The sequence below is a fragment of the Alkalicaulis satelles genome, assembly GCF_008630495.1.
In the GTDB taxonomy this organism is placed as follows: Bacteria; Pseudomonadota; Alphaproteobacteria; order Caulobacterales; family Maricaulaceae; genus Oceanicaulis; species Oceanicaulis satelles.
In genome coordinates this window covers 238500-351659 of the sequence record NZ_VWOJ01000002.1, presented here as the reverse complement: position 1 = coordinate 351659, position 113160 = coordinate 238500, and the positions used below count along the sequence as shown (strand labels likewise).

The window sequence follows — 113160 nt, the reverse complement described above, 5'->3', positions numbered from 1 at the left end:
GTCAATCAGCTAAGGCCAGTGGCCAGATTGGCTTGCAAGAGCGGGCTGAAGCCGTAATGGGCGAGCCAGCGCGCGTCGGGCTCGAAGAAGGGGCGCAGGTCCGGCATGCCGTATTTGAGCATGGCGAGGCGATCCACCCCCATGCCGAAGGCGAAGCCCTGATACTCCTCCGGGTCCAGGCCGCAGGCGCGGATCACATTGGGATGGACCATGCCGCAGCCGAGGATCTCCATCCATTTATCGCCCGAGCCCACCTTCACCGCATCGCCCACACGCTCATAGCGCACGTCCATCTCGGCGCTGGGCTCGGTGAAGGGGAAGTGGTGCGGGCGAAGGCGCGCCTCCACCTCGTCGGTCTCGAAGAAGGCGGACAGGAAATCGATCAGGCAGCCTTTCAGGTGGCCCATATGGGTCTCGCGGTCGATCACCAGCCCTTCCACCTGATGGAACATGGGCGTATGGGTCTGGTCCCAGTCACACCGGTAGACCCGGCCCGGCGCGATGATGCGCACGGGCGGCTTGGACCCCATCAGCGTGCGGATCTGCACCGGCGAGGTATGGGTGCGCAGGAGTTTGGCGATGCCGCCCTCGTCGGGCGTCATGAAAAACGTGTCGTGCATGTCGCGCGCCGGGTGGCCGGCGGGGAAGTTGAGGGCGGTGAAATTATGGAAGTCGTCCTCCACGTCCGGGCCTTCGGCCACGGCGAAGCCCATATCGGCGAAAATGGCCGCCAGCTCCTCCATCACCTGGGAGACCGGATGCAGGCTGCCCGCCGGTTCGCGCCGGGCCGGCAGGCTCACATCGACACGCTCGGACGCCAGCGCGGCGTTGAGGGCGGCGTCTTCCAGCGCGGATTTGCGCGCATCCAGCGCCGCGCCCAGCCGGTCGCGCAGGCCGTTGAGGGCCGGGCCCATCACCTGGCGCTCCTCAGGGCTCATACCGCCCAGCGCACGCATTTTCAGCGACACCTCGCCCTTCTTGCCCAGAGCCGCGACGCGGATGTCGTCAAGGGCTTTCAGGTCGGCGGCGGCGGCGATGTCAGCCGTGAAGCGCGCTTCAAGCGCGTCGAGTTCGGCGGTCTGGCTCATGGGTGCATTCCGGTCGGGTGAGTTTGACGTGGGCGGTGTCTAGCGTGTTTTGCCGCGAAGGGGCGCCCGGTTTGTGCGTTGCGGCGCGTCCAGACGCAAACGCCCGCCTGGCGGGGCCAGGCGGGCGCTGAAATCCAGGTGTGAGAGCGGTGAGCTCTTACGCCAGCGCCTGCTTGGCCTGCTCGGCCAGCGAGGTAAACGCTTCGGGCTCGTGGATCGCGATGTCGGACAGCACCTTGCGGTCCAGCTCGATGCCGGCCTTGTTCAGGCCGTTCATGAAGCTGGCGTAGGTCAGGCCATTGAGGCGTGCAGCCGCGTTGATGCGCTGGATCCAGAGGGCGCGGAACACGCGCTTCTTGGCGCGGCGGTCGCGATAGGCGTACTGGTTGGCCTTTTCGACGGCCTGACGGGCGACGCGAATGGTGTTCTTGCGGCGGCCATAATAGCCTTTGGCCTGATCAAGAACTTTTTTTCTCCGGGCATGACGGGCCGGACCGGTGGAAACGCGGGCCATGGGATGATCTCCTTGACGGCTCTGATCTGGTGGGGTCCGGACCGCTTAGCGGTTGTACGGAAAATACGAGCGCTTGACGATCTTCGCGTCCGGCGCCGAAAGGGCGACGGTGCCGCGTTTCTGGCGGATCTGTTTCGGGGTCCGCTTGATCATGCCGTGGCGCTTGCCAGACTGAGCGGCCAGGACCTTGCCCGTGGCCGTGACCTTGAAGCGCTTCTTGGCGCCGCTTTTGGTCTTCATCTTCGACATTTCGCTCTCCTTCAAACATTCAGGCGCTTATCAGCGCTGGACGCGGTCTGCGGCCGCCCGGCATGTCGATGGGGCCGGGTGGGCCTGATTTATTGGAGCGCGGGTTATACGCGCGCCAGCCCGAAATGCAAGGGCCGGCGCGCATGGCCGCGGGCAGGCGCTACTGGCTGTACATTTCCGAAATTTGCAGCTGGGCCGAGGGCAGGCGTCCCGAGCGGTATGTGCCGACCCAGATATCGTACTGGCCGGACATGGGTTCGTCGAAGCGCAGCGAGGCGTTGAAGCCCTCGCCGCCATCATCATCGCAATACCGCGAGCCGTCCGGGCCGTTGATCACCAGCGTGGTGTCGGCCTGGGCGTTGGTGGAGATGATGAGCGGCCAGCTGCCGGCGGCGTATTCGAGACGCACGTCCGGCGCGTCGGCGATGTAGCCGTCGCACTGGCGGGAGATATTGCGCGCCGGGAGCGGACCGCCCGCTTGAAGATTGACAATATGGGGGTCGGGCGTGAAGCCGGAGGACAGGTTCACCTCCCCATAGGCCGGATCCAGCCTGTAATCCTGGGCTGCGACCAGGCCGGTCAGCGTTATGGCGGAGATGGCCGCCAAGGCAAACATGCCGATCATTGGACTATCTGATTATCCCTTTTGGATCGCCGGCCCCGTCAATGCAGAGCGGCCAGAAACGGAAAGCCCGGGCGCGCGTGTCCGGCATGAGCAACGGGCTGGCGCCAAGTTTCCAACGTAACGCCAATACGTTACGATTTTTATGCCGGTGACGCCAGGGAAATCCCGCCCCGGCTTCAGCCGCCGCCCTCCATCTCCTCGCGCAGCATTTCCAGCTCCAGCCAGCGGTCTTCCTTAGCGGCGCGCTCATCGCTGAGGCCCGCCAGCTCGGCGCTGGCGGCGTTGAAACGGGCCGGATCGCGGGTGAACAGGGCCGGGTCGGCCAGCTCGGCCTCCAGCGCTGCGATGCGTTCACCCAGCGCCTCGATCTCGCCGGGCAGGGTTTCCAGAGCATGCTTGTCCTTGAAGGACAGCTTGGCGCGGCCTTGGGGCCGTTCCGGCGCGCGGGCCGGGGGGCTGGCGGATTTGTCCTGGCGCGCGGGCGCCTCGCCTTTGCGCGCCGCCACGCCCGCTCCGCGCTGGGCGGTCATGTCGCTATAGCCGCCCGCATAGAGCCGCCACACGCCATCGCTTTCATAGGCGAGCGTGGCGGTGGCGGTGCGGTCGATGAAATCGCGGTCATGGCTGACCAGGATAACCGTTCCGGCATAGTCCGCGATCAGCCCTTCCAACAGGTCGAGGGTTTCCAGATCGAGATCATTGGTCGGCTCGTCCAGCACCAGAAGATTGGACGGCAGGGCCAGGGCGCGCGCCAGCATCAGCCTCGCCCGCTCACCGCCCGACAGCGCCCGGACCGGCGTGCGCGCCTGTTCGGGCTGGAACAGGAAGTCCTTCATATAGGCGGCCACATGCTTGACCGATCCGCCCACCTCCACGCGCTCGCCGCCGCCCGGCGCGATGGCTTCGGCCACGCTCCATTCGGGCTTCAGGGCCGCGCGATTCTGGTCCAGCGCCGCGATGTCGAGATTGGCGCCCAGGCGCACTGCGCCCTCAGCCGGCGTCAGCTGGCCGGTCAAGAGCCGGATCAGCGTGGTCTTGCCCGCCCCGTTGGGTCCGATCAGGGCCAGGCGGTCGCCGCGCGCAATGCGCAGGGACAAATCCTTCGCGATCACCCGCTCGCCAAAGCTATGGGTGAGGCCTTCAGCCTCAATCACCAGCTTGCCCGAGCGTTCGGCTTCGCTCAGCGCCATGGCGGCTGCGCCCTGGGGGCCGCGCCAGGCTTTCAGCTGGGCCTTCATGTCCTGCAGCTCGCCCACCCGGCGCATATTGCGCGTGCGCCTGGCCGTGACGCCATAGCGCATCCAGTGCTCTTCGCGCTCGATCTGTCGGGCGAGCTTGTGGCGCTCGGCTTCTTCCGCGGCGAACACCTCGTCGCGCCAGGCCTCGAACCGGGAAAAGCCCTTGTCCAGCCGGCGCGTAATTCCGCGGTCGATCCACACCACGGCGCGCGTGAGAGTCTCCAGAAAGCGCCGGTCGTGACTGATCAGCACCAGCGCCCCGCGCCAGCCCTTGAGCTCGTCCTCCAGCCATTCAATAGCGGGCAGGTCGAGATGGTTGGTGGGTTCGTCCAGCAACAATACGTCCGGTTGGGGCGCCAGCGTGCGCGCCAGCGCGGCCCGGCGCGCCTCGCCGCCTGACAGCTTCGAAGGCGCGGCTTCGGGATCAAGGCCGAGATGCTGGCACAGATAATCGGCCCGGTAGGCGTCATCGCCCGGCGTCAGGCCAGCGCGCACATACTCGATGACGCTGGCGTGCCCGGCCAGATCCGGTTCCTGAGGCAGATAGCGCACCGTGGCGCCGGGATGGGCGAAGCGCTCGCCGGCATCGGCTTCGATCAGCCCGGCGGCGATCTTCAGGAAAGAGGACTTGCCCGAGCCGTTACGCCCCACCAGCCCGATGCGTTCGCCCGGCCCGACAATCATGTCGGCCCCGGTCAGAAGCGGGGTCGCGCCGAATGTCAGCTGGATGCCGGCGAGGGTGAGGAGCGGAGGAGCGGCCATGGGGCGGGTCTATGCCGCTGCGCGCCGCCCCGGGCAAGGGGCGGCGCTCAGGCGGGCTGGATGGGCGGCGTTATTGCAGCCGGGCCTCGCGCCGGGCCATGCGGGCGCGCAATTCCTCGCGCGCGGCCTTGAGCTGGAAGTCGTCCGAGGTATTCCAGTCCTCGGGCGGCTGGCGGATATCCTCGAAATCGAAGGGCGGCTCGCGCTCGCCGTTCTCATTGGACAAGGCATTGCGCAGGTCCGCCTCGCCCGACAGGATGCGGGTCTCCGGCGTGATCTGGCGCGGCGCGACCAGCACGTCGGGGATCACGCCCCAGCCCTGGATGGAGCGCCCGGCGGGCGTGTAATAGCGCGCCGTGGTCAGGCGCAGCGCGCCGTCGCGTCCCCCGCGCAGCGGCACCACGGTCTGCATGGAGCCCTTGCCGAAGCTGGGCAGGCCCACAACAGTCGCGCGCTCGCGGTCCTGCAGGGCGCCGGCCACGATCTCCGAGGCGCTCGCCGAGCCGGCATTGACCAGCACCACGATGGGCGCGCCCGCCAGCATATCGCCCGCTTCGGCGTTATAGCGCCGTGTGTCGCGCGGATCGCGCCCGCGGGTGGAGACCACCTCGCCGCGGTCCAGGAACAGGCTCGACACGCTCACAGACTGCTCCAGCAGGCCGCCCGGATTGGAGCGCACGTCCAGGATCAGACCCGGCAGCGGCCCGCCCTGAGCGTTGACCAGATCGCGCAGCGCGGCGGTCACGCGCTCTGTCGTGTTCTCGTTGAAGGTGGTGATGCGCAGGTAAGGCAGGTCCTCTTCCATGCGATAGACCACCGAGCGCACCTCCACGGCGGCGCGCACCACGGTCACCTCGAACGGGTCTTCGCCCTCGCGCCCGATGGTCAGGGTCACCGGCTCGCCGGCCGGGCCGCGAATGCGCTCGACCACCGCGTCCATGCCCGCGCCAACCATATTGTCCCCGTCCACCGCCAGGATCACGTCATTGGCTTCCAGTCCGGCCTCTTCGCCCGGCGTGCCGGCGATGGGCGAGACGATGGTGACCATGTCATTGCGCCAGGTGACCTCGATGCCGATGCCGTAATATTCCCCGCGCGTAGTGGTCTGCATCTCCTGGAAAGCTTCCGGCGGCAAATAGCGCGAATGGGGATCAAGCGAAGTCAGCATGCCGTTGATCGCCGCCTCGATCAGCATGGCCTTGTCGGTTTCGACCACGTAATCGGATTCAACCCGGCTGAGCACATCGCCGAACAGTTCGAGCTGGCGGAAGGTCTCGGCGCGGTCCCGGTCGGGGCGCTCGGCGGACATGCCCAGCGTCGCGGCTCCAATCCCGAAAAGGACGGCGGAAGCGATGATCAGGAGGCGCATGCGGGTCATCCTCGTTCGGCAGCGTCAGGCAGGCGCATCAGCCCCTGCGATATTCAGGCCGCAGCCAAGGCTCGGGGTCTGTAGCGTCGTCCGAGCTGCGGCGTATCTCAAGATAGAGCATTGGAGCCGGATTGGCACGGTCGCTCATGAGTCCCACCGGCTCGCCGGTCAAAAGGGACTGTCCCTCCGATGCATAGATCAGCGCAAGCCCGCCTAACACAATCGTGTAGCCGTCGGGCGTGTTGATCATCACCACACCATCAAAGCCCTGGAACGGGCCGGCATAGACGGTCATGCCGTCAAAGGGCGCGGTGACGGCGGCGCGCGGCGCGGCCTCGAACCATACGCCGTCCCGGCGCACCCCGTCCGGACCGGGCTGTCCCGAACGCACCGCCAGGCGGCCATTGACCGGCGGGCGCAGCGCGCCGCGCGCATCGGCCAGGCGCAGCGTTTCAGGCGGGCCGGTCAGGGGGCGGGCGTCAACCAGCCCCCCTGATGCAGACGGGCGTACGGCCTGCTGGGCTTCGGCCAGCAAGGCGCCCAGCGCCTCTTCGGGCGGATCCTCGCGTCCGGGCGCCAGGCGCGGCACAGGCGGTCCGTCAGCCTCGGGCGGCGCGGGCGGATCAAAGCGCGGGGCCAGGCGCGGCTCGGCGGCGGCGAAGCGGCGGATCTCGGCGAGCAGTTCGCGCAGGGAGCCCGCCTCGCGCGCAATGCGCGCGGCGCGCGACGACAGATCATCGGCTTCTGCGCGCAGGCGCCGTTCGGCGTCCCGGCGCCGGGCGATCAATGCTTCCACTTCCGCGCGGGTCTCGGACAGCGCCTCGCGCGCATCGGCCACAGCATCAGCCTGGGCGGTCAGGCGCAGCTCCAGCGCCTCGATCTCGGCCAGGCGTTCGCGCACGGCGCGCGCGCGCGCTTCAAGCTGCGGAGCGAGGGCGGCGAGCAGGCTGGCGGCGCGCGCCGCTTCGGCTGCATCGTCCGGGGTGACCGCCAGGGCGGGGGGATCGGCCAGGGCGATGCGCTGCAGGGCGGCCAGCACCTGGGCCAGCCCGGCCCTGTCGGCGGCCAGGCGCTCGCGCAGCTCTGCGCGCTCAGCCTCCAGCGCTTCAAGCTCAGATACGGCGCGCGACGCCTCGGTTTCGCGCGCCCGCACCTCGTCGCCCGCCGCGGCGAGCCGGCGCTGCAACAGGGCGATCTCGGCGCTTGCGGCCTCGGCGTCGAGGCGGCGCGCCTCAGCTTCCTCGCGCAGGGCTTCGGCCTGGCTCTCCAGTTCCTCCGCCCGCTCCGGATCGGGGGCGGACTGGGCCATGGCCAGGCTCAGCGCCAGCATCAGGGCGGTGATGAGGGCAGCTGGCATCATCCCTCCCGGTGATAAGGCGATCCCGCGATCAGCGAAACGGCCCGGTAGAGCTGTTCGGCCAGCATGACGCGCACCAGCTTGTGCGGCCAAGTGGCTGCGCCATAGCTGATCAGCCGCGCGCCGGCGGGCAGAAGCGCGCGCTCATGCCCGTCCGCACCGCCGATGAGAAATACCGCCTGGCGCACGCCCTCGTCACGGTGTCTGGCCAGCAGCCCGGAAAAGTCCGCAGAGCCCAGCGTGCGGCCGGTCTCGTCCAGTACAAACACGGCTGCGCCCGGCTCCAGCGCGTCCAGGAGGGCGGCCGTCTCGGCGGCGCGGTCTTTCAGGCTGCGCGGATCGGTTTCGCGTTCTGTGAAGGGACCCAGACCCAGCGCGCGGCCCTGGGCCGTGGCGCGGGCGAGATAATCATCGACCAGCGTGCGCTCGGGCCCGGCCTTCAGCCGTCCGACGGCCCGGATTTCCGCACGCATGGCTCAAGCTCCGCGTCTGGACGCCGTCAGATCAGGCCGCGCCGCCCGGCGACGCCGACCACATCTTCTCCAGATCGTAGAAGGCGCGCACTTCGGGGCGGAAGACATGGACGATCACATCGCCCGCATCGATCAGCACCCAGTCGGCGGTCTTCAGCCCCTCGGCGCGCACGCCATTCACCCCGGCCTCCTTGAGTTTGGTCAGGAGGTGATCGGAGATCGCGCCCACATGCCGGTTGGACCGGCCCGAGGCGATGATCATGATGTCGGTGACCGAGGATTTGCCTTCAAGGTCGATGGCGACGATGTCTTCGGCCTTGTCGTCCTCAAGCGCGGCTATGACCAGGGCTTCGAGCGCCTGGGGCCCGTGAATGCGCGCGGCGGCCTCGCCGTCCGGGGCGCGGTGTTGCAGGTCGGTGGACAGTATCCTGGCTCCTCAATTCGTCCGGCTCATCCCGGACAAGTCTTCAATCTATCATGCTTCGCGGGCGCGTTCGAGCCAGTGTATGGAAAAGGCCTCGGCGGGCGCCAGAAACACGTGTTTTGGCGCCAGTCCGGCGGACCGGGCCAGGTCGCGGAAAATGTCCGGGGTGAATTTATGCGAGTTTTCGGTGTGGATGGTCTCTTCGGCGCGCAGCTGGAAGGATCGCCCGGCCACGGTGAAGGACTGGTCGCGCAGAGCCTGGAGATACATTTCCACACGCGACCGGTACGGGTTCCAGAACGCCTTGTATGCAAGGCCTTCAGGATCAATCGTGCCATCCAGTTCGGCATTGATCCGGGCCACCAGATTATAGTTGAACGCCGCCGTCGCCCCGCCCGCATCGTCATAGGCGGCTTCCAGAATGGCGGCGTCCTTGCGCAGATCCACCCCGATCAGAAGCGCGTCGCCGGGCCTGAGCCAGTCGCGGAAGGTCTGTAATAGCGCTTTGGCGTCAATCAGCTCGAAATTGCCGATGGTGGAGCCGGGGAAGAACACGATGCGCCGCCCCGGCGGCAGGGGCAGGGCGTCCAGATCGATGGGCCGGGTGAAGTCATGGCAAACTGCGCCTATGACCATGTCCTGGTGATCGCTGGCGATATCGGCGCAGGCCGCTTTCACGTGCTCGCCGGAAATATCCATGCCCACATAGGCCGCCGGGTTGTCGAGCGCATCGATCAGCTTGCGCACCTTGACGCTGGACCCCGCCCCCGGCTCCAGCACCACCGCGCCAGGCCCGGCCAGGGCGCGCAGCTCCGGCCCGGTCTGGTCCAGCAAGGCAAGCTCGGTGCGGGTGATGTAATATTCCGGCGCCCGGGTGATCGCATCGAATATGCGCGAGCCTTGCGCATCATAGAAGTATTTGGGCGCAATGGCCTTTTGAGGCTTGCTCAGGCCGTCGAGCACATCAGCGCGGAAATCGCCTGCGGGCGGGCGCAAATCCTTGAAAAAAGCCAGTTCCGGCGCGCTGGCGGCTGGGCGGGTCATGGTCATGATGATCTGGCGGGGGCAGCTGCGGCTCAGCCGCGCATCAGGCGCGACGCATGGGGATGTAACGGCTCGGTGAGATAAGTCCAGCCGGGCGCGCCACGGTCCGCCAGCGCGCGCGCCTGGCTCTCGGGCAGACGATGCTGGCGCAAGGCCTTGGCTGCACGGCTGAAACGCGGATCGGGTCCGGCGCTGGCGCGGGCGATCACGGCCAAAGGAATGCGTGCAATTATCTCCCGCCAGTCCTTCCAGCGGTGCAGCTCGCCCAGACCGTCCGCCCCCATGATCCAGACAAAGCGCACGCCGGGGTGGCGCGCCTGCAGATGGCGCAGGAGGTCTATCGTATAGCCCGCGCCCAGTTGCGCCTCGATGGAGCTGATTACATGGCGCGGTCCCGGCGCCAGCCGCCGCACGGCGTCCATTCGGGCGTCAAGCGGCGCTGGCGCGTCGTCCTTCAGCGGATTGCCCGGGCTGACCAGCCACCAGACCCGGTCCAGCTGCAGGCGCTTGAGCGCGGTTTGCGCCACATGCCTGTGACCCTCATGAGGCGGATTGAACGAGCCGCCATAAAGCCCGACACGAAGGCCCGGCGTGAGGGTGTCAGACTTCAGTCCGGCCATGATCCGCGCACCTGGCCGTGTCCGAGCACGATATATTTGTGGGTGGTCAGCTGGGCGGCCCCCACCGGCCCGCGTGCATGCAGGCGTCCGGTGGCGATGCCGATCTCGCCGCCAAACCCGAACTCGCCCCCGTCGGAAAACCCCGTGGCGGCGTTGTGCAGGACCACAGCCGAGTCCGCTTCATGGAGAAAGCGCCGGGCGGCCGCCTCGTCCTGCGTGATGATGGCGTCGGTATGGCCCGAGCCATAGGCCGCGATATGGGCGAGGGCGGCGTCCAGCCCTTCGACCACCCGCACCGCCAGGATGGCGTCGAGATATTCCGTGGCCCAGTCCGCTTCGTCCGCCGCCTTCATACCGGGAACCAGGGTCCGCGCCGCGTCATCCCCGCGCAGGGCGCAGCCTGCGCCTGCGAGCGCCCCGGCGATCACCGGCAGGAGGGCGGGCGCGCAGGCCGCATCGATGAGAAGGGTCTCGGCCGCATTGCACACGCCGGTGCGGCGCATCTTGGAATCCAGAACGATGCGCAGGGCCTTTTCGGGGTCGGCGCGCTCATGGACATAGACATGGCACACCCCGTCGAGATGGCTCAGCACGGGCGTGCGCGCATATGCACGCACATGGGCGACCAGGCTCTTGCCGCCGCGCGGGATGACCAGATCGCATCCGCCCTCGTCCAGCGACAGCATGGCCGTCACCCAGTCCCGGTCTGCATCCGGGGGCGTCTGGATGGCGTCAGCGGGCAAGCCCGCCGCCTCCAGACCTTCGCGCAGGGCGCTGACCAGCGCCGTGCTGGAGCCCGCCGTCTCCGATCCGCCGCGCAGGATCACCGCATTGCCTGCGCGCAGGCACAGGGCGGCGGCGTCGGCGGTGACATTGGGGCGGCTTTCGAAAATCACCCCGATCAGCCCGATGGGAACGCTCACCTCCACCATCTCCAGCCCGTTGGGCCGGGTCCAGCGGCGGCGCTCTGCGCCTACCGGATCAGGCAGGGCGGCGATGGCCTCCACACCTGCAGCGATGGCTTCCAGGCGGTCGGCATCGAGGGTCAGCCGGTCGATGAAGGCGGCGGATTCGCCCCGCGTGCGCGCTGCTTGGGTCTCTTTCGCATTGACGCTCAGGATCGCATCGGCGCGCGCGCGGATGGCGGCGGCGCCGGCCTTCAGCGCCGCGCTGCGCGCTTCAGGCCCGGCGCGCTCCACGGCGAGGCGGGCGGCGCGGCCCCTGGCGGCCATGGCGGCGAAGCGCTCTGAGATGGTCATGAGGCGTCCTCCCCGTCCAGCACGATATCGCCAGCATGCACCAGCGCCGCGCCCCGGCGATAGCCCAGCGCGGCTTCGGCGTTCCCGGTGCGCAGGCCGGCAATGCGCCGGGCCTCTTCTGAGTCGTAACCGGCGATGCCCGTGGCGAAGGCCTCGCCCTCAGGGCCGATGAGGCGCACGGCCTCGCCGCGTGCAAACCGCCCCTCCACCTTGGCCACGCCGGCAGGCAGAAGGCTGCGCCCGGCTGTCACCGCGCGCTGCGCTCCGGCGTCCAGATGCAGCCGGCCTGACGGCTCAAGAGAGCCGCGTATCCAGGCCCGGCGCGCGCTTTCGGGCGAGCCTTGGGCGGCGAACCAGCTGGCGCGCGCGCCCTGGCGCAAGGCCTCCACCGGACGCTCTGCTGCCCCGGATGTGATCACCACCGCGCAGCCCGCCGCCATGGCGATGCGCGCCGCGGCGATCTTGCTGGCCATGCCGCCCGTGCCTGCGCCGGACCGGGCGGGACCGGCCAGCGCCTCGATGGCCGGCGTGATGGCGGGAATGTCGGAGATATGCTGCGCGCCGGGCCGGGCCGGATCGCGGTCATACAGTCCGTCCACGTCAGATAATATGATCAGCAGACGCGCCGCGCACAGCTGGGCGGTGCGGGCCGCCAGCCGGTCATTATCGCCAAAGCGCAATTCCTCGGTGGCCACCGTGTCGTTCTCGTTGATCACCGGCACGGCGCCCAGACGGATCAGGGTTTCGAGCGTATTGCGCGCATTGAGCCAGCGCGGGCGTGCTTCGGTGTCAGCCGGTGATAATAGCGCCTGTGCGGCGGGGAAGCCGTGCCCGGCGAAGGCCTGGTCCCACAGATGGATCAGCAGGGCTTGCCCCGCGGCGGCGGCGGCCTGCTTGTGTTCCAGGCTCAGCTTCTGGCGCGGGCCCAGCCCCAGCCGCGGCCGGCCCAGCGCCACCGCGCCTGAAGACACCAGCACAACGTCCTGACCGCGCGCGCGCAAGGATGCGATGTCGGCGGCCAGCGCGGCGAAGCGTTGAGGGCGCGGCGCGCCCGTGGCGGCCTCGATCAGCTGGGCCGATCCGATCTTGATCACCACCCGGCGGGCGGCGTCCAGTCGCGCAGCCGCGCTCACGGGGTCCAGCCGGTCTCGTCCTGGCCGGGCGCGCGCGCCGCCTCTTTCGCTTCGCGCTCGGCGGCCAGGCGGGCCTTGACCGCCTCCCACACCTGGAACATCAGGGGGCGCACCCCGTCCTGTGTGGCGCCCGACAGGCGCACAACATCGCGCCCGCTGGCCTTGCGCAGGGCGGCCTCGGCGGCGTCCAGCGTCTCCTCAGCCACCGCGTCGGTCTTGTTCAGCACCACGATCTCGGGCTTGTCCTCCAGCCCTGCGCCATAGGCTTCCAGCTCGCCGCGCACGATGGCGTAGGCGCCTGCAGGATCCTCGCCCGATGCGTCCACCAGATGGATCAGCAGCGCGCAGCGCTCCACATGGCCGAGGAAGCGGTCGCCGATCCCTGCGCCCTCATGGGCGCCTTCAATTAGGCCGGGAATATCGGCCAGCACGAAGCGCGCGCCGGGGGCCAGATCCACCACGCCCAGATTGGGATGCAGGGTGGTGAAGGGATAGTCGGCGATTTTCGGCGTGGCCGCGCTCACCACCGAGAGCAGCGTCGACTTGCCCGCATTGGGCAGGCCGATCAGCCCTGCATCCGCGATCAGTTTCAGGCGCAGCCAGACCCAGCGCTCCTCGCCCGGCTCGCCCGGCTGGGAGATGCGCGGCGCCTGGTTGCGGCTGGTGGTGAAGTGGGCATTGCCCTTGCCCCCGCGCCCGCCCTTGGCCAGCAGCACGCGCTGGCCGGCCTCGGTCATGTCGGCGAGCACGGTCTCATTGTCCTCGTCGAGGATCTGTGTGCCCACCGGCACTTTGATCGTGACGCTGTCCCCGTCCGGGCCGGTGCGGTTGCGCCCCGAGCCGTGCACGCCGCGCGCGGCCTTGAAATGCTGCTGGTAGCGGTAGTCGATGAGGGTATTGAGCCCCTCCACCGCTTCGGCCCAGACATCGCCGCCCGCGCCGCCATCACCGCCATCGGGACCGCCGAACTCGATATATTTCTCCCGCCGGAAGGAGACGCACCCCTGTCCGCCCTGTCCGGACTTGATGAACACCTTGGCTTGGTCGAGGAATTTCATGAGGGATGCTCTATCCGGTCTTGAGGCCGATGGGTAGCGCCATGGCGCGGTGCGGGACGCTGGCCAGGCGCCCCAGGCAGTACATGGGCGTGGTCTGGCCGTTATCGATATAGGCGAAGCCCAGCTTCTCCAGCACCCGGCCCGAGGCCGGATTGTCGGCGAAATGGCCCGCCGTCAGGCGGGTGAAGCCGCGCGCGCGGGCCAAGTCCACCATGGCCGCCGCCGCCTCGCTGATATAGCCCCGCCCCCAGTGCTCGCGCGCCAGCCAATAGCCCAGATCGCGCGAGCCCGCCTTGCGCCCGTGCAGACCGATCACGCCCAGGGGCGTTCCATCTTGGCGCCGTGTGATCAGGCGCACCTGGCAATGTCCGGCGTCTTCGCGCGCGCGCATGATCAGGATGAACATCTCCGCACTTAACACCGGCATGGGCGCCGGGATGCGCGCCACCATGCGCGCCACGTCAGGCCGCCCGCCCTCCCGGGCCAGAAAGGGCGCATCAGCAAGGCGCATCGGGCGCAGGGCCAGCCGGGCGGTGATCCGGTCCGGCGGGGCGTCGGGTCTGGTTTCGGGCGCCGCGGTCATGGCGGCCTCCTTGGTGCAGGCAAGGCGCCGGGGATGGCGCACGAAAAAGGGGAGCCGGGCGACCCGTCTCCCCTTTTATCCAGCTTGCCGCCGGACCGGATCGCCCCGTCTCGGGAGGGGCGGTCCGTGTCCTGTCACGCCGCCCTATTCAGCCGCCTTCGCAAGCGGGGCGACATTGACGAAAGTGCGGTCATTGGCCTTGGTGCGGAACTCCACCCGGCCCTCGGTGAGGGCGAACAGGGTATGATCCTTGCCCATGCCGACATTCTCGCCGGGATAATATTTGGTGCCGCGCTGGCGCACGATGATATTGCCCGGGACCACGGCCTGGCCGCCGGATTTCTTGACGCCCAGGCGCCGGCCGATGGAATCGCGGCCGTTACGCGAGGAGCCGCCTGCTTTCTTGTGAGCCATATCCGCTCTCCTTCAAATGCCTGCCGGGCCTTACTGGCCGGCCAGCTCTTTCGCCTGGGCGATCCAGCCGCCCGATTCCGCCTTCGCCTTCAGACCGGCGATCTCGCCGTCCAGACGCTCGAGATCCGCCTCGCTCCAGGCTGCGACCTGGGCGAATGTGGTGACGCCCGCCTCGGCCAGCTTCTTGGCGTAGGCCGGACCCACGCCATTGAGCTTCGTCAGGTCGTCGCCGCCCGCCGCCTTGGCTTTGGGCTTGGCGTCCGTCTTGGCTTCGGCCTTGGCTTTCGCCGGAGCCTTGGCGGGCTTGGCCGGCGCCGCGTCAGCCGTTTCAGGCTTCGCGGCGGGCTTGGCCGCCTTGGACTTGGCGCCGAGCGCCGATTTGGTCCCGGGCTTGAGGATCTCGGCGATGGAGATCACCGTGATCCACTGGCGATGGCCGCGCTTGCGGCGGTAATTCTGACGGCGGCGCTTCTTGAAGATGATGACCTTCTTGTCCTTGCGCTCATCGAGCACATTGGCCGTCACCGCCGCGCCATCCACAGCCGGAGCGCCCACCAGGGCCTCGCCTTCGCCGCCGATCATGAGCACCTGGTCGAACGTGACCACGTCGCCCGCTTCCGCGTCGAGCTTCTCCACCCGCAGGACGTCGCCTTGCGCCACCCTGTACTGCTTGCCGCCGGTCTTGATCACCGCGTACATATCTCAATTCCTTCTGACCGGAACCGTGACCGCAAACGCCGCGCCATTGCGCTGCATGAAGCGGGCCGGGACCCTTTTTCTTCGCCGGTTCTGAGCCGAGCCGGCGTTGTGAACAGGACACGCGTTCCTTGATGGCCGGACCGGTTTGGCCCGCCCGCCGGAGCGCGAGCGCGCGATATAGGCTCAAGGCCCCTTCAGAGTCAATCAGCCCGGCGCCTGATCGTCTTGCCAGGTGCGGCGCCGGGCGCTTGATTTCCCGGCCCATGTGCGCCACAAACCCGCCCGCCGCTCGGAGAGGTGCCGGAGTGGTCGATCGGGGCGGTCTCGAAAACCGTTGTGCCTTCACGGGTACCGTGGGTTCGAATCCCACCCTCTCCGCCAGCTTTTCACAAATCATCGCCCTCCCTAGCGGAGCATGCCCCAGAAGACCTGCTGGTATTGGCGGATCGAGGCGTCCGGGCTGTTGACTCTGAGTGCTCCCCGGGACGGTCAATTCACGTTCTCCCAGGCCGTTTTTCTCCGAAGCTAATGACTCGATTCACAGCGAAAACGCCTGAATTCAGCTTCGTGCGATTAGGGCTATCAGGCTGGCGATTTGGGTGAGCGTTAGCTCTTCCGGCGGCTTTTCAGAGCGGCCTCGATGACGCCGCCGATCCACTCGAGCTCATCTGGCTCCAGCTCCAGAAGCTGGCGGGAGATGCGGCCGTAGCCGGACTGCTGCAACGCGGATCGCGGCAGATCCGCAGTGAAGAGCTCGGCGGGGTCGATCTCAAGGGCGCTGGACAGGCGCTCGATCATGGCAAAGCGGGTGCCGGATGCGCCGCTCTCGATCTTGGAGATCATATAGACGCTGGCATCGACCGCTTCGGCCAGCTGCTGTTGTGTCATGCCAACGCGGCGGCGATGTGCGGCCACCAGCCTGCCAAATCGTGTTTGCAGTTCGGACATGGGCGCCGCTCCTTCCCTAACGGTGTAGGGCGGAGCGATGGGACGGGGTAATCAACGCTAGTGGCGGAACAAGCCAATACGAGTAATTATATGGCAAGTTTCCGCCATTAGCTTCCCCTCCATGAGATCAGCAGCCGCTCAGAGGCGAGGCTGAAGGGAGAAAGCCATGCTCCAGATCCGAGCCATTCTTGTCCTTGCGACGGCCCTGCTTGTGGCGGCCGGTTGCGCCGACCGCCAGTCGATAGCGGCCCATCAGATGCCTGCGCCTTATCCCTCTCGGGTGGCCGAGGTTGGCCCCTCGAGCAGTTTCTACCGGCAGACGGCGCTGGGAGCCGTGACTGGCACGTCCGAGCTCTCCTGGTTCCTGCCAGAGCCGAACCGCACCGTGTTCCGGGCCCGGTTCGAGCGCATGCTGGCGCAGACGCGGCTGGCAGCGCCGGACCGCAACCATGCCCGGTTTGTGGTAAACTTTGATTTTGACTATGTGGACGGCCCGGTCTTCGGCTCGCACCTCGACGCCATGATGGTGGGGCGCATGACTGTGACCGACCGTATGACGGGTGCACTGGTGATGGACGAGCCGGTCTCGGCCCGGCGTGAGGCCTACTGGCCCGGCGTCATGGAGCGGCACTGGGCTGATGGCCGGGTCTGGGACGTTCTCAACATTCTGCCGTTCTTCTTCGACAGCCCGTGGCTGACTGTCGGCCCGCGATGGGACACGACCTATCCAGCCTTCTCAGGCCCGGAGTGGTTCCCGCTCATCCCGGTACGTATGAGAGACACCGGCACCCTTAATGTCGTCGGAGAGGATGGCCGCGTCTATGGCGCCGCCTCGGGCGCTGATCGGGCATGGCAGGTCAATGCGGCCGTCAGTGACGCTCTCGGCGCTGCGTTCCTGCTCCACCTCGAAAGCCTCGGTCATGTCGCCATATCGCGCGTCCTGCCTTGTGAAGGCGGTGCGGAGATCCGCCAGCTCCAGATCGAGCTTCACCAGCGCGCCGAGCGTTGGACCTCCATGCCTTGCACCACTCCGCCGTCGAACTTCCCGATCGGGGCAGAGGCGCTGGCGAGGTGGTAGAATTCGTTGAGTGCGCACAATATTCAAGCGCTGCCAAATTAAGTGCTATCGCGCAGGGGTGGTGATCGCAGATCGCATGCGCCTTACTTGAGCATCAGATCGTTTCGATCCACGCCCCCGTGTGGGGGGCGATGCTGCTGCGGAAGCTACGGCGCCGCACACAGAAGTTTCGATCCACGCCCCCGTGTGGGGGGCGACGATGCGCTCCACGATCTCGTCAAGCTCGGCGTTGTTTCGATCCACGCCCCCGTGTGGGGGGCGACCCTTACGCCAGCGAACGCCGTTCGCCGATTGGAAGTTTCGATCCACGCCCCCGTGTGGGGGGCGACCCGGGCGCCAGATCAACGGGCTGATCACGGACTGGTTTCAATCCACGCCCCCGTGTGGGGGGCGACATCGAGGCGACATATCTGGCCACGGCTGACCTTGTTTCAATCCACGCCCCCGTGTGGGGGGCGACGCTCTGCCAGCCAGTCCGGCCGGGCCAGCGCATCGTTTCAATCCACGCCCCCGTGTGGGGGGCGACCTGGCGGCCCGGGCTCAACGAGCAGCGCCGGTTTGTTTCAATCCACGCCCCCGTGTGGGGGGCGACGCCTGACCCGAGCATTTGAGCCGAGCGCCGAGCCGTTTCAATCCACGCCCCCGTGTGGGGGGCGACATAGCGCCGCGGCTGGCCCGCCGGGTAGGTGCGGTTTCAATCCACGCCCCCGTGTGGGGGGCGACAGCATGCAGGCGAGATCGCGCGCACCGCCCTTGAGTTTCAATCCACGCCCCCGTGTGGGGGGCGACACCCCGCCCTGGGAGATGAGCGAGGTCTGGCTGAAGTTTCAATCCACGCCCCCGTGTGGGGGGCGACAGGGCGTGGCGGTGACTGGCATCCGCAAGCCCAATGTTTCAATCCACGCCCCCGTGTGGGGGGCGACCCCCTTCGGGGGCACATAGGGCCGCTCGGGGACCGTTTCAATCCACGCCCCCGTGTGGGGGGCGACGCGCGTCCACGCCCAGCTCCGCGGCCATGTTGGCCGTTTCAATCCACGCCCCCGTGTGGGGGGCGACCCGTGCTGGAGGGCGTGCTGGAGGTCCACTGATAGTTTCAATCCACGCCCCCGTGTGGGGGGCGACCTGGTCATGCTGGGCGTCATGACGCCTTTCGAAATGTTTCAATCCACGCCCCCGTGTGGGGGGCGACCAGATAGATGTCTGTGAACATGGCTGGTTCCTAGTTTCAATCCACGCCCCCGTGTGGGGGGCGACGGGCGGCGGTTTGGGTAAGCTGAGGCGCGGCGATGTTTCAATCCACGCCCCCGTGTGGGGGGCGACCGCATGTGACGCGGTCCTCCGTCCATGTCCCAGCGTTTCAATCCACGCCCCCGTGTGGGGGGCGACCGCGCTCCTCGTCGGAAAACAACAGATCGGTCATGTTTCAATCCACGCCCCCGTGTGGGGGGCGACGAGGATGTGGAAGGGGCTGGCTGGGCAGGACCTGGTTTCAATCCACGCCCCCGTGTGGGGGGCGACCTGGCTGACATCATCAATCTGCATAAGGCGTTCAAGTTTCAATCCACGCCCCCGTGTGGGGGGCGACGGCCGAAGCCGTGATCGAGTGCGAGGGACGCCGTGTTTCAATCCACGCCCCCGTGTGGGGGGCGACCCGCCCGCCAGTCAACGCGCCCATCAATCACAAGTTTCAATCCACGCCCCCGTGTGGGGGGCGACCCGCCATGACAGACGCCGAGGCCGCAGCGCTCTTGTTTCAATCCACGCCCCCGTGTGGGGGGCGACGCCAGTCTGCGCGCACGTCTGACCGGCGCGCCGCAGTTTCAATCCACGCCCCCGTGTGGGGGGCGACCGCCGGGCACGCCCGGGATGACCCGCAGCTCGCCGTTTCAATCCACGCCCCCGTGTGGGGGGCGACGGCTGGCGCGGGACGCTTCCCAGCCGTCAAACGTGTTTCAATCCACGCCCCCGTGTGGGGGGCGACCCGGCGTCCCGCCCAGCCCGCGCGGGTTACGGATGTTTCAATCCACGCCCCCGTGTGGGGGGCGACCAGATGCGTCTCTTGCAGCTTGTAATTGGCGAGCTGTTTCAATCCACGCCCCCGTGTGGGGGGCGACCGCTGGAGATATGTCACGGACGAGCCCACGGCCTGTTTCAATCCACGCCCCCGTGTGGGGGGCGACGAGCGCAGGCAGTGACCCTTGACCCGCGCCAGTGGTTTCAATCCACGCCCCCGTGTGGGGGGCGACGCCACATCGGCCATGTTTTCCTCAAGGAAATAGGCGTTTCAATCCACGCCCCCGTGTGGGGGGCGACCTGAGCGACCAGGCCAGGGCGATGATCCAGCCCAGTTTCAATCCACGCCCCCGTGTGGGGGGCGACTGTGTGGGGTCTAACATACCGGTTCCACGCAGGAAAATGACGTGTTTGCGCGAACATTGCCAATAAAGCGGCCTTGGCGCTGGCGGCGTATAGCCTGGCCGGGCGTCCATGCCTGTTTTGCTTGGCTTGACGGCTTTGCGCGAACCTCCCGGTTTGAGGTCGGTTGATTCAGGTTCGCGCAAGGCGTAGCCGCTGGGCGCAATGACCCGCGTGAAGGGTTCAGAACAGGAGCGGGCCGTCCAGATCGGGTGCGCTTTTGGCCCCCACATGTTCAATACGCTGCTTGCCTTCGGCGCCCAGGCGGTAAAAGCGAAGGCTGTCCTCGGTTTCGTCAATTTCTGCGATCAATCGGGCGCGCAGCGCCACCCATTGGGCGGGCTCCAGTTCACACTCGAACACAGAGTTCTGGACGCGCTGCCCGAAATCCAGACATGCCCTCGCCACGCGGCGCAAGCGCCTGCGCCCCCCCGGGGAAGCCGTGCTCACGTCATAAGTGATTAGCATCAGCATGGATCACTTCCAGACAAAGGGCGGGTAACTATCCAGATCGCCTCGCAAATGCCGCGAAAGAAGCCGCGCCTGCAGATGCGCCATGAGGCCCATGGGCGCTGTTTCGCCCAGGAAGGGGTGGCGCAGTTCGCGTTTCTTACGCTCCTGCCACGCGACCAGAACCTCTTTGCGACCCGCTTCGGTAAGACTTACTGCGCCACCCGCGTCAATATCAAAATCGCCCGCCTTGAGTTGGCCGCGATTGATCAAGGTCAGAGCCAGCCGGTCGGCCAGGACAGGGCGCAATTCTTCCATCAGGTCCAACGCCAGACTGGCGCGCCCTGGCCGATCAGCATGAAGGAAACCAACTTGCGGGTCGAGACCAACGCTCTCCAGCGCGCTTCGGCAGTCATGGCCTAGCATGGCGTAAAGGAAAGAAAGAAGGGCGTTGACCCGGTCCAGGGGCGGCCGTCGCGAGCGGCCTGCGAACCGGAAAACAATCTGTCCGCCCGCCAGCAAAGCATCAAATACGCTGAAATAGGTGTTGGCAGCTTCGCCCTCGAAGCCGCGCAGGATGTCGATCTGATCAGCGGAGGCGGCCTTGCGGGCGATAAAGTGCAATCGCCGGGCGGCCTCCTCCAAAGCGCCGCTGGCGCTCCGGTCCATTTTGGTGCCGTGATCACGCAGGGACCGCATCAGGACTGTGCGCTGGTTGGCCGCTTTGGCTGTCACTATGCCCCGAATGACCGGCACGGCTTGGTCCGGATTGTCGGCCATGCGATATTGCTTGCGCCGCAGCAACACATTGCCGGAACGCGGTCCCTCGACGCGTGCGAGAAAACGACCCTGCGGCGTCAAGAAGGAGACTGCAATCGCCCTGTCCGCACAGGCTGCCAGCAAGGCGGGTGAAGCACCTGTACGATTGAAGCAAACCACGCCTTCGATACCATGCAGCGGCACGCGGCCGCGCTCAGCGCCGCCCGCCTCAACGACCAGGTTCTCTCCATCCTTGCGCAGCCAGGCGTCCTCGCTCGTGACGTAAATGGTATTGAGAAGCTTGCGCATCGGGGCCTTGTCTGCTTATCCCCTGCTCACTTGGCGCAGAAGCCAGCGCGAGACATCCGGCGGCGCCTCAAGCCGGTCCGGATAGCAGACGTTTGCAAGGGAGCAGCGCTGACAAGCCTTCATCCGACGCGGGGGCGGCGTATGGCCTCTGGCGATCATGTCTGCGCACGCTGCTGCGGTCTCGTGGACCAGGGCGCGCAGTTCGCTGTCAAATGTCACGACCTGCCGTTTGCGGGTCTGGCCGTAGAACAGCGCGCCGTCAGAAACTTTGGTTTTGAACATTTCTTCCAGGCATAGGCCCTGAGCGCACAACTGAACTTCGTCAGCGCGATGAGACTTGGGCCTTCCCCGTTTGTATTCCACCGGATAGGGGGTGGTGCCGTGAAACTCCACTACATCCGCCTTGCCGGAAAGACCCAGGGCCAGCGAACGAAGGCTCAGGCCCCGAACGATGCGTACGCCATCGCGCCGTTCCGACCGACCGGCGTCCACACGCTCATGCAGAAGCCTGCCCTGCATGGTGGCGGCGTCCTCGGCCCAGACCCGCTCTACATGGATCAAGGCGCACTGGCGCGGGCAGAACAGATAGTGCTGCAGCGCCGAGATCGGCGTTAGCATCGCTTCGCTGGCGCGATCTGGAGGGACCTGCATGATACGTTCTACCGCTCAATGATATACACGCCTACGGGCAGACCATCACGGCTGATGCGCACGTCGTAATCGCTCCAGTGGCGCGCTGGCGGCCAGTTGTGGGTGGCGCTATGGCCCACCGGATGGCTGGAACCCTCATGAATGCGGTGCGTGGTGACCCGGTCAAAAAGCGCCTGTGCCTGGGCATTGCCCAGAGCGCTCTCGTGGCGGAACACGATTAGCTTTCGCGTGGCCATCTCCCCGCGCGCCGCCGAGCGGTCATGGTCGAACATATCGCCCAGCGCTTGCCAGAGGAGTTCCAGATCATCCTGCGAGAAACCCGTCCCCTTGGTCTTGTGACTGGCCAGCGGGGCTGAGATGAAGCCATGTGCGCGGTACAGGCCATAGGGCACGATATGCTTGCGCCCCATGGTGCGCCCGCCCTTCTCGTCGGCGTCCTTCTCGGTGGTGGCGGCCATGCGGGTGATCGAAATCTCCAGTGGCAGGATCGGCTCCACCGAGCGCGCGAAGGTCATCTGCACCGGGCCGCGCACCTGGCCTGCATTCACGCCGGTGCTCATCACTGCGCCAAAGGCGCGGATGTCCCAGAAATTGGCGCACATCCAGGCGGTCAGCTCGCGGGCCTTCTGCTGGTCCTTGGGCAGTTTCTTGAACTCCTCGTCCTTGGTGATCTCCGGCATCACCGCAGCCCAGGCCTCCTTGTGCAGAAGGTTCAGTGCAGAGCCCTCTGACATATAGATGCGGTGCTCGCTCGCCATGGCGACATAGTTTCGAACTTTCCGCTTAAGCGCGACGTCAGAGACCAGGCCCTGATTGGTCTCGGGATCAAGGCGCGGCATGTTGCCCGCGTCCGGGTCGCCATTGGGATTGCCGTTGGCGACATCGAAATACAGCACGAATTCGTGGCGGTTTGTGACCGGCTGGCTCATGCGTCAGTTCCTTCCGTCTCGCTGTCGGCGATATCGGCACTGAGCGCATCGCCCTTCTCGTTGGTCAGCTTGGTGGCGCGCTGGTGATAGTATCCGATGGCGAACTCGCCCTGATCGGCGAGGCGCAGGGAGCGTGGCCAGATGCCGCCCGGTCCGGGTTTGAAATGGCTATTGATCTCTTCCAGCTCGCGTTCGATCAAGGCCGCCCAGCCGGGCTTTTCCTTGCGGACCTTGGACAAATGGTTTTGTCCGCCGCGCACGATGAGCGGGAACACGCCCGCCGGCGTCGCCGATGCCGCACCGAAATAGCGGTCACGGATGGTGGCGTTGACATTGCCCAGCGCGGCGCGCTGGGCCATCTCGTAGACGGCGAACAGCCGGCCCAGCTGATAGCCTGTGTTGTCATGCTGCCTGTCGAGGCCCACGGGAATCTCCCTTTCTTGCAGGACAGTTGAATGTCGACGCTGGCGGTTGAGAACGGCGCGGATGACCGCCGCGTGCCAGCCGGTGGCGGCGCTGTCGCCCGCCCGCAAGCGCATGATCGCCGCGGATAGAAGGCTCTGCGGATAGCTTGTGCCGGTCAGCACGGCCCGCATGACCTCGCCAGCCAGAAGCGGTGGTATATTCTTGAAGTCGCCCTGAGCGGCCGTGGTGCGCACAAGCAGGCGGCTGACCGACGGCGCTGCGCCCCAGCCCAGCGGTGCTGGTTCCAGGCTCAGGTCCGCATGGTGCTGCGCCAGAGCATTGGCGAAGTGCTCAAATTCATCGGACAGCCAGAACCTGACCGACAGGCGCGCGGCATTGGGTGACAGGCCGAGGACGTGAAAGCGCGTGCCCTCTGCAATGTCCGGGCGCACGGTCTTGAGCGGCTTGCCTTTGGCGATCTGCTTGAGTTGATCGCTGATAAGCGCGGCTTCGGCCTCATCGGTGACGTCAGCGTCCAGGACCTTGGCGAAAAAGCTGTCCGCAAGCTTGGCGGCGCTGGCTTCTCTGGCATCGGCCCAGAAGATGACAGTCGCATCACCTACCGGACGGCGCAGGCGGTTGGGTCCGTCACGAGTAAGGAGGTGGTTGAGGGCCGCGCCATACCGGAAGGCGGCGGCCTGCGAAGTGGGCGCATTTTCGCCTTGCTCCTTGTCCAGCGAGGTGAAGGCGTCGAGGTTGAATGACACCAGCGCAGCGCCGGAAGACTGAGCGCCTTCAACCCCTTTAATAGTAGGGTGCAGACGAGCGGGCGGACCTGTCTCGCCGGTTATCAGGCAAATCACTCTGCCTTCATCACCTGCCGCCCCTGCGCGTCTGGCGACAAGCGCTCTGGCTGCCGGGCGTTCATGAAGATAACGGCGCTCCCCTTTGAGGCGGAACATCACATTGGCGTCGAGCATGTCTTCCATGAACGGCGCCTGATCGAAACGCTCCGGCGTCCAGTTGGTCAGAAAGGCGCGCAGGGCCACCAAACCCTCGTCATCTTCTCCCTCCAGCGCATCTAGATGGAGGGTGCGGAATGCGTCGTGCTCGTCCGCCGTGCGCTTGCCGGACCCGGCTGTGCGCCCGAGGACATATGCCGTCTTGTCCCAAAGAAAATTGGGTGCAATCCCAACCGTCCGTTTGACCGCTGCGGGTACGGTGCAGAGCTTTACACGCGGCTTCTTGCCGGACAGATCGTGCAGGTTTTCCACATCCACAACCGTCCCGTCCGGAGCGAGCACGATGCACCAGCCGAATTTCTCGGGACTCCAACCAGGGGCAGTCACTTCGCCGCGCTGGTCCAGCCTGTGATAATACCCGTCCAGCGCCTGCAGGATGCTCACCGCACGACCTCCTGCGCATAAAAGGACGGCACATCGATCACGCCACCGCGCATTTCGGCGCGGAAGAAGCGGGACTCATTGCGCCCGCCCTCGAAATCGATGTCGTGCAGCATCCAGCCGAAATCGGCGTCGCGTTTATCAGGCCCCAGTTCGCAGGCGGGCCGGGGATCGCCGTCTCTGATCAGGGCGAATTCGGCGGGAAATTCGCGGGTGCCAAGACACGGGCGGTGGAAACACTGGCCCTGGCTGGCGCGCCGGTTGAACATGGAGATGTGCTTGGCCGGTGTGTCTTCATCGCCGGCCTTGCCGGTCATCGTGAAATGCGCCTCGATCACATAAGCCACATCCACCAGCACCATGGCGGCACGCTGCTGCCGGTTTTCATCGACCACGATGCCCAGGCCCTCTGTCGTGCCGCGTTTCATGGCGCTTGCGGCATTGGCCGCACTCGCCTTGGCGCCCACCTCATTGCGGCGGATGGACTGGAATCTGACCGGCTTGAGGACATGGATACGGTCCACATGCCAGCGGATCGCCGGTTTCCAGTGGATTGCTTCCAGGATGCCGCGTGCGGCGGACGGCGTCATCACGTCATAACTGACGCGCTCGACCTTCATTTCAGGGCGGGTGAAACAGGCATAATCGCCCCAGACATGCAGACGGATGGTCATGCCTTGTTTTCCGTTCCGAATGAGATGCCTGGAGCAATACTAGGTGAAACAACCACAGCGGCACAAGTTTTCTGCGGTTGGCGACAGCTTGGAAAATACCCACGCCCCCGAAGTCGGGGGCGTTATGATCTCACAATAAAGTGGTGCGCTATCCACTGTATTTCGATCCACGCCAACCGCAGAAAAAAGCCAAGCGGGATCCCGCTTGGCTTTGATTCTTATATGAAGCCGGCTATGAACCACATAGCGCTACTCCTTTCTCCCCGGCGCGGGGGCTGGGGTTTCGCCGCAACAATTGCCGCGGGAGCCTGACGGTGTGAGCGTCAGGCTCCCAAACATTTCCGATCTGAGATATAATGTTAATAATGATTTAACATAAAGATTGCTCTACATACTATGAAATATTTCCAGTGACATGCTGGAGGCCGCCTTCAAAAACCGATCCTTCAAAACCCGATATTGCTCTCACTGGAACGGGCATGCGGATCAGCATCCAGGCGCAGGCCCAGCTCATGGTCATACAGTTCAGGCAGGACGCCAGCCCGGGTCTGCGCCAGCACCGCGAAGCGGTCGCCATACTCATCAGGACGGATGAGCTGGACCACGCCGCTGGCTATCAGTGCGTTGCGTGTGTTCACGGGTACAGGGGCTACATATTGCTGGAGCGTGCGCTGCGCATGCGAGGGCGGAAAGGGAGCGTGGCGCAGTTTATGGATGGCTGCTTCGGCCCGCGCATCGAATGGAACGATGACAGGCGCCATGGCGTCATCAATCATCCGGAATGCTTGTGCGATTGAGGCGAAGGGAAAGTTGATTCTGGACGCGCCTGCCCGGATCGCCGGGATGATGGCCAGCTTTTCCCCATCCGGCATGCGTGCCAGATCCAGTGCATCGAAGCCCTGCTTCCAATAAAGCTCCCTGTAGAATTCACCGATGGCGTCAAGCGCAAGCACACCGGCCTGGAAATCTCTGAGCACGGGCCGGGCCGCTTGATAGAAGGCTTCGATCATTGGGGGCGTCTTGCGTCCAGCAGGCTCGAACACCACTGTGCGCCCCAGACCGTCCGCCTTGCCCTCACGGTTGCAGCGCCCCGCTGCCTGGGCGATGCTGGCAAGTCCGGTCGCAGCGCGCCAGACCTCGGGAAAGTCGATATCCACCCCCGCCTCAATCAGGCTGGTTGAAACCAGCCGCACCGGGTTGCCGTTGCTCAGATCCCGGCGAAGGCGCTCCAGCACTTCGCGGCGATGCTGCGCGCACATCAGCGTCGACAGATGAACCGCGCCTGCCTGATCCTGCTCGCGCAAGATTGCAAACAGCTCGCGCGCGTGAGCCCGACTGTTCACGATGCATAACATGTGCGGCTGCTGAGCGAAGCGCGCGGCGATATCCGCATCCTCAACCGGGTCACGCGACCAGTCCACTTTGACGCGCCTGAGCTGACGGTAGAGCGCCTTCGGCTCGGGCGCCAGTTCTCGCTCGTCGGGGATGTCCAGCCCTTCCGGCAGACCATTGTGTGTCTTGGACGGCAGCGCCTGGTCTTGCACACGCAGGGCTGGCTGGGTGGCCGTACATAGCACCACACTTGCCCCATAGTTTTTTGCCAGCTCATCGATGACGGCCAAGCACGGGCGCAGGAGGTGCACAGGCAGCGATTGCACCTCGTCCAGAATGATCACGCTGCGTGCAATATTGTGCAGCTTGCGCGCCCGGCTGGTGCGGGCGGCGAACAGGCTTTCAAAGAATTGCACTGAGGTGGTCACGATCAGGGGCGAATCCCAGTTCTCCGCGTCCCGGCGCAGCTTGCCGCCGCCGTCCGCGCCCTCGCGCTCATCATCGCTCCCCTTGCCCGGTTCAAAGCGGTCCCAGTCGAAACTGGAGTGATGCTCCAGCACGTCATCGCTTAGGCCTACCTGCTCACGGAAGACCTGGGCGGTCTGCTCGATAATTGAGGTGAAGGGGATCACATATATGATCCGGCGGAGTCCGTGGTGAAGCGCGTGCTCGGCCGCGAAGCTGAGAGAGGTGAGCGTTTTGCCGCCTCCGGTCGGCACAGTCAGTGTGAATAGCCCCGGCTCCAGCGCGGCTTTGCTGGTAGCGTGATCAAGAATCTCGCCACGCAGGCGATTGAGGTCCGTACTGTTGTTGCGCTTTGCGGTCAGGTGCGCGCGCACCCTGTCGAGATGGGGCCGCCCGAACAAGCCGCCGCGTGATGGTTCGCTCTCTCCCCGCGAGGCGGCATAAAAACGTTCCGTTTCAAGAAAATCTGCATCGACCAAGCAGGAAAATAGCATGCGGGCGAGAAAGGCGATGGAGAAGCTTTTGTCGATGGCGTTGGCGTTGTGTCCAACCGGCATGGATTGAAATTTCGCCTTTTCTGGAAGCATCCCAGCGTGGGCCTGCCACCCAGCATAGTCTTCCACGGACTTGGCTAGCCGCTCGTCCAGCTTGCCGCTATCCATCAGACCGCTATGATGACCGGCAATGCCGTAGGCAAGCAAACGGCCCCAGAGAGCGCCATAAGCTTTAACAGATTCTTTGGCGCCTGCAGTACTATGATCAGGACCGCGCCTTGTTCCATCTGATGAAGCACCAATGTATGCTTGATAGGCGGCTGAGCACTTGCCGATGTCGTGCAGCAAGCCCATACATTTTGCTGCGGTCTCAGCGCCGAAAGCACCCGCGGATTTTGCAGCAGTTGCACCAACGGAGCTCAAATGCTTTTCAAGCGGTTCCCAGTTATCTTTTGACTGCTCTGGCAGTGAGTGGGCAAACAATTTCATGAATTTGTTCCGACCAAGATCACCACGAAATGGTGCGCCAGTTTATCACTTGTGAGACGCCGCGATAGCGCGCGCCATGTCCAGCGTTGGCGCGGTCATGGGATCACCGCTGCGCGTGCAGCCATAGACCCAGAACGTCTCGCCCAATGGGTCGAGGCTGCGCCATATCTCGATAGCCCATTGGGCGAACACCCGGCTCATGGCGCGTACTCGCCTTCGCCGAACGCACTGTCCGCGATCTCGCGCAGACGGTCGCGATATCCGGTGATCGTGCCGACATGGCCCCAGCTGATCTCGTCCGGGCAGGTATTGAAGTGGTCGTCGCTCAGTGCGCGCAGGCGCTCGAGCATGGCGTCGATCTCGCTCCTGACGGCGATGAACGCGTCGAGAGCAGCGCCCGCCGGCTGGCCGGCCTGTGTGGTGGGCGATATCACGCTCCGGGGTGTCGTCGGGGTCATCGTCATGGCTCCGCCTGTCCTGTGGCTGTTCGGTATCGGGACGTTCGCTCCGGTGCGGCCAGTAGTCCACCCGGTGCGCACCTGTGCGTTAATGGACCCTGTTCAGCGCATCCCGAACCGCTGCCTCTGTGCGCTCCACTCCCATGGGAACGGCCTGAGGGCGGTCTTCAGATCGAGGGTGTGGGGCTGATGGCCATCGAGGATGGCCCGGGTGATGTCCGGGGCGAGCAGGGTCAGGCGCAGGACGCGCGAGACATAGGACTTGCCCACCTTCTCGGCGGTGGCGAGATCCGAGATCGTGGCGTGCGTGCCGTCGTTCAGGAGCGCGGCCCAGCGGTGAGCGCGCACGAGGGCGCGGATCAGGGTGGCGTCGGGCCGGGCGCGGCGCGCCTCGGCCTTCATCCTGCGCGCGCCCGCGGTGCTGACATAGACGGCGCCGCCGGCGTCATCAGGCAGGATGATGGTGGTCTGGCCTGGCAGGTGGCGGAACTTCAGCGGCACGTGAAGGGTCAGCGTGCCGGGGCTGCTGGCGTGTGCGGCGGGTTCTCTTCCGGAGGCGGCCATGTCCCGCCTCTGCCTGCGCGGCGCCGATCCGTCAGCCATCAGAGCGCTCCTGCCTGATCGGACTGCGGCGCCGTCCTTTGCGAGACGCCGAGCTCCAGCGCCAGATGCGCGAACCCGTCAGTGCGCACGGCGATGGCAAGGCCCTCGTCCGACACGTCGACCCGCTCGATCAGCAGGCGGGCGATGCGCGCCTGCTCGCGCGGGAACAGGCGCGTCCATACGCCGTCGAACGTGCGCAGCTGCTCGCCGACCTCGGCCTCGGGGACGTCATGGCCCTCGCGCTTCAGGGCGCGGGTGGTCTCCATGATGGTCTCGGGCTGGGCGATGATGGTGCGCAGCCGGTCGATGACGGCCTCCTCCACCGCGCCGGCGGGCACGCGCGCGCTGGCATGAACGCGTCTGGCGCCTTTGAGCAGGGAGGCGTCGACATAGTAGCGGTAGAGCTGGCCGTGCCTGCCTTTGGAGAACGTGGGCGACATGGCCCGGCCCGTGGGCCCGTAGATGATGCCCTTGAGAAGGGCGGGCGTCTGCGCGCGCGTGGCCGCGCCCCGCTCGCGCGGCGCCCGCGCGATGATGGCCTCTTTCTTCTGCCAAGTGGCGGTGTCGATGATGGGCGTGTGCAGGCCCTTGAACCACTCGCCCTTGTGGCCGACCTCGCCGATATAGACCCGGCTGGCGAGCATCTTGGTGATGGCGCCCTTGTCGAACGCGCGGCCCTGCCGGTTGATGACGCCTTCGCTCTCCAGCGCCCGGGCCAGCAGCGTGCCCGAGCCCATGGTGATGAACCGCGAGAAGATCATGCGCACGATCTGCGCCTCCTCCTCCACGATGATGAGCCGGCCGTCGCTTGCGCGGTAGCCGAATGGAGGGACGCCGCCGGTCCATCGCCCCTTGCGCTTGGCCGAGGCGATCTTGCTGCGCACGCGCTCGGAGGCCATCTCGCGCTCCAGCTCGGCGAACCCCATGATGATGCCCAGCGCGAACCGGCCCATGGCGGTGGTGGTGTTGAAGTCCTCGGTGATGGACACGAACGTCACGCCATGGCGTTCGAAGAACGCGATCAGCTGGCGAAAGTCGAGCACTGAACGTGACAGCCGGTCGATGCGGTAGGTGATCACCACGTCGACGAGGCCTGCGCGGATGTCGGCCATCAGGGCCTTGAGGCCCGGGCGCTCCATGGTGGCGCCTGACACCCCGCCATCGTCATAGAGCGTTGGGATGACCTGCCAGCCCTCATAGGCGCGCGCTTCGATGTGGCGCACGCAGATGTCCCTCTGGTGATCGAGCGAGTTGTACTCCTGTTCAAGCCCGTTCTCGGTGCTCTTGCGGGTGTATATGGCGCAGCGCATCGCCTTGGGTGTGACGGGGTCTTTCATGATCGCCGCCTCACCAGCCCGAAGAAGTACGGCCCGCTCCAGTGGGTTCCGGTGATGCGCCGGGCGATGGCGGTGAGGGAGGCATAGGGCCGGCCCTCATACTCGAACCCGTCACGCGTGATGGTCACGGTGTGGTCCTCGCCCTGCCATGAGCGCACAAGGCGCGTGCCGATGGGGGGAAGCTCGCGCGGCACGCTCTTGCGAGAGGCCTCGCTGTTGTAATCGTCAGCCATGGCCCGCAGGCGCCTGCGTGTGCCCTCGTCGAGCCCGCCAAGGCGCAGCTCCTGTATGCGGTAGCTCATCCGGCTGATCAGGAACCCGCGGTTGGCCGGCGGCGGCTGCCCGTCAAACAGGGTCTGCCAGCGCGCCTTGAGCTCGGGCACGCTCAGCGCGTCAAGCTCGGCCAGGGCGGCGGCTATGGGTATGTCAGGCGCGCTCATGGTCACTCCGTTCGCAGGGGCGTGCACGACTGCGTGGTGTGCGCTCGCAGTCCACAGGTGACGAGCACACGTCCTCACCGTCCCCGCACGCCTGTGTCCCTCGCGCCACGCCCAGCGCCAGCAGCCGCGCCACCTCGGTGAGGCGTTCATCAGTTGATAGCCGGTCAGGGTGTATGGCGTTGTCCATGCGCCAAGGGTGCCGTCTCGCGCACCTCATGTAACGGGAACGCGCTCGAACTTTACTCGTGACCGCGTTCCCTAACCGCGCCGCATGGAGGCAGGGTAAGGGGAGAAGGGTGTTGCGCAAAGTGCACCGGTCGGCTGACGATCCGCTTTACACGCTCGACTTCCCGACGCCTGAGGAGCTGCTGGACATTTTTGTCTTGGCTCCAGAAGCGCCGGAGGACCCGGCAATGAAGCGGGGCCATTACATCCTTCTGGACCCGCTGCTCGGACGCCTGCTTACCTGTGATATCGCTTCGCCGGAGCAATATGCAGCAGTTCTGCCGGTGGTCGAGTTGGTTCTCATCCGGTTTAAAGAGCGCAAGAGCAAGCATGAAGATGCGCTCAATTTGAAAGAAATTCGTCATAGATTGAAGGATACATCGGTAGCTCTCAAGGCGGCCACTGAAGCGCTCAAACCCATAGTCCGATATATTGACGCGTATCCAGACAGAACCAATCTATTCGACCCTGATCTGGTTTATGCGGCCATGAAAAAAGAGCCTGATGAGGGAAACAGATTTCTGCTGATCAGCTACTTTTTCCCGGAGCGGGTGGCCGAGCTGCAAAGCGAGGGGGTCTTTGATGATCATGACAAGCTTACCGAGGCTAATGATCCGAATCTGTTGCGGAACCCCGTTGCAGGACCGCTCTCGAACCTTGGCGTTCGCGAGATCGCAGAGTTTGCCAGGCGGATGGCTGAGGTATCCAAAGTCATCGACTTTGTAGTGCGATGCAAATCCACCGGTGGCGAGAAACAGACAAGCTTATCGCTTTACCGAGGCAGGGTGGTATGGCACGCGTGCCATGAGGCTTGGCACCTTATGCGCTTATTTCGCCGAAAGGCCACGGGCGGCGACAACTCTCCATTCCACAAGGCGGTAAACCGCCTCGCAGGAGGCTCGCCCGGGGGCAACCGGAAGACGATCGAGGCTTACCTGTCGGCCCTGGAGGAATATGACGCTGCCACAGAGGATATGTGGCAGGCTTTTCAGAGTGATCATCTGCCATACCATCAGGAATGGGCAGGCCTTGTCTGCACTGTGTGCGAAGCGACCTCCAACCCGATTTTCCCGAATGACTCCGGCGAGTTCGATATCAGCAGGCCTGAGCACCAGATGGAGCTCTTTGCTGGCTGGCTCTTCCTGATGGAAACGGTCGTCCGGACTGGAATTTTTACAGGTGATGAGGTTTGTCTCAGGCGCCCGCCGCCAGCTCTCATGGCTCGTTGGTCCGCTGCTTTCGACGAGCTGAAGAGAGGCCGGAAGGCAGGCTAGCAATTAGGTTTAGCCGGGCCAGGGAACGCGGCCCGGAAATTTTCTCTACCGCGTTCCCAATACAGAGCCCCTGCCCTGTGCCATCAATCCCGCCGATCACCACGCGCCTGATTGTGTGGTTCGATTCATAGCCGGCATTGAGGCCGGTCGCCCCTGGTCGTTCGGATTGCAATTAACGGAACCGATCAGGAGGTGAATGCCCGGTGGTTTGGGAATTCTGTCGAGACCGGGAGAGCACTGCGAAAGGTCCAAGCTCAGACAGAAGGGAAGCATACGGCTTGAAGCTTCCGATTTGGGACCGAGGTGTTGGCGTTGCCGTAGCGTACGACACCCCCGATGCGACGACTGGCTCCAGAGGGTGACCTGCCGTTTCGGGATAGCAGTGACCCCGGCGAAAGTCGGGGAACACTGCTATCCCGGAACAACAACCTCACCAAAGGATGATCTGGGGGAGAAAGCATGGGCAGAAAGAGACTCGGCAGGGACAAGGGGATCTAGCCATGACAGATGAAGTTCAGGTCATCCGCACGGATATGGGCCGGCGCGCGCGCGGGCTCGGTGATATTCCCGCCCTTGAGAAGTTCGTTCTGGTCATCGCGTCGGAGCACGTGGATAAGAACGCCATACTCCAGATCACGCCCAGCTATCTGGCCAGGCTCGTGAACCTCACGCCCCGCACGGTCGGCGGAATCCTCAAACGGCTTGAAACCAGAGGGCTGGTCGAACGTCACCAGCTTGATGGCGGCTTTGGCATGCTCTTCACCGCCTATGTCCGCCTGACCCTGCCGGAAGCTGACGGATCACTGGACGAGGCGCCCCGGACCCCGTTCGAGGAGGCTGTCCTCGGGCATAAGCTTCCCAATGGCGATCAGGCGTCCAGGGCCAGGGCTGCTGTCGCACAGGGGCACGGCGCTTCATCCCATGATGAGGCGGGCGGCGAGCCCATAGACTACAAGAATCCCGATGAAACCACCCAGCGCATGTGGATGAAAAGCTTTAACGAAATGCGATGGGAATCGGTATGGGGCCCGCTCCCGGGAGAAGAGGGCTGCCGGATCTCTCCCGAGATCCAGCGGGAGTTCGAGGAGGATATTGACGATGATCTCTTCGAAGAGCAGAGCGACTGCGAAATCCCGTCATGAGCCGTCTCTGGGCGGTCAGGCCTCTGGGCCGGAGCCGCTCTCAAGCAGGTATGGCTGGTAGGGGCCAGCGTGGCCCTCATCCGCAGGCAAATCCGCCATTCAGGAACAGGATCAGTCCGGCCACCCGCTTGGCGCTTTGCGACAGGCTGGTGGCGCCCCACTGCCCGAGTGGGCGTGAGGGCTAGCCTTGAAGCTCACTGGATAGCTGCAGGCGCTTGGGATCGCCCACCGATCCCAGCCACCCGTTCAACCGGGCAAGCGACAGGAGCGACCAGAAATGATCCGCAGCACCTCCATTCATCCCCGCGCCAAGCGGCAGAAACGGGATAGGACGTACCCCATTCCAGCCACTTCGCCCGGATCAAGTGGCGTAAACGTGGAAAATCTTTCATCCCCTCGACGCTCACAAGTGGCAGGATCGGCGAATATCTTTCATCCCCCCGCTCATTTTGTGCCCGGGGAAGGGGGGTCGAAAGTCGGAAACCGCGCTGACAGGAAACCGGCGGGATAGCCGCATTTTGTGGGACTCCTAAATTCAACAGGGGGTATGGCGTAAGACGCGCCCCATTGTCATTATGGCCCTCCAGGTGCGCGGGAAGAACTGCCGTTCGGTGAGCGCCATGTCGGTGCGTGCCATTCGCTTCTGGCGGTTGCGGGCGTAGGGTGTCAGCTGACATACCCGATGTCACTCAACGTCATGGACCGGTAAGCGGCGTATCAGTTGCGGGTCTGGCCAGCGCCGAAGGGTCCATGGCCAGCGCCATCGCCGTGTTGATCCTGGCGGTCAGATTTTCCGGAGACCGGGGAGGCCCGGTAAGATGTGTATCGGCGACATCAGCCGCTCCTTCGAGAGGAGTCACGATCTCGGCGACTAGAGCGTTTTCGCTCTATTCTGGCTCATACCCGCAGGCTGTGAAGTGGTTGGCGCATTCTGCGGGGGTGATGGCGTCGAGGGCATCGGCGACGGCGCTGTGCAGATCGGGAACAGTACGCGCCGCGGCTTTGCGAAGCAGGGCTTTCAGTTTTGAGAAGGCGTTCTCTATGGGATTGAAGTCGGGTCTGTAGGGCGGCAGGTAGGCGACACGGGCTCCGCGGCGTCGCGCACCCCGGCGAGCTTGTGGGCGGGCAGATTGTCCATGACCACGACGTCGCCGGGCTTGAGTTCCCTCACCAGCATCCCGCGCACTCAGGTCAGGAAGGTCTCCTCGTCTATTGCGCCGTCGACCAGGGCCGGGGCCGCGACGCCGTTCAGGCGCAGGCCGGCCATCAGCGTGATCGTCTTTCAGTGCCCGTGGGGAACCGGCGCCCGGCAGCGCTCACTGCGCAGGGACCGTCCGCGCAGGCGCGCCATCTTGGTGGAGACGCCGCTTTCATCGATGAACACCGGACGCGCCGGGGCCATATCAGGCCGGCGCTCGAACCATGTTAGCCGGCGCTTGAAGACGTCCTCGCGGCTCTGCTCGCTCGCGTGCGCGGTCTTTTTTATACGTCAGCCTGCGCTTGCGCAGGAAGCTCCACAGCGTGCTCAGCTGAACGCGCACGCCATGGTCGGCGTCCAGACGCTCCACCATCTCCGCCAGCGTGATATCGGCCCGGCCTTCTATCAGCCCGAGAAGATACCCTTCATGCAGATCCAGCCGAGACCGGCCCGGGTTGCATCTCGGCTGCACCGCCACGCTTCCCGTGCGCCGGTACTGGCGCGCCTAGCGCCCCACCGTCGCCTCGCCGATGCACAGATGCCGGCCGACCGCGCGCAGCGACAGCCCTTACTCCACAACCAGCTTCACCGCTCGAAGGCGAAGATCCTCGCTCAACGTTCTCATGGCCGCCCTCCCTGTACAGGCGACACCCCATGAATCACGCTTCGCGGCTAAACGGAATCCCCAACCGAGTAAGACCCAGGCGAAAATGCTCTAGGCGGCGGTAGAGCTCTTTGCAGTCTGCATCCATGATGTATGCAAGCGCGCGTGCATACGACGCGAGTTAAGTAAACCTCTGGCGGGCTGAGGATTTTATAGCTCTTTTATTCGGGACGGAAGCGTTAATTGCCCGTAAGGGCGAATCTAAAATGCATGTTATGCAGTTAAGAATTTCCGCCGCCCCGGGGCTTTTTGATAAAACGGCAGCCCCTAGGGTGAAATGAGAAATTGCCACTGACCCCTCGTAGGGAAGCGGATTCAGGCCGCAACGTATACAGCCTCAGTTCCGCCTGTTCCGCATGCCCTGGCGCTTCATGATCGCAGGATTTATCAGCATTTGCTTGTAAGCATCCGAGCAAACGGGCACAAGCGCAACTCGGGCCTCGGCATCATGATGGAGGCCGAAACCGTATCTTTTTACGAGTGGCGAGGCGCGCAGGCAGGCGCGGCTTTTCTTGGCCCACACAGCCTCGTTGATGCTCCCTGACCGCGCCTTGTCGACAGCCAGTAACAATTCGTCCGATGTCAGGCTGTAGGGAGCATGGCGTAGCAACTCGTAATGGAGGTGCGCCACACTGCCAACCTTCTCTGGCGGTGAGGCTTTGTCGACCGGGCAATCTTCGGCAACGATGATCAGAGTGGAACGATAATTCGTGCTGTGATTCATAGTGCCGACCTTCGAGGCTCTCAGCAAATACTGCTTTTGCCCCCTATGGATTTTCGACATCGACTATTGGGATCCAGATCTCGACCTTACCTTTGGGGTCGGTAGGATTATACTCCGCTGGGTAGAGCTCGAAATCAGGCGCGCCAGTGTTCTGGAATCTGGCCTGCGGCAAGTATCGGTTCCAGATTACTTCTACAGTGTCGCGCAAGGTGGCTGCCGAGCCAAAATGAGTGAAGACTGCATAGCGGCCCTCCTGGATCGTGACGCACGAAAAGCCCTTGGGGATCGTGTGGGTGTCCGCCTCAACCCCTGCGAGGTACGAGAACGTGCCGTCCTCGGTCATGCCGTGGCATACGCCGAAGCTCTGCCCCGCGAGCGTCAGCCCTTCAGCTTCGGCGCGGGTGATAAATTCGACCCACTGTGCCGGGATGGCGCCATTGGTTTCGAAGCTGTATCGCGCAGAGAGCCCGACGATCCGCCGGGCCTTGATGAGCTCGAAGCGCGGCGGCATCAGGGGTGTGTAGGTTTCTGTATTGGGCAGTGTGATGCTCTCTTGAATGAGGTGCTTCGGGATAGCTGCTCCTTTGCCAACCGCAGCAGGAGTGACAGCGAAGGCAGCTGAGAAGGCCCGGGTGAAAGCCTCCTGACTGCCATATCCGGCTCTTAGCGCGATTTCGACTATACTTTTATCGGTGCCTGTTAGCCGATACGCTGCTTGTGTGAGGCGGCGCATGCGCAGAAAGCGCGCAGGTGACGAGCCCGTTTTGATAGTGAAGACACGGGTTAGATGAAAAACTGAAATCCCATTTTCTTTTGCAATATCTGATACCCTTAGTTTCTTTTCCCCTGCGCTTTCGATTTGCCACAGGATCCGAGCCAGTAAGCTGCGCTTCATAGCGTATCTCCTCCAAACCCGTAGAAATATCTACTTTAATATCCTCATTCAGTCCTGATCGTTTTTGCGGTTTTCGGCGCATTAAGGGCCTTTAATACGGCTTGTCCACGATGGGTGAGCCGATACCCGCGCGGGCGACTTTCTGTTAGCCCTAAGCCTTGAGGCGGCGCACGCGTGACTTGAAAAGTCTCACCGGCTGGCCTGCTTTCGAAGCGAGAATGGCCGCAGTTAGGTCTGGTTGGTCTCCTATGAGATTGAGGACGCAGAGGGTCCAGTCTGCGCCCTGACTGCGCGCATCAATCGCTTCAAGATGACGGTTGATCTCAAATAATTCTGTGGCGCCTGGCGGCTTCATGGCGAGTGCCTCGCGCGGGTCCTCTGATAGCCAACTGAGGGTGATCCGGTATAGCGCGCCGGGCCTGTCAATATCAGCCATTAATTGGACGCGATCAGGATAGCCGGCTGCATGTGCATCTGCCTGGCTTATCATTTCTGGTGTTGTCATCTGGATGTCTTCGATTCTTAGAAGGCCGATCGTGGTTTTCAGAGTCCCGCCCTTACGAACAGTGGGGCGCACCCAACGGCGGAAGGCGAGCCAGACGCAACCTTTCCGGATCTTTTGTAATATGGAATGCCGTATCATCATGGCGTTTCATGGCTCCTGCGGCTTGTTTTGCGTCTGAGCCCTGTCCGGTAGTGATAAGTGCTTTGACGTCGCAGGGCCAACTTACTTGTGAATTAAATCAATTTAATTGCCTGCCGGTCGGCTCATCGCATGTACCAGTTGACAACCTAAAAGTACGCTTATACGTATATACGCACTTACGAAATATCGTACTGTTTGGAGTGTAGGAGAAAAGCGATGCCTTCTCTGACCGATCTCGCGGTCCGCGTCGAAGCTCTGGAAGTGGTGATTGAAAAGCTGCAGGGTTCTCAAAATGGTGACTCCTTGCAGATTTTGCGATCTGAAGCGCCCGAAGGCGGAGCTGTGCGCTTCGAAGGCAGTATCGATCTTCCGGACAATTCCAGAATTGACTGGGTGATGAGCCACCCGGCTAGCGGGCTGCTAGCCGCAGACTGGGCTGAGATTGCCCCAACACTGGCGGCGTTGGGGCACCCTGTGCGGCTGCACTTGTTGCAACATGTTCTCAATGGAACCCGCGAGACTTCTGCTTTGGTGCAGACACTGGGCGAAGGAACCACAGGACAACTACACCACCATCTGCGCGAACTAACCTCTACAGGCTGGTTAAGCAGTGAGCGGCGAGGACGATATTCCGTTCCTGCTGACCGAATCGTTCCGCTTCTGATTGCAGTTGCGGCTGCAGGTGGTCCCGATACAGGACAGGATGGTGCGTAATGCGAAATGAGCAATTTCGCTGCATGGTATCATTTCACTTTGATCCATGGGGTTTCGCAGATGATGATGCGATTGAAGTTCTTCTGCCTCTGCCCAGTGCAGATGGCTATCAAACCATTCACAGCGTTGACGCGCCGGAAGGGATTGATTTCATTGACCAACACGGACATCGCAGGCTGATCAGGCTTGAGCGCGGCAAGATCGTCAACGTAACCGCTCAGATCGAGACAAGGCGGCTGACCCACGGTTCATATCTAGATCTTCCTCCACCAGTATCTGCAGACCTTGCGGACGCCCCGATGATCCTGCCAGATGAAGCAATAAGAAAACTGGTCGCCCAGGGTCATAATCGACCTAAAACTCCTGATGAACAGATTGCCGGTCTGGCTAAACTCACCGCTTGTGCGCTTCGCTATAAATACCCTCGAGACAGCCGGGGGGCGGCTGTCTCGCTTGGGAGGAGGTGGGGAGATTGCGGGGAATATGCATTCCTCTTTGTCGCCCTGTGTCGTGCCTCCGGAATCCCGGCTCGTCCGGTATTCGGCATGATCATCGCGCCATGGATGAAGACCCCACATGCATGGGCAGAGGCATGGAATGGAAAAGGTTGGCTACCGGTCGACCCAAACCTTGTCAGAGAAGGCTTCCATCTTGGCCCGATCCTGGAAGCAGGCCGACGTCCTGCCGATCATATTGGTGCGCTTGATCCATATCGCCTGGTGCTGTCCCGGCATACAGGTTTGCCATGGCCAGGCTATCAAAAGCATGGACCAGCTCATTATAGTTGCGAGCTGACACAAGTATTTGAGGGGCTGGGCCCGGTAACCATCTGGCATCAAACGCCATTATGGCGAGGCGAGTCGGTAGTGCCTTTCCTTCAATTACCATGGACAGTGATACACCGGCCCAAGAAGGCTAGCCTTGTAGCATGGTGTCGGCGCATGAATGTATGGAATTTTTCCGTCATCAAGCCCAACCGCCGCTTACCTCGAAACTTTCTGGTAATGCCAGACTTGCTAGTCTTGCATCCAATAAAGGGGGTGGCCGGTGTCGTGATGGCTGGCCTGCTTATACCGGTAGCGCCATCAGTTGCATTCGTCTTTCAGATTGCGATATGGACTTGGTTCTGTCTCGTTATCATAGGGCTGATAAAGAGTCTGCGTCTCATGATTTTACGCTCCCCCGTATGGAATTGGATGTACAAGACGTGACCCGAGGGTCTCAGGTCACAGGGAGAGAGCGTTCTGCACCGCCATCATGCCGGCACTGCGCCACGACCGAATAATCTCTCAACCAATTTTACGTCTGCTTCCCGCTCTTGCGGTGGCTTGCTCGCATCAGGAAGGCGCACAAGCCCATCTCGCGTTTTCCTAATATGGCTGGAGAGCCAGTACACCAGGCGGATATCAAACGTCTTGAACCTGTCATCGAGTTCATCAAAGGGGACAAGATTGTCGTGAATGAAGGCGCTGTTGTTGCGAGGGACGCCATAACGCCAACCATTCATCCATCGATCGAACATCCACCTTTCATGTTCAAGGCGGGCCAGATTAACCAGTTCCGTTGCGTTTCGGAACAGCACTTCATGGCTGGCGATGGCTGGTAGGCTGTAGCTGGTGAGGGTTTGTCCCCGCAGATAGCCGTCCAGGTCAAAGCCCAGACTGGCGAGTTTGGCCGGGATGTGATCAACGGCGCGCCGGTTGGAAATGCGCGACTGTTCATCAAGGCTTTCCCAAGGGATATCAGCTGCAGGCTGACCCTGTGTCTCACTTTTCAGGTAAGCGGCGTGGTAGTCTCGAGCGAGCCGGTCAGGTACCGGTTCCAGAATGCCGCTGGCGTGCATGATCTCTTTCCACGTTCCGAACGAGACCAGTTCACAGTCAGCTTCGAATGCGACACCACCTTCGCGTTGGGGAAGGCCAGCGCCTTCCGATGCGCGCAGGAAGACCGGCGTATCAAACAGCTCTTCACGCAGAGCGGCTTCCCTGATTGCGATTGCGCCTTTCAAGGCCGGGCCCGTGTCGGACGTCGCCACGTATGTTGCGGTGACCGGTAAAAGCCTGCAGCGCTCTTCGAGGGCGGTGATACAGGTCTCATTCAGGCTGGTGACATCAGCTTCAATGGCGAAGAAGTCAAAATGTTCCACAAGTCCTGGATGGCGCGCCTTGAACGACTCCACCCGCTTCCCGGCGGCAATGTCGATCACCGTTACCGCCGGGGTTTCAAGCTGGGTCACCAGGTTGGAGTTCAGAATGTCGAGGATGATCGCTTCACCCAGTCCATCCAGACCTACGACAAGGGCGTGGATGCGGGGGTGGCTATTCTTCATGGCGATCGCGAACGGCGGATGCCTCTGCAGCAGGCTGCGGGCGGCGCTGGAACTCAGACTCACCGCAGTCAGGAGATCGCCTTTGCTCGTCCTCTCTTTGTGACCTGACGGATCCGGGTCACCCGACTGCAGGCCGTGGCGTATACGCTGTGCAAGCCAGGGATCGGAAAGGACGGCGAAGACAGGTGTCTCGGGCACGCGCCTTGCGATTTCCAGAGCGCTCTCGATGGTCATGCCGTCATGAGCTTCAGCCACCACGATACGATTGGCGCCCTTGAGGCTCTCCTGGATAGCCCCCTTCGATAGCTGTTTGGTCCTTGGCTGAACGAGTACCTTTCCGGGCAGGCTCTGCGTAGTTGAGGTATGGTAGGTCACACCTCTTCGGGCAAAGCGGTGGTGAGCTGAAAACTGGAGCCACATCTCAGCGAGGTTGCGCGCAGTTTCGGTCTCGCCAAGTATTGCAAGATGCCCTCTACGCAGACGGGCACGTATCTGATTCAGGGGCTCGGATAGCAGTGCGAGAAGGCCGAAGATAATCGCGATATAGAACACCGCGATCCCGCCGAACCTGGCGATTTCCAGACGCCAGTCCCCGGGTGGCTGGCCGTCACTGGAGGCTGCAAAAAGGCGTGCATACTCGTCGCCGACCGCGAAGGCTCTCAAGGCGCTGTGGGCCGCGTCAAGGGCGATCTGCCACTGCGGAGGGACATTGCCCTCGCCATACACTGTCTCGTTTCCTGAAAGGTGTTCAAACCAGGCAGACCATCCAGCGACGAATATGCCGCCGACCGCGAGCGCGGCGATCAACAGGAAAATACCTGCCTTGCGAAACTGAAACATGTCTGCCCGCCCCCGTAACCTCTAAGCTATGCCTCAAGTCTGAAAGAATGGGGAGGGATTTACAATCCAAACAATTACCCGGTTGGGCGTAATCGCGGACTGGGGGTGCGCCATCGGGTTGCTCAAGGGCAGTGCTGGCTCTCAGTGCGGACGCGAAGCTTCACCCTGATTACGACTTGCGTTCTGGTCGGTGGATTGAAATGAGAGGCCAGAAAATATGGAGGCGTTCCAAGTTGACTGAACCAGGCATTGACCAAAATCGGCTTTTGTTAATCGCTCACGTCTGCCACGAGGCCATGCGCGCCTACCGGGCGGCGCTCGGCGAGGATGAGCTGCCTCCATGGGATGAGGCCGAGCCGTGGCAGGTCGAATCCACCCTTGCCGCCGTGCGATTTCGAATGGCCCATCCGGATGCTCCCCCGGGCGTGCAGCATGAACAGTGGATGGAAGAAAAGCGGGCGTCCGGCTGGCGCCATGGTGCAGTGCGCGATAACGCCCGCAAGATGCATCCGATGATGATGCCGTTCAACGACCTGCCCGACACCGAGAAGCGCAAGGATGTCCTGATACAGAAGGTCGTCGATGCATTCCTCGAGGACGTCTGAGCGCGCATCCTCATAATCGTGAGGGCAGTTGCACCTCAATTGTTTTGTAGGCAGGCCCATCCGGTGTTGCAGCCGTTGATTGTCCAAGTAACATGGCGGGCGCAGGCTTTAGCGGGTTGGATCCGATTGAGGGTTCGCCGCTGATACGGGGGGCCATCAATGTCACCGGTAAAAATCTCGCCACGCTGGAAAAGCCAGCCCCTGTTTGTGTCCAGCACGTTCCGGGACATGCATGCCGAACGCGACCATCTTCACCGGGTGGTGTTTCCAGCGCTGGAGGAATGGCTTCGCGAGCGTCGCATACTTCTCGAGCCCCTTGACCTGCGATGGGGTGTGGAGACCAGCGGCGAGGCCGAGGCTGAAGCTAAAGAGCAGCTGGTCCTCAAGGTCTGTCTGGACGGCATCAATGAGTGCCGTCCGTTCCTGATCGTGCTTCTGGGTGATCGTTATGGCTGGCAACCGCCGGCAGAGAGGCTCGCGATCACTGCTGGCGAGTACGGCTTTGTGCCAGATGCGGTCGCGGGGATGAGTGTGACGGCGCTGGAGATCGAAGCAGGCCTGCTGGCGAGCGAAGATCAGGCGGTGCGTAGCTTCGTCTATCTTCGCGAGCCTCTGCCCCTGGACGACATGCCTGACGATCTCCGTGCGGTTTATAGCGACGCCGCGGCGGGCAATGAGGATGCCGCCGGTCGTCTCGAGATGCTGAAGGAACGTCTCCGCAATGTGCCCCGTCTGGAAGGCCGCGTACGTGACTATACGCTTGAGTGGGATGCTTATGCCTGCGCGCCAGACGCAGAGAGCCTGAACGCCTGGGGCGAGCAGGTGCTGGCAGACCTCAAGGCCGAGCTGAGCGGCGATGTCGAGGCGCATGGCTTGGATGAAGCGCCTGAACTGACATGGCAGGAAGAAGAGGCGTTCGAGTACGAGGCGTTTGTCGAACAGCGCGCGCGGGTCTTCGTCGGGCGCAGCGACACGATTGCCGAGATCGAAGCCTGGGCTTTTTCGGCCGACGAAGGCAGCGCCCCCTGGGGTCTGGTCTACACCGGCGCCTCAGGCGCGGGCAAAAGCGCCTTGATGGCGGAGCTCTACCGGCGCTGGACCCATGAGCCACAGGACCCGTCAGATGATCGTGCCCCGGTGGTTCTGGCCCATGCTGCCGGCATCAGCCGGCGTTCGGGCTGGGTCACGCCCATGCTTCAGCGCTGGATCGGCGAACTGGCCGCGCTGATAGGGATCAATGACCCGCTCGCCGAACACGACAAGCACGAGACGGTGGTCGAGGCCTTCCGCGATCTTGTTACACGGATCGCGCAGGATCGGCGGGTGATCCTGCTGGTCGACGCCATCAACCAGTTCGATTCAGGCGCCTGGCAGGACCAGTCATGGGTCCCGGCGGGATGTCCCAGTATCCGCCTGCTGGCGACCGCCATACAGGGCGACGCCAGCGAACGCCTTCTGGGCGCACATGAGGCCATCGAAGCGCGTGAACTGCCAGCGCTGACGGCTGCAGAGGCCGGCGACATCGCCGTCGCGCAGTGCGCGCGCTACCGCAAGACGCTTTCAGACAGCGTGCTTGCGGCGCTGAAGGAGCATCCGTCAGCTGGCAATGCGCTCTGGCTGCGCATGGCGATCGACGCGCTTTTGCAGCTTGATGCGGATGACTTCGAGAATGCGCAGGCGGACCATGCCGATCAGCCGGCTGATCGGCAGATCCCGGCCTTCATGACGGCGCTCGTCCGCGAGGCATTCCCGCCAGATGTGGCGGGCATGTATGCCTATCTCCTGACCCGTCTGGAGGCGCGCTTCGGCGAGGCGCCCGTGCGGACGTTTGCGTTGGCCCTGGCGCTCAGCCGCTCTGGCTGGCGCGATACGGACTTGCGGGAGCTGGCTCCGCGTCTCGGCGGCGGCGAATGGGATGATGCGACAGGGGCTATCCTGCGGCGCGCCTTCCGCCTGCATCTCAGCCGTCACGGCGATCCGGCCTGCTGGGATTTCTTCCACATCCTTGCCCGTGAAGCAGTACTGGCTCGGTATGCAGGATCAGGAGACGAACGCTCCTCGCTTCATGCGGCCATCGCGGATCATCTGGCCGCGCTACCGGACGACGACCCCATCGCTCAGCGCGAGAGCATGCATCATCTGCTTGAAGCCGAGGACATGGTGGGGGCGGCGGAGTTCTTGGCACAAGCGCCTGATGGCTTGGCGCGAGACGCTGCAGTTTTGTCGCTCGCGGAGCGAGTTCTCAAACGAGAAAAAGAAAACAAGCGCGATCACAGCCTGGGATTGATCGATGGGCTGCTGGAGCATGCGAACATAGAGAAGCTCGATCTGCCGAGCCGGCTAATGATTGATGTGTTCGCACAGGTGAGCGGTCGCGTCAGTGGCAGAACGGCTCTCAATTTCATGGAAACTATTCACGGCTGGTATATTGAAAACCGTACTTACCTGTCTCCTGATCAGTTTCTGGTCGACCTATCTATTAGCCACGACACTCTTGGGGAGATAGAAAACGCGGAAGGCCGAGGAAATTCGGCGCGATCACACTTTAGTGCCGCGATGGAAATCCGTAGAGCTCTACATGATCGCCTCAACAATACAGCCTATGCGGCAAACTTGGGCATTAGCCATGGGAAAATTGGTGACTTAGAGGGAGCAGCAGGTAATTCGGAAGCTGCGATAATGCACTATGAATCGGCGTTGGCCGTGTTTGACAATTTGAGTTGTCGTGTCGAACAAATGGAATTCAAGCGCAACAAAGGCATCATACATAAAAGAATTGGGGATATTGAACGCAAATTAGGAAACATTGATGCTGCACGCTTACATTATATCAATACTATCACAATCATCGATGCGCTGCACAAACACACACGCAATGTAGAGACCGCATTGGACCTGTCGGCCTGTCATGCGAGGATTGCCGCCCTAGAGCGGGCCGATGGCAACGTCGTCGCGGCCAGATCGCACTTTGAATCAGGTATGGAGATCGTCAGGGAAATCCATGTCCGCACAGGGAGCTGGGAGACGGCCAAACATCTGGCATACCGCCATGTCAGCATCGGCGAGCTTGAGTACGATGCAGGCAACATTGAGATTGCTCGCTCGCACTTTGTCGCCTCCATGGAAATCCGAAAAATTCTTCATGATCGCATCGGAAATGCCGACACTGCGCTCGATTTCGCAGTGAGCGCTGCGCGGCTTGGAGAGATTGAGCTCTCAGCAGGCAACATCAAAATGGCCCGCGAGCTGTTTGAATTGACAGTATGTATCCGCGAGACGTTTAAGGATCTTATCAACAATATAGAAACAGCTACCGATCTGGCCATTGGCCTTAACTGGCTAGGGCATTTGGAGCTCTCTGAACACAACTATGAAGCGGCCCGACAACACTTCGAGGCAGCCATGGAAATCAGCAAGGCCCTACACGATCGTGTTGGAAGTCCAGAGACCGCAAGATCACTTGCAATCGCACATAGCAACGTTGGCGAACTCAAGCTGGCGGTAGAAGATGTGGATGCCGCCCGACTGCATTTCGAATCTGCTATTGGGATAACAAAAATTTTGCATGACGGCGTCGGAAGTGTCGCGACCGCGCGGGACTTATCAGTCAGCCATGGAAAACTCGGTGATTTATTATGCGCGATGGAAGATTTCGATAAAGGCCGAACTCACTACGTAGCCGCGCTCGATATTCGCAAATCTTTATATGACGGCAACGTCGTATCTCGGACTCTAATCGATCTTGCGGTGAGCTATCAGCGCCTCGGGCGGTTAGAGCAATTAGCAGGCAATATTGACAAAGCAAGATCAAATCTTATGACGTCAATGCAGCTCAAGAAAGACAGGCACGAACAAATAAAAAGCATCCAAACCGCGCAAGATCTTATAATGAACCACATCATGATTGCTGATATCGAACAATCGCAAGGAAACACTGAGGCAGCGAAGGATCAATATAATTCAATATTGGAAATTCAAAAGAAATTGTCAGAGTAAACCGGCTTGGGTCGGGCAGTGCGGTTCCTGGCGTTCCGGGATGAGATAAACGTTGCGTAACTTCAAGAACTCACCAGAGGTCATCCGCCTTGCGGTGATGATGTATGCGCGCTTCCCGCTGTCTCTGTGGAACGACGTGACGTAGCGGCTCGAAACGGGGTCACGTTCAGGCGTTCAAAGTGATTGATGTTCGGCAGCTGTTCGTATCCCTTTGAACGCCAGCCAATGCAGGCTGCCCACTGCATCTCCTGCGATGAGCCGGCCGTTGTGAAGCGCAGCCAAGGCCGTGACCCCGGTATCAAGTTCAAGACGGCTCAATTCAACGCCAATGTTGGCATTCCACAGCCTAATATTACTGTCCCAAGACCCAGTAGCTAAGCGCCCGTCTGGCAATATGGCAAGCGCCTCGACCGACGCTTCAATTCGCACCGCCTCTGATTCATTTACAACGTCCCAAATCCGGATGGTTTCGTCGGATGAAATGCTGATCAAGCGTCCGTCAGGTAATACAGTCAATGCATTCACCGAGCCGTCATGCCCTTCCAAGCGCACGCTTTCAGTCCCAGTTTCCACATCCCAGATACAGATCTGCCCATCAATCGAACCGCTGGCCAAGCGTCCATCTGGTAATGCCATCAACGCACAAACGCTGTCGCCGCGCCCTTCGAGCCAGGCGACCTGCCTAGCGGCTTCTGTATCCCAAAGCCGGATTAACTCACGACCCTCATCCGAAGCGCTGGCTAAGCGCCCGTCTGATAACGCCGCCAATGCATAGACCACATCGTTATCGCCTTGACCCCCTAACCGCGCTATCTCGATACCGTCCCTGACATTCCAAATCCGGATTGTGTCGTCAATCGACCCACTCGCGAGGCGGCCATCTGGTAGTACAGCTAATGCCCTGACCCCTTCGCAATTGCTTTCCAGACACATCGCCTCCGTCCCGCTTGACACATCCCAAAGCCGGATGGTGCTGTCACTTGCTCCACTCGCCGCTCGCCCGTCTGGCAAAATAACCAGTGAATTGACCGAGCCTCTATGTCCCCGCTTCCTACTTGGACTAAGTTGCGTGATCGGGTCCCAAAGTCGGATAGTGTTATCATCTGACCCACTGGCAAGCAGCCCGCAAGACAGGACAGATAGCGCGTTGACTTCGCCGATATGCCCCTCCAACTGAGCGATCTCGGTGCTTGTCGCTACGCTCCAAAGTCGGATGGTATTGTCATCCGACCCACTTGCTAAGCACCCGTCAGGCAAAACTGCCAGAGCACAGACACTATTGTCGTGCCCTTCAAGCCGAGCGACCTCACTTCCGACGTCCACATTCCAAATTCTGATGGTCTTATCGAACGACCCGCTGGCCAGGCGACCGTCCTGCAGCACCGCGAGCGCTGTGACACTATGATCGTGGCCCTCCAGTCGTGATATCTCGATCCCCGTCGTCACATCCCATAACCGGATTGTCTCGTCATGCGACGCACTGGCCAAGCGCCCGTCAGGCAAAACTGCCAAGGCGCAGACTCGTTCGTCGTGGCCCTCTAGCCGCATAATCTCATTCCCGGTTGCCACATCCCAAAGCCGAATCGTTTTGTCTGCCGACCCGCTAGCCAAGCGCCCGTCAGGCAATACTGCCAAGGCGCAGACCTGTTCGTCGTGGCCCACTAGCCGCAACGTCTCCGCGCCTCTTGTCACATCCCAAAGCCGGATAGTGTTACCCTGCCCACCTGTAGTGAAGCCGCCGCTTTCTAGCAAAGTCCAAGCTTCACCCGCTGCACACCAGAGCCGCCCATCAGAAAGCACAGCCAGCGCATATATCCATTCACCATGGCCATTTTTTAGCTGAGCAATTTGATCTCCGGTTTCCAAATCCAAAAGCCGGATTGTTCCATCCTCCAAGCCACCGGCTAAACACCCATCCGGCATTTCCGCCAATGCTGAAACGCTACTGCACATCTTAAACTTAGCGATCTCCTGGCCCGGCGGTGTCAGTGATGGGTGCGTTGTGTAAAGCGCGCCCTCCGGCACACGGCCCAGAAGTTGATCGAGAAATTTCGCTGGCGCCACGCTCATCAGCCGCCCATGAATTTGGGCCATTGCTTGACCGGGATCGCGCGCGATGATGCCGGTCGCCAATCGCAAAGTTCGGCCGATGAGGGGTTGCAGGTGATCAGACGGATTGGCGAAGCGCACGTAGTCGTCAACGACTTCCAGCGTACGCTTTAACGTCCCGATCTTGTGATCTATCCAGTGCGGACCCGTCAGCAGCGCATCAAGACGCTCACGCGCGCCAGCATGAAACAACTGGAACGGTAATTCCATGAAGCTGCGAAGGCTCCAGCTCCGCCCTGATTGATCATTAGCGACGGGGGCTTCGAAATAATTGGCCAGCGCGGCATGTAGCGTTGCTTTCGCTGGCTCATAGAAGCTCGAGCGTACGGCCTCATCCAAGTGTCTGTGGAAGAATGTCATGAGCTTTTCGCCATCCGCGCCCTTCTCCACCAGAATGGCCGAGAGGCTCCTCTTCAGGCGGCCCCATACCGAGTCAGGCAGGCGCTTGATGTCGGGCGCACCGTGTTTCGCGGACGAGACGGTTCGCATGACGTCCGGGTCGCGAGACAGGACAGCGATGAGTTCAGTCTCGCTCAATCCCTCACGCCCGGCCGCAATCAGCCCGAGTGCGCGCTGCACCAGCAGCGGTTCATGGTGATGGACGCTCGACAATTCTTCCAGGAATTGACCGATCAGCGCGGAGACGCCATCGGCAAGTCCGCGTGTGCGTGGGTCATCCGCAGATCTCCACCGGCGCGCGATCGCGAAAGCCATCCGCAGATAAAGGGGCGAAGCGCCCGTCTCGGCGAACCGGTCAAGGATATAGGCCTTCTGATCAGCCGTGAGCTCACGCTGGGTGTTGTTCAACAGTTCGGCAAGGATGTCCCGCCCGTCGTCGGCTGTGAGAGGTTCTATCGCGAGAAAGGCCTCTGGCGGCAGGTTGCGTCTGAGGCCCTTCACGACAGATCGCTCAGCTTCGAACGCCTCATCATCCAGCACAGAAACGATCAGCTTCACCCTGGGATTTAGAGATGCCGGCAACCATGACTGCCGGTAGGGCGTGCGCAGCTGGTCCAGCGCATCGATGAAGATCGTGACCGGCTGGTCTAGTGAGGCGAGGAGATCGCGCACCTGGTGGACGAAGCGGTTGTCATCCTCTTCCCATTCATCGGGCTTTTCTGCGATGCCGAGTGCAGCAAGATCCTCGACGACAGATATCAGCAGATCGCGCTGATTGGCGGATGCTGCGCTTGCGCCAACGAAGCGCTTCACCACTCTGGCGTCGGGATCGGTCGCGGTATCGGCAGCGGCTCGCGCCATCAGTGCTGTCTTGCCAGAGCCTGAACGGCCGGTCAGCACGAGAGGGTATGTTGGGTCGCCTGCGATATGAGCAGCGATCTCCGAACGATTACCAGAGCGCCCTATAAAGACCCGAAGCCGCTCTTGTGCGAACGCGTCATGTGTGGCGCGTTCAGCTCTCACCGCAAAATCAGGTAATCTTTCACGCGCTTTCAGATCTTTGATCTGGGCATCAATCGCTGCGAGAAGACTGTCCGTAATCCGGTCGACAAAATCCGCGTCATAATCGGTAGAGTTCTTGGCGAATTGCGGCCTCAGAACCCGGTCGTTTGGCAATGCGCGGTCCACTACGTCGGCCAGTTTCCGGGCACGTTCTTCCCCGGATTCCGTAGTGCATACCCAGGCAAGGGCCTGCGCGCTGCCAGTGTCCGCCCTCATGCGCTCCAGCCCTTTGCGCACTTCCTGCTCGGTTAGCGACAGAACGTACTTCGCCAGTTCGGTTTCATTCAGTTGGCCAGCCGCATGCAGAGCTTGCGCAGCCTCCTGCAGGTCGGGACGCAGACGGTCCTCAAGCGAAGCCCACGCCTCAGGGGGCTTCAAGTCGACAAGGTCATCTTCGCGTGATCGCAGCGTGTAGGCGCTGATCAGTCCTGCATCCGCGCCGGCAAGGCCTTCGGCTGCGAGATGATTTTCGTCATGCTGATATACCCGGTCCAGATCAGTAACGGCCTGTTCACGGCGACGGCTGGTGAGCCAGGAACGCAGGGCTGCAAACTCGTCCTGGGCGATGGCATATGGCAGGGGCACCCAGCCATAGCGATCGCCTACCAGGATAAGGAGATTGGGCGCCGGGTACCCCTTGGCCTCGACCACTTCGCCTAAGCAAATATCGGCAGTTTGCTGGTTAAGCTGGGCATCGTCATTGATGCCCCATCGCATATCGACCGCTCGAAAGTCAAAGTCATGTCTTGCGCAGTGCGCCTCCAGCGCCGGGAAAACTTTTTCCTGAAGGAGGCGGCGCTCCCCGGTGAAATCGATGAAGGTCGACGACACAAATAGGCGGAATGCTTTTGACGGCATGCGTTCCCCACTTCGGTCTGGTCAAGCTTCCGCAGTCACTTGGCGCCGGCACGAGCTGTCAGAAGAAAAGTGCTTGAGTGAGGTGCCCTGCCTTGTGACCCGATACCCTCGGGTCCCTCACTTATTTCGAGAGTCCGATCCTTTCATAGTGCATGGGTTGAGGGCTGGCGAGCGCGCCGGGAGCGAAAGGTGTCAGGTCATTCCAATGCCGCTGTTTCCATCGCTAAGCTCAATGCTGTCTCTAGGCGATCAGGTGTTGGATTCGGTCGTGGCTGGAAGGTGCCGGGTACATTCGTCCAATTGCCATCCTCCAGAACCAGCTTCAGGCGAAGGATCGATTTTCCTTGCGAACGAGCATCTGCGAGTCCTCGGCCGATGGCCCAATAGGTATGCTGTGCCAGCACCCAGTCACTCATGAGCCGCGTCATGATGACTCGTGGCGCTTGGCCGCTCCATGCCCTCGCCTGTCGGGCTGCCAACGAGAGTGGCAGGCGGTCGGCACTTTCAAAGGAATGAGCCTCGTCTGGCGCTTGCGAAATTGCGGTCGCCAGTCCGGCCAATATCGCTTGAGGCATGGCATCCAGCTCTCCGGAAAGGGCCTCGTCAAGTTGCTCCAGACACGTGACAACGCCGGTTGATGGAAAAGCGAAACCGGATATCCAGTCACTCGCCCTGCTGGTCCTTGACTCTGTAAGGCGCACAAATTTTTCTGCGACGCCGCTAGTGTCTATAGGCTTGCCGTCGATCCACCGGGTCATCCAGTAAAACAGCCCCTCGATGGCTAAGCGGAACAACTGGCGCACCTGCACCTCAGCCCAGGCCCGCCCTGCAGACTGTCCGTCAACTGAAAGGCTGGTCCAGATCCCCGGATCGGCCATCATCGTTCGAATTTCCGAAATGTTTTTTGAGGTTGACCGCTGGTAAGCGGCCTTCATCAATTCGAATGCTGCACGGCGCGGCGGAGAGGCCATCTCACCAAAAACACGTGTTCTAGCGGCCTGCTGTTCGGCCGTCGAAAGCGAGGCCATCGGCCAAAGCTTGCTCCATTGTCTGACGTCGTCGGCAGCTACAGCTACCGGGCCAAAGGTGGATAATGCCGGGTGCTCAAGCGCAGGTCTCAATGCATCCTCGAAGTCCGCGAGATAACCGTTTTCCTGATCGACGGGGAGTAGGATGCTTGTGTTCTCAGGGTTTGCGACGACCCACCTTAGCCCTTTGAGCGAAGGCCCGTAGTTGATAGGCGCCGTCAGCGCGGTCGAATAGGTCCGGCTGTCACGAAGGCGGTCCCATCCGGCGCCGGCGAAACAGAACGAATCGCTATTTAGCAGATGCGCAAGGACATCGCGGCCCGGCAAGTCTGTCTCAGGGTTGGCAAGGAACTGTGACCAAGCAAAAATGACCTCAATCCGACTGATGAAGTCTTTCAAAAGGTCAACGCTGATCGTCCTAGCGCCGCTCTTCCGGGCGATTTCAGCCGCCTGCCGCCAAGCCCACGTCACCACAATGTAAGGCCTTATGTGGCGAGCAGTATTATTAAGGCCAGGAAATACTTGGTCCATAAGCTGGAAATTGATCTGGCGCAGTCCCAAAGGGTCCACGCCGCCAGCTCGCACTGGAGGTTCTTCGACGACGAATGGCAAGTCAGTCGCCGATGCCGCTTCGATCAGTTCGTCCCGGCTCAACTTACTCATCACATTGAGCCCAAACGATTACTCGGCCGCAGCAATTGGCTGAGCGAGCAACATGTTCGGCCCTCAATCTATCAACTTCGGCTATCGGGAGCTGGATGTTTTTCCCGCAAGGGCAGGTTTGCCTGAACGTGTCAATGATGATTACTTGATTTCTCTTATTCGACGTTGCGCAAGCCTCCTTGATCGTTTCGCGCATGGATAAATCGTTCATGGCAATCTCATTCCAGTCGTGAATCGCCCTGCGATCCTTGATCGCGTCACGACAGTCCTCTGCCTGCTCGGCGTAGGTCCGCGTAGCGGCAGCAGCTCCAAATACATAGCTGGAATCTTCCGCTCCGGGCATGACGGCCCGCCAGCGGGCGATGGCATCGGGTTCCTCACCGAGCGTGACAGATCGGTAACCCAACGCATGGAGAAGACGCCTTATAGACTGGGCGGATGGTTTGAAAACCGGATCTCCCCCGTGGAGCAGAACTGCGGCCACTATTTCATCACGGCGATCAACGTTAACCTCTTTGAGGGTGCCGGAACCGATGATCCTGCGCAGCCATGTGGCAGCACGTTCAGGATCCGGTGCAAGCGAGGCGCAAAGATAGCCACCGATATCCAGCGCAATGAGGGTGCTCTCCGCTTCCTTTCGCGCAAGTAACGTGTCCATCAGATACTCGAAGCCATCGAAGATCGCACGGTGCTCCCGCTCGCTGTTCCGCTGGTGAGCTTCCTGATCGCTAACACCTTCCTGCCGTTCATCGTCTTCGCCCTCCGCCCCCGTGGGCTCGATCGTTGTCGTCCGCTTTCGCAGGGCTGATAGAAGTTGGGAAAGGAAACGCATTTCATGAGGGCCTGCGATCCCGTGCTCCGGTTCACTAGTGCCTCCATAGCCCAAGTCTGGATCTGTAACCGATCCCAACCCGTCCACGGACACCATTTGTGGGCTGAGAGGTGCTTGTTCTGCCTTCGGAGACAAGGAGCGGGTTTGAGTGCTTGCAGCGGCAAGGCGATCTGGGTTTTCTGAAAACCAAGCGATGATGGCTTTGATATCGTCAGGAGATTCCATACCTGCCATTGCTGCAAACATATGCCGCGCGCACACCCCCGCCCGATCGACGATATGCGAGAAAGCCACGATCTGCACAAACCCTGATGCGACGCCATCTTCCGATCTCCGCGCGTGCAGAATACGGCGCCCCGGCAGCCAGGCGGAGGCCGCGAAATGGCCTGCGGGGATGGTGAAATCTCCATCTGGCCCAACATCTGCCTCGCCGATTTCTCTCTTGCCTTCACGGGTCTCCAGATCGAACGTTGCAGTAGGCGAGTGCCATGGTGTCAGTATCTGCCCGCGGATCATCTCGCCTTCGAAATCTGCCCGGAGAACGCCACTTTCCTGAAGCTTGTTTGTCTCGACCTCACTGTCGACGTTAGCCATAGATGGCGCCTCGGCTGCCGAAACCGACCAGAAGGCCCCCTTGTGCGGGGCGACTCGCGCAATTGCCGCTTCGACATTAGCAGGAGTTCCAATGGCGGCGTTCGTGGCGTTGGGGCTACCTGAAACCAGGATAGCACCCCTCGCGCACTGAATTTCGAAGGCCTTGGCGTGCAGCAAGCGACCGTCTGACAAAGTGTCGACGCATACCGCCTCGATTTCGAGATCGATCTCTTCGGGGGCTGGCCATGCTCGACCCAGCGAGCCACGCACAGCTCCTTCGGGCGGACTATGGACCCGGACCTTGTCTAGGCCGAGCTTGCTGCCCAGCCGGCCGATGGCACTGCCGCTATCCCAAAATGGAGCCGCCACCGTAAGGCGTTCTGCTCCGCCAAATTCGTCTGCCAATTCAATTATCTGATCTGATATCGAATGCTCGAGATTATGCAGGAAGCGGATGTCTGATCGGCCTGGGTTCTGTGAGGCCGCCTTAAGACGTCCACCTACCTCTTCACAACGCGGCGCGGCGCCCGTGCGCACGCGGTCTGTGACACCAAGCAGCTCAAAGAACTCTGCCACCTGCCACATAGCGCTCCCGGCAAAGCTGGAGTGAAGGTGCTCGACCAGCTCAAGATTGAACCCCCAGCCGCCAAAGGTGAGATTTCCTGAGCCGATGAGGCAATGCGCCTCATTGCCAGAAAATAGAAGGCTGATCTTGGGGTGGAAGACGCCTCGTCTCACCGCAACCGGTTCAACGGAGTAATCTTGCCCAACCCGCCTCGCGCCATATTCCTGCAGGGCCCCTAGTACTCCGGTCCGATCCGCGAGGATCATCGTGCGTCTGCACTGTCTCCGAACAAGCGAGTCGAGCACCACTCCTTCGAAAAAAGAGAGGCTGAGCGAGTAGGTGGTAAAGACGGCTTCGTCCCAGTTGCCGCTCGAAAGGAGGTGGATCGGATTGGTCAATTTGGAGTGACTAGCCTATTAATCGAGCATGTAAGTTTACACTTTTTGATCGCAACGAAAAGCACGCGGATGAGGATTAGAAAATGTCTTGATTCAGGGAGCTCATTGAATCATCGTGAGCTTATTCGTCCGCAGAGCGTGGTGCGAGATGAACCGAGCGACGGAAATCGCCTCGGAGTATTTTACCTATCTCGAATTGAGTGTTTCCGGCGGCTCCCCTTTCACAGTTTATTTTCAGTAGCCTCCCCCCCGCCAGCTTTTTTGCGTTCATCTGAAAGCGTCGGGCGCTGACCATATGCGCTCATTAGAGCTGTCGCTCATCATCCGCGGCCGATAGCCGTGCCCAGATTGTCATCGTCAGAACCGTAAACTAGGGTCGCGTCCCATGAGGGGCAGATGACCGTGCGGCGCCAGGAACATAAGAGCGCATCGCTCAATGAGGTCGCGATCAGCGATCTGGACCGGCGGTTCCGCCGGCCGCTTGTCGCTTATTTCAACAAGCGCATCCGCGAACAGTATGATGTGGATGATCTTGTCCAGGAGGTCTTTCTCAGGCTGGTGCGCCGCGCCGAGTTGTCAGATGTCGAGGCGATCGACAGATATATATTCCGCACGGCGGCCAATGTTATAAAGGACAGGAGCCGGCGGCGCTCCGCCCGGCTCCAGCATCTCCATCACGGTTTCGACGAGACTGAGATCGATAGTGATCTTTTTTCTCCCGAGCGCGTCTTATTGGGCAAGGAAGCGCTGGAGCAGCTTGCCGCAGCGCTGGACGCGATGCCTGAGAAGACCAGGAACGTATTCATGCTTCGGCGCTATGAGGGTCTGAAGAATTCCGAGATCGCTGCCCTGCTGGGGCTGACCGTCAGCGGGGTGCGCTTTCACATCATTCGCGCCAAGGCCTATCTGGCGCGCCGTCTTGAGGACAAGACATGAGTGAGGCGATGCGTCTTCGGGCAGAATACGGCCCCATTCCCCAGGACGCTCTCGAAGCGGCGGCCTGGTGGCATGAGCTGCTCGATGAGGCCGATGGCGATATCGATATCGCCGCGCAGTTCGACGCCTGGCTGGAGGCCAGCGCGGACCATGATGCGGCGTGGCGGCGCGTGACGCGCGCCTGGGAGGGCGCCAGCCAGGCCGCCGCCGACCCCGCAGTGCTCGCCCATCGCCGCCGCGCGCTGGCCCCCCGGCCGCATTATGCGCGCATGGCTGCCGTGGCGGCGGGCTTGTGCCTGGCCACCGCGCTGGCGGCGTTCGCGGTTACGGGCCTGCACATGGGGGCTCCGGCGCCGGGAGAAGCGGTCCAGACCGCCCAGGCCGTTCCGGGCGAATTTGTCACGTCTTTGGGGCAGCGCTCCACCGTGGTGCTGGACGACGGGTCACGCGTGGAGCTCAATACCGCCAGCCGGATCATCGTCTCCATGGAGGGCGTTGAGCGCCATGTTCGGCTGGCCGAAGGCCAGGCTCTTTTTGACGTGGCCGCTGATCCGGCGCGCCCCTTTGTCGTTGAGGCGGGAAACCGGCGGATCACGGCGCTGGGCACCGTGTTTGACGTGCGGGTGGGGGACGCGGAGCCCAGTGTCCAGGTCACCATGCTGGAAGGTCTGACGCGAGTGGAGAGGGCCCGGACGGCGCCGCCTGTTGATGGCGCCGGCGAAGAGCCCTCCTTTGAACTGAGCGGAGGCGAGCAGCTGATTGTCCGGCCTGCCGCCGCCCCGCAGCGCCGTGAGGTGGATGCCGCGCGCGTGACAAGCTGGCGTCATGGATGGCTGGTGTTCGAGAATGAACCCTTGTCCGAGGCGGTGGCGGAGATGAACCGGTATGCGCGCCGGAACATTGTGCTGGACAGCCCCGGTCTGGCGGATCTGCGCGTCAGCGGCGTGTTCACGGCCGGACGCAGCGAGCTGTTCATAGAAGCCTTGCAGAGTGCGTATAATCTGCGTGTGGCGCGCACGGAGGCGGATTACATCGTGCTGGCCCGCGCCGAGTGAAGCGGAGCCGGGCGGGCCTTCCGCCCGGGGCTGCGATAAAAAACTGTCACTTTTCCCCGGCTCTGCGTCCTGTCTTTCCGAGTGCACTTGCAATGCCCGGCGCGCCGGCTCAGGGGAGACGACTTATGAAAATCCGCAAACTCAACACGCTCATACTCTCGACCGCGGCTTCCGCCCTGCTGGCGGGCATGGCTCCGGCCCAGGCCAACAATGCGGTCGAGTTCGACATACAGGACACCGAGCTGGCCGCGGCGCTGCAGCAGTTCGCCATTCAGTCGGGCCGCAACATGCTGTTTTCCCCCGAAGCGATGACGGGGCGCCCGGCCAATCCGGTCATCGGCTCTTATGCGCCGTTTGAGGCGCTTGACGAGATGCTCGCCGGCACCGGGCTGAGCTACGAGGTGACAGAATCCGGCGCCATCGTGTTTCCCGCTATGGGCGGCGATGAGGCGCCTGAAGCGCGTGTGCAGGAGACTTCGGCGGCCGGCTGGCTCCATCAGGCGGCCCCGCAGGCAGAGCGCGCGCCTGCGCAGCCCCTGCCGGCCTCACAATCGGCGGGCGGCCAGGACGCGCCGCCTGATCGCATCACCGTCGTGGGAACCCAGATCCGCGGATCACGCATCGCAGAAACGCTTCCCGTTTCGGTGTTCGACGAGCAGGATATCCTGGCGACAGGCGTAACGACCGGCGATGATCTGTTCCGCGCCATACCCCAGGCCGGGGATGTGGCCTTCAACCAGACACGCACCATTGGCGGCATTAACGACGCGCGCGGTGATGTGGCCTCGATCAATCTGCGCGGCGTGGGTACGGGCAATACGCTGGTTCTGCTCAATGGCCGGCGCATGGTCCTGCACCCTGGAACCCAGGCGGAAAACCTGGTGCCGGTGGTCTCGGTCAACACCAACGCCATTCCGGTGAGCGGCGTCAGCCGGGTGGAAGTGCTGCGTGACGGCGCCAGCGCGCTGTACGGCGCCGATGCTGTGGCCGGCGTGATCAACACCATTCTGCGCCAGGATTTCGAAGGCTACACCTTCACCGCGCGCTATGGCGGCGCGGAAGCCTCCAACCGGCGCGATTTCACCCTGACCGGAGAGGCGGGCTTCCGCTTCAACAATAATCGGACCAGCCTGTCGGTTTTCGCCTCCTATAGCGATCAGACCCCGATGTACGCGTCTGACCGCCCCTATGCGCGCGGATCCGACAACCGGGCGCGGGTCGAAGGCACGCCGTTCGAAGGCGTGGCCGCCTTCAACAACACCTCGGTGGTCTCGCCGTGGGGCGCGTTCAACGTCATCGGCGTGGGCACGGTCACCCAGAATGGCTTGCCGGTCTCGAATGCAGGCGGCGGCGTGCATGTGCGTCCCGAGGACCTGGGCGGGTGCCGGGCGTCGCTGGGCGACGGGCTGTGTTTTGGAGCCACCACAACCCGGCCGCAGGAATTGCGCTATGACATCAATGACGGGCGCACCATCACTGGCGGAGTGGAGCGCCTGAACCTCTTCGCCTTCCTCAACCACGATTTTGACAACGGGATGGAGTTTTTCGGCGAGCTGGGCGGCTACCGGGCCGATTTCAACTCCGTGCGTGAACCGTCCTCGCCTCTGGCGGCGGCGCGCATCACCATCCCGCGCACCAATTACTGGAACCCGTTTGGCGCGGTGCTGCTGCCTGACGGATCCGTCAACCCGAACCGCCTGCCAGGTCTGAATGTGCCTGACGAGGGCGCGGACGTGACCTTGTTCAGCTACCGGCTGGTGGACGCAGGCATGCGCCACGTCAATGTCATCAACGAGAACTTCCGGGTTCTGGGCGGATTGCGCGGCATCGCCAATGGCTGGGACTGGGAAAGCGCCGCGCTGTATTCGCGCGCGCGCACCGAGGACACGACCCAGCGCGTCAGCTCGACCCTGTTCCAGCAAGCGCTCGCACTGTCCACGCCCGACGCCTACAACCCGTTTAACGGCGGCGATCTGTCCGACTATGCCCGCGGCGACGCCACCCCCAGCAATGCGGCGACCATTGCCAGCTTCATGGTGCCGGTCAGCCGGATCAGCGAAACCGATCTGGGCCTGGTCGATTTGCGTATGTCGCGTCCCGATCTGTTCTCGCTGCCGGGCGGCGATGTCGGCATCGGCCTGGGCGTTGAATGGCGCTGGGAAGGCTTTTCCGACGACCGCGATCCGCGTCTGGACGGGACCATCACCTATACCGATATGGTCACCGGGATCGTGTCCGGAAGCGATGTGATGGGAACAAGCCCCACCAATGACAGCTCTGGCAACCGCAATGTCGGTTCATTGTTCGCCGAGCTGGAGATCCCCCTCATCTCTCCGGAGATGAATATTCCGCTGGCTCATTCGGTCCAGCTCCAGATCGCCAGCCGTTACGAGCATTACTCTGATGTCGGCGAGGCCTTCGCCCCGCGCGTGGCGGCAAGCTGGGCGTTTGTCGACGGGTTCTCGTTCCGGGCCGCCTGGTCGGAAGGTTTCCGTGCGCCCAATCTGCCGCAGGTCTTTGAACAGGGCGTGGAGCGCTCCAACAATCGCCAGGACTTTATCAAGTGCGAGGCGGATGTGCGCGCGGGACGCATAGCGGACTTTTCCGCCTGCGCGCGTTCGCAGAGCGTGGTCTCAAGCCGTGACGGTAATCGGGACCTGGAGCCCGAAACCTCCCAGAACATCTCTCTGGGTTCGGTTCTGCAGGCGCATTTCCTGCCGCCTGAATGGGGCAGCCTGACCCTGACCGCCGACTGGTGGCAGATCAAGCAAACCGGCGTGGTCGGTATTTTCGGCGATTTCAACCATGTCGCACTGGATTACCTGCTGCGCACCCAGGGCTCGTCCAATCCTGCGGTCGTGCGTGAGGCCCCCGCCCAGGAAGATATTGATGACTTTGCGGGCACCGGCCTCGACCCGGTGGGCCGGATCCTGACCGTCAATGACGGGTATCTCAACTTGCTGCCGCGCACCATTGAGGGCTTCGACATCAGTGCGCTGTATCAGTTGCGCGGTACGCAATGGGGCAATTTCCGCTTCAGCTTCAACGCCGCCCGGCTGCTGACCTTCCGCCAGGAAGCCTCACCGGAGGCGCAGCTGATCATCGACGCCCAGCAATCGGGGGACATCAGCCAGGCCTTCACCGTGCAGGGCGCCAATGATCTCATCCGGCAGGGCGGCCTGCCGGAATGGCGCTTTACCTCCACCCTGAGCTGGAATCAGGGGCCCTGGGGGGCGGGTCTGTCGGCGCAATATGTCGGCTCGGTGTTCGACACCGGCGCCAGCCTCGCCGACGGAACCCAGTGGAGGCTTGATAGCTGGCTGACCGCCAACGCCCATGTGAGCCGCACGTTCGAGACGGGCGTCCTGGAAGGCACGCGGCTCATGGCTGGCGTACGCAATCTGACGAATGAAGATCCGCCGCTGGCGTCGAGCGCCTTCGGGTATTCCGGTTCGCTGCATTCGGCCCAGGGCCGGTTCTGGTACGCCTCGGTGCGCAAGTCGTTCTGAGGAGGGTGAGCATGCCCGGCATGAACCGCCTGATCATTGCAGCGGTGACAGTCCTCCTGGCCGGGCTGGCGCCTGCTGCGCTGGCCCAGGGTGGTCCGCCGCCGGGCAGCTACATCATTGAGTATGGCTCGATCCATCATCCCGTCGTGTCGCGCGGCGGGATGGTGGTCAGCCAGAACGCGCTGGCGTCGCAGATCGGCGCGCAGGTGCTGTCTGAAGGCGGCAACGCGGTGGACGCTGCAGTGGCCACCGGGCTGGCTCTGGCGGTCACCCTGCCGCGGGCCGGCAATCTGGGCGGGGGCGGCTTCATGCTGGTCCACCTGGCTGAGGCCGGCCAGACCATCGCCATCGAGTATTACGGGGAAGCGCCGCGGGCGGTGGAGCCGGGCCTGCTGCTGGGCGCAGACGGCCGGGTGGACCGGGCCAGGCGCTACTCCTTTCTGGGCGCTGCGGTCCCCGGGACGCCCCTGGGGCTGTACGAAGCGCATCAGCGCTTCGGGCGGCTGGACTGGGCCGATGTCGTCGCGCCCGCCTTGCGCCTGGCTGAAGACGGCATCCTGGTCACCGAAGACATGGCGTACGCGCTGTCCATCCGGCGCGACTGGATCACCCAGGACCCGGCCGCGGCTGCAGCGCTCTACAAGGCGGGCGGCGAGCCCTACGCGCCAGGCGAGCGGCTGGTCCAGCCTGATCTGGCCTGGTCGCTCACCCAGTACCGCGATCACGGCGCGGCGGCCTTCTACGAAGGCGAAGTGGCGCAAAGGCTCATCGCGGCGATGCAGGCCAATGGCGGCATTATCGGCCACGAGGACCTGGCCGCCTATCAGGTGCGCATCACCGAGCCGTTATGGAGCGCATACCGGGGCCATCCCATGGCGCTGATGCCGCCGCCGGCGTCCGGGGTGCTGCTGGCGCAAATGATGGCCATGCTCGAACAGTTCGACATGGCCGCGCTGGGCCCGCAATCGGCGGCCTCCTTGCATCATGTCGCGGAGGTGACGCGGCTCGTCTACGCGGACCGGGCGCGCGCCATGGGGGGCTATCCCCAACACCAGACGCCCGTAGAGGCCCTGCTTGGCGCCGATTACATCGCGGCGCGCGCCGCGCTGGTCTCGCCGGACGCGCCGCTCCCGTCTGAAGACGTCCAGCCGGGTCCCGCAGCGCTCGCGCACAATCCCGACACCACCCATTATTCGGTCGTGGACGCCCAGGGCAATGCGGTGTCGAACACCTATACGCTGGGCTCGTCCTATGGTGCGCACGTCATGGCGCCGGGAACAGGTTTCTTCCTCAATGACGCGATGGGCAATTTCCGCTGGAACGAGCCGCCCGGCTCGCCCAATGCCCCCGAACCGGGCAAGCGGGTGATCTCCACCATCACGCCCGTGATCGTGTTCCGCGATGACAGGCCCTGGATCGTGTCGGGCACGCCGGGGGGCTTGCAGATCATCCCGGCCATGGCCCAGTTCCTGGTCAATATGATCGACCATGGCCTGAACCCGGCCGAGGCTTCGGCGCGTCCCCGGGCCTTCCAGGGGTATGGCGCCACGCTGGACGTGGAGCCGGGGGTTTCGCCGGACACCATCGCCGTTCTGGAGGCCATGGGCCATGAGGTGCGCCAGACCCTGACCATGGGCAGCATCCAGACCATCGAGATGGGCCAGGGCGTCCTGTATGGCGCATCCGATACCCGCAGGCCCGGCGCAGGCGTGGCCGTGTCCGGCGCCCGCCCCGCGCAAACGCCCGAAGACTGAAGCGTCTTCAAGCGGCGGCTTTTGCGAGGCGTACATATACAGCGCCGGCCTGCGTACAGGGCGATATGGCCTGCCTTACCAAATCTTAAAGTGAAGGTTACTTTACATGCACCACCGCTCTCGTTAGCGGTACTAACAACGAGAGTATGACGCCTAGGCGTTAAACCTACGGAACTGGCGGGGCATTCATGACGTGTTTTGAGGGCGGGCTATGAGTGAGGACAGGCGCGATCAGCTGCGCTCGCTCAGCATTGACCGCAATGAAGAAACGGGACGCAGCGGCGGCGGTATCTCCCTGCCGGTTCTGCTGGGGGCGATCATCATGTCCGCCGCCCTGGCGGGCGGGGCGGCCTGGTATCTCCTGCAAGGCGGCGCTGGCGAAACGCCGGCTGCCCCGGTTCAGACCGCACAGGCGCCGGCCAATGCCAATGCGACCGGTTCGGTCAGCCCGGCTGCAGAGACCTCTGCTCCGGCGAGGGCGCCGCGCGCTTCCGGGCTGATCGCCTCGGGTTATGTGGTGGCGCGCCGTCAGGCGACGGTGTCGGCGGAGATCACGGGGCGCATCGCCGAGGTGCTGGTCGAGGAAGGCACGCGCGTGGACGCCGGCGAGGTGCTCGCCCGGCTGGACGACACCCGCGCGCGGCTCGATCTCGACCTGATTGAATCCCAGATCCATGCCGCCCAGGCCCGTGTGCGCTCGCTGGACTTCCAGGCGCGCGAGGCGGTCCGGGTGAGCGACCGCGCCTCGCGCCTGTTCGAACGCGATATCGCGGCGGAGGCCACCGTCACGGCGGCCCAGGCGCAGCAGGCCAGTCTTCAGGCCCAGCTGCGCGCCGCCCAGGCCGAGCTGGACAGTGCGCGCGTGCGCCTGAGCAGCCAGCAGGATCTGATCGCGCGCCATACCGTGCGCGCGCCCTTTGCCGGGGTGGTGATCGCGAAGAACGCCCAGGTCGGAGAAATACTCTTTCCGGGCTCCGCCGGCGGCGGGTTCACCCGGACCGGCGTGGCCACCCTGGTGGACATGGACTCGCTTGAGATCGAGGTCGACGTGAACGAGGGCCAAATCCAGCGCGTCACCCCCGGACAGCGGGTGGAAACGGTGCTGGACGCCTATCCCGACTGGCGCATCGCCTCGCGCGTGGAAGCCATCATCCCGACCGCAGACCGCAGCCGGGCGACGATCAAGGTGCGCGTAGCCCTGGAAGAGCGCGATGCGCGCATCCTGCCAGACATGGCCGCGCGCGTGACATTCATCGAATAGGCCGTCCAGCCTGGCGGACGGACATCAATACCGAGGACAGGATTATGAATGCAACCTCTCCGCTTTATGAGCTGAAAGACCTCTCCAAGCGCTATACGCGCGGCAAGGAGACGGTGACGATTTTCGACGCGCTCGACATGACGATCAGCGCGGGCGATTTCATCGCCATCATGGGTCCGTCCGGCTCGGGCAAGACCACGCTGCTGAACCTTCTGGGCGGGATAGACCGGCCCTCGTCGGGCGAGGTGCATTTCGAAGGCCAGCGCATCGACAATCTCAGCCAGGGCAAGCTGGCCAAATGGCGCGCGGCCCATGCCGGCTTCATCTTCCAGTTCTACAATCTGATGCCGACTCTGAGCGCTGCGCAGAATGTCGAGCTGCCGCTCCTGCTGACCAGGCTGTCGGGCAAGGCGCGCAAGGACCGGGTGAAAACCGCGCTGGACATTGTGGGCATGGGCGACCGCGCCCGTCACCGCCCCGGCCAGCTCTCGGGCGGCCAGCAACAGCGCGTGGCCATCGCCCGCGCCATTGTGGCCGATCCCAAAGTGCTGCTGGCGGACGAGCCGACAGGCGATCTGGACCGCTCCACAGCTGACGAGATTCTCGAGACGCTCCAGCTGCTCAACGCCGAGATGGGCAAGACCATCATCATGGTCACCCACGACCCGGCCGCGGCCAGTCACGCCAAGCGTGAGCTGCACCTGAACAAGGGCCGCTTCGAGGAGAAGGGGAAAGCCTGATGAATGACGCAACCCTTGTCCGCAAGAACCTGTTCCGCAAACGTTTGCGGGCCATTCTGCTCACGGTCTCGATCCTGATCGCCTTTCTGATCTACGGCATGCTGGGCGCCATGCAGAACGCCTTCTCAATGGGTATGGAAGGCGCGGCGCAGGATCGCCTTGTCACGGTCAACCGGATCAATTTCACCGTCGCTCTGCCCTATGCTTACCGGGAGCGCATCCAGCAGGTGGAAGGCGTGCGCACGGTGGCGCCGGCCAGCTGGTTCGGCGGGTATTTTCAAGAGCCGCAGAACATGGTTCAGAGCTTTGCGGTCGATCCTGCGAGCTATCTGGAGGCCTATCCCGAACTGGTCTTCCAGCCCGACGAACAGGCGGCTTTCATCGAGGGGCGCACTTGCGCGGCCATTGGCCGGGCGCTGGTCACCCAGTTTGGCTGGTCTGTCGGGGACCGCATCCCGCTCATGTCCAATATCTGGCAGCAGCAGGACGGCAGCCAGGCCTGGGATCTGGATATCTGCGCCATATTCGATGACGCCGACGGCACCTATCCGACCAATTATCTCATGCTCCACTACGAGTATTTCAACGAGAGCCTCGCGTTTGGCCGGGACAGCTTCCACTGGATCGCCATTGTCACGGACGACCCCGGCCAGAATGACCGGATCAGTCAGGACATAGACGCGCTGTTCGCCAACTCTCCCGCAGAAACCTCCACCACGACCGAGGCGGCGTTCAACGAGGCCTTCATGGAGCAGTTCGGCAATATCGGCCTGATCCTGACCTGGGTGATCGGGGCCGCGTTTGCGACCATTTTGATGATTGTCGGCACGACCATGGTGATGGCCGTCAATGAGCGCACGCGTGAAATCGCGGTGCTGAAAACGCTTGGCTTCACCGCGCCGCGCATCTTCCGCATGGTGCTTTGGGAAGCCCTGCTGCTGAGCTTTATCGGCGGGCTGATCGGGCTGGGTCTGGCCGCGCTGGCGGCCCAGGGCGCCTCGGCTGCGATGTCGGGCTTCCTGCCGCCATTCGGTTTGTCGCTCGCCAATACGCTGACCGCCATCGGCTTCATGGTGGCGCTGGGCCTGATCACCGGCCTCCTGCCGGCCTGGAACGCCATGCGGGTGCGCATTTCCGAAGCGCTCGGCAAGATCTGAGGAGACACGTCATGTTCAAACAGACAACAGCGGTGACGCTTCTCAATCTGCGCTCCATCCCCCAGCGCTGGGGGATGTCGCTGGCCACCGTGCTCTCCATTGCGCTGGTGGTGGGCGTGCTGCTCGGCTTCATGGCCATGGCCAGCGGGTTTCGCGCCACGGTCGACGGGGCGGGATCTGACGATGTGGCGATCATGCTGCGCGGCGGCGCGATGGCGGAGATGAACTCCAATGTCAGCCGCGACGAGGTGCGCCTTCTTGAAGCCGCCCCCGGGATCGCCGCCGGCGCCCAGGGCGATCCGCTGATCTCGTCGGAGCTTTATGTGGTGGCCGACGCTCTCAGGCGCACCACCGGGACCCGCTCCAATCTGGCCCTGCGCGGGCTGGGGCTGCACGGGCCGGAACTGCGCCCGCAATTCTCCCTCGTTGAGGGCCGGATGTTTGAGCCGGGCGCAGCCGAGCTGGTGGTGGGCGCCAGCGTTCAGCGCGAATTTGAAGGATTTTCGCTGGGCGAGACCGTGCGCCTCGGCCCCAATGAATGGACCGTTGTGGGGATATTCTCTACCGGCGGGTCGGTGTTCGATTCCGAGATCTGGACCGATCTGGGCGTGGTGCAGAACCTCTATCAGCGCGGCTCGGGGGTGCAGACCGTGAGAGCCCGGCTGACGTCTCCGGACGATATCGAAGTCTTGCGCGAGCATGTCGGGAACGAGCCGCGGCTCAATCTCGAAGTGTTGACCGAGCGCGACTATTTCGCCCGCTCGGCGGGCGGCACGGTCACCTTGATCGAATGGGCGGGGTGGCCGCTGGCCATATTGATGGCCATTGGCGCGCTGGCCGGCGCCTGGAACGCGATGTACGCCTCTGTGGATGCGCGCACGCGTGAGCTGGCGACCTTGCGGGCGATCGGCTTTGGCGGCTTCCCGGCCTTCATCGCCGCCATGGTGGAGGCCATAGTTCTGGCCTTCCTGGGCGGGCTGGTGGGCGCCGGAGCGACCTGGCTCCTGTTTGACGGGGTCAGCGCCTCCACCCTGGGCTCAGGCTTCACCCAGATTGTCTTCGCCTTCGCGGTGACGCCCGGGGCCGCCGTGCAGGGCGTGATCCTGGCGGTGATTGTGGGCGTGCTGGGCGGTTTCGTGCCAGCCATTCGCGCCGCCCGCATACCGCTGCTGGCCGTTCACGCCGACTAGGGATCCGGTCACAGCCTCACTGGGGCTATGGGGGTATCGCGCGGTCTGATTGAAGCAGGCCGCACAGATGGAAGCTGGCGTCCCCGGCAGGATTCGAACCTGCGGCCCCCAGATTAGGAATCTGATGCTCTATCCTGCTGAGCTACGGGGACGTGGGGGCGGGTATAGCGCACAGGGCCGGTATTGGCGAGGCGCTGGAGGCCCGTTGCCGCCCGGCCACAGGCCGGAGCAAAAGCGCGCCTGTGCGCGGCGCCAGGGTCTGCGGGCGTGCATAGTGAAAATCACCTGTGCGCTGCAACAAGACAAGCGCTTTCAGGGTGATGTGGGGCCTTGATACAAAACAGATACTCAAGGTCTTTATTTCTGACACATAAACTCAGCATGATTGTCATGCTTCCCTGACTTCCCTGTCACAAAGTCCGGACATGGTCGCCCTCCATCAGCCTGCGCCTGCCGCATCAAGCGGCCAGCCGGGCTGACGGTTTCACAATTCAGGGGCACACCACCATGAAACTCTCCGCCGCGCTGCTGGGTGCAGCGTCCTCGCTGGCGCTATGCGCCGTTTCCGGAACCGCTTTCGCCCAGCACGCCGTAACCGGTCTGATCATTGACGACCGTGGCAATCCGCTGCCAGGCGCGCGGGTGCGCGTGGCCGACCAGGGTCTGACCGCCACCACCAACCGCCAGGGCGAGTTCGAGTTCAGCGCCCTGCCGGCGGGCGATATCAATATCGAGGTCAGCTATCTGGGCCTGCCCACCGCGACCCGCACGATGAGCGTGTCGGACACCGGCCGCAACGCCTTCACCTTCACCCTGAGCGCGTCCGAAACGATGGACCGCATCGTCATCACCGGCCAGATCCTGGACGGTGCGGCGCGCGCCCTGAATCAGCAGCGCACCAATTCGGCCACCACCAATATTGTCTCGGCGGACGCCATCGGCCGCTTCCCGGACGCCAATATAGCCGAGGCGCTGCAGCGCGTGCCGGGTTTCGCCATCCAGCGCGACCAGGGCGAGGGCCGCTCGATCCAGCTGCGCGGTGCGCCGGCGGAGTTCACCTCCATCCAGATCAATGGCGTCTCGCTGGCCTCGCCCGACGAAGGTTCGCGCGCCATCGACATGGATACCATCTCGTCTGACGTGGTCGCGGCCATTGAGGTGTCCAAGACCTTGTTGCCGAACCAGGAAGCCGATTCCATCGCCGGCGTGGTCAATCTGATCACCCGATCGCCGTTCGACCGGCGCGGCCCGCGCCTGAACGCCACGGCGGGCGGCAGTTATAACGAGATCGGCGGGACCAATGACTGGCGCGGTTCGTTCGTGGCCTCCAACACGTTCGGTGAAGACGACCGCATCGGCGCCCTGTTCTCGGCCAGCTATTCGCGAACCAACCGCCAGATCGACAATATCGAGAATGACTGGGACTTCGTGAATGTGGGCGGTCAGGATGTCGCCGTCAGTGATGACTTCACGCTGAAGGATTATGACACCCGGCGCACCCGCATCTCCTTCACCGGCGCGCTGGAATTCCGCCCGGACGACGCCACGCGCTTTGCCTTGCGCGGGTCCTGGTCGCAGTTTGAGGATTTCGAGTTCCGCAACCGCCTGACCTATGATCTGGGCGGCCTGCAGCCGGGCGCCACTGACACCAGCGCCACCTGGAACAGCGCCCGCCTGCTGCGCCAGCTGCGCAACCGCTCCTATGAGAACACGATCTGGACGATTGCCGGCACGGGCGAGCATGATTTCGGGGCTTCGCGCCTCGATTACACGCTGGGCTTCACCCGCACCGAGGGGGACCGTCCGCGCGGCTTCGAGCTGGTCTACCGCACCGGCGCCAACCGTACGGTCAGCCAGGACTTCACCAATTTCGACGAGCCCGTGATCAGCCCGTTCCAGACCGGCGAACAGCTCGATCTGACCGGAATCGGTTTCCGGCAGGTGGTGGACCGCACCAATCTGAACATCCAGGAAGAATGGTCCGGCCGGATCAACTGGATCATGGACGGCCAGCTGTTCGGCCATGCCGCCGAGCACCGGATCGGCGCCTCGGCACGGCTGCGTGACACCAGCCATGACGAAGAGCGCTGGCGCGACCGCTCCGGCGCGCTGGCGCCGGCCGATTTCAATGGCCTGTTCGGTACGGAAAGGTCGCAGAATTTCGGCTATCTCCTGGGCAACAAGTTCGATGAGGGCCGGATCCAGGACTATTATTTCTCCATCCGCGACCAGCTGCGCACTGACGCCTTCCGTCTCGATGACAGCTCGGTGGAGAGCGATTACGAGCTGGAAGAGAAGATCTACGCCGCCTACGGCATGACCCGGGTGCAGAGGGGCGCCACCGAGGTGATCGCGGGCCTGCGCGTGGAGCACACCGACTTCTCCTCCACCGCCTTCCGCTATGACGAGCTGACCAACACCGCCACGCCCAACTCCAACAGCCGCGACTACACCAACTGGTTCCCGAACCTGACGGTGCGTCACGAGTTCAATGACAATCTGGTGGGCCGGTTTGCGCTGACCCGCTCGATCGCGCGTCCGAACTATCCTGACGTGGTCGCGCGCATCTTCCTCAATGATGACGGCGACGAGGTGGAGCGCGGCAATCCGGATCTCAACCCGACCCTGTCGAACAATCTCGACGCCGGCCTGGAATACTATTTCGAGCCGCTGGGCCTGGTGGCGGTCAATGTGTTCTACAAGGACCTGACCGATTACGAGTTCACCCTGCGCACGCCGGGCGTGTTCGAGGGCGCACCGGTGGACTTCATCCAGGCCGAGAACGCCCCGGACGGCTTCATCCGCGGCATCGAGTTCACCTGGCAGCAGACCTTCACCTTCCTGCCGGGCCTCTTGGGCAATACCGGCGTGTTCGCCAACGCCACCTTCACCGACAGCGAGATGGATATCGGCCGCACCATTGCGGGCCGTTCCAAATTCCCGCTCAGCGGCCAGTCGGACTATGTCTACAACGTGGCGCTCTTCTATGAGGACAGCCGCTTCAATGCCCGGCTCTCCTGGAATGACCGGGGCGATTATATCGACTCGGTCAACGCCTCGGACCCGCGGCTGGACACCTATTGGGAAGAGCGCAGCCAGCTGGACTTCAGCGCCTCTGTCACCCTGACCGACCGGTTCGAGCTTTTCGTGGAGGGCAAGAACCTCACCGACTCCGAGGGCATACGCTATGACGGCGTGCGCCGGCGGGTGCAGGAGCGCGAGCGCTTCGGCCAGAGCTGGTTCCTGGGCGCGCGGTTCAATTACTGATCCGTACGCTTTTCACGCCTGACCATCCGGAACGGGGGCCCTCGCGGCCCCCGTTCTTGTTTGCGGCCGTGCGCCGGTCTGAATGACAAATGCAGGCCATTGCGGTTTTCATGTCACAGTTGAGAGATCAGGCGCTGACGGTCGCCCTCTCCAATGCAGACAGGGTTTTCGAAGTGCAGAGGTAATCAGATACCGCCGCTTTCATAATTGCTTCATCGCTCTGACATCCCGGTGTCGCCTGCAGGACATCACGCTGTCATGCAAAGGGCGCAAGCGCTTCCCCCGGGCGCCCCTCCCGGGTGCGCTGATTCAGGCAATTTCTGACAACGGGGCACTCCATATGAAACTCAATCTGGTCCTTCTGGGCTCGGCGTCCGTGATGGCGCTGGCCGGGCTTTCGGGGGCGGCCTCCGCCCAGCACGCCGTTTCCGGCCTTGTGACCGACGCCAATGGCGCGCCGCTGCCGGGCGCCCAGGTGCGCGTGCGCGAGCTGGGATTGACCACCTCCACCAACCGCCAGGGCCAGTTCACCTTTCTGTCCGTGCCGTCAGGCGAGACGCGCATAGAGGTGAACTATCTGGGCCTGCCCACGGCCGAGCTGGCGCTGGACGTGCAGCCCGTAGAGCGCAATTTCATCACCTTCACCCTGGCGGCGGATGCGGCTGACCGCATTGTCATCACAGGGTCCATCCTGGACGGCCAGGCGCGCGCCCTGAACCAGCAGCGCACCAACCGGGCCACCACCAATATCGTCTCCGCCGACGCCATAGGCCGCTTCCCCGATGAAAACATCGCCGAGGCGCTGCAGCGCGTGCCGGGCTTCGGCATTGAGCGCGACCAGGGCGAGGGGCGTTATGTGAACCTGCGCGGCGCGCCCGCCGAGTTCACCCAGATCAGCGTGGACGGGGTGTCCATCGCCGCCGTTGATCCGGGCACGCGCGCGGTGGATCTCGACACCATCCCGTCCGACGTGGTCAACGCCATCGAGGTCTCCAAGACCCTGCTTCCCAACCAGGACGCTGATTCCATCGCCGGCGCGGTGAACCTGGTCACCCGCTCGCCGTTCGACCGGCGCGGCTTCCGCCTGAATGCGCAAGGCGGGATCAGCTATAACGAGTATGGCGGCACCAACGACCGGCGCGCCTCTTTCGTGGTCTCCAACACGTTCGGCGAGAACGAGACCATGGGCGCCCTGTTCTCGGCCAGCTATTCGCAGACCGACCGCCGGGTGGACAATTTTGAGTCCATTTGGGACCTCGTCACCCGGCCCGAGGGCGACGAAATCTTCGCCGTGGTCGAAACCGAGATCAAGGATTACGACACCCGCCGCGAGCGCATGGCGTTCACTGGCGCGCTGGAGTTCCGCCCCGACGACCAGACCACATTCTTCCTGCGCGGCACAGCCTCGCGCTTTGAGGATGATGAGCTGCGCAACCTGCTCTATATCGAGTACGAGGCTGGCTCTCTGCAGCCTGGCGCCACCAACACCACCGCCACCTGGGCCAATGCCCGCCTGGAAAAAGAGCTGCGTCGGCGCATCGTGCGCAATGACGTGTTCACGCTGGCCGCAGGCGGCGAGCATGATTTCGGCACGGTGGAGCTGGACTACTCGCTCTCCTTCAACCGCTCAGAGCAGACCTATCCCCAGCGCAACCAGCTCAACTACCGCTCCACCATCCGTCCGACCATCAGCTATGACTATACCAATCGCGATCTGCCCTTCGTGTCGCTGTTCGAGACCGGCGAGCATCTGAATCTGGCCGCCTTCGGCTTCCGTGAGAACACGTTCCGCGGCACGGACACTGTCATGGACGAGTGGTCGGGCCGGGTGAATCTGTCGGGCGACGGCGCGCTGTTCGGGACCCGGGCGCGCCACCAGGCCGGCCTGAGCTTCCGACTGCGCGACGGCTCATCTGATGAGTTCCGCTTCCGTGACCGGCGCGGCTCCACCGCCGCCCTCACTCCGGCGCTGGCGGACATTATCTCGAACCGGCCCTCGCAGAATTTCGACTACAATCTGGGCTTCAAGATCGACGACCAGCTGGCCCAGGCCTACTGGCGGTCGGTGGCCAATATCTCCACCGAAGACGCGGTGCTGCGCGTGCCCCAGTCGGTTGAGGCTGATTACAGCGTTGAAGAGAATATCTACGGCGCCTACGCCATGACCGAGCTGGACTATGGCGCGACCACCGTCATCGCGGGCCTGCGCGTGGAGCATACCGACTTCTCGTCCACCGCCTTCCGCCTCAACACCACCACCGAAACCGCCACGCCGGTCTCCAACAGCCGCGATTACACCAACTGGTTCCCGAACCTGACGGTGCGTCACGAGTTTTCCGATAACCTGATTGGCCGCGCCGCCCTGACCCGCGCCATCGCCCGTCCGAACTACCCGGATGTGGTGGCCCGCATCTCGGTGGGCGACACCCCGCCCCTGACGGTCAACCGGGGCAATCCGGAGCTGCGCCCCACCCTGTCGAACAATTTCGATGCGGGCCTGGAATACTATCTGCGCCCGCTGGGCCTTCTGGCGGTCAATGTCTTCTACAAGGACCTGGAGAACTACGAATTCACCCTGCGCACGCCGGGCGAGTTTGAAGGCGAACAGGCCACCTTCATCCAGGCCGAGAACGCGCCTGACGGCTTCATCCGCGGGCTGGAGCTGACCTGGCAGCAGACCTTCGATTTCCTGCCGGGCATGCTGGGCAATATCGGGGTGTTCGGCAATTACACCTGGACCGACTCGGAGATGAATATCGGGCGCACCATTGGCGGGCGTTCGGTGTTCCCGCTTCCGGGCCATTCGGACTACGCCTATAACCTGGCCGTGTTCTATGAGACCGACCGCTTCAACGCGCGGCTCTCCTACAATAATCGCGGCGACTATCTCAACGCGCTGGACGCCGAGGACGGGCGCAAGGACCTCTACTGGGAGGGCCGCGAGCAGCTGGACTTCACGGCCTCCTTCGACGTCACCGACCGTCTGGGCGTGTTCTTCGAGGCCAAGAACCTCACCGACACCCCCGGCGTGCGCTATTTTGGCGACCGCAGCCGCGTCTATGAGTATGAGAAGTTCGGCTACACCATGTTCTTCGGCCTGCGCTTCAACTACTGACGCGCTGACCAGGATCTGACAGGCGGGCGCGGAAGGAACACTTTCCGCGCCCGTTCTCTTTTGCGCTCACGCGCCTGTGACGGGCGCATTCTTGGCGGCGGGGCTGATCTGGGGTACAGACCGGGCATGCGCTGGTTCATGTCCCTTCTGGCCATACTGGTCCTGATCGAGGCGGGCGTCCGCTTCTGTCCGGGCGCGCTGGGCCTTGAGGCGCACGCCCATGAGGCCGCCAGCACACACGCCATGCCCGATTGCCATGGCGCGCCTGCCGTTCCCGACGCCGACCCTGCAGGTTCTGATCCGGCCTGCTTTGGCGGCGTGGCCTGCGGCGCCTGCGTGCACTTCAGCGTACTGGACATGGCCGCCGCCGGGGCGCCGGGCATGAACGCTGTCCTGCCGCAGCCCCTGGCCGTCCATGACGCCGGACCGTCGGCCCTGCGCCTTACCGATCCGCCCCCGCCGAAACGCTGACCGCGACACATGATTTCGCGTTCTTCGTTGATACGGCAAGGGAGCGTATGATTTCTCATGCGACACATACTGACCGCCTGCGCGTGCCTCGCGCTGGGCGCTGCGGCAGCTGACGCCCGTCCGGTCTCCTATGAAGGGGGATGGACCACCATCGCCCAGAGCGACCGGACCATGTCGTCCCTGTGGGTGCACTACACACCGCGATATGACTACTCCATCGGCTGGCGGACCGAATGGGACCGGTCTGACGACCTGTTGTTCAACGGCCCCCAGGCCACCTGGCTCGCCCGGCGATGGTTCGGTGAGGACTATCAGGGCAATCTCTACGCTTTTGCAGGCGCAGGCTGGGCCGAAGGCGTCAGTGACAACACCCGCGGCCTCCGGGGCGCGGGCTATGTGGGCGCCATGGCCGACTGGGAAACCCGGCGCTGGTTCGTGTCCTGGATGGGACGGGTCAGCGATATGGGCGAGGGCGGTCACGCCATGCAGTCGGGCCGCGTGGGCGTTGCGCCGTATATCGCGGGCTTTGGCGAACTGCACACCTGGCTGATGGTCGAGGTCGATCATCACCCTCAGGAAGACACGCCCGTGGCGGTGACGCCGCTGGTGCGCTTCTTCAAGGGGCCGATGCTGCTGGAGCTGGGCTACACCCCGGCCGTCAACGAAGCCCTGTTTACTTTCATGTACCGTTTCTGATGGATCAGCACAGGAGATATCCCATGATCCGCATGCTCATCGCGGCCATCGCCGCACTTTCGCTTGCGCCTGCCGCCCTGGCGGACGAGCGCGCCTACGCCACGCCTGAACTCGCCGCCGGTGTGGAGGAAGGCGGCACGCTGGTGACCGCCGACATCCTCGGCATGGTGTGCGATTTCTGCGCCGTGGCCATGACCCGCACGTTTGGCCGCCGCGCCGAAGTGTCGGCGGTCCATATCGATCTCGATGACAAGACGCTGCAGCTGGTGGTGCGCGAAGGCCATGAGCTGACCGATGCGACCATCACCGATCTGGTGCGCCGCTCGGGTTATCAGCTCACCGGCGAGATCCGCCGCGGGGACGCGGCCTGATGCGCCTGGCTTTGCGTGAAGCCGCAGCCCCGGCGCTGGCCTTGTTCGCCAGCGCCGGGACGCTGATCTGCTGCGCCCTGCCGGCCCTGCTGGTCACCATCGGGGCCGGGGCGGTGATGGCGGGGCTGGCGTCCAATGCGCCCGGGCTGATCTTTCTGTCAGCGCACAAGGAATGGGTCTTCGCCATCGCCGCCGGCCTGCTGGCGGCCGCCTTCGCCGTGCGCTGGGCGACGCGCAATGCGCCCTGCCCGGCGGACCCGGCCCAGGCCGCGGCCTGCACGCGCATGCGCAAGCTGGGCGGCTGGGCGCTGTGGAGCGCGCTCGTCCTGCTCCTCATCGGGGGCTTCTTCGCCTTCTTCGCGGCGGAGTTGCTGCTCTAATCTTTCCTTTCCCCTGAGGCGCGTTCTGCGCCATGATATTCTCCTGATACGGGAGATCGTCATGGCGCAGCGCGTGCGGGTTTGTGTGGGGGCGATGCTGGCGGCTCTGATGCTGGCCGCGTGCGGCGAGCGCAGCGTTGAGGACGCGCCTGTGCTGGCCCGCGGGGCGGGAGACGCTTCATCCGGCCACGCCTTTACCCTTGCCGGCGCAGACGGGACGGACGCTCGGGTGATCCTGGCCGGGATCGTCACCCCCGGCGCGGATATGTCGCCCGAGGCCGCGACGGCGGCGCGGGCTCATCTCGAAGCCCTGCTCGATGAAGCCGGCGGCAGCCTCGCGCTTCTCCCGGCGGCGTCCGGCGACAGCCTGGATCGCTATGGCCGGCTGCAGGCACGCGCGGTGTTTCCCCGTTCGGGCGCGCGGGTGGAGCTGGGCGAAAGCCTGCTTGATGCGGGCTGGGCGCTGGTGTGGCCGCGACAGGGACTGGACCTGCCCTATGCAGACCTGATGGCGCGGGAGGCCGAGGCCCGCCGTGAGGGCCGCGGCGCGTGGGGGCTTGGCGCGTTTGCGATCCGGGACAGTGATCCCGACCGGCTGGCCCAGTTTCTGGACTCAGCCCAGATCGTGGAGGGCCGGGTGACCAGCACCGGCGAGGCGCGCAATGGCCGGGTGTTTCTCAATTTCGGCGCGGACTGGCGCACCGACTTCACCGCCGCGGCCACCCGCGCCTCCCGCAACCGCTTCGAACAGGCCGGCGTCCAGCTGGAAACCCTGGACGGCGCGGTCGTGCGGGTGCGCGGCTGGGTCTATGAGGAGAACGGGCCGATGATCGCCCTGACCCACCCCGCCCAGCTGGAAATCCTCGACGCGCCCGAACCGCGCACGCTGCGCTAGGACGAACGCCCGGCGTCGACCCGGCCTGCGGTGCGGCGTAAGGTGCGCGCCTTCAGATCAGGAGCGCGCGCCATGGCCGATCCCCGTCTCATCACCGCCCTCGACCTGCCCTCCACAGCCGAAGCCGAAGCGCTGGTGGAGCGCCTCGGGCCCGCCTGCAGCTTCTACAAGATCGGGCTCCAGCTCCTGCCCGTGGGCGGCATGGCGCTGGCGGCGGGGCTGAAAGAACGCGGCGCGCAGGTGTTTCTGGACTACAAGCTGCATGACATCCCGGCCACGGTGGAAAAATCCGTGCGCTCCATCACCCGCGCGCGCGCCGATCTCCTGACCGTCCACGCCGAGCCGCCCGTGATGCGCGCCGCTGCGCAAGGCAAGGCGGGCTCGGATCTCAAAATCCTCGCCGTCACCGTGCTCACCGCCTATGACGACGCGATGCTGGCCGAGATGGGCTACGCGTTGGGCGCACGCGATCTGGTGCTGCGCCGGGTGGACCAGGCGGTCGAGTGCGGCATGGACGGCGTGGTCGCCTCGCCGCAAGAAGCCGCCGAAATCGCCGCGCGCGTGCCCGAAGGCTTCCTGATCGTCACCCCCGGCGTGCGCCCGGCGGGCGCCGACAAGGGCGATCAGGTGCGCACGGCGACCCCGGCTGAAGCCCTGAGCGCGGGCGCCACCCATCTGGTGGTGGGCCGCCCCATCTCAGCCGCCCCAGACCCCCGCGCGGCCGCCGAGGCGATTGCGGCGGAGATGGCCGGGGCGTAAGCGCCCTCACCCCGGAAACACCAGCGGGCTCAACAGGCTCGCCAGCAGCGCGATGACCGGCGCGGCGGCGAGATTGATGCGGAAGCCTGCGCGGATCATCTGGCCCATGCTGGCCGCCCCCGAGGCGTAGACGATGGCGTTGGGCGCGGTGGCTACGGGGAGCATGAAGGCGCAGCTCGCCGCCAGCGCCAGCGGCGCGATCAGATGAGCGGGCGGCACGCCGGCCTCCAGCGCCAACGCCGCCAGCACCGGCAGGAAGCCGGATACAGTCGCCACATTCGAGGTCAGCTCGGTCAGGAACACCACCATCAGGGCCAGGATCAGCACGGTGACGGGCAGGGGCAGGGCCGTGACCCAGCTCAGCTGGGCGCCGATCCAGCCGGCGAGCCCCGTCGCCTGGATGGCCGCAGCCAGCGACAGCCCGCCGCCGAACAGGATCACCGCCGCCCAGGGCAGGCGCTGGACCGTTTCCCAGTCCATCAGAGCCTGGCCGCGATTGTCCCGCCCGCCCGCCGGGATCAGGAACACCGCCACCGCGCCCAGTATGGCGATCTGGGCGTCAGACAGCGCCAGGCGCACCGGCAGGGCCAGCGCATCGGACAGCCAGCCCAGCAGAGGGTTCCAGCCAAAGCTGATCTCGGGCCGGAAAATCAGCGCGCCGGGCAGCTCGCGTCCCATCCACAGCACCGCCACCGTGCCGAAGGCCACCGCCACGCGCCATTCGGGCGCGCTCATGCGGCCCAGCGCCTTTTTCTGGCGCAGCACTTCCTCATGGCCGGCCGCATTGGGCGCGCTGGCGGACACCTTGAAGGCGAAGCGCGTCAGGATCAGCCACATCACCGGCAGGATCACCGCCACGGCGGGCACGCCCAGCATCATCCATTCGACGAAGGTGATGGAGGCTTCAAACTCGCGCTCGAGAAAGCCGATGGCGATCAGATTGGTGGGCGTGCCCACGGGCGTGGCGAGTCCGCCGACGCTCGCCGCATAGGCGACCGCCAGGGCGAGCGCGGGCGCGAACATTTTCAGGTCCACGCCCTCGTCGGCCATTTTCTCGGCGACCTTCAGGGCGATGGGGATCATCATCAGCGTGGTGGCGGTGTTGGAGATCCACATCGAGAGGATGGCGCTGGCCAGCATGAAACCAGCGATCATCAGGGACGGGCGTCCGCCAAATCGGGCCACCACATTGAGCGCGATGCGCGCATGCAGATTCCAGCGCTCGATGGCCAGAGCGATGATGAACCCGCCCAGGAGCAGCATGACGATGGGATCGGCATAGGGCTCGGCCGCGGCGCGTGTCGAGAGCACGCCGAACATGGGAAACAGGGCGAGCGGGACGAGGGCGGTGGCCGCGATGGGGATCGCCTCGGTGGCCCACCAGCTGGCCATCATCGCCGCTATGGAGGCGACGATCCAAGCCTCGCGCGTCAGCCCCTCGGGCACGGGAATCAGCTGGATGACCAGGGCGAGAACCAGCCCGGTGATGAGACCAATGCGTTTGGAAGTCCAGAAATCCGTCATGCCCCGGCGCGCCCGCTCCCTGCCTTGCGGCAGTCAGGGCCGCGTCAGCGCCAATTTTGGCCGGGCGGCGGGCCGGGTCAACCGGCTGCGGGGTCGTCCTTGGAGCCCTTCAGCACGAAGCGCCGGTCGCAATAGCCGCATTCCACATGGGTGTCGGTCCCCATATCATACCACACGCGCGGATGGCCCAGCGCGCCGCCGCCGCCATCACACATCACCCGCTTGGTCGTCACCACAATGACTTCCGGGGGCGCGAAGGCGGTCGGGGCTGGGTTGGGGGCCGTCATGGTTTGGGCTCCAGTGCAGGTGCGCGGCGCAACGGCGTGGACGCGCCGGACCGTGCGAGTCTAGTTTGCGTCCGTACCTAGGCGCGCAGCGCTCTGGCGTCAATCAGGCGCCAACCGTCTGCCGCTCCAGCCTCTCCGGGACCGCGCCCATGACAAGCTTGCCCGAATTCGCGCTTGAGGCTGAAGGCCTCGAAAAAACCTATCCCGCGCGCAAGAACAGCCCGGCCAAGCAGGCCCTCAAGGGGGTGGATCTGGCGATCCCGCGCGGGTCGATCTTCGGCCTGCTGGGGCCCAACGGGGCGGGCAAGTCGACCTTCATCAATATCTTCGCCGGGCTGGTCACCAAGACCGCCGGACGCGGCGCCATCTGGGGCCGCGATATCGACCGGCATCCGCGCGAGGCGCGCGCGGCCATCGGCGTGGTGCCCCAGGAACTCAATATGGACGTGTTCTTCACGCCCTTTGAGACGCTGGAGCTGATGGCCGGCTTCTATGGCGTGCCCAAGGCCGAGCGCCGCACCATGGAGCTGCTGGACATCATGGGGCTGGCCGACAAGCGCGACGCCTATGTGCGCCAGCTGTCGGGCGGCATGAAGCGCCGGCTCCTGGTAGCCAAGGCGCTGGTCCACAGCCCGCCGGTTCTGGTGCTGGACGAGCCTACCGCCGGGGTGGATATCGAGCTGCGCCGCCAGCTCTGGGAGTATGTGGCCCGGCTCAATGAGGCGGGCGTCACCATCGTCCTGACCACTCATTATCTTGAAGAGGCCCAGGAGCTGTGCGACCAGATCGCCATCGTCAATCACGGCGAGGTGGTGGCGTGCGAATCCAAGGACCAGCTCCTCAAACGCCTCAATCACAAGACCCTGGTGATCGAGCCCGCCGAGCCGCTCTCCGCCGTGCCCGCCGGGTTCGACAGCGAAGACGCGGTGATCCGCAAGGACGGCGCGCTGGCCATCACCTACCGCCTGGGCGAAGCCTCGGTGGCGCGCTTCATCGAGACCTTCCACGCCTCGGGCGCGCGCATCGCCGACCTGCGCACCGAGGAGCCCGATCTCGAAGACGTGTTCCTGGCCCTGACCTATGAGGCCAATGACGCGGCCTGACATGGCCGTCATCACGCCGCATTTGGCCGATAGGGTTAATGCATGGCCATGATCGGACGATTTTTCACCCGCGCGCTGGCGCTGATTCTGGCGCTGACCGTCTTTGTCCTGACGCTCTGGTTCGCGTTTTCGCTGGAGCCCGAGGGTCCAGCCGGATGGGGCGTGTGGGCCGGTCTGGTGGTGGCGGGCGCGCTGGGCGCCTTTGTCATCTACCGCCTGATGCTGCACGCAGGCGGCATCGGGACGCGCTATCACGAGCGCACCGGAGCGGGCATGATGCTGGGCATGGGATATGAGTCGAACCGGCGCAACTGGGAAGACGACGAGCTGGACTGACCCGGCCGCCTGCCTTCATCAGTTCAAGATGAAATGTTGTACATACGCAATAATTTGATTGCGGCATGTATATTCATGGGCTAAGCAGCGGGCATGATGCTTGATCCTGCTGCCACGTGCGTACGCCCATGAGCCCGACCCTTTACAACCGTCTGCCTGTGCTGCGCGCCGAGCGCGGCCTGTCGCGCAAGGCGCTGGCCGAGGCCATCGGGGTCAATTACCAGACCGTCGGCTATCTGGAGCGGGGCGATTACAATCCGTCGCTGGAGCTGGCGCTGAAGCTGGCGGCTTTTTTCGAGCTGCCGGTGGAAATGATCTTCTCCCTGCAGCCCTTCGAGCCGCTCTCGCGCATGGCGGCCTCACCCAAAGGCGAGACCTGACATGTCTTTCTATATCCGTATGCCCTCGGGCCGTGTCCCGCGCCGCTCGCGAATCTCGCTGCGCCTGGCCTCGCTGACCGTGCTGATCGCCTACCCGGCGGGCTGCCTCATCCAGCTGATTTTTGACCATCCCGGGCCGGGCGTGACCGGGCTCGCCCTGGTGCTTCTGGCGGTGCTGGCGTTCTTCTGGCTAGCGCCCTCTCAGGTGCAGCGCATCGCCGGCGAGCAGGTTTGCCAGCTGGATGATGTCGAGCGCGATCTGCGCCGGCGCGCCTATGCGTTTTCCTATCAGGTGCTGACCGGGCTCATGGCGGCGGGCATTTTCTATCTGGCCGTGGCCAATGATGACACCCGCCTGACCCTGTGGGCGCCCCAGACCTATGCGCACTGGAACGCGATCTTCTGGGGCGTGCTGCTCTACAGCTTCACCCTGCCGTCTGCCTGGCTCGCCTGGACCCTGCCCGCACCGGACGCCGAGGACGAGGCGGAGGCGGACAGGAGCGCCGACGAACCAGCAGAAAAGCCGCGCGCGCGCTGGTGGCTCTGGGGCCTGCTGGCAAGCGGCGCGGCCGTTGGCTTCGTTCTGGCGCGCGTGCTGGCGCCCTGATAGCATGGCCTTGGCGCCAAAATCGGCTTTTTCGATACCAAGCGGCGCGTTTTCGGCACGCATCCGCCCCTGCACGGCGCAAGCACGGCGCGATTGAACCTGCCGCCGCGCTCCTGTATGCAGCTCGATGAGACCGCTCAGCACCCGTAGCTCAGCTGGATAGAGCGCTGCCCTCCGAAGGCAGAGGTCAGAGGTTCGAATCCTCTCGGGTGCGCCATTTCCCCTTAATCTGCAGGAGCTTGCTTCTTTACGCGCTGCAGGATCAGACCCATCAGCCCCGCCATCAGACGGGTGAGGGGGTTGGTGAAGTCCGGCTCGGCGCCCGGGCGCGCGAGGGCGGTCAGGGCGGGGGCGTCCTGTTGGTCCATGGGGCTGGCTCCTGTCTGAGGCTTGCGGCGGTGATCCGGGCCTTATCGCCCGGAAAGAAAGGATATAATCCGCCTGATCAAACGGGCGAGGGGATTGTCCAGATCCGGTTCGGCGCCGGTCCCGCCGGTCCCGCCATCGGCATATCCCGGCTTCAAACCCCGGCCCTTGCGGGCCGCCCGCTCTTCGGCTTCGGCCTGCATGGCGGCGCGTGCGGCTTGGGCGGCGGCGATCTCGGTCTGGGCGCGCTCATCGCGGCTAACCTGACGGCGTTCCATTTCCGCGTTGTATTCCTTGAGGATATCGCCCACAGGCCCTTCCGCGCGCACACGCCCCTGGTCCAGCCACAAGGCGCGCTTGCAGGTATCGCTCAACAGGGACGGGCTGTGGGAGGCGAGCACCAGAATGCCGGCCTTGTCCACGAAGCGGCGCATGCGCTCGGTGGCCTTCTTGCGGAAGGCCGCATCGCCCGCAGACAGCCATTCATCCAGGATCAGCACATCAGGTTCGAACGCCGTGGCGATGGCGAAGCTCAAGCGCATGCGCATGCCGGCCGAATAGGTTTCCACGGGCAAATCAAGGAAATCGCCCAGTTCGGAGAAGGCGGCGATCTCGGCGCGCTTGTCTTCGATCTCATCGCGCGTGCGTCCCGAGGCCAGCCCGCGCAGGGTGATATTGCGATGGCCGGTGGCCTCGGCATTCATGCCCAGATTGATGTTCACCAGCGCCGTGGTGCGCCCGTCGATCTCCACCACCCCGTCATCGGGGGCGTAGATGCCGGCCAGAACCTGCAATAGCGTGGTCTTTCCCGAGCCGTTCTCGCCGAGCAGGGCCAGGCGATCGCCCGCCTCGGCTGTGAATGAAATGCCTTGGAGGGCGCGCACGCCGATCACCCGGCCATCGGGGCCGCGCAGCATGCGGCCGAGATCGGCGTCTGTTTCCGTCAGCCCCGCCGCAGCCCGGCTGCGGCCGTAAAGCGGGTAATTGACGTGAAGGTTCTCGACCCGGATGCGCGACATGCCGCCCTCAGAGCCAGTATGCCAGCCGCCGGCGCATGCGCGCGGCGGCGATGATCGCGCCAAGCCATATCAGCCCGGTCAGCACAAGCACCACCGCCCAGCTCAGCGGGCGCGGGTCCAAATTCATCAGCGGCGCGCGGAAGATTTCCACATAATGCGCCACGGGATTGAAATCGGCGATGGTGCTGCGCACCCCGCGCAGATCGAACCGTGTCCACAGGATCGGCGTCACGAACAAGAGCAGGCGGGTGATTGATGTCACCAGATGGGTGATGTCGCGGAAGCGCGCGCTGATCAGTCCCATGAGATACTGAATCGCCACCGCGTTCAGCAAGAAAACCGCAATGGCCGGCAGCACCCATAGGCCTGTCAGGGTCGGCCGCCAGCCTGCAGCGATCATGATCGCCAGGGCGACCACGAATTGCAGGGCGAAGGTGAAGATGGACCGGCATATGCTGCGATAGACGTGAATGGAATGGGGCAGGGCGATGGAATGGATCCAGGCCCGTGCGCCGACAAAGACCTGGCAACCGTCCACGATATTGCCGGTGATGAAGGTGAAAGCGGCGTAGCCGATCGCCACATGCATCACGAAGAAAGCGCCGTCCTGACGGGAAAACCCTGAAAATATGATCGACACGCCGCCCACGAAAATGGCGTAGGCGATCACGATCCACAAAACGCCCAGCATGCTTCGCCGGTAGCGCTGCTGCATCTCGTCCCAGGCGAAGGTTCGCCACAGATCGGTCATCCGCAGCCCTGCGGCGAGATCGGAGAAGAAGCCCGCCAGCTCCCGGCCGGGCGCGGCGCGGCGGGTGGGAAGGGCCTGGGTCATGACACGGTGTTGGCGATCGAAGGATCGCTGTCCCCGGGGGCTGAGCGGGCAAAGGCCGTATCAATCATGTCAGGGCTCAGTCCTTGCCTTGTGCGGTGGCGCCAGAGACGGGCCAAATCTGGCGCGGGTTGTAGGGCGCGGCGCTATCATGCGCAATATGCAGAGCGCCGCATCCCGGCAGGTCATGCGAATCATGCCACCACATGGATAAACGGCCCCGCCTGGACCCTGCTCGCATGCGTGTACGATCAGAACGTATCTGATAAGTGTTGGAGTTGAGCCTGGCCGGCGCGTCCGGATGAAGTTGAGGGGGTGTAGCGTCAGCGCATGATGCATTTCGTGCTCGATACCCCGGCTGTGGAAGCGGGTCTTGGCGGCCTCGAGGCCGTCGCGCCGGACGCGCGCCGTCTGGCGCTGGCGCCGGATGGCTGGCGCTCGGCCCACGCTGAACTGGACAGCGTCCCGTCCGCCCGTGCGGTGCTGTTTGTGCGCAGCGCCGCCACGTCCGTCGCCGGCAGACTCAAAGAGGGGGAGTGCGCGCCATCAGCCATGTCAGCCTGGCGGGCCCTGGCGCAGCTGGAGCTGTTGTTTTTCCGCGCCAACCGGCGGCGCGTTCTGCTGCTGGACGCCGATGACGCTGCGGCGGATCCCGAGCACACGCGCAAGGTGGTCTCGGCCTGGTATGACGAGGGCGTTGCGCCCCAACCCGCCCTGAACAGCCAGTGCGAAGACAAAGCCGCCAGCGCGTCCCTCGAGATTGCCGTGCTTTTGTGCGCCAGCGATCCAGACATGCGCGCCTTGATGAGCGAGCAGGCCGCCAGCTGCGCGTGGATCAACCAGGCGCCGCCCCCGATGCCGCTGGAGGCGGCGTGCCAGGCGGCTGAGCGCCTGAGTGAGATCTGGGCTGAACAGGAAATGGCGCTTGAAGTCTGGCGTGACGCTCTGGAGGCGGCCCAGACCAATCTGCGCCAGGCCCTGAGCGTCCAGGCCGAGCTTCAGGCTTCAACAGTGCGCGCTGTGAAAAACGAACACGCCGCCACTCTTTCTGAGATGGAGGGTCGATGGCTCAGCGCCCGCAGCGAAGCGCAGGATTTGCGCACCATGCTGCATGCGTGTGAAGCGCAGCTGGCGCGGCTGGAGACTGACAGATTGCTTCTTGCCGATTCCGCAACGCGATCCCAGGCCGAGCTCGCCAGTTTGAAAATCGCGTTTGAGGAAGCTGAGCAGGACCGGCTGCAATTGCGCGCCGAACGCGAAAAGATCTTTGCTTCCAGAACATGGCGTCTGACAGCGCCGGCGCGCTGGGCGGTCAACACGCTGACAGGACGCAAATGACCCAATGGGCGCTTGATACTGTCATCCAGGAGCCGCCCGGGCTGGTGGTGCATGTCGGCGCGGGGGAATCGGGTCCGGGCGCCCTGGCCGATGCAGCGCGATCGGCGATACTGATCGAACCTGACCCAGAGCGCGCCGGGCGCCTGCGCGCCCGCTATGCCAGCGCCACTATCAGTGTGGTGGAGGCGGCGGCCGGATCAGAGCCCGGCCAGGCGCAATTGCATCGGTTTTCCCACGCCGGCATGAACAGCACGCGAGAACCTACCGGAGCGCGAGAGCTGTTTCGCGGCCTGTCGGACGCCGGGCTTATACCCGTCGAGCGCATCAACCCGGTCAGCCTGGTTGATGAAGCGCTGCTGGACGGGGAGGGCTGCAATATCCTCATCATCGACGCCGCCAGCGAGGTGATGGCGGTGATCGGCGCGTTTGAAGCCGCCGGACTTCTGGAGCGTTTTGATCATATCCTGGCCAAGGTGAGCGAAATCGCACTGCATTTGGGCGGTGCTGACCGGGCGGCGGTGGCGGGTTGGGCTCACGCGCAAGGCAGGATGATGCTGGCCCTGCCTGGACAATCCGATCCCGATCTATGGCGGGCCTGGATCGGGCCGGCCAGGGGCGCAGACAGGACCGCAGATCTCGCGCGCATCCAGGCGCTTGAGGCCGAAATCGCAGATATGCGCGCATCAGCGGAAGCGGCGCAGAAACATAGTCTCCAGGTGCGCGAACAAATGGGCGCCGAGCTCCAGAGCGCCCACTCGCGCATAACGGAGCTTGAACGCCAACTGGCTGACGCCTGCGCTGCGCGGGAGGCCGCCGAGCATCGTCTTGGCCTTGCCAGCGATCAGCTCACTCATTTGAAGTCCAGGGCGGAGCAGGACCGCAACAGCGCGGTTCAGGCGCTTGAGGCCAGGATGGATGAGGAGCGGCGTCTTATCGATGGCCAGCGTCAGGCCGCTCAGGCAAGGGCGCTGGAGCTGGAGCGCGCGCTGGAGCTTGCGGCAGGGCGTATTGAGACGCTGGAGGCGCGCATGCGCGCACTGGAAACCCAGGAGCAGGCCCAAGCTGAGCGTGAGCAGGCCCTGAAGGCGGATCTCAAGGCCTCGCGCGAAAATCTGCGCCTGGCCCTGACCGGTCAGCGTCTGGCCCAGGCGAGCCTGAACGAATTGCAAGACCGGCATGCGAAACTGATGGATGACCGCAACGCGCTGGACGCCCTCTTGCGGCAGGTGACTGACAGGTTGTCGAGTGCGGCGGGCTATGCCCGGCAGGACCGGCTGACGGGCGCGCGCGGCCCTCAATCACAGGACTGGCCGGGATGAGCGCCCGGCCTTTGGCATCCGCAGAGATGACCGCCCTGCTGGGCGAGGCGCTCGGTCTGTTACAGGCCCGATACAGCACTGATGAGCCGGCGCCGCCCGCCATGGCGCTGGCTCCCTTGCTCAAGGCCTGCTGGGCCCGCGCCCAGGCGCGTGCGGCTACCGGACCCGAGCCGGTGCGGGTGGTGCGCCAGTTTGCGTGCACGGGCGGGACCCTGTTTGCGCGCGCCCTGCAGGCTCAGCCCAACACGGTGGTGCTCAGCGAGCTGGACCCGTTCGCCGTGCGTCCGGGGCTGCAGCCTGACTTTGCGCCCAGCGATCTCATCTATCAGGCAGATATGGCCGCCGGGCCGCTCGATGACGCCAGCCGCGCCGATGTGTTCAGCGCCGGGTTTCGTGCGCTCCATGACGCCCTGACGCGCCGGGGATCGCGCATTGTGGCGCGTGTCCACAGCCATACCCGCTACTGCACCGCACGGGCCTGGGACACCCGTCCCGGCGTGACCGCCGTGTTGTCCGGATTATTACCGGTGCGCGTGCTGACCCTTGTGCGCCACCCGCTGGATTCATGGTTGGCGCTGCAGGCCCATGGCTGGGTGCATTTCCAGCCCGGCACGCTGGAGGAATACGCCCGGCGCTATGGCGCCTTCCTCGATCAGCCTGAGGCTGGACGGGTGGTGAAATACGAGACCTTCGTCAGCGATCCGCGCGCCATCTTGCAGTGGAGCTGCGAGTGGCTGGAACTGGCCCATAATCCTGACTGGCCCGATCTCCTGCCCGCCATCCGGCTCAGCGGCGCCAGCGGGCGCAAGGGCGATGTGATCGCGGCGCGTCCGCGCCGCGCGGTCCCGGCGGACCTTGTGAGCGAAGCCGCCGCCAGTCCCGCCTATGAAGCGCTCTGCACGCGGCTGGGATATCATCCCGATCCGGCTGCGCCTGCGATCACCTAATAGCGGTCAATAGCGGTCTGGATCAGGGTGAGGGCCTCATCACTCGCCCAGTCCGCATCGCCATCCAGCCGCCCGATCTCACGTCCATAGCGGTCATAGAGCACGCTCAGCGGCAAGCCGCGCGCGCCGGCGGCGAAAGCCATGTTCATATTGGGATCGAAATACAGCGCCAGATGATTCAGTTCATGCTCGGCCAGGAAGTCTTGCGCGTCCTCCATGCGCCGGTCCATGGACACGGCCACCACCTCGAACGCGTCCGAACCCAGCTGCGCCTGAAGGCGGTTGAGGGCGGGCATCTCCACCACGCAAGGCGCGCACCAGGTGGCCCAGAAATTCACCAGAATCACCTTGCCGCGCCGGTCGGCCAGGGTGATTTCCTGACGCTCTGCGGTCAGAATGGGGCCGCGCGGCTGGGCGGGCGGATTGTCGGCGCTGCGAAACCGGCTCATCTCGCCCACGGCAAATGTCGACAGGGCCTGGGGCTGGCCGCCGCCAAACAGGGCGGCGCCCACCGTCCATACAACAGCGCCGGTCCCGATCAGGGCCATGGCGATGATGGCGTGGGACAGCTTCAGCTGCAGCTTGCGCATGAGCGCCTTCCTCTTCCTAATGCGCGGGACCCGGACGCCCGCTTGCAGACAGGACCACAACGCCCCATGACTTCTGACCCAAAGTCTCCGACCCCGGCCGCCAGCGGCATATGGGGAGGACGCTTCGACGCCGGACCGTCCGCCGTGATGCAGGCGATCAACGCATCGGTGGACGTGGACCGGCGCCTGTTTGAGCAGGATATCGCCGGCTCGCTGGCGCACTGCGCGATGTTGACCGCCTGCGGCGTGATTTCAAGGGCCGATGGTGAGGCGATTGAGCGCGGTTTGACTGAGATTCGCCAGGACATCCGTGCGGGCCGGTTCGAGTGGAAGGCCGCGCTGGAAGACGTGCACATGAATATCGAGGCGGTCTTGCGCGAGCGCATCGGCGCGCCAGCCGGACGCCTGCACACGGCGCGCTCGCGCAATGACCAGGTGGCGACCGATTTCCGGCTCTGGCTGCGTGAGGCGCTCGATAGCGCGGCTGAGGCGCTGCGCGCCTATCAGCGCGTGCTGGTGGCGCGCGCCGAAGCGCATGCGGACTGGGTGATGCCCGGCTTCACCCATCTCCAGACCGCCCAGCCGGTGAGCCTTGGCCATCACCTCCTGTGCTGGGTGGAGGCGGCCGAGCGCGACCGGGGCCGGCTCATGGATGCGCGCGCGCGCCTGAACGAGTCGCCGCTGGGCGCGGCGGCTCTGGCCGGGACGGCGTTTCCAATAGACCGGGAGATGACGGCGCGCGCGCTGGGCTTTGACCGGCCCATGGCCAATTCGCTCGACGCCGTGTCCTCACGCGATTTTGCGCTGGAGGCTTTGTCGGCGGCGGCCATCACCGCGGTCAATCTGTCGCGTTTTGCTGAAGAGATCGTGTTGTGGACCTCACGCCGGTTCGGCTTCGCCAGCCTGTCGGATGCGTATTCCACCGGTTCGTCCATCATGCCGCAAAAACGCAATCCGGACGCCGCCGAGCTGGTGCGCGCCAAGCCCGGGCGCATCGCCGGGGCGTTGCAGGGCCTCATTATCGTGATGAAGGGCTTGCCGCTGGCCTATTCCAAGGACATGCAGGAAGACAAGGCGCTGGTCTTCACCGCATTTGACGATCTGATTCTGGCCATCACCGCCATGACGGGCATGGCCGGCGATCTCACCTTCCACCGCGAGGCGCTGGAGGCGGCGGCGGGCGAGGCGTATTCGGACGCCACGGATCTGGCCGACTGGCTGGTGCGCGAGCTGGGTCTGCCCTTCCGGGACGCGCATCATATCGCGGGCGCGGCGGTCAAGGCGGCGGAAGCCGAGGGCCGGGCGTTGAAGGACCTGGCGCTCTCGCGCTATCAGGAGATCGAGCCGCGCATTGATGCGCGCGTGTTCGAGGTGCTCTCGGCGCGCGCTTCCATGGAGAGCCGGATCAGTTTCGGCGGAACCGCTCCGGTGCGGGTGCGTGAACAGGCCGGTGCATGGAAACAGCGCCTGGCGCAATGAAGGAGACCGCCCCATGACCGCCCAAGCCTGGCTTTCCCGCCTGATGATTCTCGCAGCCTGCGCAGCCCTCGTCCTGCCGCTCGGCGCCTGCGGCGTACGCGGCGGTCTGGAGCGGCCCGCGCCGCTCTGGGGCGAGCCGCGTGACGCAGCGGAGCCCTCTGAACGTGATCGCGAGGAGGATGAGGACGAGGTTGACCACGACGAATTCCTCGATCCCGATGACTGGGAAGCGCCCGGCTAGGCTTTCCACTGCGCGTCGCTATCACGCCAACGCAACAAGGCCCGCCAGATGGCGGGCCTTGTCATGTGTGGCTCTGACCGGGGGTCAGTCAGCCCAAGCCTGCCAAGCGCGTGGGCGCCTAGCGGCGCGCGGCGGCCTTCGGCTTGGGCAGAAGCCCTTCGCGCTGGGCGCGCTTGCGGGCCAGCTTGCGGGCCCGGCGGATCGCCTCGGCCTTCTGGCGCGCTTTTTTCTCGGACGGCTTTTCGTAATGGTTACGGCGCTTCATCTCGCGGAAGGTGCCCTCCCGCTGCATTTTCTTTTTCAACGCCTTGAGCGCTTGCTCGACGTTGTTATCGCGCACGACGATCTGTACGATGGTCCGCTCTCCCTGGTCTGGTCCGTGCAGGGCCCCCGGCGCCTGCCTTGAAGTGATCACGCTTGCTGTCAACACAAACACGCGCCGTCCCGAAGGGTGTCTCGCCCTCCGGCGGCGCAGCGCCGTTTCCAGCTGAGGCGCGCGATATACCGGAGCCGCGCGCATCTGTCCAGCGGCCCGGCGCGGCGAAACGCCCCGTGACGCAGGTCCGGCGCAGCACTATCATACATCACCATGAGCCAGACCGCCACGCCCCGCGCCGACGCCGCCCGCAACGCCCTTGTGGATGCGGCCCTGATCCATGCCGGATTTGACGGCTGGACCGCCGCCACCCTCGCCCGGGCGGGCGCGGATGCAGGCCTGAGCGCCGGCGAGGTGGAGCTTTACTGCCCCGGCGGGGTTCTGGACCTTATCGAGACCTGGTTCGCCCGCTGTGATGACGCGGCCGCCGCGGCCATCGCGGCTGATCCCGCGGGCAAGGTGCGCGCGCGCGTCACCAACGGCGTCATGGCCCGCCTGGACGCTATGGCCGGTCATGAGGATGCGGCCCGCCGCGCGCGCGCGCGGCTTTTGCTGCCCGATGGGCTCGACCGGGGCGCGCGGCTGGTCTGGGCCACGGCTGACATGATCTGGAGGGCGCTGGGAGATCCCAGCACGGATGGCAATTTCTATTCCAAGCGGGCCATTCTATCGGGCGTTTACGCCAGCACGCTGGCGGTCTGGCTGGATGAGGACGATCCGGCCAAGCCGCGCACGCGCGCCTTTCTCGACCGGCGCATCGCCAATGTGATGGAGTTCGAGAAGGTCAAGGCGGGCTGGCGCAAGGCCCAGGCCGGCTTTCCGGACCTCTTTGCACTGGCGGGCCGTGCGCGTTACGGGGCCCGTTCGCGCCCTTGAATGGTTCAGGCCGGATCGGCCAGGCTGGCGTCATCATCTTCACGGACCGCATCGGGCGCTGCCTCTTCGGGCGCATCGGGACGCATGAGGCGCCAGGCGCCCAGCGCACCGGCGGCGGCCGCCAGGATGATCAGCGCCAGTTGCAGTCCCGCCCCACGCAGCGCCGCCTCGCGCCGTTCGCGCGCTTCATGGAGCACCTCGCGCACCCCATCCTGAGCGAAGCGGTTGCGCAGGGTCGATAGCTCGAAATAGATCGGCAGGCGCGTCTCGCGCCACCAGTCGCGGTAGGTCTCGTCCAGCGGCCCGCCATAGCCTGCCGTGATGAGATGCGCGCGCGCCGCTTCGAGACTCTCGCGGTCTGTGCGTCCGATCAGGGCGTGCAGCTCGCGGTCCCAGCGCGTATCGGCCAGGGTGTGGAAGGCGGCCAGATAACTGTCCTGGGCGCCGATGGCCTGCATCAGCATGGCGTGGGATTCACGCGTAATGGCGCCCGCACGATAGGAGAACAGGCCCGCCCCGATCTCCTCGGCATAGCGGTCATGAAACCGGCAAAGGGCCACGAAGGCGCCGGTGAAGCGGGTCTGCTCGCCGGTGGCCAGGCTGAGCTCCAGCGCCATCACGTCGATGAAATGGTTGAGGGCTTCAGTATAGGCGGTCAAAGCCTGGTCAACAGTCGCTGAGCCTTCGGCCACACTGCTGCGGATCGCCTCGATATCGCCTAGCGCCAGGCGCAGCGAGTCCTCCATCTCCGGGCGGAATTGCGCGCTATGGATGCTGCCGGGTGAAAGCAGGGCGAACAGATTATCCCCGGACCGGTCCAGGCTTTCCCAATTGCGCATATAGAGATCACGCGAAGCGTTCGAGCGCACGATCAGCCAATTGGCGGCGTTGGCCCGCTCGCGCTGCAGATCATCCAGCGCCACCGCCGCACGCGCTGCGAACTCGCCGACCGCCTCCACCGATGCGATGCGCCCGCTCGACTGGCTGATCACCGACACGGCCGAAGCCCCGGTGATGACCAGGGCGACGAGCGGGGCCAGGAACACAAGGCCCAGCCAGGGCAGTTTGTGATCGGACATGGCGGCGGTTCCTCATTGAGGCCTTTTGGCCGGAACCATAAAGATATGGGGCCAAGGCTTTCCGCCCCGCTAACGCGGTGCGAAAGGCTCAGCGCCGCCCGAACAGGCGCTCGATATCGGCCAGTTTCAGCTCCACATAGGTGGGCCGGCCGTGATTGCACTGGCCTGAATGGGGCGTCGCCTCCATCTCGCGCAGCAGGGCGTTCATTTCCTCCGCCGCCAGCTTGCGGCCCGCGCGCACCGAGCCGTGGCAGGCCATGGTGCCGATCACCTCTTCCAGCTTTTCCTTCAGCGACAGGGCTTCGTCATACTCGGCCAGCTCGTCGGCGAGATCGCGGATCAGCCCTTGCACATCCAGGCGCTTGAGCAGGGTCGGCGTCTCGCGCACGGCCAGGGCGCCCGCCCCGAACGGCTCCACGACGAGGCCCAGCTCGGCCAGCTCGCCTGCCCGCTCCAGCACCCGGCGCGCCTCGCTCTCTTCCAGCTCGACGATCTCAGGGACTAAAAGGCTCTGACGCGCCACGCCGGTCCCGGCGAGCTGGCGCTTCATGCGCTCATAGACCAGGCGCTCATGGGCGGCGTGCTGGTCGACGATGACGAGGCCGTCTGCGGTCTCGGCGATCACATAGGTGGCATGCACCTGCGCGCGCGCCGAGCCCAGCGGCAGGTCCGGTTCAGGCGCGGGGGCTGACGGGGCGGGGTCTTGCGCCTCCCATGAAGGTGAAGCGCGTTCGGCCAGCGCGTCATCAGGCTCTGCGGCGTCGTGAGCCAGCGACGCCTCCCAGCCCGGCGAGGGGCGCGAGGGCCAGGCCTGGCGGGTCAGCGGCAGGGCAGGTGCGGGCGCGCCTTCAGGCCTGGCCCGGCCCAGCGCAAAGCCCGCCACGGTGGTGGAGGCGCGGTGGCCGGCGCCCGCCAGCGCATGGCGCAGCGCACCCACGATCAGACCGCGCACCAGACCGGGATCGCGAAAACGCACCTCGGCCTTGGCCGGATGCACGTTCACGTCCACATGGTCTGTGGGCAGGTCCACATAGAGCGCGGCCACCGGATGGCGGTCGCGGGCGAGGAAATCCTGATAGGCGCCACGCACCGCGCCGACGATCAGACGGTCCTTCACCGGGCGGCCATTGACGAACAGATACTGGTGCTGGTTGGTGCCCCGGTTATAGGTCGGCAGGGACGCAAAGCCTGACAGGCGCACGCCCTCGCGCGTCTGGTCCAGCGCCAACGCATTCTCCCCGAAATCAGCGCCCAGCACCGCTGACAGCCGCGCCCGGCGCGCTTCGGCAGGGTCATCATGGGTCTCGGCGGGAACCGAGAAGCGCGCCCGCCCGTCCGCACTGAAGGCAAACGCCACATCTGGGCGCGACAGCGCCAGACGCTTGATCATGTCGAGCACGGCGCTGGTCTCGGCGCGCTCGCTTTTGAGGAATTTCAGCCGGGCCGGCGTGGCGTAGAACAGGTCGCGCACGCTGATCCGCGTGCCGGACCGTCCCAGAGGCGCCGCTGGCTTCACCTCGCCCGCCTTGCCGCCCTCCACGCTCAGCTCGAACGCCTCTGCAGAGCCTTGCGCCTGGCTGGCCAGGGTCAGGCGCGCCACCGAGCCGATGGAGGGCAGGGCTTCGCCGCGAAAGCCCATGGAGGCGATGTTGAGAAGATCATCCTGGCCATCGGCGCCCACAGGCAGTTTGGACGTGGCGTGGCGCTCAATGGCGATGGCGAGCATGGCGGGATCCATGCCCTCGCCGTCGTCCTCCACCAGAATATGGCTCAGCCCGCCCGTCTCGATGCTGACATCGATGCGCCGCGCGCCGGCGTCCAGCGCGTTCTCCACCAGCTCCTTGACCGCCGAGGCCGGGCGCTCGACCACTTCGCCGGCGGCGATCCGGTTGACGGTTTCGGGCGACAGGCGGCGGATGCGGGTCATCGGCTGAGCCTCGCGGGGTGCGGTGAGTCGGTCAAGGCGCCTGAACCGGGCCTTTTTCACCGGCGTCTGGCCATGGTATGCAATATCTCATGACCGGAGCGCCCATGACTGCATTCGACAAGGAATTCGCCGGCGAGGCCCGCCTTGAGTATGGCGATGCTGATTTTCTGATCCTCAAGCCCGGCGCCTATGTGGTGTGCGCCATGACAGGTGCGAAGATCGCACTGGCTGATCTGCGCTACTGGAGCGCGGAGCATCAGGAAGCCTATGCGGACGCTGATGCGGCCACGGCGCGCTGGCTGCAGCTGCATGGCGGACCGGCAGGCGCGCCTCAACCGGAGACAGACGCATGATCACAGCTATGGCCCTGACCCTGATGGCGGGTGCGGCAGAGTCTCAGACGCCCATCGCCTGCGCCGGCGAGCATAGGCAAGGCGCCATTGTGGTGTGCCGTACGGAGCCGGGCGCGCACGTGACGCTGGGCGACATCACCGAGCGCGCTGATGGCGAGGGCTGGATCGTGATGGGCCATGACCGCGACGCTCCGGCGGCCAAGACATTTCGCGTGAGCCATGAGGGCTGGGTCTGGGAGACCCAGATCGAGGTGGAGGCGCGCGAATACGAAATCCAGCGCATTGACGGCCTGCCGCCCGCCATGGTGACGGCGCCGCCCGATCCCGAGCTCCAGGCGCGGCTGGCGCGCGAGAACCGCACCAAGGGCGCGGCCTATACCTCGCGCTGGGAGGGCCATGGCTTTCTGGAAGGCTTTGACTGGCCGGTGACGGGACGCATCACCGGCGTCTACGGCTCCCAGCGCATCCTCAATGGCGAGCCGCGCCGGCCCCATTATGGCATCGATATCGCCGCGCCCACCGGCACGCCGGTGATCGCGCCGGCAGGCGGCGTGGTGACGCTGGCCGATCCGGACATGTATTGGGAGGGCGGGCTGATCTTCATCGATCACGGCCAGGGCTTTACCGGCGTGTTCATGCATCTCGACACGGTGGACGTGGAGGTCGGCGACCTGATCGAGAAGGGCCAGGTGATCGGCACGGTGGGCGCCACAGGGCGCGTCACCGGCGCCCATCTCGACTGGCGCGTGCGCTGGCGCAACCGTCAGATCGACCCCGAGGCGCTGCTGGCGCTGGACGTGTCGGACTTGCGGTAGAGCGCCTTTTCAAACCGGCGGTGCACCCAGAACCATTGCGGCGGCGCAGCGCGGATCTGGTCTTCCAGAAACGCGTTGATGCGCGTGGTCAGCGCCAGCACGGCGTCTGATCCCGTGCCTTCGGGACGCTCCAGCGGGTCATGCACTGTGATCTGGAAGCGCACGCCGTTCAGGCGCTGCAGGGACATGGGAACCACATCCAGCCCGTAGCGCAGGGCCATGCGCGCGGGCGCCGAAGGCGTCATGGCGGCCCGGCTGAGGAAGGGCGCAGCGATGCCGTCATTCATTTTCTGGTCGGTGAGCATGGCGATGGAGCGCCCGGCTTTCAGCTCGCTCATGATCACCCGCGCCCCCGCCGCCCCCTTGGGCGCGAAGAAATTGACCCCGTAGCGCTCGCGCATGGCGCGGATGCGCGCCTCCACCAGAGGATTGTTCACCGCGCGGTAGGCGACGCCGCAATTATGCATGTAGTGGCCGATGAAGGAGGGCTGCATTTCCCAGTTGGCGAAATGCCCGCCCACGAACACCACGGCGCGGCCCGTGGTGTTGATGGCGTCCAGCGCTTCGAGATTGACCACCTCGAGATGGGCGCCGCCGGGCGTCATGTCGATGCGGTCCATATTGGCCGTCTCGCCCAGCGTGCGCCCGAGATTGTCCCACATGGCCTCCAGCCAGGCGCCGAGCTGGCTTTCCGAAGCGTCCGGGAAGGCGATGCGCATATTGGTGCGCGCGATGTGATGCACGCCGGTCATCGGCCCGATGCGGCGCGCAATGGCGGCCCCGGCAGCGCTGGCGCGCTCTAGGCCCATGGCGCGGAACCCGCCGGTATAGGCGTCCCAGGCCAGGCGCTCGATACGGTTTGAGACGGCGGTGAGAAATCCGGTCATGAAAGCTGCTTAGCGCCGGGCGCGCCAGGCGTCCACGGCCTGTTCGACCAGGGCGGTCAGGCGGGCGGGCTCTGCGAAGCGCGCACGCACCGGCCAGGCCGCGATGGCGCTGCGCACATCGCCGGGCAGGCGCACCCAGTCTTTTTCCGTGGTGATCAGTGAAGCGTCATGGGCGGCGGCCAGATCGGACAAGCGGTTGAGATCGCCGCGCGAGAAGGCGTGATGGTCGGGAAAGCTCGCGGTCTCCACCAGCTGCCCCCCCCAGCGCACCAGCGCGTCATAGAATTTCTGCGGGCGGCCAATGCCGGCGAACGCCACCAGCGGCCCTTCCGGCGGCGCAGCCTCGGGGGCGAGCCAGGCGCGCAGGACCGGGCGTTCCAGCGCGTCCAGCCCCAGCCGGGCGAGGTCGGGCTGGTAATCTTCGTCCGGCCCCATGACGATCACGGCGTCCGCGCGCGCCAGCCCGGCGCTGACCGGTTCGCGCAAGGGCCCGGCGGGGAAGATCTGGCCCGGCCCCCAGCCCGTCTCGCCGTCCACCACCACGAGGGAGAGGGATTTTTCAAGGCGCGGGTTCTGGTGGCCGTCATCCATGACGATGAGATCAGCGCCCAGATCAGCCGCCAGCCGCGCGCCCTCCACCCGCTTGCGGTCCAGCACCGTCAGCCCGGTGCGCGCCAGCAGCAGCGGCTCGTCGCCGGCCTCGCGCGCGCCATGCAGCGCCGGGTCGACCTGCACCGGCCCGGCGAGCCGCCCGCCCCAGCCGCGCGTCAGGGCGGCGGGGGTGAGGCCCAGCGCGCGCGCCGCGTCCATCACCGCCAGTGTCACCGGAGTCTTGCCCGTGCCGCCCAGCGTGAGATTGCCCACGCAGATTACCGGCGCGGGTGCGGGGGCAGGCGCCGTGCGCGCAATGCGCCAGGCGCCGGCCGCCGCATAGGCCCACCCCAGCGGCGAGAGCAGGGCGCGGGTGACGGCGCCCGAAGTGCGCGGCCCGTCCGGGTTCCAGAAAGGGGGCGGTCTCATGAGCGGGGCTCCGCGTCCAGGAGTCTGAGGATCGCTTCGCATGTGCACGCCAGCGCGCCGCCGGGCAGGCGCGCCAGCGCGCGCGCGGCCGCGTCCCGATCCGGTCCGCGCCCGTCCCAGATGGCCAGAACCGTTTCGGCGATGGCGTCTTCATCGGCGCAGGTGAGCACGGCGTTTTCAGCGCGCAAGGCGGCGTAGATATCGTCAAAGCTGGCGGTGTGCGGCCCGGTCAGGACCGCCGCGCCCGCGCGCGCGGCCTCCACCGGATTATGGCCGCCGATTTTGTCCAGAAGGCTGCCGCCGATAAAGGCGGCCGGGCTCAGCGCCAGCCACAATCCCATCTCGCCCAGCGTGTCGGCGAGCCAGACGGGCGTGCGCGCGTCCGGAGTCTCGCTTTTCGAACGGCGCGCGGATGCAAGCCCCTCAGAGGCGAGCGCGGCTGCCGCGGCGCCGGCGCGTTCGGGATGGCGCGGGGCGAGGATCATCAGCGCATCGGGCCGGGTCTTGAGTATGCGGGCATGGGCGCGCGCCAGAATGGCCTCTTCGCCCTCATGGGTGCTGGCGGCGGTGAAGACCGGACGCGATCCGGTTGCGGCGCGCGCTTGAGCCAGCTTTTCGGGATCGGGCGGCGCGCCGCCGGTTTCCAGTTTCAGATTGGCGGTGAGGGCCGGTTTGCGCCCGGTCAGGCGTTCAAGCCCCTGGCCGGTGCGCGCATCAGCGGCTCCGATCCACTCAAATACATCTGTGAGCGCCCGGAAGGCGCCATTCATGCGCGCCCAGCGCGCGAGCGAGGCGTCATTCATGCGCGCATTGACCAGCGCCATGGGCACGCCTCTTTCGGCTGCCGCGCGGATCAGATTGGGCCATAGCTCGCTTTCCAGAAACACGCCGGCCTGCGGGCGCCAATGGGCGATGAAGCGCCGGGTCCAGGCGGGCCGGTCGCCCGGCGCCATCTGGTGGATGACCCGGTCCATCCGGCGTGTTGCGATCAGGCTGGCCGAGGTGCGCGTGCCCGAGGTGATCAGGACGTGAAGCTCAGGGCGCTGCCCGGTGAGCGCCTCGGCGAGACCGAGCGCCATCTGGCTTTCGCCCACGCTGGCGGCGTGCAGCCAGACCAGCGGCCCGTCCGGGCGCGCCTGGCTGGCCATGCCGCGCCGCTCGTTCAGGCGCTCCGGGTCTTCCTTGCCCTTGCGGGCGCGCAAGCTTAGCCAGACTTCAGCAGCAGGCCAGGCGAACGTGGCGACCGCCCCCCACAGACGCAGGCCCGGCGTGGGGCGCACAGCGCTCATGAGGCGCTGGCCGGCAGGACCGGTTCCTTGCCGCAGGCCAGATCCGCCTCAAGGGTGATGGCGTTGAGCCGTTCCTCCACCAGCAGGCGCGCGGCTTCGAGATCCTCAGCTCCGGGATTATCCGGCAGGCGCACCGGCTCGCCCCACACGATCACGCCCTGACTGAAGGGCAGGGGCACGTGGAACCGGTCCCAGGATTTCAGCCGGAAGCCCCAGCGCGTCGACCAGCTGACTGGAACCAGCGCTGCGCCGGTGATCTGGGCGAGCTTGACCGCGCCGGGGGTGCAGCGCTGGCGCGGCCCGCGCGGCCCGTCGGGCGTGATGGTCATGCAGCCGCGCGCGCGCACAAAGCGCACCATTTCGCGGAAAGCCGCGGCCCCGCCCTTGTCCTTGTCCTTCTTTTTTTCGTTGCGCGAGGAGCCGCGGATCAGCGCCACGCCATTGAGGCCCGCCGCGCGCGCCACCACATCACCCTCGCGCGAGCGCGAGATCAGGATGGCGATGGGGCCGGCGTCAGCCGGCCAGACCGATTTGAGGAAAAGATTGCGCCCGTGCCAGCCGCACATGATCATCCCCTCGCGCGCCGCCCAGACAGGTTCCACGTGCGCGCGCCCGCGCACCTGCCAGCGTGTGGCGTGCTTGATCAGGCCCATATAGCCGCCGATCAGGCCGCTTAGCGCCCACACCACCGGGCCGGAATAGAGGATGGATTTCGCCATGACGCCTGCTGGATCGCCGCCCGGGACGGCTTCGTCAAGCGTTCAGGCGCATTGCGGGGGGGGCGCGCAGCGGCTAGGGGAGCGCTCATGAGCTATGATCTTGACGATCCCGAGGGCTATCGCCGGGCCATGCGCGGCCTGATGTGGGGCGATCACGGCGTCCTGCGCATGCGCTGGCGCAATATGCACCAGGTCGGCGAGGGCATGTGGCGGGGCAATCAGCCCAGCCCGAAGCGTCTGGCCGAGCTGAAAGCCATGGGCTTTCGCACCATCCTCAATCTGCGCGGGACCCAGCCGGGACGCCATTACTATGATCTCGAGCACCATGCGGCGCGCCAGCTCGGCCTGACGGTCATCGACCTGCCCTGGGGCTCGCGCGAGGCGCCCTATGTGGAGCGCATCGAAAAGCTGATCGAGGTGTTCGATGCCATCGAGTACCCCGCCTTCATGCATTGCAAGTCCGGCGCGGACCGGGCGGGCATTGTGGCGGTCTTCTACAAGCTGCTTCATGAGAAAGCGCCGTTCGAGGAAGCCGTGCAGCAGCTCTCGTTCAAATACGGCCATGTCCGTCAGGGCAAGACCGGCATGTTGGACCATTTCTTCGATCTCTACCGCCAGCGCAATGCGCGCGAGCCCATCGACTTCCTGACCTGGGTGCGCACCGAGTATGACCGTCAGGCCTGCCATGATGGCTTCATGGCCAGCTGGTGGGGCTCGCTGATCACCGAAAAACTGCTGCGCCGGGAGTGACGCACGCGTGAAGGGAGTTCTTTACCCTCATGCGCCACGATCAGGGTTTACGAACGGATGGAGGCATGCCAGCCATGTCTGGCCGTCAAATCATTTCGACCCCGCGCCCGGGGCTGATCAGGATCCAGGTGTTTGGCGAACGTGCGGGTCCTGAAGCGCAGAAGGCTGCTGCGGCCTTTTTTGAGCTTCATCACGCCAACCCCCAGCGCCGCCATATCTTGTTTGACGCCACCGAGGCCGAATATCTCGGCCCGCCCGAGGACCTCTATGTGCGCGTAGCCCGCTACGGGCGGGAGTTGCCGCCCGGCAAGGTCGCGATCCTCACGCATGATCTCGGCTCGGTCTATGCCCGCTTCTGGCGCCGCGGCCTGGCCGATACCGGCCATGAGACGGCGGTGTTCACCTGCGCGCGCGAGGCCGAGGCCTGGCTGGAAAGCGATCTGGACGCCGACACCCTGTTCGTGGCCTGAGCGCGTCGCGCGCGACTGGCCCCGCCCTTGCAGCGCACCAGGCCTCACTCGGGAGGCCGCGCATGCATGTCTCAGCTCATATCCGCGCCCTGCAGAGCCGCTTTCCGGCCTTGCTGGAGGCCAAGGCGGGCGCCCAGCGCCTGATGCGCCGGGCTTTGCGCCAGCCTTTCGAGGCTGATTTCACGCTGTTGTCGCGCTGGACGCCGGAGCCGGGCGAGGTGTTCATCGATGTGGGCGCCAACCGGGGCCAGTCCATCGACGCCATCCGGCTGTATCATCCTGACGCGCTCATTCATGCCTTTGAGCCCAACGCCCATCTCGCCGCCCAGCTGGCGCGGGTGTTTGCGCGCGACGGGGCGCTGGCGGTCTATGCCTGCGGGCTGGGCGAGCGTGACGAGACCCGCACGCTTCACGTCCCGGTCTATCGCGGCTTTGTCTATGACGGGCTGGCCTCGTTCGACGCGGCCGAGTGCGCAGGCTGGCTCAACGCCGATACGGTGGCCGGGTTTGACCCTGACAAGCTGGAAATCATCGCCTTCGAGGCGCGCGCCTTCCCGCTGGATGATCTCGATCTCAATCCCGGCTTCATCAAACTGGACGTTCAGGGCTTTGAGCGTTCCGTGCTCACCGGCGCCCGCGCCACGCTGGAGCGATGCCAGCCACTGGTCATGCTGGAAAACAATGCCGACGCCGACGCCTTCCTGACCGGCGAGCTGGGCTGGACGCGCGCAGCCTGGACCGGAACAGCTCTTTCGCCCGGACGCGAGGGCGCGCTCAACACGCTTTATTACGGCCCGCAACGCGCGGCGTCGCTCATGCGCGCCGAGCTTCTGGGCTGAGGCCTCTCGTATCCCCGGCGCATTCGCCGCACTGAAATTTCTGGACGCGCGCACAAGCCGCGCCACCTATTGTGCCGAAAACGGACGGGCGAGTCCCGGCGTGGACGCGATAGGTGAGGCGAGAGGGCGTACACATTACTGTGGCCGCAAACGGCGCTCCTGAGGGCCTGACTTGCATGCCCTGGATCAGCCTGATGGGGTCCTGCAATTGCCCTATGGGAGTATTTGATGAAACGCTTACTCGCTGGCGCCGCCGGTGTCATTCTGGCTGTTGCGGTCGGCGGTTGGCTATATCTGTCAAACTCGCCCGCCGGCCAGATCTATGTGCCATCGGGCACTGGCATCACCGCCAAGCAGATTTGCTCGCTGACCTTCGTGTCAGGCCTCGATCCTGAGCGCGCCAGAGCGCTCTATACCGACCCTCTGCTGGGCGATGCCAGGCCGCTTTTGCGCGTGCGCGTCGATCATGAAGCCGAAACCGTTAAGGCCTCTGCTCTGGGCATGCTCTTCCGGCAGACAGCCATCCACCGCGAGGGGCTGGGCTGCACGCTGGTCCATGAACCGGGAGCATTTGACGCCGGACTGGCGCTGCCGCTGAGCGGCGAGCCTGACGCCATGACGCTGGATACAGACTGGCGCGACACCCAGTTTGATAGCGCAGCCCTGGACGCGGCGCTCGACCTCGCCTTCACCGATGACGGGCGCAATACGCTGGCTGCTTTGGTGCTGCATGACGGACGGCTAATCGCTGAGCGCTACGCCGAGGGCGTCACGCCCGAAACGCCGCTTCCGGGCTGGTCGATGACCAAATCGTTTGCAGCAACGCTCGCCGGCGTGCTGGTCCAGCGCGGCCTTCTGGACGTGCATGCCGAAGGACTGGCGCCGGACCTGGCCGCAAATGGCCGCGAGGCCATCACCGTTGACCACCTCTTGCGGATGACGGCCGGACTCGACGGATTTGAAACCGGAGACGGGTTCGACCCGGCTTCGCAAATGCTGTTTACACAGGCCGATATGGCCCACTACGCCGCCAACCGGAACGTCATCCACGCGCCCGGAGAACACTGGGACTATCAGAGTGGCGACACCATCCTCGCCGGGTCCGTGCTCGGAAGGTATCTCGGCGATACGGTTCCCGAACGCCAGGCCGCGCTAAGGCGCTGGCTGTTCGAGCCGCTGGGCATGCATCATTCCGTGGTGGAGGCCGACGAGGCCGGGACGCTGAAATTGTCCAGCTATATGTATGCCAGCGCCCGAGACTGGGCGCGGCTGGCGCAGCTCTATCTTGATGGCGGGCGCTCGGGCGGCGAGCAGATCATCCCGCCAGGCTGGGCTGACTATGTCACAACCCCGACGCCCCATTCCCGCAGGCGATACGGGGCCGGTTTCTGGTTGAACAATCCCGGCCTGCCTTCTGATGCCTTCATGATGGACGGCTTTCAGTCACAGCGCGTTGTCATTATTCCCTCTGAAAGCCTGGTGATCGTGCGGCTGGGCGCAACGAACGGCGTATACGAAGACACGACAGGGTTCGTGAATGCCGTCATCACGGCACGCAAGCCGGACATGGCGCCTGAGTAGCGCCGCCCCAACAAGGAAACCCGTCATGGCCTACAAATCATTGCGCGAGTTCATGGCGCTTCTGGAAGCGGAGGGCGAGCTCAAGCGTGTGGCGCGCCCGGTTTCCACCCATCTGGAGATGACCGAGATCCAGACCCGGCTGCTGGCCAAGGGCGGGCCGGCGGTCCTGTTCGAAAATCCGATCCATGAAGATGGCCGGGCAGCCGAGATGCCGGCCCTGGTCAATCTGTTCGGCACGGTGGGCCGGGTGGCGCGGGCCGTGACCATGGGCGGCGAGCCGCGCAAGACCGCCGCCGAGCTGCGTGAGGTGGGCGAGCTATTGGCCTTCCTGCGCCAGCCCGAACCGCCGCGCGGCTTCAAGGACGCCATGGAGCTCCTGCCGCTGGCCAAGACCGTGATGGCCATGCGCCCGAACACGGTGAGAAAAGCGCCGTGCCAGGAGGTGGTGCTGACCGGCGACGATATCGATCTGGACCGCCTGCCCATTCAGGGCTGCTGGCCGGGAGAGCCGGCGCCGCTGATCACCTGGCCGCTCGTGGTTACGAAAGGCCCGTCGGACGACAAGCAGGACGACTATAATCTGGGCATCTACCGGATGCAGAAGCTGGGCAAGGACCGCACGCTGATGCGCTGGCTCAAGCATCGCGGCGGGGCCCAGCATTACCAGCGCTGGAAGGGCGCGCGGCCCGACCCGCTGCCGGCAGCCGCCGTGCTGGGCGCGGATCCGGGAACGATCCTGGCCGCCGTGACCCCCGTGCCCGACACATTGAGTGAATACCAGTTCGCCGGCCTGCTACGCGGGCGCAAGGCGGAACTCGTGCCCTGCAAGACTGTGCCGCTGAAGGTCCCGGCTGAAGCCGAAATCGTCATTGAAGGCCATGTGCTGCTGGACGAGGACGGGCCGGAAGGGCCGTATGGCGATCACACGGGGTATTACAACTCGGTGGAGCGCTTCCCGGTGTTCCAGATCAGCGCCATCACCATGCGCTCTGACCCCATCTACCTGACCACCTTTACGGGCCGCCCGCCCGACGAGCCGAGCGTTCTGGGCGAGGCGCTCAATGAGGTGTTCATCCCGCTCATCCGCCAGCAATTCCCCGAGATCATCGATTTCTGGCTGCCGCCCGAAGGGTGCAGCTACCGCATCGCCGTCATCTCGATGAAGAAGGCCTATCCCGGCCACGCCAAGCGCGTGATGCTGGGCGCGTGGTCCTATTTGCGCCAGTTCATGTACACCAAATGGGTCATCGTGGTGGATGACGACATCAATGCGCGCGACTGGAAGGATGTTATGTGGGCCATGTCCACCCGCATGGACCCGGCGCGCGACTGCACCATCATCGAACACACCCCCATCGACTATCTCGACTTCGCCTCGCCGGTCTCGGGCCTTGGCTCCAAGATCGGCCTGGACGCCACCAATAAATGGGAAGGCGAGACCAACCGTGAATGGGGCGAAAAGCTCTTCATGGAACAGGAGATCATCGACAAGGTGGACGCGATGTGGGGGGAGTTGGGGCTGGACTAACGCCAGACCCAGCTCGCAGTTGCCAGCCTCAGTCTGTTTCTTGAGGCGCTTTCAGCGCCAGCAAGCTAGCGCCCGTCACCACGAACCAGACGATGAAGCCGAGCCCGAAAACCATCGTCGCGACCGAGGCCAGGACGGGCAGGGTTGAGGCGATGCCGGCGCCTCCGACCACAAAGCCCAGAAGCGTGACAGGCAACGGGATCGCCCGAGTCTGAAACCCGGCCAGGCTGAGCAGTAAGATCCACAAACCGCCCGTGATCTCATTGCCGCCGCCCAGTCCGGCGCTGACAATCGTGACGGAGCGCCATACGGCGGCAGCCGCCTCCATATCCTGCGCGGCGAGTCGCACGATCTGACCAATGGCGATGTTTATCAGCATGCCGGTGGCAAGGATGAACCCCGCCCAGATCAGGCCGAAGGCCGACGCGATCTGCCCCAGGGCGCCACTCGCCTTCACCCGCTGGTGAAGCCCCACAACGATCAGCACCATCAGCACGGCGTTGAGCACGTAAATGATCTGGTACCAGACCGTCATCAGCGCCTGATTATCAATGAGGAACTGGACATGGGCCGCTGCAGGCAATGACGGACTGCCATATTGCGCAGGCCCCAGGATCGAGAAATAGACCCAGAAGCCGATCACATAGGTCAGGCCCGCCGCAATCGCGGCCAAACCGCTCACACGTTGAAACGTCATTCTCTTCTCACTTTCAGGTTTGAGGCGACGAGGTGTCCGTCTCATCGCGATTTCAGCGGCCCGCATCATTGCCCACAGGGACGGATGCCCTGAGGGTGGACAGCCAAGGGCCGAAGCGCGTGCGCAAGGCGTAAAACACAGTCCAGACCACGACGGCCAGAACCGGCGTCGATAAGACCCAGGGCGTTCTCAGCACTTCGGGCAGCACATGGTTATTGCCAAAGAAGAAGATCCCTGTGGCCAGGAAGAAGGCAAAACCCATCCGCCAGAGATGACGACTGAGCCAGCTCACGCGCTGCGGCGACGTGTTTCGCGCATAAAACAGATCCAGCACACACAGCCCGAAACTCACCCCCGCAAGCAGGTAGAAGGCTTCCGGGGGGAGGTCATTGAGCGTCCCCTCAGGGGAAGAAGCGGCAAGCAGCCCGCCCGCCACAGCCCCCAGACACAGACCGCCTGAAACAAGGCCAGACCATCGCGCCAGAAAGATCGAAAGCAAGGCCTGTCGGCGGGCCGCAGCCCAACTGGTCAGTACGGCATGTCCCGCTATTCCCGACAGAAACACCGTAAACAGAATGTCTCGCGCCAGACTGAGCCAGAGACCACTGAGCGCCAGGCCCAGCATGGCGATCGCAAAGATGGTTCCTGAGGCACGGTGCCAGACCTGCCCCTTGCGAGATAGCAAGGCCGCCAGTCCAGCCAGCACGGCCACACACCCCACCCCAAAATGGACGGTCCCCAACGGATCAGGCTCACTCATCATCGCGCACTTCCATGACGTGTCCGCGCGAACGCCGCGCCTATGTCTCATCGGCATAGGAGGCGAGACGGCCAAGCGTCGTCCGCGCGTGAGGGCGAGGACACAATCGGATAGGGTTAGCGATTGAACGGGACAATGCGCTGACCTAGACCCAGGACATGCAAACTGACGCCCTGCTCGTAATATCTTCCGTACTGGTCGGCATTTCCCTGACCGGCGTTGTCATGACCTTGCGCGGGTCTGCACCGGCTCCGGGTCGCCACACACTGATCGTCGTGTTCGGATTGTTTCTGGGTCTGTCCGGACTGCCGCTGATCGCGCGCTTCGCCAGACCGGTGTTTGATCTGTACCTGCCCGCGCTCTTGCCCTGTCTCTTGCTCTTGCCGGCCTGTTTTTTCCAGTATGTCACAGAGCGGATTGACGCCATCGACCACAGGCCCTGGCGGCGACGGCATCTGGGGCTCCCATTAATCGGCGTGATCGTCATGATTGGCTACTGGGCTCTGCCCGGGCCGGTTCGGCGAACACTGCTGATCGAAGGCGATCTACCAGAGGGCTGGTTCCCGGCCCTGCTCGCGCTGACAACCTTTGCGCTCATTCTGATCTGGGCCGTGACGTCCCTGATTTATCTGGCAGTGATTCTGAAACACCTGTCGCGCTACAGAGCCAGGCTCAAAGCCCTGTATTCCAATACCGAAGCGTACGAGCTGCGCTGGATGGATGGGTTCATCCTCATGCTTGCCATCGGCTGGAGCCTCGCAGGCCTCTCAGTCATCAGTGACAATCTGGGCCCTGGTTTGATCGTGCCGGCTGAAGGGGTTGTTTTCACTATCGGCCTGGCCGTGCTGATGCTTGTGGTCTTCGCCACCGGACAAATGCCCGCTCAAGACATCCCGCCTTCACTGCCACCAGAGTCCGACAAGTACGCCCGCTCGGCGTTATCGCCCGAACGCATGGAACACATCGCCCGCAAACTCGAAACGGCCATGCGAGCCGAGGCGCTCTATCTGGATCCCACACTGTCGCTACAAAAACTGGCCAAGCATGTGGCGGCGCCGCACAATCATGTCTCACAAACCCTGAACGGGCATCTGGGCACGACATTTTTTGATTATGTGGCCCGATGGCGCGTTCAAGCGGCCCAGCCCTTGTTGCTGGCCGAAAAAGCCTCGGTCCTGACCATCGCCCTCGATGTCGGCTTCAATTCACGCTCCACCTTCTACAAGGCTTTCAAACGTGAAACCGGGCTGACCCCTAAAGCCTATCAGAAACACAACACGGCAAGCGCTTAACCCCACGGTAACTCATATTACCAGTTCCGCGTGCAATTTCATGCGCGTGCAGGCATCGTCGCGGCATGGACACACGCCGGGCGCACCTGCGTCCACCTGCCCAGCTGACGATCCGGAGTGTGATCCCGGCGCCTGTACCATCCCTGCCGCGCTCCCCAAGGCGCACCCCGCCTTGTGCGGCCGTCTGAGCCTCGTATCGCCCCCACCACTGCGAAGGCTCAGGCGGCCGCGCCCTTTCCCGCACAGGGCCGGTCCGTTACCCCCCTTCTGAAACGCCAAGCGCCCGGCCCTCCATGAGGACCGGGCGCCGGTTACGCCTGATAACGTCCCTTGTCAGTCTTACGACATGCGGTGCGGGGCGATCTTGATCTCAACCCGGCGATTGGCCGCACGGCCTTCGTCGGTGGCGTTGTCGGCGATCGGCTGGTTCAGGCCCATGCCCGCCACGAACAGGCGCTCGCGGATCACGCCGCGATTGATCAGCTCGGCGGCGACCGAGCTGGCGCGGCGCTCGGAGAGCTGCTGGTTGAACTGGGCCGAGCCCACATTGTCGGTGTGGCCGATCACGTCCACATAGGTGGCCGGATAGGTCTGCAGCACGTCGGCCACGTCATGGAGCACGGCGCCAAAACGCGGGCTCACCGTGGCTGAGCCGGTGGCGAAGGTGATATTGCCCGGCATGACAAGGACCAGCTCTTCGCCCACGCGGCGCACGGTGACGCCGGAATCGCGCAGGCGCTCGCGGAATTCACGCTCCTGGCGGTCCATGTAATTGCCAACAGCGCCGCCTGCCAGCGCGCCGACGCCCGCGCCGATCAGCGCGTTGCGGCGGTCATCGCCTCCGGCCAGCATGCCCAGCAGCGCGCCGGCCGCCGCACCCGCCAGGACGCCCTGGCCGGTCCGGCTCGGCGTCACATTGCCGTACTGGTCGGTGGTGGTGCACGCCACAAGGCCCAGGGCCAAAACCGCGGCGGCGAGTGAACGCAGGATCATAACTCTTCCCTCCGGAAAACATGTCTCAAGGCGCCGGACCATACCGGCGCGGTCGCGTCAGACAGCTTGAAGCCTAATCAAACCTAGCATGAACGCGCGCTGAATGCATGGGGGTGAGAATGGCGCGATTTTATGGCGCCGGAGGCTTGCTGACCCCTTGACGCCTGCTTTGCGCTTGCTTACCTCACGCGCCGTTGGCAGCCGGGCTTGGCGAGTGCTAACGCCATGCCTGCGCCCGCCAGACCTGACACCCGATGTCTGAGCCCAGAGAGCTCGAAAACGGAGAAACGGCCATGAATTTTCGTCCGCTGCATGATCGCGTGCTGGTGAAGCGCGTCGAGGAAGAATCCAAGACCAAGGGCGGGATCATCATCCCCGACACCGCCAAGGAAAAGCCCCAGGAAGGCGAAGTGATCGCCGTTGGCGGCGGCGCCATCAAGGAAGACGGCTCGGTCCGTGCGCTGGACGTGAAAGCCGGCGACCGCATCCTGTTCGGCAAGTGGTCCGGCACCGAGGTGACCATTGACGGTCAGGAGCTCCTGATCATGAAGGAGTCCGACATTCTGGGCATCCTGGACGGCAAGACAGTCGCCGCGGCTGCGTAAAGCGCCCGGCGTTTCGAACATCATCGATCCATCTGGAAAGAGAGAACCCCTATGTCCGCGAAAGACGTGAAATTTGGCGCTTCAGCGCGTGAGCGCATGCTCAAGGGCGTCGATATCCTGGCTGACGCCGTGAAGGTCACCCTGGGCCCCAAAGGCCGCAATGTGGTGATCGAGAAGTCCTTCGGCGCCCCGCGCACCACCAAGGACGGCGTGTCGGTGGCCAAGGAAATCGAGCTGGAAGACAAGTTCGAGAACATGGGCGCCCAGATGGTGCGCGAAGTGGCCTCGCGCACCAATGACGAAGCCGGTGACGGCACCACGACCGCCACGGTCCTGGCCCAGGCGATCATCCGCGAGGGCATGAAGTCGGTGGCCGCCGGCATGAACCCGATGGACCTCAAGCGCGGCATCGACAAGGCCGTGCTGAAAGTCGTCGACACCATCAAGGGCATGTCCACCCCGATCAAGGGCTCTTCGGAAATCGCCCAGGTCGGCACCATTTCGGCCAATGGCGAGAGCTCCATCGGCGACATGATCGCCCGCGCCATGGAAAAAGTCGGCAATGAAGGCGTGATCACGGTCGAGGAAGCCAAGTCGCTCGAGACCGAGCTGGAAGTGGTCGAGGGCATGCAGTTCGACCGCGGCTATCTGTCGCCCTATTTCATCACCGACGCCGACAAGATGCGCGCTGAGCTTGATGACCCCTACATCCTGTTGTTCGAGAAGAAGCTGTCCTCGCTGCAGGCCATGCTGCCGGTGCTCGAGGCCGTGGTTCAGTCCAGCCGTCCGCTGCTGATCATCGCCGAGGACGTCGAGGGCGAGGCGCTGGCCACCCTGGTGGTCAACAAGCTGCGCGGCGGCCTGAAGATCGCTGCGGTCAAGGCGCCGGGCTTCGGCGACCGCCGCAAGGCCATGCTGGAGGACATCGCTGTCCTGACCGGCGGCCAGGTGATCTCCGAAGATCTGGGCATCAAGCTGGAAAACGTCACCCTGGACATGCTGGGCACCGCCAAGAAAGTGTCCATCACCAAGGATGACACCACCATCGTGGACGGTGCGGGCGAGAAGTCGGCCATTGAAGGCCGCGTCAGCCAGATCCGTCGCCAGATCGAGGACACCACCTCTGACTATGACCGTGAGAAGCTGCAAGAGCGTCTGGCGAAGCTGGCCGGCGGCGTGGCGGTGATCAAGGTCGGCGGCGCCTCGGAAATCGAGGTGAAGGAGCGCAAGGACCGCGTCGATGACGCGCTGAACGCCACCCGCGCCGCGGTCGAGGAAGGCATTGTGCCGGGCGGCGGCGTCGCCCTGCTCAAAGCCTCCAAGGCGCTTGAAGGCCTGACCGGCGAGAACGAGGACCAGAACCAGGGCATCCACATCGTGGTGCGCGCCCTGCAGGCCCCGATCCGTCAGATCGCCGAGAACGCCGGTGTCGAAGGCTCCATCGTGGTCGGCAAGGTGCTTGAATCCAAGGACGTCAATTTCGGCTACAACGCCCAGACCGAGGTCTATGAGGACCTGGTGGCCTCCGGCGTGATCGACCCGGCCAAAGTGGTGCGCACCGCGCTGCAGGACGCCGCGTCCGTGGCTGCGCTGATGATCACCACTGAAGCGGCCGTGGCTGAAAAGCCGAAGAAAGAATCCGCAGCTCCGGCCATGCCGGGCGGCGGCATGGGCGATATGGGCTTCTAGGCTCCATCCCCTCAAACGCATAAGGAAAGGGCGGCTGGTAACAGCCGCCCTTTTTGTGTGTTGTGCGGGTCAGGCCCCAGAGCGGACAGCGAACTCGCCGGATACGGTCCCCAGGGATGATCCGTCCGGCAAGACGGAGCCCAATTCGAAGGAGACGGCGGCGTGCCGTCCGGACGCCAGGCGCGGCGTCCCCAGCACGCGCTTTTGCGTCACCGAAATGCCGCCGTGCTCGTTTCTGCGCCATTCGACCGCTTCGAAGACCTCGAATTCCCAGACATGTTCGCAAGTCTGGGCGCCGGAGGCGGCGGCCCCCCTTTCGTCAGCATCCGCTGCGCACGTGTTCACCTGGACCATGAGGCCGTATTGGGACTCCAGCGGGAGGTCTTCTAGGAAGATCATGACCGGCTGGCCCAGCGGGAGCCGAATCTCTGCCGATGCGGTGGAGGACTGCCCCGCTTCAGAGATCCGCAGCGCGAACCCGACCTCAACATCCTCGGCATTGGCCATGGGCGCAAACAGCAAGGCCGCCGTGCCGGCGGCGGCGGCCGCGGCGGCGCCAATGGCGCCGGCGATCCATTTATGAGTCTTCACCATCGTCTCCTTCAAGCTTGCGGCCATGGCCGACAATTGCCGGGGCCGGGTTCTGAGATATTCCAGGATCAGCGACCGGATGACGGCCCCGCTGGAGACGCCTTCCTCGCGGCATCGCGCGAGAAACTCGTCCTTCAGCTGGTCGGGCAGGCGCACGTCCAGCTTCGCGTTGGCTTTCAGCTTTTTGGTCCGGTCGCGTTTCATGGCGTCTCCCAGCTTGAAGGCTCTGTGGGACGCCAAGCTAGCAAATGCGTGTCATGACGCGCAGAAAAACCGTGTCGGACACGCGTTTTTTTCTCGCGGGGGCGCCCGGCGCGGTGCTTGCGCTACTAAAGCCCGCTCTTGCAGATGCGCTTCAAAGCCCACCTTGATGGCGCTGCCTTGAACTGGTTCACCCCCCCGCCGCCAGAGCCGCCTCTATGGCGCGCGCGACCGCTGCGGGCTCCAGCAGGTCCGATTTCGAGACCGGGCCGGTGAGGGTCAGCACGTCGGATCCGGCGCTCACGCCCTCGGGCGCGGCGGAGATCAGCAGCACCGGGCCTGCATAGCCGCTGGCTTCCAGGGCGGGCAGGCTGGAGGCGAAGTCGTCATGGGGCGGCACGCGCCGGTCGAGCAGCACCAGATCGGCCACAGGGGCGGTGGTGAAGTCTTCCAGCCGGGTATGATGGACCAGTTCATGGCCGGCGCCGCCATGGGCGAGCAGTTCGCGCAGGATCAACGCTTCCACCGGATCGTCATCAATCAGGGTGATGCGCGCCATCACGCCGCGTCCTGGCTGAGCCGGGCGCGCAGGGCGTGGATCAGGGCGTGCGCATCCACCGGTTTGGCGAAGAAGCGGTCAGCGCCGGCGTCCTTGAGCCGTTCACGCGCTTCCCGGGTGACATCGGCGGTGAGGATGAAGACCGGCAGGTCGGCTGGCCCGGCCTCACCCGAGCGGATGCGTCGCAGGGCCTCGTCCCCGCCCATGCCGGGCATGTGCAGGTCCAGAAGCGCGGCGTCTACTCCTCCCTCGCGCAAAAAGCGCAGGGCGTCAGCGGCGCTGCCTGCTTCGGATACCTGGAACCCGGCTTCGGTCAGAAGCCCGGCGGCCACGGACCGGTTGACAGGATTATCCTCCACCACCAGTACGCGCCGCAACGGGCCGGCGGGCGCTGCGCCGGATATCTCCGGCTCGGGGCTGGCGGGATCCTTCTTGGCCGCCGGCGCGGGTTGCTCCACCCAGAAAAGGGCGCCCTTGCCGGGTTCGGAGCTCACCCCGATCCGCCCGCCGGCCAGCTCGGTCAGTTCGCGTGCTATGGCCAGACCCAGCCCGGCGCCGCCATGGGTCCGGCTGGGGCTCATATCGGCCTGGCTGAACCGGTCAAAGATCCGCAACTGCATATCGTGATCCAGGCCGGGGCCGGTGTCCTCGACCTCCAGCCTGATCCGTCCAGACGAGAGGGCGCGTGCATGAATGGCGACATGACCCTCGTGCGTGAATTTGACCGCGTTGGAGATGAGATTGGTCAGGACCTGGGCCAGCCGCGCGCCATCCACCATCACCGGCGCGTCCAGCGCAGGATCGATTTCGGTGTGCACCTCCAGACCCTTGCGCGCGGCGTCGCTGGCGCCGGCGTGAATGGCCTGGCTGATCACATCGGCCAGGTGCGCCGGACCGGGCGACAGCGTCAGCTTGCCCGCTTCAATGCGCGAGATGTCCAGCACATCCTCAATGACAGACTGAAGCGCCCGGCCGGACGCCCTTATGGTCTCCACATAGCTGCGCTGGCGCTCATCCAGCCCGGTGAGCTCCAGAAGCTGGGCCATGCCCAGCACGCCATTGAGGGGCGTGCGAATCTCATGGCTCATATTGGCCAGGAACTGGGACTTGGCTGCGCTGGCGGCTTCTGCAGCCTCCAGCGCCTCCTGCAAGCGCAGCTCCGCGGCCTTGCGCCCGGTCAGGTCCTGGGTCACGCCCACCAGGCGCAGGGGCTTGCCCGAGGCGTCGCGCCCGGCCACGCCCACATGCGCCAGAATCCACACTGCCTCCCCGTCAGGGCGCACGATGCGGTGCTCGGAATGCATTTCGTCCACATCGCCGCGGATCAGGCGGATCAGATGCTCGCGCACCATGTCGAGATCTTCTGGATGAGTGAAGGCATAGGCCTCTTCAGGGCTCAACAGCCGGTCCGCGATCTCCGGACGGTGCATCAGTTCGCCCAGCGTGGCGTCCATGCTCACCATGCCGCTGGCGCCGTCCTGCTCCCAGACGCCCAGCTTGCCGGCGTTCAGCGCGATCTGGGCGCGCACGCCCAGACGCCGGGCCTGGTCTTCAGCCTGGCGTTCGGCGGTGATGTCGATCAGCGAGCCGGCCATGCGCACCGCCTTGCCCGTTGCGTCGCGGATCGCCTTGCCGCGCACGCGCGCATGAACATAGCCCCCGCGCATGTCGCGGATGCGCATGTCCTGATTATACGGCTCGTCGGTGGCCAGATGGTGCTGGGTGGCGGCCTCGATCCGGGGGCGGTCCTCGGGATGGAGCATGTCCATGAACACGTCCGTGGGTCCGTACCAGTCTCCTTCGGGGCCGCCGATGATCTCGTTGAAGCGCGGGGAGAAATATAATTGCCGGTGGACGATGTCATTGTCCCAGATCGCCATCAGCGATCCTGACACCGCTAGGTCATAGCGGGTATTGGCCTCGCGCAGCCGGTCCTCGGCCTGGTGCAGGCCGGTAATGTCGCGGGCCACCAGAATATAGCCTGTTTCCCTGTCAGGCGTGTCGGGCGGGCGCGGCGCGGCGGACATTTCAAACCAGCGCTCGCCTTTTTTGGTGTCCAGACGATAGCGGTGGCCCCGCGCCAGGCCCTGTGCGTCCACCTCGGCCATGATCTGGCGGCCCAACGCAGCGATGTCCCCAGGCAGAACCTCTTCGAGCGTGCGGCCGATCAGTGCGTCCGCTGCGGTGGTGAGCAGATCCGGATCGCTGGCGTGCGCGGCGGTGAAATGGCCTTTTGAATCGACCTCCAGAACCAGATCCGGCAGGGCGCTCAATGTCGCCTGCAGGCGGTTGCGTGCGGCCAGGGCGGCCTGTTCCTGGGACTTGCGTCCAGTGATGTCGGTGTGCACGGCGACAAAACCGTCCAGCGCCCCGTCCGGACCGTATGTGGGCTGAACATCGATATTGAGCCAGTAACGCTCGCCCGATTTTGCTGCGCACAGCATGTCAATCTGGGTGCGCTGGCCGGCCTCCATGGCGGTGCGCAGGGTGGGGCCGACCTCGGGACCGGTCTCGGGACAGCGCAGGAACCGGCCCGGATTGTGTCCGCGCACCTCGTCCAGCGTATAGCCGGTGCGCTCTTCCCAGGCCCGGTTGACCCATGTGATGGTCCGGTCCGGCGCCATCACGACCAGCATGTGGCTGGCGCTCTGCACCAGCGTGCTCAACCGGCGCAAAATGTCACCAGACAGGGTGGCGTCAGACACGAATCGCTCACACTCCTTGCTGTTAATAGGCATATAATCAGACCTGCGGCGCTGTGTCATATCTGACCCCAGCGCCCTTCCGCACGAGGGCGGGGCAGGCTATATCAGCGCCAGCTGGTTATTCCGCCTTGAATGAAAGGGAACGCCCATGGCCGCTCTGATCGCTCTTGGACTTTGCTTTGGCGTGTTCGCCATCCTCAATCTCATCGACAACAAGCGCCTCGACTAGAGGGCTTTCCGCTCGCAGACAGGCGCGGCGCTCATGGCGGATTTTCTCCTCCTGATCCTGATGGTGGTGTTCGGGATCGTGCTGCTGCTTGCGGGCGG

Annotated in this window: 100 protein-coding genes, 3 tRNA genes, 2 pseudogenes and 1 CRISPR repeat array (1 of these 106 cut by a window edge); of the genes and pseudogenes, 47 read left to right on the top strand and 58 right to left on the bottom strand. The window is 64.3% G+C overall.

Annotated elements, in window-relative coordinates; genetic code table 11:
• Positions 1 to 5: 5 nt before the first annotated feature.
• The 17 genes from pheS to F1654_RS07275 all read right to left on the bottom strand — a co-directional run bounded on the left by pheS (position 6) and on the right by F1654_RS07275 (position 14909).
• Entirely contained in the window at positions 6 to 1088 is a 1083-nt protein-coding gene (gene pheS / locus F1654_RS07355; protein WP_150022877.1) for a phenylalanine--tRNA ligase subunit alpha, read from the bottom strand.
• Between the two features lie 157 nt (positions 1089 to 1245).
• On the bottom strand, positions 1246 to 1602 hold the full coding sequence (rplT, locus tag F1654_RS07350; protein WP_150022876.1) for a 50S ribosomal protein L20: 357 nt from the start codon (positions 1600 to 1602) through the stop codon (positions 1246 to 1248).
• Positions 1603 to 1647: 45 nt separating this feature from the next.
• Positions 1648 to 1851: a 50S ribosomal protein L35 gene (gene rpmI, locus F1654_RS07345; RefSeq protein ID WP_150022875.1), complete on the bottom strand. Its 204-nt coding sequence runs from the start codon at positions 1849 to 1851 to the stop codon at positions 1648 to 1650.
• Positions 1852 to 2011: 160 nt separating this feature from the next.
• Positions 2012 to 2476, bottom strand: coding sequence for a peptidase S1 (locus F1654_RS07340; RefSeq protein WP_233205182.1), 465 nt, complete (start codon positions 2474 to 2476; stop codon positions 2012 to 2014).
• A 176-nt stretch (positions 2477 to 2652) separates the two neighbouring features.
• Complete coding sequence (locus F1654_RS07335; protein WP_150022874.1) at positions 2653 to 4476, bottom strand: ABC-F family ATP-binding cassette domain-containing protein; 1824 nt, start codon at positions 4474 to 4476, stop codon at positions 2653 to 2655.
• A 70-nt stretch (positions 4477 to 4546) separates the two neighbouring features.
• Complete coding sequence (locus tag F1654_RS07330) at positions 4547 to 5845, bottom strand: S41 family peptidase (RefSeq protein ID WP_150022873.1); 1299 nt, start codon at positions 5843 to 5845, stop codon at positions 4547 to 4549.
• A gap of 37 nt (positions 5846 to 5882) precedes the next feature.
• Positions 5883 to 7202, bottom strand: coding sequence for a murein hydrolase activator EnvC family protein (locus F1654_RS07325; protein WP_150022872.1), 1320 nt, complete (start codon positions 7200 to 7202; stop codon positions 5883 to 5885).
• Positions 7202 to 7675 (bottom strand): 23S rRNA (pseudouridine(1915)-N(3))-methyltransferase RlmH, encoded by a 474-nt coding sequence (gene rlmH, locus F1654_RS07320; protein ID WP_150022871.1) that lies wholly within the window; start codon positions 7673 to 7675, stop codon positions 7202 to 7204. Before rlmH ends, F1654_RS07325 begins: the two co-directional genes overlap by 1 nt.
• Before the next feature lie 31 nt (positions 7676 to 7706).
• A complete protein-coding gene (rsfS, locus tag F1654_RS07315) occupies positions 7707 to 8015 on the bottom strand; it encodes a ribosome silencing factor (RefSeq protein WP_150022870.1) in 309 nt (102 codons plus the stop codon).
• Positions 8016 to 8150: 135 nt separating this feature from the next.
• Positions 8151 to 9143, bottom strand: a complete 993-nt coding sequence (egtD, locus tag F1654_RS07310; RefSeq protein WP_150022869.1) for an L-histidine N(alpha)-methyltransferase — start codon at positions 9141 to 9143, stop codon at positions 8151 to 8153.
• A 32-nt stretch (positions 9144 to 9175) separates the two neighbouring features.
• Positions 9176 to 9763 (bottom strand): nicotinate-nucleotide adenylyltransferase, encoded by a 588-nt coding sequence (locus F1654_RS07305; protein WP_199200502.1) that lies wholly within the window; start codon positions 9761 to 9763, stop codon positions 9176 to 9178.
• Positions 9751 to 11022 carry a glutamate-5-semialdehyde dehydrogenase gene (locus F1654_RS07300; protein ID WP_150022867.1) on the bottom strand — a complete coding sequence of 424 codons (1272 nt, stop codon included), beginning with the start codon at positions 11020 to 11022 and terminating at the stop codon, positions 9751 to 9753. Before F1654_RS07300 ends, F1654_RS07305 begins: the two co-directional genes overlap by 13 nt.
• Positions 11019 to 12116 carry a glutamate 5-kinase gene (gene proB, locus F1654_RS07295; protein WP_408628248.1) on the bottom strand — a complete coding sequence of 366 codons (1098 nt, stop codon included), beginning with the start codon at positions 12114 to 12116 and terminating at the stop codon, positions 11019 to 11021. Before proB ends, F1654_RS07300 begins: the two co-directional genes overlap by 4 nt.
• Before the next feature lie 35 nt (positions 12117 to 12151).
• Positions 12152 to 13213, bottom strand: a complete 1062-nt coding sequence (obgE, locus tag F1654_RS07290; protein ID WP_150022865.1) for a GTPase ObgE — start codon at positions 13211 to 13213, stop codon at positions 12152 to 12154.
• 10 nt (positions 13214 to 13223) lie between these two features.
• Positions 13224 to 13796 carry a GNAT family N-acetyltransferase gene (locus F1654_RS07285; protein ID WP_150022864.1) on the bottom strand — a complete coding sequence of 191 codons (573 nt, stop codon included), beginning with the start codon at positions 13794 to 13796 and terminating at the stop codon, positions 13224 to 13226.
• Positions 13797 to 13940: 144 nt separating this feature from the next.
• Positions 13941 to 14210: a 50S ribosomal protein L27 gene (gene rpmA, locus F1654_RS07280; RefSeq protein ID WP_150022863.1), complete on the bottom strand. Its 270-nt coding sequence runs from the start codon at positions 14208 to 14210 to the stop codon at positions 13941 to 13943.
• Between the two features lie 30 nt (positions 14211 to 14240).
• Positions 14241 to 14909: a 50S ribosomal protein L21 gene (locus F1654_RS07275; RefSeq protein ID WP_150022862.1), complete on the bottom strand. Its 669-nt coding sequence runs from the start codon at positions 14907 to 14909 to the stop codon at positions 14241 to 14243.
• A 291-nt stretch (positions 14910 to 15200) separates the two neighbouring features.
• On the opposite strand from F1654_RS07275, the gene F1654_RS07270 reads away from it, so the two are divergent.
• Positions 15201 to 15290: transfer RNA gene (locus F1654_RS07270), tRNA-Ser, on the top strand.
• A gap of 225 nt (positions 15291 to 15515) precedes the next feature.
• Here the strand turns inward: F1654_RS07270 and F1654_RS07265 are convergent.
• Positions 15516 to 15857, bottom strand: coding sequence for a helix-turn-helix domain-containing protein (locus tag F1654_RS07265; protein WP_150022861.1), 342 nt, complete (start codon positions 15855 to 15857; stop codon positions 15516 to 15518).
• A gap of 166 nt (positions 15858 to 16023) precedes the next feature.
• Between F1654_RS07265 and F1654_RS07260 the strand changes: the two genes are divergently transcribed.
• Positions 16024 to 16935, top strand: coding sequence for a hypothetical protein (locus F1654_RS07260; RefSeq protein WP_150022860.1), 912 nt, complete (start codon positions 16024 to 16026; stop codon positions 16933 to 16935).
• A gap of 101 nt (positions 16936 to 17036) precedes the next feature.
• Positions 17037 to 19314: a CRISPR direct-repeat array (repeat unit 32 nt; unit sequence GTTTCAATCCACGCCCCCGTGTGGGGGGCGAC).
• A gap of 219 nt (positions 19315 to 19533) precedes the next feature.
• On the opposite strand, the gene cas2 is transcribed toward F1654_RS07260, so the two are convergent.
• The 12 genes from cas2 to F1654_RS07205 form a co-directional block, all read right to left on the bottom strand.
• A complete protein-coding gene (gene cas2, locus F1654_RS07255; protein WP_150022859.1) occupies positions 19534 to 19824 on the bottom strand; it encodes a CRISPR-associated endonuclease Cas2 in 291 nt (96 codons plus the stop codon).
• A 3-nt stretch (positions 19825 to 19827) separates the two neighbouring features.
• Complete coding sequence (cas1c, locus tag F1654_RS07250; protein WP_150022858.1) at positions 19828 to 20868, bottom strand: type I-C CRISPR-associated endonuclease Cas1c; 1041 nt, start codon at positions 20866 to 20868, stop codon at positions 19828 to 19830.
• Between the two features lie 15 nt (positions 20869 to 20883).
• Positions 20884 to 21519: a CRISPR-associated protein Cas4 gene (gene cas4, locus F1654_RS07245; protein ID WP_150022857.1), complete on the bottom strand. Its 636-nt coding sequence runs from the start codon at positions 21517 to 21519 to the stop codon at positions 20884 to 20886.
• An 8-nt stretch (positions 21520 to 21527) separates the two neighbouring features.
• A complete protein-coding gene (gene cas7c, locus F1654_RS07240; protein WP_150022856.1) occupies positions 21528 to 22448 on the bottom strand; it encodes a type I-C CRISPR-associated protein Cas7/Csd2 in 921 nt (306 codons plus the stop codon).
• Complete coding sequence (gene cas8c, locus F1654_RS07235; RefSeq protein WP_150022855.1) at positions 22445 to 24259, bottom strand: type I-C CRISPR-associated protein Cas8c/Csd1; 1815 nt, start codon at positions 24257 to 24259, stop codon at positions 22445 to 22447. The genes cas7c and cas8c overlap by 4 nt, the downstream gene beginning before the upstream one ends.
• Positions 24256 to 24930, bottom strand: coding sequence for a type I-C CRISPR-associated protein Cas5c (gene cas5c, locus F1654_RS07230; protein WP_150022854.1), 675 nt, complete (start codon positions 24928 to 24930; stop codon positions 24256 to 24258). The genes cas8c and cas5c overlap by 4 nt, the downstream gene beginning before the upstream one ends.
• A gap of 446 nt (positions 24931 to 25376) precedes the next feature.
• Positions 25377 to 27710 carry a CRISPR-associated endonuclease Cas3'' gene (locus F1654_RS07225; RefSeq protein WP_150022853.1) on the bottom strand — a complete coding sequence of 778 codons (2334 nt, stop codon included), beginning with the start codon at positions 27708 to 27710 and terminating at the stop codon, positions 25377 to 25379.
• Positions 27711 to 27755: 45 nt separating this feature from the next.
• Positions 27756 to 27911, bottom strand: coding sequence for a hypothetical protein (locus tag F1654_RS13885; protein ID WP_199200501.1), 156 nt, complete (start codon positions 27909 to 27911; stop codon positions 27756 to 27758).
• Positions 27908 to 28168: a hypothetical protein gene (locus F1654_RS07220; protein ID WP_233205181.1), complete on the bottom strand. Its 261-nt coding sequence runs from the start codon at positions 28166 to 28168 to the stop codon at positions 27908 to 27910. Before F1654_RS07220 ends, F1654_RS13885 begins: the two co-directional genes overlap by 4 nt.
• Positions 28169 to 28270: 102 nt before the next feature.
• Positions 28271 to 28732 carry a hypothetical protein gene (locus F1654_RS07215; RefSeq protein ID WP_150022852.1) on the bottom strand — a complete coding sequence of 154 codons (462 nt, stop codon included), beginning with the start codon at positions 28730 to 28732 and terminating at the stop codon, positions 28271 to 28273.
• Positions 28733 to 28770: 38 nt separating this feature from the next.
• On the bottom strand, positions 28771 to 30108 hold the full coding sequence (locus F1654_RS07210) for a recombinase family protein (protein ID WP_150022851.1): 1338 nt from the start codon (positions 30106 to 30108) through the stop codon (positions 28771 to 28773).
• Positions 30105 to 30548, bottom strand: a complete 444-nt coding sequence (locus F1654_RS07205) for a DUF2924 domain-containing protein (RefSeq protein WP_150022850.1) — start codon at positions 30546 to 30548, stop codon at positions 30105 to 30107. The genes F1654_RS07210 and F1654_RS07205 overlap by 4 nt, the downstream gene beginning before the upstream one ends.
• A 296-nt stretch (positions 30549 to 30844) precedes the next feature.
• Here F1654_RS07205 and F1654_RS07200 point away from each other — a divergent pair, with 296 nt between their 5' ends.
• Both F1654_RS07200 and F1654_RS07195 read left to right on the top strand, forming a co-directional pair.
• Complete coding sequence (locus F1654_RS07200) at positions 30845 to 32047, top strand: hypothetical protein (RefSeq protein WP_150022849.1); 1203 nt, start codon at positions 30845 to 30847, stop codon at positions 32045 to 32047.
• Between the two features lie 500 nt (positions 32048 to 32547).
• Entirely contained in the window at positions 32548 to 33189 is a 642-nt protein-coding gene (locus F1654_RS07195) for a hypothetical protein (protein ID WP_150022848.1), read from the top strand.
• Between the two features lie 887 nt (positions 33190 to 34076).
• On the opposite strand, the pseudogene F1654_RS14185 reads toward F1654_RS07195, so the two are convergent.
• From F1654_RS14185 to F1654_RS07175, 4 genes and pseudogenes are all read right to left on the bottom strand, one after another.
• Positions 34077 to 34874, bottom strand: a pseudogene (locus F1654_RS14185) (IS630 family transposase); the annotation flags it as partial.
• Positions 34875 to 35388: 514 nt separating this feature from the next.
• Positions 35389 to 35775, bottom strand: a complete 387-nt coding sequence (locus F1654_RS07185) for a DUF6157 family protein (protein WP_150022847.1) — start codon at positions 35773 to 35775, stop codon at positions 35389 to 35391.
• A 43-nt stretch (positions 35776 to 35818) separates the two neighbouring features.
• Positions 35819 to 36670, bottom strand: a complete 852-nt coding sequence (locus tag F1654_RS07180) for an AraC family transcriptional regulator (RefSeq protein ID WP_150022846.1) — start codon at positions 36668 to 36670, stop codon at positions 35819 to 35821.
• A 151-nt stretch (positions 36671 to 36821) separates the two neighbouring features.
• Complete coding sequence (locus F1654_RS07175) at positions 36822 to 37316, bottom strand: hypothetical protein (protein WP_150022845.1); 495 nt, start codon at positions 37314 to 37316, stop codon at positions 36822 to 36824.
• Between the two features lie 216 nt (positions 37317 to 37532).
• Here F1654_RS07175 and F1654_RS07170 point away from each other — a divergent pair, with 216 nt between their 5' ends.
• Positions 37533 to 38030, top strand: a complete 498-nt coding sequence (locus F1654_RS07170) for an ArsR/SmtB family transcription factor (RefSeq protein WP_150022844.1) — start codon at positions 37533 to 37535, stop codon at positions 38028 to 38030.
• A 23-nt stretch (positions 38031 to 38053) separates the two neighbouring features.
• Positions 38054 to 39241, top strand: coding sequence for a transglutaminase-like domain-containing protein (locus F1654_RS07165; RefSeq protein ID WP_199200500.1), 1188 nt, complete (start codon positions 38054 to 38056; stop codon positions 39239 to 39241).
• 44 nt (positions 39242 to 39285) lie between these two features.
• Here the strand turns inward: F1654_RS07165 and F1654_RS07160 are convergent, their stop codons facing one another.
• Complete coding sequence (locus tag F1654_RS07160) at positions 39286 to 41199, bottom strand: RyR domain-containing protein (RefSeq protein ID WP_150022842.1); 1914 nt, start codon at positions 41197 to 41199, stop codon at positions 39286 to 39288.
• Between the two features lie 296 nt (positions 41200 to 41495).
• Between F1654_RS07160 and F1654_RS07155 the strand changes: the two genes are divergently transcribed.
• From F1654_RS07155 to F1654_RS14180, 3 genes and pseudogenes are all read left to right on the top strand, one after another.
• The gene (locus tag F1654_RS07155; protein WP_233205179.1) at positions 41496 to 41804 is read left to right on the top strand and encodes a RyR domain-containing protein; all 309 of its coding nucleotides are present in this window, start codon (positions 41496 to 41498) and stop codon (positions 41802 to 41804) included.
• 159 nt (positions 41805 to 41963) lie between these two features.
• Positions 41964 to 45800, top strand: coding sequence for a tetratricopeptide repeat protein (locus F1654_RS07150; RefSeq protein ID WP_150022840.1), 3837 nt, complete (start codon positions 41964 to 41966; stop codon positions 45798 to 45800).
• Between the two features lie 52 nt (positions 45801 to 45852).
• Positions 45853 to 45933, top strand: a pseudogene (locus tag F1654_RS14180) (IS6 family transposase); the annotation flags it as partial.
• A gap of 41 nt (positions 45934 to 45974) precedes the next feature.
• On the opposite strand, the gene F1654_RS07140 reads toward F1654_RS14180, so the two are convergent.
• The 3 genes from F1654_RS07140 to F1654_RS07130 form a co-directional block, all read right to left on the bottom strand.
• Positions 45975 to 50228: an NACHT domain-containing protein gene (locus tag F1654_RS07140; protein ID WP_150022839.1), complete on the bottom strand. Its 4254-nt coding sequence runs from the start codon at positions 50226 to 50228 to the stop codon at positions 45975 to 45977.
• A gap of 197 nt (positions 50229 to 50425) precedes the next feature.
• The gene (locus F1654_RS07135; RefSeq protein ID WP_150022838.1) at positions 50426 to 51910 is read right to left on the bottom strand and encodes a septum formation inhibitor-activating ATPase; all 1485 of its coding nucleotides are present in this window, start codon (positions 51908 to 51910) and stop codon (positions 50426 to 50428) included.
• A 1-nt stretch (position 51911) separates the two neighbouring features.
• Positions 51912 to 54308 (bottom strand): phospholipase D-like domain-containing protein, encoded by a 2397-nt coding sequence (locus F1654_RS07130; protein ID WP_150022837.1) that lies wholly within the window; start codon positions 54306 to 54308, stop codon positions 51912 to 51914.
• A gap of 396 nt (positions 54309 to 54704) precedes the next feature.
• On the opposite strand from F1654_RS07130, the gene F1654_RS07125 reads away from it, so the two are divergent.
• From F1654_RS07125 to F1654_RS07090, 8 genes are all read left to right on the top strand, one after another.
• Positions 54705 to 55244 (top strand): RNA polymerase sigma factor, encoded by a 540-nt coding sequence (locus tag F1654_RS07125; protein WP_150022836.1) that lies wholly within the window; start codon positions 54705 to 54707, stop codon positions 55242 to 55244.
• Positions 55245 to 55252: 8 nt separating this feature from the next.
• Positions 55253 to 56299: a FecR family protein gene (locus F1654_RS07120; protein WP_199200498.1), complete on the top strand. Its 1047-nt coding sequence runs from the start codon at positions 55253 to 55255 to the stop codon at positions 56297 to 56299.
• Between the two features lie 125 nt (positions 56300 to 56424).
• The gene (locus F1654_RS07115; RefSeq protein WP_199200497.1) at positions 56425 to 59808 is read left to right on the top strand and encodes a TonB-dependent receptor; all 3384 of its coding nucleotides are present in this window, start codon (positions 56425 to 56427) and stop codon (positions 59806 to 59808) included.
• 11 nt (positions 59809 to 59819) lie between these two features.
• Positions 59820 to 61562, top strand: a complete 1743-nt coding sequence (gene ggt, locus F1654_RS07110) for a gamma-glutamyltransferase (protein WP_150022833.1) — start codon at positions 59820 to 59822, stop codon at positions 61560 to 61562.
• A 211-nt stretch (positions 61563 to 61773) separates the two neighbouring features.
• On the top strand, positions 61774 to 62823 hold the full coding sequence (locus F1654_RS07105; protein WP_150022832.1) for an efflux RND transporter periplasmic adaptor subunit: 1050 nt from the start codon (positions 61774 to 61776) through the stop codon (positions 62821 to 62823).
• A gap of 44 nt (positions 62824 to 62867) precedes the next feature.
• Entirely contained in the window at positions 62868 to 63563 is a 696-nt protein-coding gene (locus F1654_RS07100) for an ABC transporter ATP-binding protein (RefSeq protein WP_150022831.1), read from the top strand.
• Positions 63563 to 64720: an ABC transporter permease gene (locus F1654_RS07095; RefSeq protein WP_150022830.1), complete on the top strand. Its 1158-nt coding sequence runs from the start codon at positions 63563 to 63565 to the stop codon at positions 64718 to 64720. Before F1654_RS07100 ends, F1654_RS07095 begins: the two co-directional genes overlap by 1 nt.
• 11 nt (positions 64721 to 64731) lie before the next feature.
• Positions 64732 to 65910, top strand: coding sequence for an ABC transporter permease (locus F1654_RS07090; protein WP_150022829.1), 1179 nt, complete (start codon positions 64732 to 64734; stop codon positions 65908 to 65910).
• 75 nt (positions 65911 to 65985) lie between these two features.
• On the opposite strand, the gene F1654_RS07085 is transcribed toward F1654_RS07090, so the two are convergent.
• Positions 65986 to 66062 (bottom strand) — tRNA-Arg (locus F1654_RS07085).
• Positions 66063 to 66417: 355 nt separating this feature from the next.
• Here F1654_RS07085 and F1654_RS07080 point away from each other — a divergent pair.
• The 8 genes from F1654_RS07080 to pyrF all read left to right on the top strand — a co-directional run bounded on the left by F1654_RS07080 (position 66418) and on the right by pyrF (position 75864).
• Positions 66418 to 69177 carry a TonB-dependent receptor gene (locus F1654_RS07080; protein WP_150022828.1) on the top strand — a complete coding sequence of 920 codons (2760 nt, stop codon included), beginning with the start codon at positions 66418 to 66420 and terminating at the stop codon, positions 69175 to 69177.
• 340 nt (positions 69178 to 69517) lie between these two features.
• Entirely contained in the window at positions 69518 to 72292 is a 2775-nt protein-coding gene (locus tag F1654_RS07075) for a TonB-dependent receptor (RefSeq protein WP_150022827.1), read from the top strand.
• A gap of 126 nt (positions 72293 to 72418) precedes the next feature.
• Positions 72419 to 72763 (top strand): hypothetical protein, encoded by a 345-nt coding sequence (locus tag F1654_RS07070; protein ID WP_150022826.1) that lies wholly within the window; start codon positions 72419 to 72421, stop codon positions 72761 to 72763.
• A 57-nt stretch (positions 72764 to 72820) separates the two neighbouring features.
• The gene (locus F1654_RS07065) at positions 72821 to 73459 is read left to right on the top strand and encodes a hypothetical protein (RefSeq protein WP_150022825.1); all 639 of its coding nucleotides are present in this window, start codon (positions 72821 to 72823) and stop codon (positions 73457 to 73459) included.
• A 23-nt stretch (positions 73460 to 73482) separates the two neighbouring features.
• Positions 73483 to 73830 (top strand): hypothetical protein, encoded by a 348-nt coding sequence (locus F1654_RS07060; RefSeq protein WP_150022824.1) that lies wholly within the window; start codon positions 73483 to 73485, stop codon positions 73828 to 73830.
• Positions 73830 to 74210: a hypothetical protein gene (locus F1654_RS07055; RefSeq protein WP_150022823.1), complete on the top strand. Its 381-nt coding sequence runs from the start codon at positions 73830 to 73832 to the stop codon at positions 74208 to 74210. The genes F1654_RS07060 and F1654_RS07055 overlap by 1 nt, the downstream gene beginning before the upstream one ends.
• A 61-nt stretch (positions 74211 to 74271) precedes the next feature.
• The gene (locus F1654_RS07050; RefSeq protein ID WP_150022822.1) at positions 74272 to 75105 is read left to right on the top strand and encodes a thermonuclease family protein; all 834 of its coding nucleotides are present in this window, start codon (positions 74272 to 74274) and stop codon (positions 75103 to 75105) included.
• A gap of 72 nt (positions 75106 to 75177) precedes the next feature.
• The gene (gene pyrF / locus F1654_RS07045) at positions 75178 to 75864 is read left to right on the top strand and encodes an orotidine-5'-phosphate decarboxylase (protein WP_150022821.1); all 687 of its coding nucleotides are present in this window, start codon (positions 75178 to 75180) and stop codon (positions 75862 to 75864) included.
• Positions 75865 to 75870: 6 nt separating this feature from the next.
• On the opposite strand, the gene F1654_RS07040 is transcribed toward pyrF, so the two are convergent.
• Both F1654_RS07040 and F1654_RS07035 read right to left on the bottom strand, forming a co-directional pair.
• Entirely contained in the window at positions 75871 to 77388 is a 1518-nt protein-coding gene (locus F1654_RS07040) for an SLC13 family permease (RefSeq protein WP_150022820.1), read from the bottom strand.
• Between the two features lie 77 nt (positions 77389 to 77465).
• Positions 77466 to 77675: a zinc-finger domain-containing protein gene (locus F1654_RS07035; RefSeq protein ID WP_150022819.1), complete on the bottom strand. Its 210-nt coding sequence runs from the start codon at positions 77673 to 77675 to the stop codon at positions 77466 to 77468.
• Between the two features lie 149 nt (positions 77676 to 77824).
• Here F1654_RS07035 and F1654_RS07030 point away from each other — a divergent pair, with 149 nt between their 5' ends.
• From F1654_RS07030 to F1654_RS07010, 5 genes are all read left to right on the top strand, one after another.
• Positions 77825 to 78778, top strand: coding sequence for an ABC transporter ATP-binding protein (locus F1654_RS07030; RefSeq protein WP_150022818.1), 954 nt, complete (start codon positions 77825 to 77827; stop codon positions 78776 to 78778).
• 48 nt (positions 78779 to 78826) lie between these two features.
• Positions 78827 to 79114, top strand: a complete 288-nt coding sequence (locus tag F1654_RS07025) for a hypothetical protein (protein WP_150022817.1) — start codon at positions 78827 to 78829, stop codon at positions 79112 to 79114.
• 128 nt (positions 79115 to 79242) lie between these two features.
• Positions 79243 to 79494: a helix-turn-helix transcriptional regulator gene (locus F1654_RS07020; RefSeq protein ID WP_150022816.1), complete on the top strand. Its 252-nt coding sequence runs from the start codon at positions 79243 to 79245 to the stop codon at positions 79492 to 79494.
• Position 79495: 1 nt separating this feature from the next.
• A complete protein-coding gene (locus F1654_RS07015) occupies positions 79496 to 80101 on the top strand; it encodes a hypothetical protein (protein WP_150022815.1) in 606 nt (201 codons plus the stop codon).
• 140 nt (positions 80102 to 80241) lie between these two features.
• Positions 80242 to 80318 (top strand) — tRNA-Arg (locus F1654_RS07010).
• Between the two features lie 7 nt (positions 80319 to 80325).
• Here F1654_RS07010 and F1654_RS13880 read toward each other — a convergent pair.
• The 3 genes from F1654_RS13880 to F1654_RS07000 are packed head-to-tail and all read right to left on the bottom strand — an operon-like array spanning position 80326 to position 82321.
• Positions 80326 to 80469, bottom strand: coding sequence for a hypothetical protein (locus tag F1654_RS13880; RefSeq protein ID WP_199200495.1), 144 nt, complete (start codon positions 80467 to 80469; stop codon positions 80326 to 80328).
• Positions 80470 to 80511: 42 nt separating this feature from the next.
• The gene (locus F1654_RS07005) at positions 80512 to 81486 is read right to left on the bottom strand and encodes an ABC transporter ATP-binding protein (RefSeq protein WP_233205178.1); all 975 of its coding nucleotides are present in this window, start codon (positions 81484 to 81486) and stop codon (positions 80512 to 80514) included.
• A 7-nt stretch (positions 81487 to 81493) separates the two neighbouring features.
• Complete coding sequence (locus F1654_RS07000) at positions 81494 to 82321, bottom strand: ABC transporter permease (RefSeq protein ID WP_150022814.1); 828 nt, start codon at positions 82319 to 82321, stop codon at positions 81494 to 81496.
• Positions 82322 to 82648: 327 nt separating this feature from the next.
• Between F1654_RS07000 and F1654_RS06995 the strand changes: the two genes are divergently transcribed.
• Genes F1654_RS06995 through F1654_RS06985 form a run of 3 tightly spaced genes read left to right on the top strand, consistent with a single transcriptional unit; the run spans position 82649 to position 85922 of the window.
• A complete protein-coding gene (locus F1654_RS06995; RefSeq protein ID WP_150022813.1) occupies positions 82649 to 83656 on the top strand; it encodes a hypothetical protein in 1008 nt (335 codons plus the stop codon).
• Positions 83653 to 84975: a hypothetical protein gene (locus tag F1654_RS06990; RefSeq protein WP_150022812.1), complete on the top strand. Its 1323-nt coding sequence runs from the start codon at positions 83653 to 83655 to the stop codon at positions 84973 to 84975. Before F1654_RS06995 ends, F1654_RS06990 begins: the two co-directional genes overlap by 4 nt.
• Before the next feature lie 26 nt (positions 84976 to 85001).
• A complete protein-coding gene (locus F1654_RS06985; RefSeq protein ID WP_150022811.1) occupies positions 85002 to 85922 on the top strand; it encodes a sulfotransferase in 921 nt (306 codons plus the stop codon).
• On the opposite strand, the gene F1654_RS06980 is transcribed toward F1654_RS06985, so the two are convergent.
• Positions 85919 to 86512 (bottom strand): TlpA family protein disulfide reductase, encoded by a 594-nt coding sequence (locus F1654_RS06980; protein WP_150022810.1) that lies wholly within the window; start codon positions 86510 to 86512, stop codon positions 85919 to 85921. The genes F1654_RS06985 and F1654_RS06980 overlap by 4 nt on opposite strands.
• A 66-nt stretch (positions 86513 to 86578) precedes the next feature.
• Between F1654_RS06980 and argH the strand changes: the two genes are divergently transcribed.
• Together argH and F1654_RS06970 are read left to right on the top strand one after the other, a co-directional pair.
• The gene (argH, locus tag F1654_RS06975) at positions 86579 to 87991 is read left to right on the top strand and encodes an argininosuccinate lyase (protein ID WP_150022809.1); all 1413 of its coding nucleotides are present in this window, start codon (positions 86579 to 86581) and stop codon (positions 87989 to 87991) included.
• A 13-nt stretch (positions 87992 to 88004) separates the two neighbouring features.
• Entirely contained in the window at positions 88005 to 88232 is a 228-nt protein-coding gene (locus F1654_RS06970) for a hypothetical protein (RefSeq protein WP_150022808.1), read from the top strand.
• Between the two features lie 118 nt (positions 88233 to 88350).
• On the opposite strand, the gene rpsU is transcribed toward F1654_RS06970, so the two are convergent.
• The gene (gene rpsU, locus F1654_RS06965) at positions 88351 to 88587 is read right to left on the bottom strand and encodes a 30S ribosomal protein S21 (protein ID WP_150023373.1); all 237 of its coding nucleotides are present in this window, start codon (positions 88585 to 88587) and stop codon (positions 88351 to 88353) included.
• Between the two features lie 234 nt (positions 88588 to 88821).
• Between rpsU and F1654_RS06960 the strand changes: the two genes are divergently transcribed.
• A complete protein-coding gene (locus tag F1654_RS06960) occupies positions 88822 to 89484 on the top strand; it encodes a COQ9 family protein (protein ID WP_150022807.1) in 663 nt (220 codons plus the stop codon).
• 5 nt (positions 89485 to 89489) lie between these two features.
• Here F1654_RS06960 and F1654_RS06955 read toward each other — a convergent pair whose 3' ends face one another.
• Entirely contained in the window at positions 89490 to 90563 is a 1074-nt protein-coding gene (locus F1654_RS06955; protein WP_150022806.1) for a nitrate- and nitrite sensing domain-containing protein, read from the bottom strand.
• An 88-nt stretch (positions 90564 to 90651) separates the two neighbouring features.
• Entirely contained in the window at positions 90652 to 92490 is a 1839-nt protein-coding gene (gene mutL / locus F1654_RS06950) for a DNA mismatch repair endonuclease MutL (RefSeq protein ID WP_150022805.1), read from the bottom strand.
• A 104-nt stretch (positions 92491 to 92594) separates the two neighbouring features.
• Here mutL and F1654_RS06945 point away from each other — a divergent pair, with 104 nt between their 5' ends.
• Positions 92595 to 92843, top strand: a complete 249-nt coding sequence (locus F1654_RS06945) for a DUF2093 domain-containing protein (protein WP_150022804.1) — start codon at positions 92595 to 92597, stop codon at positions 92841 to 92843.
• Entirely contained in the window at positions 92840 to 93658 is an 819-nt protein-coding gene (locus tag F1654_RS06940) for a M23 family metallopeptidase (protein WP_150022803.1), read from the top strand. Before F1654_RS06945 ends, F1654_RS06940 begins: the two co-directional genes overlap by 4 nt.
• Here F1654_RS06940 and F1654_RS06935 read toward each other — a convergent pair.
• From F1654_RS06935 to F1654_RS06920, 4 genes are read right to left on the bottom strand one after another with little or no spacing between them, the layout of a single operon-like run.
• Positions 93607 to 94545, bottom strand: coding sequence for a lysophospholipid acyltransferase family protein (locus F1654_RS06935; RefSeq protein ID WP_150022802.1), 939 nt, complete (start codon positions 94543 to 94545; stop codon positions 93607 to 93609). The genes F1654_RS06940 and F1654_RS06935 overlap by 52 nt on opposite strands.
• 9 nt (positions 94546 to 94554) lie before the next feature.
• On the bottom strand, positions 94555 to 95565 hold the full coding sequence (gene lpxK / locus F1654_RS06930; protein ID WP_150022801.1) for a tetraacyldisaccharide 4'-kinase: 1011 nt from the start codon (positions 95563 to 95565) through the stop codon (positions 94555 to 94557).
• Positions 95562 to 96854, bottom strand: a complete 1293-nt coding sequence (locus F1654_RS06925; RefSeq protein ID WP_150022800.1) for a 3-deoxy-D-manno-octulosonic acid transferase — start codon at positions 96852 to 96854, stop codon at positions 95562 to 95564. The genes lpxK and F1654_RS06925 overlap by 4 nt, the downstream gene beginning before the upstream one ends.
• A complete protein-coding gene (locus F1654_RS06920; protein ID WP_150022799.1) occupies positions 96851 to 97573 on the bottom strand; it encodes a lysophospholipid acyltransferase family protein in 723 nt (240 codons plus the stop codon). The genes F1654_RS06925 and F1654_RS06920 overlap by 4 nt, the downstream gene beginning before the upstream one ends.
• An 87-nt stretch (positions 97574 to 97660) precedes the next feature.
• On the opposite strand from F1654_RS06920, the gene F1654_RS06915 reads away from it, so the two are divergent.
• The 5 genes from F1654_RS06915 to F1654_RS06895 all read left to right on the top strand — a co-directional run bounded on the left by F1654_RS06915 (position 97661) and on the right by F1654_RS06895 (position 102741).
• The gene (locus F1654_RS06915; protein ID WP_150022798.1) at positions 97661 to 98323 is read left to right on the top strand and encodes a fused DSP-PTPase phosphatase/NAD kinase-like protein; all 663 of its coding nucleotides are present in this window, start codon (positions 97661 to 97663) and stop codon (positions 98321 to 98323) included.
• A 74-nt stretch (positions 98324 to 98397) separates the two neighbouring features.
• Positions 98398 to 98793, top strand: a complete 396-nt coding sequence (locus F1654_RS06910) for a hypothetical protein (protein ID WP_150022797.1) — start codon at positions 98398 to 98400, stop codon at positions 98791 to 98793.
• A gap of 62 nt (positions 98794 to 98855) precedes the next feature.
• Positions 98856 to 99632, top strand: coding sequence for an FkbM family methyltransferase (locus F1654_RS06905; protein ID WP_150022796.1), 777 nt, complete (start codon positions 98856 to 98858; stop codon positions 99630 to 99632).
• A gap of 228 nt (positions 99633 to 99860) precedes the next feature.
• Positions 99861 to 101213, top strand: coding sequence for a serine hydrolase domain-containing protein (locus tag F1654_RS06900; RefSeq protein ID WP_150022795.1), 1353 nt, complete (start codon positions 99861 to 99863; stop codon positions 101211 to 101213).
• A 25-nt stretch (positions 101214 to 101238) separates the two neighbouring features.
• Complete coding sequence (locus tag F1654_RS06895; RefSeq protein WP_150022794.1) at positions 101239 to 102741, top strand: UbiD family decarboxylase; 1503 nt, start codon at positions 101239 to 101241, stop codon at positions 102739 to 102741.
• Between the two features lie 28 nt (positions 102742 to 102769).
• On the opposite strand, the gene F1654_RS06890 is transcribed toward F1654_RS06895, so the two are convergent.
• A complete protein-coding gene (locus tag F1654_RS06890; protein ID WP_150022793.1) occupies positions 102770 to 103438 on the bottom strand; it encodes a DUF4386 family protein in 669 nt (222 codons plus the stop codon).
• 52 nt (positions 103439 to 103490) lie between these two features.
• Entirely contained in the window at positions 103491 to 104198 is a 708-nt protein-coding gene (locus F1654_RS06885; protein WP_150022792.1) for a hypothetical protein, read from the bottom strand.
• A 158-nt stretch (positions 104199 to 104356) separates the two neighbouring features.
• Between F1654_RS06885 and F1654_RS06880 the strand changes: the two genes are divergently transcribed.
• Positions 104357 to 105490, top strand: coding sequence for a helix-turn-helix domain-containing protein (locus F1654_RS06880; protein WP_150022791.1), 1134 nt, complete (start codon positions 104357 to 104359; stop codon positions 105488 to 105490).
• A gap of 339 nt (positions 105491 to 105829) precedes the next feature.
• Here F1654_RS06880 and F1654_RS06875 read toward each other — a convergent pair whose 3' ends face one another.
• Positions 105830 to 106483 carry an OmpA family protein gene (locus tag F1654_RS06875; protein WP_150022790.1) on the bottom strand — a complete coding sequence of 218 codons (654 nt, stop codon included), beginning with the start codon at positions 106481 to 106483 and terminating at the stop codon, positions 105830 to 105832.
• A 293-nt stretch (positions 106484 to 106776) separates the two neighbouring features.
• Between F1654_RS06875 and groES the strand changes: the two genes are divergently transcribed.
• Both groES and groL read left to right on the top strand, forming a co-directional pair.
• Positions 106777 to 107088, top strand: coding sequence for a co-chaperone GroES (gene groES, locus F1654_RS06870; protein ID WP_150022789.1), 312 nt, complete (start codon positions 106777 to 106779; stop codon positions 107086 to 107088).
• A gap of 51 nt (positions 107089 to 107139) precedes the next feature.
• The gene (groL, locus tag F1654_RS06865; protein WP_150022788.1) at positions 107140 to 108777 is read left to right on the top strand and encodes a chaperonin GroEL; all 1638 of its coding nucleotides are present in this window, start codon (positions 107140 to 107142) and stop codon (positions 108775 to 108777) included.
• A gap of 69 nt (positions 108778 to 108846) precedes the next feature.
• Here the strand turns inward: groL and F1654_RS06860 are convergent, their stop codons facing one another.
• The 3 genes from F1654_RS06860 to F1654_RS06850 form a co-directional block, all read right to left on the bottom strand.
• Complete coding sequence (locus F1654_RS06860; RefSeq protein ID WP_150022787.1) at positions 108847 to 109572, bottom strand: ribbon-helix-helix protein, CopG family; 726 nt, start codon at positions 109570 to 109572, stop codon at positions 108847 to 108849.
• Positions 109573 to 109759: 187 nt separating this feature from the next.
• Complete coding sequence (locus F1654_RS06855; RefSeq protein WP_150022786.1) at positions 109760 to 110128, bottom strand: response regulator; 369 nt, start codon at positions 110126 to 110128, stop codon at positions 109760 to 109762.
• Positions 110128 to 112833: a PAS domain-containing hybrid sensor histidine kinase/response regulator gene (locus tag F1654_RS06850; RefSeq protein WP_199200493.1), complete on the bottom strand. Its 2706-nt coding sequence runs from the start codon at positions 112831 to 112833 to the stop codon at positions 110128 to 110130. Before F1654_RS06850 ends, F1654_RS06855 begins: the two co-directional genes overlap by 1 nt.
• 262 nt (positions 112834 to 113095) lie before the next feature.
• On the opposite strand from F1654_RS06850, the gene F1654_RS06845 reads away from it, so the two are divergent.
• Positions 113096 to 113160, top strand: the 5' portion of a protein-coding gene (locus F1654_RS06845; RefSeq protein WP_150022784.1) for a calcium/sodium antiporter. Its footprint extends 928 nt past the window's final position; 65 of the gene's 993 nt are visible here — the first part of the coding sequence; its start codon is at positions 113096 to 113098; its stop codon lies off the right edge, out of view.

What these genes read in the sequence shown, in the direction of transcription:
- F1654_RS06945 (WP_150022804.1), top strand. Translation starts at nt 92,595, where the DNA reads ATGACTGCATTCGACAAGGAATTCGCCGGCGAGGCCCGCCTTGAGTAT.
- F1654_RS07115 (WP_199200497.1), top strand. Translation starts at nt 56,425, where the DNA reads ATGAAAATCCGCAAACTCAACACGCTCATACTCTCGACCGCGGCTTCC.
- F1654_RS07000 (WP_150022814.1), bottom strand. Translation starts at nt 82,321, where the DNA reads ATGACCCAGGCCCTTCCCACCCGCCGCGCCGCGCCCGGCCGGGAGCTG.
- F1654_RS07030 (WP_150022818.1), top strand. Translation starts at nt 77,825, where the DNA reads ATGACAAGCTTGCCCGAATTCGCGCTTGAGGCTGAAGGCCTCGAAAAA.
- F1654_RS07055 (WP_150022823.1), top strand. Translation starts at nt 73,830, where the DNA reads ATGCGCCTGGCTTTGCGTGAAGCCGCAGCCCCGGCGCTGGCCTTGTTC.
- F1654_RS13885 (WP_199200501.1), bottom strand. Translation starts at nt 27,911, where the DNA reads ATGAGCCGGGTGTTCGCCCAATGGGCTATCGAGATATGGCGCAGCCTC.
- F1654_RS06960 (WP_150022807.1), top strand. Translation starts at nt 88,822, where the DNA reads ATGAGCCAGACCGCCACGCCCCGCGCCGACGCCGCCCGCAACGCCCTT.
- F1654_RS13880 (WP_199200495.1), bottom strand. Translation starts at nt 80,469, where the DNA reads ATGGACCAACAGGACGCCCCCGCCCTGACCGCCCTCGCGCGCCCGGGC.
- F1654_RS07335 (WP_150022874.1), bottom strand. Translation starts at nt 4,476, where the DNA reads ATGGCCGCTCCTCCGCTCCTCACCCTCGCCGGCATCCAGCTGACATTC.
- F1654_RS07065 (WP_150022825.1), top strand. Translation starts at nt 72,821, where the DNA reads ATGCGACACATACTGACCGCCTGCGCGTGCCTCGCGCTGGGCGCTGCG.
- F1654_RS06940 (WP_150022803.1), top strand. Translation starts at nt 92,840, where the DNA reads ATGATCACAGCTATGGCCCTGACCCTGATGGCGGGTGCGGCAGAGTCT.
- F1654_RS07300 (WP_150022867.1), bottom strand. Translation starts at nt 11,022, where the DNA reads ATGACCATCTCAGAGCGCTTCGCCGCCATGGCCGCCAGGGGCCGCGCC.
- F1654_RS07150 (WP_150022840.1), top strand. Translation starts at nt 41,964, where the DNA reads ATGTCACCGGTAAAAATCTCGCCACGCTGGAAAAGCCAGCCCCTGTTT.
- F1654_RS07185 (WP_150022847.1), bottom strand. Translation starts at nt 35,775, where the DNA reads ATGAATCACAGCACGAATTATCGTTCCACTCTGATCATCGTTGCCGAA.
- F1654_RS07070 (WP_150022826.1), top strand. Translation starts at nt 72,419, where the DNA reads ATGCGCTGGTTCATGTCCCTTCTGGCCATACTGGTCCTGATCGAGGCG.
- F1654_RS06980 (WP_150022810.1), bottom strand. Translation starts at nt 86,512, where the DNA reads ATGCGCAAGCTGCAGCTGAAGCTGTCCCACGCCATCATCGCCATGGCC.
- F1654_RS07140 (WP_150022839.1), bottom strand. Translation starts at nt 50,228, where the DNA reads ATGCCGTCAAAAGCATTCCGCCTATTTGTGTCGTCGACCTTCATCGAT.
- F1654_RS07125 (WP_150022836.1), top strand. Translation starts at nt 54,705, where the DNA reads ATGACCGTGCGGCGCCAGGAACATAAGAGCGCATCGCTCAATGAGGTC.
- obgE (WP_150022865.1), bottom strand. Translation starts at nt 13,213, where the DNA reads ATGAAATTCCTCGACCAAGCCAAGGTGTTCATCAAGTCCGGACAGGGC.
- F1654_RS07080 (WP_150022828.1), top strand. Translation starts at nt 66,418, where the DNA reads ATGAAACTCTCCGCCGCGCTGCTGGGTGCAGCGTCCTCGCTGGCGCTA.
- F1654_RS07050 (WP_150022822.1), top strand. Translation starts at nt 74,272, where the DNA reads ATGGCGCAGCGCGTGCGGGTTTGTGTGGGGGCGATGCTGGCGGCTCTG.
- mutL (WP_150022805.1), bottom strand. Translation starts at nt 92,490, where the DNA reads ATGACCCGCATCCGCCGCCTGTCGCCCGAAACCGTCAACCGGATCGCC.
- F1654_RS06920 (WP_150022799.1), bottom strand. Translation starts at nt 97,573, where the DNA reads ATGGCGAAATCCATCCTCTATTCCGGCCCGGTGGTGTGGGCGCTAAGC.
- F1654_RS07075 (WP_150022827.1), top strand. Translation starts at nt 69,518, where the DNA reads ATGAAACTCAATCTGGTCCTTCTGGGCTCGGCGTCCGTGATGGCGCTG.
- ggt (WP_150022833.1), top strand. Translation starts at nt 59,820, where the DNA reads ATGCCCGGCATGAACCGCCTGATCATTGCAGCGGTGACAGTCCTCCTG.
- pheS (WP_150022877.1), bottom strand. Translation starts at nt 1,088, where the DNA reads ATGAGCCAGACCGCCGAACTCGACGCGCTTGAAGCGCGCTTCACGGCT.
- rplT (WP_150022876.1), bottom strand. Translation starts at nt 1,602, where the DNA reads ATGGCCCGCGTTTCCACCGGTCCGGCCCGTCATGCCCGGAGAAAAAAA.
- F1654_RS07180 (WP_150022846.1), bottom strand. Translation starts at nt 36,670, where the DNA reads ATGAAGCGCAGCTTACTGGCTCGGATCCTGTGGCAAATCGAAAGCGCA.
- F1654_RS06885 (WP_150022792.1), bottom strand. Translation starts at nt 104,198, where the DNA reads ATGAGTGAGCCTGATCCGTTGGGGACCGTCCATTTTGGGGTGGGGTGT.
- F1654_RS06995 (WP_150022813.1), top strand. Translation starts at nt 82,649, where the DNA reads ATGATGCATTTCGTGCTCGATACCCCGGCTGTGGAAGCGGGTCTTGGC.
- F1654_RS07215 (WP_150022852.1), bottom strand. Translation starts at nt 28,732, where the DNA reads ATGGCCGCCTCCGGAAGAGAACCCGCCGCACACGCCAGCAGCCCCGGC.
- rpmA (WP_150022863.1), bottom strand. Translation starts at nt 14,210, where the DNA reads ATGGCTCACAAGAAAGCAGGCGGCTCCTCGCGTAACGGCCGCGATTCC.
- F1654_RS07020 (WP_150022816.1), top strand. Translation starts at nt 79,243, where the DNA reads ATGAGCCCGACCCTTTACAACCGTCTGCCTGTGCTGCGCGCCGAGCGC.
- F1654_RS07285 (WP_150022864.1), bottom strand. Translation starts at nt 13,796, where the DNA reads ATGACCGCGGCGCCCGAAACCAGACCCGACGCCCCGCCGGACCGGATC.
- pyrF (WP_150022821.1), top strand. Translation starts at nt 75,178, where the DNA reads ATGGCCGATCCCCGTCTCATCACCGCCCTCGACCTGCCCTCCACAGCC.
- lpxK (WP_150022801.1), bottom strand. Translation starts at nt 95,565, where the DNA reads ATGAGACCGCCCCCTTTCTGGAACCCGGACGGGCCGCGCACTTCGGGC.
- F1654_RS06890 (WP_150022793.1), bottom strand. Translation starts at nt 103,438, where the DNA reads ATGACGTTTCAACGTGTGAGCGGTTTGGCCGCGATTGCGGCGGGCCTG.
- F1654_RS06985 (WP_150022811.1), top strand. Translation starts at nt 85,002, where the DNA reads ATGACCGCCCTGCTGGGCGAGGCGCTCGGTCTGTTACAGGCCCGATAC.
- F1654_RS06925 (WP_150022800.1), bottom strand. Translation starts at nt 96,854, where the DNA reads ATGAGCGCTGTGCGCCCCACGCCGGGCCTGCGTCTGTGGGGGGCGGTC.
- F1654_RS07025 (WP_150022817.1), top strand. Translation starts at nt 78,827, where the DNA reads ATGATCGGACGATTTTTCACCCGCGCGCTGGCGCTGATTCTGGCGCTG.
- F1654_RS06915 (WP_150022798.1), top strand. Translation starts at nt 97,661, where the DNA reads ATGAGCTATGATCTTGACGATCCCGAGGGCTATCGCCGGGCCATGCGC.
- F1654_RS07260 (WP_150022860.1), top strand. Translation starts at nt 16,024, where the DNA reads ATGCTCCAGATCCGAGCCATTCTTGTCCTTGCGACGGCCCTGCTTGTG.
- F1654_RS07120 (WP_199200498.1), top strand. Translation starts at nt 55,253, where the DNA reads ATGCGTCTTCGGGCAGAATACGGCCCCATTCCCCAGGACGCTCTCGAA.
- argH (WP_150022809.1), top strand. Translation starts at nt 86,579, where the DNA reads ATGACTTCTGACCCAAAGTCTCCGACCCCGGCCGCCAGCGGCATATGG.
- cas5c (WP_150022854.1), bottom strand. Translation starts at nt 24,930, where the DNA reads ATGACCATCCGTCTGCATGTCTGGGGCGATTATGCCTGTTTCACCCGC.
- F1654_RS07155 (WP_233205179.1), top strand. Translation starts at nt 41,496, where the DNA reads ATGCGCGCCTACCGGGCGGCGCTCGGCGAGGATGAGCTGCCTCCATGG.
- F1654_RS06880 (WP_150022791.1), top strand. Translation starts at nt 104,357, where the DNA reads ATGCAAACTGACGCCCTGCTCGTAATATCTTCCGTACTGGTCGGCATT.
- F1654_RS07005 (WP_233205178.1), bottom strand. Translation starts at nt 81,486, where the DNA reads ATGTCGCGCATCCGGGTCGAGAACCTTCACGTCAATTACCCGCTTTAC.
- F1654_RS07015 (WP_150022815.1), top strand. Translation starts at nt 79,496, where the DNA reads ATGTCTTTCTATATCCGTATGCCCTCGGGCCGTGTCCCGCGCCGCTCG.
- cas7c (WP_150022856.1), bottom strand. Translation starts at nt 22,448, where the DNA reads ATGAGCCAGCCGGTCACAAACCGCCACGAATTCGTGCTGTATTTCGAT.
- F1654_RS06905 (WP_150022796.1), top strand. Translation starts at nt 98,856, where the DNA reads ATGCATGTCTCAGCTCATATCCGCGCCCTGCAGAGCCGCTTTCCGGCC.
- F1654_RS07330 (WP_150022873.1), bottom strand. Translation starts at nt 5,845, where the DNA reads ATGCGCCTCCTGATCATCGCTTCCGCCGTCCTTTTCGGGATTGGAGCC.
- F1654_RS07225 (WP_150022853.1), bottom strand. Translation starts at nt 27,710, where the DNA reads ATGAAATTGTTTGCCCACTCACTGCCAGAGCAGTCAAAAGATAACTGG.
- rpmI (WP_150022875.1), bottom strand. Translation starts at nt 1,851, where the DNA reads ATGTCGAAGATGAAGACCAAAAGCGGCGCCAAGAAGCGCTTCAAGGTC.
- F1654_RS07100 (WP_150022831.1), top strand. Translation starts at nt 62,868, where the DNA reads ATGAATGCAACCTCTCCGCTTTATGAGCTGAAAGACCTCTCCAAGCGC.
- cas2 (WP_150022859.1), bottom strand. Translation starts at nt 19,824, where the DNA reads ATGCTGATGCTAATCACTTATGACGTGAGCACGGCTTCCCCGGGGGGG.
- groL (WP_150022788.1), top strand. Translation starts at nt 107,140, where the DNA reads ATGTCCGCGAAAGACGTGAAATTTGGCGCTTCAGCGCGTGAGCGCATG.
- F1654_RS06910 (WP_150022797.1), top strand. Translation starts at nt 98,398, where the DNA reads ATGTCTGGCCGTCAAATCATTTCGACCCCGCGCCCGGGGCTGATCAGG.
- F1654_RS07325 (WP_150022872.1), bottom strand. Translation starts at nt 7,202, where the DNA reads ATGCCAGCTGCCCTCATCACCGCCCTGATGCTGGCGCTGAGCCTGGCC.
- F1654_RS07340 (WP_233205182.1), bottom strand. Translation starts at nt 2,476, where the DNA reads ATGATCGGCATGTTTGCCTTGGCGGCCATCTCCGCCATAACGCTGACC.
- cas1c (WP_150022858.1), bottom strand. Translation starts at nt 20,868, where the DNA reads ATGCGCAAGCTTCTCAATACCATTTACGTCACGAGCGAGGACGCCTGG.
- rlmH (WP_150022871.1), bottom strand. Translation starts at nt 7,675, where the DNA reads ATGCGTGCGGAAATCCGGGCCGTCGGACGGCTGAAGGCCGGGCCCGAG.
- F1654_RS06875 (WP_150022790.1), bottom strand. Translation starts at nt 106,483, where the DNA reads ATGATCCTGCGTTCACTCGCCGCCGCGGTTTTGGCCCTGGGCCTTGTG.
- F1654_RS07040 (WP_150022820.1), bottom strand. Translation starts at nt 77,388, where the DNA reads ATGACGGATTTCTGGACTTCCAAACGCATTGGTCTCATCACCGGGCTG.
- F1654_RS06860 (WP_150022787.1), bottom strand. Translation starts at nt 109,572, where the DNA reads ATGAAACGCGACCGGACCAAAAAGCTGAAAGCCAACGCGAAGCTGGAC.
- F1654_RS07210 (WP_150022851.1), bottom strand. Translation starts at nt 30,108, where the DNA reads ATGAAAGACCCCGTCACACCCAAGGCGATGCGCTGCGCCATATACACC.
- F1654_RS07105 (WP_150022832.1), top strand. Translation starts at nt 61,774, where the DNA reads ATGAGTGAGGACAGGCGCGATCAGCTGCGCTCGCTCAGCATTGACCGC.
- F1654_RS06955 (WP_150022806.1), bottom strand. Translation starts at nt 90,563, where the DNA reads ATGTCCGATCACAAACTGCCCTGGCTGGGCCTTGTGTTCCTGGCCCCG.
- F1654_RS06900 (WP_150022795.1), top strand. Translation starts at nt 99,861, where the DNA reads ATGAAACGCTTACTCGCTGGCGCCGCCGGTGTCATTCTGGCTGTTGCG.
- F1654_RS06895 (WP_150022794.1), top strand. Translation starts at nt 101,239, where the DNA reads ATGGCCTACAAATCATTGCGCGAGTTCATGGCGCTTCTGGAAGCGGAG.
- cas4 (WP_150022857.1), bottom strand. Translation starts at nt 21,519, where the DNA reads ATGCAGGTCCCTCCAGATCGCGCCAGCGAAGCGATGCTAACGCCGATC.
- F1654_RS07265 (WP_150022861.1), bottom strand. Translation starts at nt 15,857, where the DNA reads ATGTCCGAACTGCAAACACGATTTGGCAGGCTGGTGGCCGCACATCGC.
- F1654_RS07305 (WP_199200502.1), bottom strand. Translation starts at nt 9,763, where the DNA reads ATGGCCGGACTGAAGTCTGACACCCTCACGCCGGGCCTTCGTGTCGGG.
- F1654_RS06855 (WP_150022786.1), bottom strand. Translation starts at nt 110,128, where the DNA reads ATGGCGCGCATCACCCTGATTGATGACGATCCGGTGGAAGCGTTGATC.
- F1654_RS07275 (WP_150022862.1), bottom strand. Translation starts at nt 14,909, where the DNA reads ATGTACGCGGTGATCAAGACCGGCGGCAAGCAGTACAGGGTGGCGCAA.
- F1654_RS07035 (WP_150022819.1), bottom strand. Translation starts at nt 77,675, where the DNA reads ATGACGGCCCCCAACCCAGCCCCGACCGCCTTCGCGCCCCCGGAAGTC.
- groES (WP_150022789.1), top strand. Translation starts at nt 106,777, where the DNA reads ATGAATTTTCGTCCGCTGCATGATCGCGTGCTGGTGAAGCGCGTCGAG.
- F1654_RS07175 (WP_150022845.1), bottom strand. Translation starts at nt 37,316, where the DNA reads ATGATGATACGGCATTCCATATTACAAAAGATCCGGAAAGGTTGCGTC.
- F1654_RS06970 (WP_150022808.1), top strand. Translation starts at nt 88,005, where the DNA reads ATGACCGCCCAAGCCTGGCTTTCCCGCCTGATGATTCTCGCAGCCTGC.
- F1654_RS07095 (WP_150022830.1), top strand. Translation starts at nt 63,563, where the DNA reads ATGAATGACGCAACCCTTGTCCGCAAGAACCTGTTCCGCAAACGTTTG.
- F1654_RS07090 (WP_150022829.1), top strand. Translation starts at nt 64,732, where the DNA reads ATGTTCAAACAGACAACAGCGGTGACGCTTCTCAATCTGCGCTCCATC.
- F1654_RS07220 (WP_233205181.1), bottom strand. Translation starts at nt 28,168, where the DNA reads ATGACCCCGACGACACCCCGGAGCGTGATATCGCCCACCACACAGGCC.
- F1654_RS07060 (WP_150022824.1), top strand. Translation starts at nt 73,483, where the DNA reads ATGATCCGCATGCTCATCGCGGCCATCGCCGCACTTTCGCTTGCGCCT.
- F1654_RS07160 (WP_150022842.1), bottom strand. Translation starts at nt 41,199, where the DNA reads ATGTTTCAGTTTCGCAAGGCAGGTATTTTCCTGTTGATCGCCGCGCTC.
- F1654_RS07165 (WP_199200500.1), top strand. Translation starts at nt 38,054, where the DNA reads ATGGTATCATTTCACTTTGATCCATGGGGTTTCGCAGATGATGATGCG.
- F1654_RS06935 (WP_150022802.1), bottom strand. Translation starts at nt 94,545, where the DNA reads ATGACCGGATTTCTCACCGCCGTCTCAAACCGTATCGAGCGCCTGGCC.
- egtD (WP_150022869.1), bottom strand. Translation starts at nt 9,143, where the DNA reads ATGACCCGCCCAGCCGCCAGCGCGCCGGAACTGGCTTTTTTCAAGGAT.
- F1654_RS07205 (WP_150022850.1), bottom strand. Translation starts at nt 30,548, where the DNA reads ATGAGCGCGCCTGACATACCCATAGCCGCCGCCCTGGCCGAGCTTGAC.
- F1654_RS07195 (WP_150022848.1), top strand. Translation starts at nt 32,548, where the DNA reads ATGACAGATGAAGTTCAGGTCATCCGCACGGATATGGGCCGGCGCGCG.
- F1654_RS06990 (WP_150022812.1), top strand. Translation starts at nt 83,653, where the DNA reads ATGACCCAATGGGCGCTTGATACTGTCATCCAGGAGCCGCCCGGGCTG.
- F1654_RS07170 (WP_150022844.1), top strand. Translation starts at nt 37,533, where the DNA reads ATGCCTTCTCTGACCGATCTCGCGGTCCGCGTCGAAGCTCTGGAAGTG.